This is a genomic window from Bradyrhizobium oligotrophicum S58, from assembly GCF_000344805.1.
Lineage (GTDB): Bacteria > Pseudomonadota > Alphaproteobacteria > Rhizobiales > Xanthobacteraceae > Bradyrhizobium > Bradyrhizobium oligotrophicum.
Window position 1 is genome coordinate 6,641,626 of record NC_020453.1, and the last position, 114,728, is coordinate 6,756,353.

At 66.5% G+C, this 114,728-nt stretch carries 107 protein-coding genes (2 of these 107 only partly in view); 33 read left to right on the forward strand and 74 right to left on the reverse strand.

Annotated features, from left to right (window positions below):
- The 10 genes from pstA to S58_RS28760 all read right to left on the reverse strand — a co-directional run.
- A protein-coding gene (gene pstA / locus S58_RS28720) for a phosphate ABC transporter permease PstA (protein ID WP_015668926.1) crosses the window boundary here: on the reverse strand, positions 1–716 show its 5' portion. The gene continues 166 nt to the left of window position 1, outside the view; 716 of the gene's 882 nt are visible here — the first part of the coding sequence; its start codon is at positions 714–716; its stop codon lies beyond the left edge, outside the window.
- Between the two features lie 3 nt (positions 717–719).
- Positions 720–1,718 (reverse strand): phosphate ABC transporter permease subunit PstC, encoded by a 999-nt coding sequence (gene pstC / locus S58_RS28725; RefSeq protein ID WP_042340282.1) that lies wholly within the window; start codon positions 1,716–1,718, stop codon positions 720–722.
- Positions 1,719–1,809: 91 nt separating this feature from the next.
- Positions 1,810–2,820 (reverse strand): phosphate ABC transporter substrate-binding protein PstS, encoded by a 1,011-nt coding sequence (gene pstS, locus S58_RS28730; RefSeq protein ID WP_015668928.1) that lies wholly within the window; start codon positions 2,818–2,820, stop codon positions 1,810–1,812.
- Between the two features lie 994 nt (positions 2,821–3,814).
- On the reverse strand, positions 3,815–4,135 hold the full coding sequence (locus S58_RS28735) for a hypothetical protein (protein ID WP_015668929.1): 321 nt from the start codon (positions 4,133–4,135) through the stop codon (positions 3,815–3,817).
- A 199-nt stretch (positions 4,136–4,334) separates the two neighbouring features.
- A complete protein-coding gene (locus S58_RS28740; RefSeq protein ID WP_015668930.1) occupies positions 4,335–4,526 on the reverse strand; it encodes a hypothetical protein in 192 nt (63 codons plus the stop codon).
- Between the two features lie 43 nt (positions 4,527–4,569).
- Positions 4,570–4,803, reverse strand: a complete 234-nt coding sequence (locus S58_RS28745; RefSeq protein ID WP_015668931.1) for a type II toxin-antitoxin system HicB family antitoxin — start codon at positions 4,801–4,803, stop codon at positions 4,570–4,572.
- Positions 4,800–5,399, reverse strand: coding sequence for a hypothetical protein (locus tag S58_RS38715; RefSeq protein WP_015668932.1), 600 nt, complete (start codon positions 5,397–5,399; stop codon positions 4,800–4,802). Before S58_RS38715 ends, S58_RS28745 begins: the two co-directional genes overlap by 4 nt.
- A gap of 185 nt (positions 5,400–5,584) precedes the next feature.
- Positions 5,585–6,043: a hypothetical protein gene (locus S58_RS28755; protein WP_015668933.1), complete on the reverse strand. Its 459-nt coding sequence runs from the start codon at positions 6,041–6,043 to the stop codon at positions 5,585–5,587.
- Between the two features lie 108 nt (positions 6,044–6,151).
- The gene (locus S58_RS36940) at positions 6,152–6,556 is read right to left on the reverse strand and encodes a hypothetical protein (RefSeq protein WP_244440652.1); all 405 of its coding nucleotides are present in this window, start codon (positions 6,554–6,556) and stop codon (positions 6,152–6,154) included.
- Between the two features lie 61 nt (positions 6,557–6,617).
- On the reverse strand, positions 6,618–7,547 hold the full coding sequence (locus S58_RS28760; protein WP_015668934.1) for a hydrogen peroxide-inducible genes activator: 930 nt from the start codon (positions 7,545–7,547) through the stop codon (positions 6,618–6,620).
- Positions 7,548–7,662: 115 nt separating this feature from the next.
- Here S58_RS28760 and katG point away from each other — a divergent pair, with 115 nt between their 5' ends.
- Entirely contained in the window at positions 7,663–9,843 is a 2,181-nt protein-coding gene (gene katG, locus S58_RS28765) for a catalase/peroxidase HPI (RefSeq protein WP_015668935.1), read from the forward strand.
- A 99-nt stretch (positions 9,844–9,942) separates the two neighbouring features.
- Here the strand turns inward: katG and S58_RS28770 are convergent, their stop codons facing one another.
- Entirely contained in the window at positions 9,943–10,755 is an 813-nt protein-coding gene (locus tag S58_RS28770; protein WP_015668936.1) for a lytic murein transglycosylase, read from the reverse strand.
- Between the two features lie 366 nt (positions 10,756–11,121).
- Here S58_RS28770 and S58_RS28775 point away from each other — a divergent pair, with 366 nt between their 5' ends.
- Positions 11,122–11,718: a PepSY domain-containing protein gene (locus S58_RS28775; protein ID WP_015668937.1), complete on the forward strand. Its 597-nt coding sequence runs from the start codon at positions 11,122–11,124 to the stop codon at positions 11,716–11,718.
- Between the two features lie 11 nt (positions 11,719–11,729).
- Here S58_RS28775 and S58_RS28780 read toward each other — a convergent pair whose 3' ends face one another.
- The 9 genes from S58_RS28780 to S58_RS28820 all read right to left on the reverse strand — a co-directional run bounded on the left by S58_RS28780 (position 11,730) and on the right by S58_RS28820 (position 21,498).
- Entirely contained in the window at positions 11,730–12,416 is a 687-nt protein-coding gene (locus tag S58_RS28780) for a TetR/AcrR family transcriptional regulator (protein ID WP_015668938.1), read from the reverse strand.
- A gap of 152 nt (positions 12,417–12,568) precedes the next feature.
- Complete coding sequence (locus S58_RS28785; RefSeq protein ID WP_015668939.1) at positions 12,569–13,294, reverse strand: HAD-IA family hydrolase; 726 nt, start codon at positions 13,292–13,294, stop codon at positions 12,569–12,571.
- Positions 13,291–14,232 (reverse strand): CbbX protein, encoded by a 942-nt coding sequence (gene cbbX, locus S58_RS28790; protein ID WP_042340991.1) that lies wholly within the window; start codon positions 14,230–14,232, stop codon positions 13,291–13,293. Before cbbX ends, S58_RS28785 begins: the two co-directional genes overlap by 4 nt.
- Positions 14,233–14,391: 159 nt before the next feature.
- Positions 14,392–14,811 (reverse strand): ribulose bisphosphate carboxylase small subunit, encoded by a 420-nt coding sequence (locus S58_RS28795; protein WP_015668941.1) that lies wholly within the window; start codon positions 14,809–14,811, stop codon positions 14,392–14,394.
- 75 nt (positions 14,812–14,886) lie between these two features.
- Positions 14,887–16,347: a form I ribulose bisphosphate carboxylase large subunit gene (locus tag S58_RS28800; RefSeq protein WP_015668942.1), complete on the reverse strand. Its 1,461-nt coding sequence runs from the start codon at positions 16,345–16,347 to the stop codon at positions 14,887–14,889.
- 35 nt (positions 16,348–16,382) lie between these two features.
- Positions 16,383–17,465, reverse strand: a complete 1,083-nt coding sequence (gene fba / locus S58_RS28805) for a class II fructose-bisphosphate aldolase (protein ID WP_015668943.1) — start codon at positions 17,463–17,465, stop codon at positions 16,383–16,385.
- 53 nt (positions 17,466–17,518) lie between these two features.
- Positions 17,519–19,546, reverse strand: a complete 2,028-nt coding sequence (tkt, locus tag S58_RS28810; RefSeq protein ID WP_015668944.1) for a transketolase — start codon at positions 19,544–19,546, stop codon at positions 17,519–17,521.
- On the reverse strand, positions 19,543–20,418 hold the full coding sequence (locus S58_RS28815) for a phosphoribulokinase (RefSeq protein WP_015668945.1): 876 nt from the start codon (positions 20,416–20,418) through the stop codon (positions 19,543–19,545). Before S58_RS28815 ends, tkt begins: the two co-directional genes overlap by 4 nt.
- 36 nt (positions 20,419–20,454) lie before the next feature.
- Positions 20,455–21,498, reverse strand: a complete 1,044-nt coding sequence (locus S58_RS28820) for a class 1 fructose-bisphosphatase (protein ID WP_015668946.1) — start codon at positions 21,496–21,498, stop codon at positions 20,455–20,457.
- Positions 21,499–21,643: 145 nt separating this feature from the next.
- On the opposite strand from S58_RS28820, the gene S58_RS28825 reads away from it, so the two are divergent.
- Positions 21,644–22,564 carry a LysR family transcriptional regulator gene (locus S58_RS28825; RefSeq protein WP_015668947.1) on the forward strand — a complete coding sequence of 307 codons (921 nt, stop codon included), beginning with the start codon at positions 21,644–21,646 and terminating at the stop codon, positions 22,562–22,564.
- Between the two features lie 48 nt (positions 22,565–22,612).
- On the opposite strand, the gene bchJ is transcribed toward S58_RS28825, so the two are convergent.
- The 16 genes from bchJ to bchF all read right to left on the reverse strand — a co-directional run bounded on the left by bchJ (position 22,613) and on the right by bchF (position 40,542).
- Positions 22,613–23,263, reverse strand: a complete 651-nt coding sequence (bchJ, locus tag S58_RS28830; RefSeq protein ID WP_015668948.1) for a bacteriochlorophyll 4-vinyl reductase — start codon at positions 23,261–23,263, stop codon at positions 22,613–22,615.
- 1 nt (position 23,264) lies between these two features.
- Positions 23,265–24,869 carry a magnesium-protoporphyrin IX monomethyl ester anaerobic oxidative cyclase gene (bchE, locus tag S58_RS28835; protein WP_042340283.1) on the reverse strand — a complete coding sequence of 535 codons (1,605 nt, stop codon included), beginning with the start codon at positions 24,867–24,869 and terminating at the stop codon, positions 23,265–23,267.
- 95 nt (positions 24,870–24,964) lie between these two features.
- Entirely contained in the window at positions 24,965–26,176 is a 1,212-nt protein-coding gene (gene hemA / locus S58_RS28840; protein WP_015668950.1) for a 5-aminolevulinate synthase, read from the reverse strand.
- The gene (gene puhE / locus S58_RS28845; protein ID WP_015668951.1) at positions 26,173–27,198 is read right to left on the reverse strand and encodes a putative photosynthetic complex assembly protein PuhE; all 1,026 of its coding nucleotides are present in this window, start codon (positions 27,196–27,198) and stop codon (positions 26,173–26,175) included. Before puhE ends, hemA begins: the two co-directional genes overlap by 4 nt.
- A gap of 13 nt (positions 27,199–27,211) precedes the next feature.
- Positions 27,212–28,273, reverse strand: a complete 1,062-nt coding sequence (gene acsF, locus S58_RS28850) for a magnesium-protoporphyrin IX monomethyl ester (oxidative) cyclase (protein WP_015668952.1) — start codon at positions 28,271–28,273, stop codon at positions 27,212–27,214.
- Positions 28,270–28,575: a hypothetical protein gene (locus S58_RS28855; RefSeq protein WP_015668953.1), complete on the reverse strand. Its 306-nt coding sequence runs from the start codon at positions 28,573–28,575 to the stop codon at positions 28,270–28,272. The genes acsF and S58_RS28855 overlap by 4 nt, the downstream gene beginning before the upstream one ends.
- Entirely contained in the window at positions 28,572–29,039 is a 468-nt protein-coding gene (gene puhC / locus S58_RS28860) for a photosynthetic complex assembly protein PuhC (RefSeq protein ID WP_015668954.1), read from the reverse strand. The genes S58_RS28855 and puhC overlap by 4 nt, the downstream gene beginning before the upstream one ends.
- Before the next feature lie 16 nt (positions 29,040–29,055).
- A complete protein-coding gene (puhB, locus tag S58_RS28865) occupies positions 29,056–29,706 on the reverse strand; it encodes a photosynthetic complex putative assembly protein PuhB (RefSeq protein ID WP_052351226.1) in 651 nt (216 codons plus the stop codon).
- Positions 29,703–30,485: a photosynthetic reaction center subunit H gene (gene puhA / locus S58_RS28870; RefSeq protein WP_015668956.1), complete on the reverse strand. Its 783-nt coding sequence runs from the start codon at positions 30,483–30,485 to the stop codon at positions 29,703–29,705. The genes puhB and puhA overlap by 4 nt, the downstream gene beginning before the upstream one ends.
- A 19-nt stretch (positions 30,486–30,504) precedes the next feature.
- Complete coding sequence (locus tag S58_RS28875; RefSeq protein ID WP_015668957.1) at positions 30,505–31,935, reverse strand: BCD family MFS transporter; 1,431 nt, start codon at positions 31,933–31,935, stop codon at positions 30,505–30,507.
- Positions 31,932–32,633: a magnesium protoporphyrin IX methyltransferase gene (gene bchM, locus S58_RS28880; RefSeq protein ID WP_015668958.1), complete on the reverse strand. Its 702-nt coding sequence runs from the start codon at positions 32,631–32,633 to the stop codon at positions 31,932–31,934. The genes S58_RS28875 and bchM overlap by 4 nt, the downstream gene beginning before the upstream one ends.
- A 13-nt stretch (positions 32,634–32,646) precedes the next feature.
- Positions 32,647–33,552, reverse strand: a complete 906-nt coding sequence (gene bchL / locus S58_RS28885) for a ferredoxin:protochlorophyllide reductase (ATP-dependent) iron-sulfur ATP-binding protein (RefSeq protein WP_015668959.1) — start codon at positions 33,550–33,552, stop codon at positions 32,647–32,649.
- Positions 33,549–37,139, reverse strand: coding sequence for a magnesium chelatase subunit H (locus S58_RS28890; protein ID WP_042340993.1), 3,591 nt, complete (start codon positions 37,137–37,139; stop codon positions 33,549–33,551). Before S58_RS28890 ends, bchL begins: the two co-directional genes overlap by 4 nt.
- Positions 37,114–38,667 (reverse strand): ferredoxin:protochlorophyllide reductase (ATP-dependent) subunit B, encoded by a 1,554-nt coding sequence (gene bchB, locus S58_RS28895; protein WP_015668961.1) that lies wholly within the window; start codon positions 38,665–38,667, stop codon positions 37,114–37,116. The genes S58_RS28890 and bchB overlap by 26 nt, the downstream gene beginning before the upstream one ends.
- 1 nt (position 38,668) lies before the next feature.
- Complete coding sequence (locus S58_RS28900; protein WP_377812137.1) at positions 38,669–39,949, reverse strand: ferredoxin:protochlorophyllide reductase (ATP-dependent) subunit N; 1,281 nt, start codon at positions 39,947–39,949, stop codon at positions 38,669–38,671.
- Positions 39,950–39,951: 2 nt separating this feature from the next.
- Complete coding sequence (bchF, locus tag S58_RS28905) at positions 39,952–40,542, reverse strand: 2-vinyl bacteriochlorophyllide hydratase (protein WP_015668963.1); 591 nt, start codon at positions 40,540–40,542, stop codon at positions 39,952–39,954.
- 328 nt (positions 40,543–40,870) lie between these two features.
- Here bchF and S58_RS28910 point away from each other — a divergent pair, with 328 nt between their 5' ends.
- From S58_RS28910 to S58_RS28935, 6 genes are all read left to right on the forward strand, one after another.
- Positions 40,871–41,668: a cobalamin B12-binding domain-containing protein gene (locus S58_RS28910; RefSeq protein WP_015668964.1), complete on the forward strand. Its 798-nt coding sequence runs from the start codon at positions 40,871–40,873 to the stop codon at positions 41,666–41,668.
- Between the two features lie 138 nt (positions 41,669–41,806).
- Positions 41,807–43,174, forward strand: coding sequence for a transcriptional regulator PpsR (gene ppsR, locus S58_RS28915; protein ID WP_015668965.1), 1,368 nt, complete (start codon positions 41,807–41,809; stop codon positions 43,172–43,174).
- A gap of 44 nt (positions 43,175–43,218) precedes the next feature.
- On the forward strand, positions 43,219–44,133 hold the full coding sequence (chlG, locus tag S58_RS28920; RefSeq protein ID WP_015668966.1) for a chlorophyll synthase ChlG: 915 nt from the start codon (positions 43,219–43,221) through the stop codon (positions 44,131–44,133).
- 5 nt (positions 44,134–44,138) lie between these two features.
- On the forward strand, positions 44,139–45,473 hold the full coding sequence (locus S58_RS28925) for a BCD family MFS transporter (RefSeq protein WP_015668967.1): 1,335 nt from the start codon (positions 44,139–44,141) through the stop codon (positions 45,471–45,473).
- A gap of 3 nt (positions 45,474–45,476) precedes the next feature.
- Entirely contained in the window at positions 45,477–46,688 is a 1,212-nt protein-coding gene (locus tag S58_RS28930) for a geranylgeranyl diphosphate reductase (protein ID WP_015668968.1), read from the forward strand.
- Positions 46,689–46,699: 11 nt separating this feature from the next.
- Positions 46,700–46,963, forward strand: coding sequence for a hypothetical protein (locus S58_RS28935; protein ID WP_015668969.1), 264 nt, complete (start codon positions 46,700–46,702; stop codon positions 46,961–46,963).
- A gap of 18 nt (positions 46,964–46,981) precedes the next feature.
- Here the strand turns inward: S58_RS28935 and S58_RS28940 are convergent, their stop codons facing one another.
- Positions 46,982–47,413 carry a c-type cytochrome gene (locus S58_RS28940; protein WP_377812136.1) on the reverse strand — a complete coding sequence of 144 codons (432 nt, stop codon included), beginning with the start codon at positions 47,411–47,413 and terminating at the stop codon, positions 46,982–46,984.
- Positions 47,414–47,729: 316 nt separating this feature from the next.
- On the opposite strand from S58_RS28940, the gene ppsR (S58_RS28945) reads away from it, so the two are divergent.
- Complete coding sequence (ppsR, locus tag S58_RS28945) at positions 47,730–49,100, forward strand: transcriptional regulator PpsR (protein WP_015668971.1); 1,371 nt, start codon at positions 47,730–47,732, stop codon at positions 49,098–49,100.
- Positions 49,101–51,275, forward strand: coding sequence for a GAF domain-containing protein (locus S58_RS28950; protein ID WP_015668972.1), 2,175 nt, complete (start codon positions 49,101–49,103; stop codon positions 51,273–51,275).
- 232 nt (positions 51,276–51,507) lie between these two features.
- On the opposite strand, the gene S58_RS28955 is transcribed toward S58_RS28950, so the two are convergent.
- The 12 genes from S58_RS28955 to S58_RS29010 form a co-directional block, all read right to left on the reverse strand.
- The gene (locus S58_RS28955; RefSeq protein ID WP_042340285.1) at positions 51,508–52,191 is read right to left on the reverse strand and encodes a biliverdin-producing heme oxygenase; all 684 of its coding nucleotides are present in this window, start codon (positions 52,189–52,191) and stop codon (positions 51,508–51,510) included.
- Positions 52,192–52,209: 18 nt separating this feature from the next.
- Entirely contained in the window at positions 52,210–53,136 is a 927-nt protein-coding gene (gene pufM / locus S58_RS28960) for a photosynthetic reaction center subunit M (RefSeq protein ID WP_015668974.1), read from the reverse strand.
- 19 nt (positions 53,137–53,155) lie between these two features.
- Positions 53,156–53,998: a photosynthetic reaction center subunit L gene (gene pufL / locus S58_RS28965; protein WP_042340286.1), complete on the reverse strand. Its 843-nt coding sequence runs from the start codon at positions 53,996–53,998 to the stop codon at positions 53,156–53,158.
- 172 nt (positions 53,999–54,170) lie between these two features.
- Positions 54,171–54,359 (reverse strand): light-harvesting antenna LH1, alpha subunit, encoded by a 189-nt coding sequence (gene pufA, locus S58_RS28970; RefSeq protein WP_006615514.1) that lies wholly within the window; start codon positions 54,357–54,359, stop codon positions 54,171–54,173.
- 16 nt (positions 54,360–54,375) lie between these two features.
- Positions 54,376–54,606 carry a light-harvesting antenna LH1, beta subunit gene (gene pufB, locus S58_RS28975; RefSeq protein ID WP_015668976.1) on the reverse strand — a complete coding sequence of 77 codons (231 nt, stop codon included), beginning with the start codon at positions 54,604–54,606 and terminating at the stop codon, positions 54,376–54,378.
- A 151-nt stretch (positions 54,607–54,757) separates the two neighbouring features.
- Complete coding sequence (locus S58_RS28980; protein WP_015668977.1) at positions 54,758–54,985, reverse strand: hypothetical protein; 228 nt, start codon at positions 54,983–54,985, stop codon at positions 54,758–54,760.
- 33 nt (positions 54,986–55,018) lie between these two features.
- On the reverse strand, positions 55,019–56,470 hold the full coding sequence (bchZ, locus tag S58_RS28985) for a chlorophyllide a reductase subunit Z (protein WP_015668978.1): 1,452 nt from the start codon (positions 56,468–56,470) through the stop codon (positions 55,019–55,021).
- Positions 56,470–58,017 (reverse strand): chlorophyllide a reductase subunit Y, encoded by a 1,548-nt coding sequence (bchY, locus tag S58_RS28990; RefSeq protein ID WP_015668979.1) that lies wholly within the window; start codon positions 58,015–58,017, stop codon positions 56,470–56,472. Before bchY ends, bchZ begins: the two co-directional genes overlap by 1 nt.
- A 32-nt stretch (positions 58,018–58,049) precedes the next feature.
- Positions 58,050–59,048, reverse strand: coding sequence for a chlorophyllide a reductase iron protein subunit X (locus S58_RS28995; RefSeq protein WP_015668980.1), 999 nt, complete (start codon positions 59,046–59,048; stop codon positions 58,050–58,052).
- Complete coding sequence (gene bchC / locus S58_RS29000) at positions 59,045–59,986, reverse strand: chlorophyll synthesis pathway protein BchC (protein WP_015668981.1); 942 nt, start codon at positions 59,984–59,986, stop codon at positions 59,045–59,047. Before bchC ends, S58_RS28995 begins: the two co-directional genes overlap by 4 nt.
- 89 nt (positions 59,987–60,075) lie before the next feature.
- Entirely contained in the window at positions 60,076–61,221 is a 1,146-nt protein-coding gene (locus S58_RS29005) for a methyltransferase (protein ID WP_015668982.1), read from the reverse strand.
- A 188-nt stretch (positions 61,222–61,409) separates the two neighbouring features.
- Complete coding sequence (locus S58_RS29010) at positions 61,410–62,279, reverse strand: polyprenyl synthetase family protein (RefSeq protein WP_015668983.1); 870 nt, start codon at positions 62,277–62,279, stop codon at positions 61,410–61,412.
- Between the two features lie 121 nt (positions 62,280–62,400).
- Here S58_RS29010 and crtD point away from each other — a divergent pair, with 121 nt between their 5' ends.
- Both crtD and S58_RS29020 read left to right on the forward strand, forming a co-directional pair.
- The gene (gene crtD / locus S58_RS29015; protein ID WP_015668984.1) at positions 62,401–63,930 is read left to right on the forward strand and encodes a 1-hydroxycarotenoid 3,4-desaturase CrtD; all 1,530 of its coding nucleotides are present in this window, start codon (positions 62,401–62,403) and stop codon (positions 63,928–63,930) included.
- Positions 63,931–63,977: 47 nt separating this feature from the next.
- A complete protein-coding gene (locus tag S58_RS29020; RefSeq protein WP_015668985.1) occupies positions 63,978–64,790 on the forward strand; it encodes a carotenoid 1,2-hydratase in 813 nt (270 codons plus the stop codon).
- Positions 64,791–65,220: 430 nt separating this feature from the next.
- Here S58_RS29020 and S58_RS38720 read toward each other — a convergent pair whose 3' ends face one another.
- The 10 genes from S58_RS38720 to hutI all read right to left on the reverse strand — a co-directional run bounded on the left by S58_RS38720 (position 65,221) and on the right by hutI (position 77,368).
- Entirely contained in the window at positions 65,221–65,364 is a 144-nt protein-coding gene (locus S58_RS38720; protein WP_015668986.1) for a hypothetical protein, read from the reverse strand.
- A gap of 21 nt (positions 65,365–65,385) precedes the next feature.
- A complete protein-coding gene (locus S58_RS29025; RefSeq protein ID WP_015668987.1) occupies positions 65,386–66,426 on the reverse strand; it encodes a phytoene/squalene synthase family protein in 1,041 nt (346 codons plus the stop codon).
- Positions 66,423–67,961 carry a phytoene desaturase gene (locus S58_RS29030; RefSeq protein WP_015668988.1) on the reverse strand — a complete coding sequence of 513 codons (1,539 nt, stop codon included), beginning with the start codon at positions 67,959–67,961 and terminating at the stop codon, positions 66,423–66,425. Before S58_RS29030 ends, S58_RS29025 begins: the two co-directional genes overlap by 4 nt.
- 52 nt (positions 67,962–68,013) lie before the next feature.
- Positions 68,014–68,919 (reverse strand): alpha/beta fold hydrolase BchO, encoded by a 906-nt coding sequence (bchO, locus tag S58_RS29035; protein ID WP_042340287.1) that lies wholly within the window; start codon positions 68,917–68,919, stop codon positions 68,014–68,016.
- 33 nt (positions 68,920–68,952) lie between these two features.
- Positions 68,953–69,921: an alpha/beta fold hydrolase gene (locus tag S58_RS29040; protein ID WP_015668990.1), complete on the reverse strand. Its 969-nt coding sequence runs from the start codon at positions 69,919–69,921 to the stop codon at positions 68,953–68,955.
- Positions 69,922–70,059: 138 nt separating this feature from the next.
- Positions 70,060–71,802, reverse strand: a complete 1,743-nt coding sequence (locus S58_RS29045) for a magnesium chelatase subunit D (protein ID WP_015668991.1) — start codon at positions 71,800–71,802, stop codon at positions 70,060–70,062.
- Complete coding sequence (bchI, locus tag S58_RS29050; RefSeq protein ID WP_015668992.1) at positions 71,799–72,845, reverse strand: magnesium chelatase ATPase subunit I; 1,047 nt, start codon at positions 72,843–72,845, stop codon at positions 71,799–71,801. The genes S58_RS29045 and bchI overlap by 4 nt, the downstream gene beginning before the upstream one ends.
- Before the next feature lie 84 nt (positions 72,846–72,929).
- The gene (gene hutU, locus S58_RS29055) at positions 72,930–74,600 is read right to left on the reverse strand and encodes a urocanate hydratase (RefSeq protein ID WP_015668993.1); all 1,671 of its coding nucleotides are present in this window, start codon (positions 74,598–74,600) and stop codon (positions 72,930–72,932) included.
- A gap of 9 nt (positions 74,601–74,609) precedes the next feature.
- A complete protein-coding gene (hutH, locus tag S58_RS29060) occupies positions 74,610–76,157 on the reverse strand; it encodes a histidine ammonia-lyase (protein ID WP_015668994.1) in 1,548 nt (515 codons plus the stop codon).
- Positions 76,154–77,368 carry an imidazolonepropionase gene (hutI, locus tag S58_RS29065; protein WP_015668995.1) on the reverse strand — a complete coding sequence of 405 codons (1,215 nt, stop codon included), beginning with the start codon at positions 77,366–77,368 and terminating at the stop codon, positions 76,154–76,156. The genes hutH and hutI overlap by 4 nt, the downstream gene beginning before the upstream one ends.
- 88 nt (positions 77,369–77,456) lie before the next feature.
- Between hutI and S58_RS29070 the strand changes: the two genes are divergently transcribed.
- From S58_RS29070 to S58_RS29090, 5 genes are all read left to right on the forward strand, one after another.
- Positions 77,457–78,815: a formimidoylglutamate deiminase gene (locus tag S58_RS29070; protein WP_015668996.1), complete on the forward strand. Its 1,359-nt coding sequence runs from the start codon at positions 77,457–77,459 to the stop codon at positions 78,813–78,815.
- On the forward strand, positions 78,812–79,549 hold the full coding sequence (gene hutC / locus S58_RS29075) for a histidine utilization repressor (RefSeq protein WP_015668997.1): 738 nt from the start codon (positions 78,812–78,814) through the stop codon (positions 79,547–79,549). Before S58_RS29070 ends, hutC begins: the two co-directional genes overlap by 4 nt.
- Positions 79,550–79,682: 133 nt before the next feature.
- A complete protein-coding gene (locus tag S58_RS29080) occupies positions 79,683–80,627 on the forward strand; it encodes an ABC transporter substrate-binding protein (protein WP_015668998.1) in 945 nt (314 codons plus the stop codon).
- 253 nt (positions 80,628–80,880) lie between these two features.
- A complete protein-coding gene (locus S58_RS29085; RefSeq protein WP_144058563.1) occupies positions 80,881–81,654 on the forward strand; it encodes an ABC transporter permease in 774 nt (257 codons plus the stop codon).
- Entirely contained in the window at positions 81,651–82,436 is a 786-nt protein-coding gene (locus tag S58_RS29090) for an ABC transporter ATP-binding protein (protein WP_015669000.1), read from the forward strand. The genes S58_RS29085 and S58_RS29090 overlap by 4 nt, the downstream gene beginning before the upstream one ends.
- A 253-nt stretch (positions 82,437–82,689) precedes the next feature.
- Here the strand turns inward: S58_RS29090 and S58_RS29095 are convergent, their stop codons facing one another.
- Together S58_RS29095 and S58_RS29100 are read right to left on the reverse strand one after the other, a co-directional pair.
- On the reverse strand, positions 82,690–82,905 hold the full coding sequence (locus tag S58_RS29095) for a hypothetical protein (protein WP_244440653.1): 216 nt from the start codon (positions 82,903–82,905) through the stop codon (positions 82,690–82,692).
- Between the two features lie 41 nt (positions 82,906–82,946).
- Entirely contained in the window at positions 82,947–83,708 is a 762-nt protein-coding gene (locus S58_RS29100; RefSeq protein WP_015669002.1) for a DUF899 domain-containing protein, read from the reverse strand.
- Between the two features lie 85 nt (positions 83,709–83,793).
- Here S58_RS29100 and S58_RS29105 point away from each other — a divergent pair, with 85 nt between their 5' ends.
- Positions 83,794–85,014: a hypothetical protein gene (locus S58_RS29105; protein WP_015669003.1), complete on the forward strand. Its 1,221-nt coding sequence runs from the start codon at positions 83,794–83,796 to the stop codon at positions 85,012–85,014.
- 32 nt (positions 85,015–85,046) lie between these two features.
- On the forward strand, positions 85,047–85,685 hold the full coding sequence (locus tag S58_RS29110; protein WP_015669004.1) for a Vgb family protein: 639 nt from the start codon (positions 85,047–85,049) through the stop codon (positions 85,683–85,685).
- Between the two features lie 215 nt (positions 85,686–85,900).
- On the opposite strand, the gene S58_RS29115 is transcribed toward S58_RS29110, so the two are convergent.
- Entirely contained in the window at positions 85,901–87,040 is a 1,140-nt protein-coding gene (locus S58_RS29115) for a hypothetical protein (RefSeq protein ID WP_042340288.1), read from the reverse strand.
- A 227-nt stretch (positions 87,041–87,267) separates the two neighbouring features.
- Between S58_RS29115 and S58_RS29120 the strand changes: the two genes are divergently transcribed.
- The 6 genes from S58_RS29120 to S58_RS29145 are packed head-to-tail and all read left to right on the forward strand — an operon-like array spanning position 87,268 to position 93,521.
- On the forward strand, positions 87,268–88,089 hold the full coding sequence (locus tag S58_RS29120; RefSeq protein ID WP_015669006.1) for a sugar phosphate isomerase/epimerase family protein: 822 nt from the start codon (positions 87,268–87,270) through the stop codon (positions 88,087–88,089).
- Positions 88,090–88,132: 43 nt separating this feature from the next.
- Positions 88,133–89,770, forward strand: coding sequence for an ABC transporter substrate-binding protein (locus S58_RS29125; RefSeq protein WP_015669007.1), 1,638 nt, complete (start codon positions 88,133–88,135; stop codon positions 89,768–89,770).
- 4 nt (positions 89,771–89,774) lie between these two features.
- A complete protein-coding gene (locus S58_RS29130; protein WP_015669008.1) occupies positions 89,775–90,749 on the forward strand; it encodes an ABC transporter ATP-binding protein in 975 nt (324 codons plus the stop codon).
- Entirely contained in the window at positions 90,746–91,738 is a 993-nt protein-coding gene (locus tag S58_RS29135; RefSeq protein WP_015669009.1) for an ABC transporter ATP-binding protein, read from the forward strand. Before S58_RS29130 ends, S58_RS29135 begins: the two co-directional genes overlap by 4 nt.
- Complete coding sequence (locus S58_RS29140) at positions 91,738–92,667, forward strand: ABC transporter permease (protein ID WP_015669010.1); 930 nt, start codon at positions 91,738–91,740, stop codon at positions 92,665–92,667. The genes S58_RS29135 and S58_RS29140 overlap by 1 nt, the downstream gene beginning before the upstream one ends.
- Positions 92,668–92,678: 11 nt before the next feature.
- A complete protein-coding gene (locus tag S58_RS29145; RefSeq protein WP_377812135.1) occupies positions 92,679–93,521 on the forward strand; it encodes an ABC transporter permease in 843 nt (280 codons plus the stop codon).
- A 6-nt stretch (positions 93,522–93,527) separates the two neighbouring features.
- Here S58_RS29145 and S58_RS37860 read toward each other — a convergent pair whose 3' ends face one another.
- Complete coding sequence (locus S58_RS37860; RefSeq protein WP_144058411.1) at positions 93,528–93,716, reverse strand: hypothetical protein; 189 nt, start codon at positions 93,714–93,716, stop codon at positions 93,528–93,530.
- A 73-nt stretch (positions 93,717–93,789) separates the two neighbouring features.
- Positions 93,790–94,689 (reverse strand): NAD(P)/FAD-dependent oxidoreductase, encoded by a 900-nt coding sequence (locus tag S58_RS29150; RefSeq protein ID WP_015669013.1) that lies wholly within the window; start codon positions 94,687–94,689, stop codon positions 93,790–93,792.
- A 217-nt stretch (positions 94,690–94,906) separates the two neighbouring features.
- On the opposite strand from S58_RS29150, the gene S58_RS29155 reads away from it, so the two are divergent.
- Positions 94,907–95,101, forward strand: coding sequence for a hypothetical protein (locus S58_RS29155; RefSeq protein WP_015669014.1), 195 nt, complete (start codon positions 94,907–94,909; stop codon positions 95,099–95,101).
- A 133-nt stretch (positions 95,102–95,234) separates the two neighbouring features.
- Here the strand turns inward: S58_RS29155 and S58_RS29160 are convergent, their stop codons facing one another.
- From S58_RS29160 to S58_RS29190, 7 genes are all read right to left on the reverse strand, one after another.
- Positions 95,235–96,725, reverse strand: coding sequence for an ABC transporter substrate-binding protein (locus S58_RS29160; protein ID WP_015669015.1), 1,491 nt, complete (start codon positions 96,723–96,725; stop codon positions 95,235–95,237).
- Positions 96,726–96,759: 34 nt separating this feature from the next.
- Entirely contained in the window at positions 96,760–97,794 is a 1,035-nt protein-coding gene (locus tag S58_RS29165; RefSeq protein WP_015669016.1) for an ABC transporter ATP-binding protein, read from the reverse strand.
- A 14-nt stretch (positions 97,795–97,808) separates the two neighbouring features.
- On the reverse strand, positions 97,809–98,819 hold the full coding sequence (locus S58_RS29170; RefSeq protein WP_015669017.1) for an ABC transporter ATP-binding protein: 1,011 nt from the start codon (positions 98,817–98,819) through the stop codon (positions 97,809–97,811).
- On the reverse strand, positions 98,816–99,685 hold the full coding sequence (locus tag S58_RS29175; protein WP_042340997.1) for an ABC transporter permease: 870 nt from the start codon (positions 99,683–99,685) through the stop codon (positions 98,816–98,818). The genes S58_RS29170 and S58_RS29175 overlap by 4 nt, the downstream gene beginning before the upstream one ends.
- A gap of 11 nt (positions 99,686–99,696) precedes the next feature.
- Positions 99,697–100,647: an ABC transporter permease gene (locus tag S58_RS29180; RefSeq protein ID WP_015669019.1), complete on the reverse strand. Its 951-nt coding sequence runs from the start codon at positions 100,645–100,647 to the stop codon at positions 99,697–99,699.
- 92 nt (positions 100,648–100,739) lie between these two features.
- The gene (locus S58_RS29185; RefSeq protein WP_015669020.1) at positions 100,740–101,663 is read right to left on the reverse strand and encodes an alpha/beta fold hydrolase; all 924 of its coding nucleotides are present in this window, start codon (positions 101,661–101,663) and stop codon (positions 100,740–100,742) included.
- A 60-nt stretch (positions 101,664–101,723) separates the two neighbouring features.
- On the reverse strand, positions 101,724–102,335 hold the full coding sequence (locus S58_RS29190) for a TetR/AcrR family transcriptional regulator (protein WP_015669021.1): 612 nt from the start codon (positions 102,333–102,335) through the stop codon (positions 101,724–101,726).
- Positions 102,336–102,487: 152 nt separating this feature from the next.
- On the opposite strand from S58_RS29190, the gene S58_RS29195 reads away from it, so the two are divergent.
- The 3 genes from S58_RS29195 to S58_RS29205 are packed head-to-tail and all read left to right on the forward strand — an operon-like array spanning position 102,488 to position 105,802.
- A complete protein-coding gene (locus tag S58_RS29195; protein WP_042340998.1) occupies positions 102,488–103,873 on the forward strand; it encodes a GH1 family beta-glucosidase in 1,386 nt (461 codons plus the stop codon).
- A 3-nt stretch (positions 103,874–103,876) separates the two neighbouring features.
- Positions 103,877–104,857 carry a glucokinase gene (gene glk, locus S58_RS29200; RefSeq protein WP_015669023.1) on the forward strand — a complete coding sequence of 327 codons (981 nt, stop codon included), beginning with the start codon at positions 103,877–103,879 and terminating at the stop codon, positions 104,855–104,857.
- A gap of 6 nt (positions 104,858–104,863) precedes the next feature.
- A complete protein-coding gene (locus tag S58_RS29205; RefSeq protein ID WP_015669024.1) occupies positions 104,864–105,802 on the forward strand; it encodes a 1-phosphofructokinase family hexose kinase in 939 nt (312 codons plus the stop codon).
- On the opposite strand, the gene S58_RS29210 is transcribed toward S58_RS29205, so the two are convergent.
- A complete protein-coding gene (locus tag S58_RS29210) occupies positions 105,762–106,886 on the reverse strand; it encodes an SbmA/BacA-like family transporter (RefSeq protein WP_015669025.1) in 1,125 nt (374 codons plus the stop codon). The two genes, S58_RS29205 and S58_RS29210, sit on opposite strands and share 41 nt — an antisense overlap.
- A 166-nt stretch (positions 106,887–107,052) precedes the next feature.
- On the opposite strand from S58_RS29210, the gene ppsA reads away from it, so the two are divergent.
- Positions 107,053–109,488 (forward strand): phosphoenolpyruvate synthase, encoded by a 2,436-nt coding sequence (gene ppsA, locus S58_RS29215; protein WP_015669026.1) that lies wholly within the window; start codon positions 107,053–107,055, stop codon positions 109,486–109,488.
- 13 nt (positions 109,489–109,501) lie between these two features.
- Here ppsA and S58_RS29220 read toward each other — a convergent pair whose 3' ends face one another.
- Both S58_RS29220 and S58_RS29225 read right to left on the reverse strand, forming a co-directional pair.
- Positions 109,502–110,935 (reverse strand): hypothetical protein, encoded by a 1,434-nt coding sequence (locus S58_RS29220; RefSeq protein WP_015669027.1) that lies wholly within the window; start codon positions 110,933–110,935, stop codon positions 109,502–109,504.
- A 193-nt stretch (positions 110,936–111,128) separates the two neighbouring features.
- Positions 111,129–112,154 (reverse strand): histone deacetylase family protein, encoded by a 1,026-nt coding sequence (locus S58_RS29225; RefSeq protein WP_042341000.1) that lies wholly within the window; start codon positions 112,152–112,154, stop codon positions 111,129–111,131.
- Between the two features lie 492 nt (positions 112,155–112,646).
- Here S58_RS29225 and S58_RS29230 point away from each other — a divergent pair, with 492 nt between their 5' ends.
- Positions 112,647–113,984: an MFS transporter gene (locus S58_RS29230; RefSeq protein WP_015669029.1), complete on the forward strand. Its 1,338-nt coding sequence runs from the start codon at positions 112,647–112,649 to the stop codon at positions 113,982–113,984.
- Between the two features lie 277 nt (positions 113,985–114,261).
- On the forward strand, positions 114,262–114,728 hold the 5' portion of the coding sequence (ku, locus tag S58_RS29235; RefSeq protein WP_015669030.1) for a non-homologous end joining protein Ku. 412 nt of this gene lie beyond the right edge of the window; only the first 467 of its 879 coding nucleotides appear in the window; the start codon lies at positions 114,262–114,264; its stop codon lies beyond the right edge, outside the window.

Consider the following 114,728-nt stretch of genomic DNA (forward strand, 5'->3'; position numbering starts at 1 on the left):
AGGTTGAGGCTCCAGAACTGGTTCGACAGCGCGGTGAACAGCAAGGGCGCGGTCTCGCCGGCGACACGGGCGGTGGCGAGCAGCACGCCTGTGATGAGGCCCGAGCGCGCCGCACGGTAGGCGATGCGGCGGATCACCAGCGAGCGCGGCAGGCCGAGCGCCGAGGCCGCCTCGCGCAGCGGGTTGGGCACCAGCAGCAGCATGTCCTCGGTGGTTCTGAGCACCACGGGGATGACGATGACCGCCAGCGCGAGCGAGCCCGCGAGCGCCGAGAAGCCGCCCATCGGCACCACGACCGCGCCATAGATGAACAGGCCGATGATGATCGAGGGCGCCGACAGCAGGATATCGTTGATGAAGCGGATCACCGAGGTCAGGCGGTCGTTGCGGCCGTATTCGGCGAGATAGGTGCCGGCGAACAGGCCGAGCGGCGCGCCGATGCCGACACCGATGACCGTCATGATCAAGGAGCCGACGATGGCGTTGCGCAGGCCGCCTTCGCTCGAGCCCGGCGGCGGGGTGTCGGCGGAAAACACCTGCAGGCTGAGGCCGGCGAGGCCGTTATAGAACAGCGTGAACAGGATCAGCGCCAGCCAGGTGACGCCGAACAGCGCGGCCGCGACGCACAGGCCGCGGATCACGATGTCCCGGCGGCGGCGGCGCGCATAGATCGGATTGACCGGCGTATCGATGGCAAGCGTATCAGCGCTGGACATGGCTTATTTTCCCGCCTTGGCTTGGAGCCGCATCAGCATCAGGCGCGCGCCCGCCAGCACGAAGAAGGTGAGCACGAACAGCAGCAGGCCGAGCAGGATCAGGCTCGACTGGTGCAGGCCGTCGCTCTCCTGGAATTCGGAGGCGATGGCGGCCGAGATCGTCGTGCCCGGCGCGAAGATCGAGGACGAGATCCGGAACGAGTTGCCGATGATGAAGGTCACCGCCATGGTCTCGCCGAGCGCGCGGCCCAGCGCCAGCATGATGCCGCCGATGACGCCGACCCGGGTGTAGGGAATGACGACGCTGCGCACGACCTCCCAGGTGGTGCAGCCGACCCCGTAGGCGGCTTCCTTCAGCACCGGCGGGACGGTCTTGAACACGTCGACCGAGATCGAGGTGATGAAGGGCAGCACCATGATCGCCAGGATCAGCGAGGCGTTGAACAGGCTGAGATAGGACGGCGGACCGGCGAAGATGTCCTGCAGCACCGGAATGTTGGCGCACAGGCCGATCATGAAGGGCTGGAACGTGTAGGCCAGGAACGGGCCCAGCACGAAGAAGCCCCACATGCCGTAGATGATCGAGGGAATGCCGGCGAGCAGCTCGATCGCGATTCCGATCGGGCGGCGCAGCCATTGCGGGCAGAGCTCGGTGAGGAAGATCGCAATGCCGAGACCGACCGGGATTGCGATCAGCATCGCAATGAAGGACGTGACGAGCGTGCCGTAGATCGGCCCGAGCGCGCCGAGCACCGGCGGATCGGCTGACGGCGCCCAGCGCTTGGTCACGAGGAACTGGAAGCCATATTCCTTCATCGCCGGCCAGGCGCCGATGACCAGCGAGATGATGATGCCACCGAGGATCAGCAGCACCGAGATCGCCGACAGGCGGGTGATCCAGTAGAAGGTGACATCGCCGAGCTTGAACGCGCTCAGCGCGCGGGCGCGATCATAGGGCCCGGCGGCAGCGGCGATGTCGCCCGCTTCGCTCTCAACGGCCATCTCAGCCAATTCAGCCCCCTGCTTTTTCGACACCATCGGTACCTTGAACGAACCCTCTCCCGTTTCCGGGAGAGGGCAATGCGCTTTCAGCTCAGCTCTTGATGTCGGCCGACCAGGTCTTCTCGATCAGCTTCACGACGCTGTCGGGCATCGGGATGTAGTCGAGCTCCTCGGCCATCTTGCCGCCCTTCTCGAACGACCACTTGAAGAACTTGATGGCTTCGGCGGAGGCCGCCTTGTCGGCCGGCTCCTTGTGCATCAGGATGAAGGTCGCGGCCGTCATCGGCCAGGACTTGTCGCCCGGCTGGTTGGCGAGGATCACGTAGTAGCCGGGAGCCTTGGCCCAGTCGGCGTTGCCGGCCGCGGCCTGGAAGGCCTCGACGGTCGGCTGCACGGTCTTGCCGGCCTTGTTGATCATGCCGGTGTAGGTCAGCTTGTTCTGCTTGGCATAGGCGTACTCGACATAGCCGATCGAGTTCTTGGTCTGGCCGATGTTGCCGGACACGCCCTCATTGCCCTTGGCGCCGACGCCGACCGGCCACTCGACGGCGGTGTTGGAGCCGACCTTGCTCTTCCAGTCGGCGCTCGCCTCGGAGAGGTAGTAGGTGAAGTTGAAGGTGGTGCCCGAGCCGTCCGAGCGGCGAACGACGGCGATCGCGTCGGAGGGCAGCTTGACGTTCGGGTTCAGCTTCTTGATCGCGGCGTCATCCCACTTGGTGATCTTGCCGAGATAGATGTTGGCGAGCGTCTCGCCGTCCAGCACCATCTCGCCCGGCTTCACGCCCTCGAGATTGACGACCGGCACGATGCCGCCCATCACCATCGGCCACTGCACCAGGCCGTCCTTCTCGAGCTGCTCGGCCTTGAGCGGCGCGTCGGTGGCGCCGAAGGTCACGGTCTTGGCCTGGATCTGCTTGATGCCGCCGCCGGAGCCGATCGACTGGTAGTTCAGACCGTTGCCGGTCTCCTTCTTGTAGGCATCGGCCCACTTGGAATAGATCGGGAACGGGAACGTCGCGCCCGCACCGGTGATGTCGGCAGCAAAGGCCGACGTCGATGCGGCGACCAAGCCGGCAGCGACGATAGCTTTGACGAAATTCATAGCTGGTCTCCATGCTTGGGAAGCGAAGCGCCATATGCACCCGATTGCGCTTCCCCGGCCGCTTTAAGGGGCCTCGGTGCCGCTTTTATAAAGGTTCGATGACAGTCGGATGACAGTCACAAGCCGTTGATAAGTATTGATATTCTGATTTCGTCCCGAGTTATTACGGGGGGTGCTCCGGGTTCGGCGGTCCGACCGCACCTCCTTCTGTGAGAGCGGTGCTCAGGGCCGGTTTTCGGCGATGACACGGCCGCTGCCGCCCCATCTGCCCATGCGCCCGCCCCGCATTCGCTGTCGTCCCGGGCAAGTCCGGCAACGCGAAAGCGTTGGCGGACGCCGACCCGGGACCCATACGCCGCGGCGGAATTGGCTGGGACGGATCGATCGACCATCGTGCCTCGCACGTCTCCCTGGGGTTATGGATCCCGGATCGGCGCGCGCGTTGCGCGCTTGTCCGGGATGACAGTTGAGAATGTGGCTACGGTTTTGGCCCCCGAGACATGACCATCGAGGCACGATCTCACGGTCCCGCGACACATCGTGCCCGAGTGATGCATCCGTCATGCCCCCTGACAACGAGAGGGCGCGGGGAAGGCCGGACCTCGGCTGAGGCCCGTGGCCCGCCTGCTCAAAAGAATGCAGGCGGCAGGTACCACAGGTACAGCCGGACAGACCCGGCCTTCCCCGCGCGACGGTTTTACGGTGTCCTTCGTGCTCTCCCTGGGGATCGGCTCTCTTGCCCCCATCGCCCGCGCGTGCCCATAAGCAACGACCACGAACTTGACCTCAGCGTCGAGAGGCCAGGACCACACGACTTCGCCGTCCGCGCCGGCCATGCTCGTCTGGCACAGCCGTCACGTCCATCGCAGCCCACCTCCACGTTTCGTGACGACGCGTACGTCCCTCTGCACGAGGCGGGATGCAGGGAGATAAGCATTGTTTCTGAAAAATAGCAATAGAATTATTTTTATCGGAATCGCAGGCTCAGCGCCGCTCAGGGACGAGACGGGTCCGTCCTCTCCTTCAGGATCTCGCGCGCCGCCACCGCGATACGCTGACACACGGTCAACGCGGTCTCCCTGTCCTTGACGTGAAATATCCCGTCGCTGATCAGGCGGTCGTCGAGCCAGGCGCGGAACGCCAGTTCACTGTCGGCGGTGAACGTGCCGTCCTCGTAGACGAAGCCGCTGAGGGGACCCTCGACCACATAGTCCGTATCGTCGAGATATTGCGACGGCCGCGCACATTGCGCCCAGATGCGGCCATCCTCGTCGACAAAGGCCAGCACGCCGTCGTCATGCTCTTCGAGCTTCATCCAAATCTCCTGACAGCGCGCGAATGAGGCAAGCTTTTTCTGCGTCATTGCGAGCGCAGCGAAGCAATCCAGAATCGTGCCGCGGAAACATCCTGGATGCGTCGCTGCGCTCGCAATGACGATGGAGAAATAATGCAATTCCTCGTCCCGCGCTCCGACTCCGCATGCTACACGATACGGTCGCCCGCCCGGATGCCAGCTAGCTCCCCGGACAGTTGATCTGCTTGTAGACCGCATCAGCAAACGCCTTGATGCCGGTGTTGATGCGCAGCGGCGAGGTCAGCGTCTGGTAGGTGACGATGCCGCGGGTGATCGACAGTACCTTGTAGCTCTCGGCGATTTTCGTCTTGTAGCACTTGCCGACCTGGATGGCGTCCTCTCGCAGTGGCATGATGTCTCCGTCGCGTTGGCGTCTGGCGATCTCGAATCAAGAATCACGCCAGCGGCGCAGCGGACCGCGCGGCCTTTGGCACGGGCGGCTCGCGGTCGACGGCCTTGAGCGCATCGAGGCATGCGAACAGCGCCAGCTGTCCGTCAGCGACCGCCTCGTCGGAGGTCTCGCCGATGCCGATGACGCCGGGACAATCTGGAAAGATGACGAGAAAGCCGCCGCCATCCCCGGCGCCGAGCTCCGTCACCTCGTAAACATAGGCGCAAGGATCGCTCATCGCGCAGCCTCATCCATGCCGTCGATCATCGCCACGAAGGCCCGGACATGCGGCGGCCGGATCCTGGCCTTGAGCGGGATGGTGACGCAATGCGGGACCGAGGGGTGCAGGAAGACCTCGTGCGTGCCGGTGATCTTGCGAAACTTCATCGCGTATTGCGAGGCGATGATCTCGAGGTCGACCGGCTTCCAGTCGCCGCCCGGATTGGCCCGCAGCGCTTCGAGACGGTGATTGTGCGACCGGCCCTGTCGGCTTTCCGACATTGGACCGGCGGACGACACCTCCTTGTCCGTTGCTGCGCGACCATCGCCAGGGAGCACCAGGCGGAGAAACGCGACGATGAAGTCGCCGACCGTGTCGTTGCGATGCGCCAGCCGCCAGTTCTGCGACAGCACCAGCCGGGCCCCGTTCGCGCCGTCGTGAAGCGCGACGAGCTCGTCCATCATCGTCAGCACCCTGACGGCGCTGAGATTATACGGCTCCTGCGTGAACTTGCGCTTGAGGTCGACGCGTTCCTTGCGCAGGCTGGCGTTCGCGACCAGCCAATCGACGATCGTCCCGACCCAGAACGCCTCGGTGTCGACAGCCTCGGGCATGTCCGTCCTCCGGAGCACGCGCCGTGGGCGCGCTGCACGGAGATCGATACAAGACCCATGCCACCACGCATCCATCGGTGGATGCCGGCTTTGCCCGCGGCTCACGGAGGCGCCGGAGGCCCTGACGTCAGCTCGTCCGCGCAATCTCTTGCGCAGACGGGATCGCGTGATTGATCAGCCGGGGCTCACCACACCGGGCCGCCCCACGGTCCGCCACCCCAGCCGCCATAGTAACGGCGCACGTAATAGGGACGGCCATAATACGGCGCGTAGCCGACGCCGGCATAGCCGTAGGGCCCGCCGCCATAATAATATGGGTCGTCGTCGTAGTAATAGGGCGTTGCCGCCGCTGCGATGCCCGCGCCGAGCAGCGCGCCGGCTGCGAGCGCGCCGCCGCCCCAGCCGAAACCACCACCGCGCCATCCGCCGCCGTGCCAGCCACCGCCACCATGCCAACCGCCGCCGTGCCATCCACCGCCGAAGCCGCGGCCGCCATAGCGCACCTGCGTGGTGCCGAGCGGCGCGGCGTCGGGCTTCGCGGCGGCCGACAGCGCCGTCATCGGAGCAGACATCGCCGGCGCGTTCACACCGGCCAGCAGCGCACCCGACAGGGCCAACGCCGCCACGTAGTTCAAGCTTCGCATCGCCAGGACTCCTTGACTGGGATCATCACGCATGGCGGCTCCCATTTGGACGGGGCGCCGTCGTCCGCCGCGACAGCGACGGCTTGGAGCGCGTGAGTTGCTCGAAACCTACGAACTGCCGGTTTGGCCGCCCGTTCCACGCAAAAGCGCCATCGGCTGCGGGAACATCGACTCCACCCGCCTCAATGCCGGCCGAGATTGCTGGAACTCCCGGAGTTGCCGCCGCCGGTGCTCGCGCCGTTGTTGTTGAGCGAGCCGGTTGCATCGTTCGGCGCCGATGGCGTGTGGCCCGAACCATTGCCGGGTGCGCCGGCGCTCGTCGAATTGCCGGGTGCCATGCCGGTCGAACCGGTGTTGCCGGGGATGGCACCTGGAACTGTTGCAGGCGCTTTCTGCGAGGCTCCCGCGCTGCTGCCGCCGGTGCCGGTGCCACCCAGCGCTACTACTCTGAGCCGATGCGAGCGTGCCCGAGAGCGTGAGCACCGCAGCCGATGCGATCAATACCAGTTTCATGGGGACGTCCTTCTCTGGAGGACAACGACAAGGTCGGCATCCACCGGACGTTCCTCGCGGCTCAGCCGCGTCGCTTGCGGCCCTGCCCCGCGGTCGCCTGCTTGCGCAGCCCATCGGCCGCGCCGGCCACCACCTCCGAGATCTGCAGCAACTGCTTGGCGAGCGGGCTGGTCTTGCGCCAGACCATGCCGATGGAGCGCTGTGGCTGCGGGTCGGCGAAGCGCGCCAGCGACACCGCGGCCGAGCGCGTCTCGACGCCGACCGCCATCTCCGGGATCAACGTCACGCCCATGCCGGCGCCGACCATCTGCACCAGCGTCGACAGCGACGACGCATCGAGCATCTCGCGCGGCGCCTGCATGTTGCAGAACGTCAGCGCCTGGTCGCGGAAGCAGTGCCCCTCCTCCAGCAGCAGCAGCCGCATCTCGCGCAGCATCTCGCTGCTCGGCACCGCGGCGCCTTCATATTCGGGCGGCCGCACCAGCAGGAAATTCTCCGAGAACAGCGCGACCTCGGTCAGCGACGGCTCCGAGACCGGAAGTGCGACGATCGCTGCATCGAGCCGGCCCTCGACCAGCTCCTCGATCAGCTTCGGCGTCTTGGACTCGCGCACGTGAATGTCGATCTCGGGATGCTTGCGCGTCAAATTGGCGATCACCTTGGGCAACAGATAGGGCGCGACGGTCGGGATCATGCCCAGCCGCAGCCGCCCGGTCAGCTTGTCGCGCGAGGCGCGGGCGAAATCGCCGAGTTCGTCGACCGAGCGCAGGATGTCGCGCACGCGCTCGGCGAGCTGCTCGCCGAACCGCGTCAGCACCACCTGCCGCGCGTTGCGCTCCAGCAGCACGCCGCCGAGCGCCTCCTCCATCTCCTTGATCTGCATCGACAGCGCCGGCTGCGAGATCGCGCAGGCCTCCGCGGCACGGCCGAAATGGCCGAGACGCGCCAGCGCATCGAAATAGCGAAGCTGCCGCATCGTCAAATGGATCATCAGATTATCTTATCGTGACAATCACCAAAGTCAATTTCCCCTGATCAATCTGGGCGCGTAGGGTCCCGCCGCCCACCCCAGGGGGAAACAATGCCGATCAGGTCAGGAGGCACACATGGATGACGTCAGCAAATGCCCGTTTTCGGGCGGCTTGAAGGGGTTTTCGAACAAGGAATGGTGGCCGAACCAGCTCAATCTCTCGGTTCTGCATCAGCACTCGAACCTCTCGGATCCGCTTGGCGAGGCGTTCGACTATGCCAAGGAATTCAAGAGCCTCGATCTCGACGCGCTGGTCAAGGACCTGACCGCGCTGATGACGGATTCGCAGGAATGGTGGCCGGCCGATTTCGGTCATTACGGCCCGCTGTTCATCCGCATGGCCTGGCACGCCGCCGGCACCTATCGCATTGGTGACGGCCGCGGCGGCGCCGGCGCCGGACAGCAGCGTTTCGCGCCGCTGAACAGCTGGCCTGATAACGCCAACCTCGACAAGGCGCGCCGCCTGTTGTGGCCGATCAAGCAGAAGTACGGCCAGAAGATCTCCTGGGCCGACCTGTTCGTGCTGACCGGCAACGTCGCGCTGGAATCGATGGGCTTCAAGACCTTCGGCTTCGGCGGCGGTCGCGCCGACACCTGGGAGCCCGAGCAGGACATCTATTGGGGTCCCGAGGGCAAGTGGCTCGCCGACGAGCGTTACAGCGGTGATCGCGAGCTCGCGGGCTCTCTCGCCGCCGTGCAGATGGGCCTGATCTACGTCAACCCGGAAGGCCCGAACGGCAATCCCGATCCGCTCGCCGCGGCGCGCGACATCCGCGAGACCTTCGCCCGCATGGCGATGAACGACGAAGAGACCGTGGCGCTGATCGCCGGCGGTCACACCTTCGGCAAGACCCATGGCGCCGGCGATGCGTCGCTTGTCGGTGCGGAGCCGGAAGGCGCCGACATCGCGCAGCAGGGCCTCGGCTGGGCCAGCAAGTATGGTTCGGGCAAGGGCGGCGACACCATCACCTCCGGCCTCGAGGTGATCTGGACGTCATCGCCGACCAAGTGGAGCAACAACTTCTTCTGGAACCTGTTCGGCTACGAGTGGGAGCTGACCAAGAGCCCGGCCGGCGCGCATCAGTGGAAGCCGAAGGGCGACGCCGGCGCCAATACCGTGCCGGACGCGCATGACAAGTCCAAGCGCCACGCGCCGTCGATGCTGACCACCGACCTCGCGCTGCGCTTCGATCCGGCCTACGAGAAGATCTCGCGCCGCTTCCTGGAGAACCCGGATCAGTTCGCCGACGCCTTCGCCCGCGCCTGGTTCAAGCTGACCCATCGCGACATGGGCCCGAAGGTGCGTTACCTCGGCCCGCTGGTGCCGAAGGAGGAGCTGATCTGGCAGGATCCGGTGCCGGCGGTCGATCATCCGCTGGTGGACGACGCGGACGTCGCCGCGCTCAAGGCGAAGATCCTCGCTTCGGGTCTTTCTGTATCGCAACTGGTCTCGACCGCCTGGGCTTCGGCCTCGACCTTCCGCGGCTCGGACAAGCGCGGCGGCGCCAACGGCGCGCGCATTCGCCTGACCCCGCAGAAGGACTGGGCAGTCAACAACCCGGCCGAGCTCGCCAAGGTGCTCTCGTCGCTCGAAGGCATCCAGAAGGAGTTCAACGCACAGGCCACGGGCGGAAAGAAGATCTCGCTCGCCGACCTGATCGTGCTGGCCGGCAATGCCGGCGTCGAGGCCGCCGCCAAGAAGGCCGGCGTCGAGGTGACCGTGCCGTTCGCGCCCGGCCGCACCGACGCTTCGCAGGAGCAGACCGACGTCGAGTCGTTCTCGGTGCTCGAGCCGACCCATGACGGCTTCCGCAACTACATCAGCGGCAAGCAGTGGCTGTCGGCGGAGGAACTGCTGGTCGACAAGGCCCAGCTGCTGACCTTGAACGCGCCGGAGATGACCGTGCTGGTCGGCGGCCTGCGCGTGCTCGGGGCCAATGCCAACGGCGCCAAGCACGGTGTGTTCACGGCGCAGACCGAGACGCTCACGAACGACTTCTTCGCCAACCTGCTCGACATGGGCGTGGTATGGCGGCCGGTCGACCAGGGCGAGTACACGTTCGAGGGCCGCGACCGCAAGTCCGGCGCGATCAAGTGGACGGCCACCCGCGCCGACCTGATCTTCGGCTCGCACGCGCAGCTGCGCGCGCTCGCCGAGGTCTATGCGAGCTCGGATGCGAAGCAGAAGTTCGTCAAGGACTTCGTCGCCGCATGGACCAAGGTGATGAACCTCGACAGGTTCGAGCTTAAGGCCTGAGGCGACAAGCCGACGCAGTGACGAAGTAAAGAGAAGCGGCGCTTCAGTGATGAAGCGCCGCTTTTTATTTGCAGAGGCTGTGTCGGTCGTGCGAGCGCCTCAGCGCTCCGCGGCCGAGCCGCCGCCGTCGATCTGGCGGCCCATCAGCGCGATCGCCTTCTGATAGACGCCGGCGGCGTTCCAGGCCTCGATGGCAACGAAGTTCGGCTCGCCCGGCTGATAGCCGGCGCCCGCCTTCCAGCCATTGGCGCGCAGGAAGTTCGCGGTCGAGGCGAGCGCGTTGGCGGCGACGTCGAGATTGCCGGTGCCATAGGCGAGAATGTTCTTCGGCATGAACTGGGTCTGCCCGACCTCGCCATGCATCGAGCCGCGGGTCGTGCCCGACAGCACGCCGCGGTCGATCAGCTTGAGCGCGGCGTAGAGCTGCTCGGTGAAGAACTCCGGGCGGCGGCAGTCATAGGCCAGCGTCGCGATCGACGACAGCATGTGCTGATTGCCGCGCTGGCTGCCAAAACCGCTCTCCATGCCCCAGATCGCGATCAAGGGTCCGGGCGGCACGCCGTAACGCTGCTCGATCGAGGCGAACATCGCCGCCTGCGACTGCTTGAGCTGCCGGCCGCGCGAAACGATCGCCGCCGCACCGCGCTTGGCGAGGAACTGATCGAGCGACAGGCTGAAGCTGCGCTGGCCGCGGTCGGCGGCAATCGTGGCCGACGCGTAGTTGGTCTGCATCAGCGCCGCGAGCGCGGTGCCGCCGACGCCCTTGCTGCGCGCCTCCTCGCCGAACTCGCGCTTCCAGGCTTCGAAGCCCGCGGGCGAAGAGCCGCACTGCGCCGCCTGCGCACCGCTCAGTCCCGCAAATAGCACCATCGCGGTCAAAGCCGTTCTGATCATGGCCTGGCCCTTGGTCATTCCGCCGTCCTCTTCTCTTGGATGAGCGCGCAACAGATTTCCTGAGCGGCTCATGTGTCTGCCACACGCCGTATGAATGTTTGCTGATCGGCATCGCCGTGCCGCGCTGGTTTGAACCGGCGCAACCTAGCGGAATCGACGCCGAAGTCATAGGTGTCGACAGCGCGCAGGACGCCAGGCGGTTCCATCGGAGGCCGTTGCGCTACGTGTGCCAGGCTCGTGACCGGAGCAGCGCCGCTCCGCTTCCAGGCGACCTTGACAAATAACGATCCAGGATTATAAAACGACACAGTTTCGTTTTATCACAACCGTTTTGCCGGGAATGCTCTACAAGCACCGACCGAGGTCGGAGACAGCAGGCAGCACATGAGACGGATCGCTCTTTTTACCTTCATCCTGTTGTCATGGACTCCCCTTGCGCACGCCGTTGCCGACGCCGCGACCGGTGGGATGCAGGCCCCGATGGATCAGCAATCGTCGAACGCCAACGATCCCGCGCTGAGCCAGGAGGCGATCGATCGCGAGCTCGACAAGTTCCGCCGGACGGAGGTGTCGCTGCACCAGGCGCTGCGGATCGCCGAGAAGATCCACCCGGGATCGAAGACCGCCGACATCAGCTTCGAGGGCGGGCTCGATGCGCCGGTCTACAAGGTCCGCACGCTGCAGAGCGGGCGGATCTGGGAGTTCGACATCGACGGCACCACCGCAAAGGTACGGAACAGCGTGCTGTTCTCGACCGTGCAGGGGATGAGCGAAAGCGACCGCGACAGCCTGACCGCCCTCACCACGGTCCGGCTCAAGATGTCGGATGCGATTCGGATCGCCGAACGATCGGCGGCGGGCAAGGCCATCAGCGGCGGCCTGATGAACAAAGACGGCAAGCTCGCCTACGTGATCGTCGTGGTCTGCGGCAACGATCTGAAGCAGGTCACGCTCGAACCGTCATCGCCGCGGTCGCGCTGACCGCGCGCGATCTACGCCCGCGCCTGGAGTGCGAGGAAGGTCTTGACGCGCTCGCGGACGAAGCCGGGCAACTCCTTGCGAATCGTCCTCTCGCGCTCGCCCATCAGCGACCTCATGATCAGCGGCATGACGATCAGGTCGATGAAGATCTCGGCGGAGGCCGCCGACGCCTTCGAGGGCGCGCCCCTGGCCGACCCGCCGATCGTCTCGCTCAGCAGCACCGCCACCGCATGTGTTGCCCGCTTGCGCGAGACGTCGTGAAACTGGCAGCTGAGATCGGGAAAGCGGTCGGCCTCCCCGATCGTCACCCGCAACAACCCGATCGAGTCCTTTAGCGAGCGGTCGACGATGGCCATCGCAAGCCCGACCAGCTTCTCCTGAACCGTTCCGGCAGGAGGCGTATAGGACGAGCCCAGATTCATCAGCTCGCCGATGGAGCGCTCCACGATGGCGGCGAACAGGGCCGGCTTGCCGGAATAGCGCGCATAGATCGTGGGCTTGCTCGCCGGCGCGCGCTCGGCGATCTCGTCGATGCTCGCGCCATCGAAGCCGCGCTCCAGAAACACATCGCGCGCCGCGTCCAGGATCCGCTCTTCGATGTTTCCGGCCAGCGCCTTCGGCGGTCGCCCTACGCGTCCGCGCAACGTCACCGTGCGCGCGACATCACTCCGTTTCACCTTGGCCTGCGTGCGGGCCATACTCAACGACCTCGACTCGACATGTAAGCATGTGGTCAAGGGATTACACGTTCTCGTCTGAACGGCAATAGAACGCGATGAGTAGAGCAGCTATGCGCACGGTGGCGTACATAATCAGCAATGCATCTGGGGATGAGACCCATCAAAACACCTCAAGCAAACAGTTCGCTGAGGTCATCGAGCACGGCGAGCGCGCCATCGAAACTGTCATCATGAAAGTAGAGGCTGCGCGTGATGAGCACCGGGACACCGGCGCGCGTGGCCGCCATCAGTCCGTTGCCCGAATCCTCGATCGCGATGCAGCTGGCGCCGGGCAGATCGAGCTGTGACAGCACCTCGATGTACACGTCGGGCGCCGGCTTCTTGCGCGCAACGTCGTCCGCGGCAACGACGGCTGCGAACATCGTCTCCCAATCCTGGCCCAGCACGGGCGCCAGCAGCGCATCGATGTTGACCCGCGTGGTCGTCGTCGCGATCGCCATCCGCTGGCCGCGGCCGATTGCCGCGTCGAGCAGCGCCTTCACGCCGGGACGCAATGGACAGCCCTTGTCGGCCATCAGGGCGGCAAAACGTTCCGTCTTGACCCGGTGCAGCCTGGCAATGGCAGCGTCGCTCACCGGCGGGCCGGTGCGCCGCATCTGGTCGAAGGCGCGGATGCGCTCCTTGCCGCCGGCGACGCGCAGCAACTCCTTGTAGACGCGCCGGCCCCAGTGCCAGTCGAGCTTCGCCTCCACGAAGGCTTCGTTGAAGGCCTCACGGTGGATCTCCTCGGTCTCAGCGAGCGTCCCGTCGACATCGAGGATGAGCGCGCCGGCGTCGGCAATGCGGCGCCTGATGTCTTCGAGCGGCGAGGAGTTCTTGACGAGCGTGAGACTCATGGCCGTCCCTCCCCCTTTGCGTCCTCCTTCACCCCCTGGGCGAAGACCCGGCTCGCCAGCACGTCGCTGGCCTCGATCGACTTCACGTCGTCAGACGTCAGCACGCGGTCGAGACGCGACACCAGGCGATTGGCCTGGCGCAGGCGGACCCGATCCAGCGCGTTGCGGATCGAACGCGCATTGGAAAACAGCGGCTGGGTGCGTCGGACCGTGATGTACTTCTCGAACGCGGCCCGGGCCTCGGGCGAGAAGCGGTAGTTCTGCCCCTCCAGCATCATCTCGGCAATGATCAACAGCTCGCCTTCCGAATAATCGGGAAAGTCGATGTGATGGGCGATGCGCGAGCGGAAGCCGGGATTGCTCTGGAAGAACCTCTCCATGCGGTCGGCATAGCCGGCAAGAATGACCACCAGGTCCTCGCGCTGCGACTCCATGATCTGCAGCAGGATCTCGATCGACTCCTGGCCGTAGTCGCGCTCGTTCTCCGGGCGGTAGAGATAATAGGCCTCGTCGATGAAGAGGACGCCGCCCATCGCCTTCTTCAGCACCTCCTTGGTCTTCGGCGCGGTATGGCCGATATACTGGCCGACGAGGTCATCGCGGGTGACGCTGATGACGTGGCCGCGCCTGACGAAGCCGAGCCGATGCAGGATGCCGGCCATGCGCAGCGCGACCGTGGTCTTGCCGGTGCCGGGATTGCCGGTGAACGACATGTGCAGGGTGGGGAATGTCGTCGCCAGCCCCATCTTCTGACGGATGCGCTCCATCAGCAGCAGCGAGGCGATCTCGCGGATTCGCGTCTTGACCGGGGCGAGCCCGACCAGTTCACGGTCGAGCTGCTCCAGCACCGGCGCAATGTCGACGCTCTCGAACTCGCGGCGCAGGTCGACGGCGTCTACCGGCGTCGCCTGGGTGGTGTCGGCCTGCGTGGCCTGCATCATGGGCTGGTGCTCCGCTTGCCGAAGTTCGCACGCGCTGGCGGCGGATCGTCCTGCGAACTCCGGCAAGCAGGCGATGCCGTCACATCGGACTTGATCATTGCGGCAGAGCCGGCGCTGAAGTCCCCGCCTGGACCGGGGACTTCAGCGCAGCCGCTCTTATGAGTACCGCTCGCCCTCGGGGCGCTCGGCGGCGTAGGATCGCGTGGAGTAACGCTGATTGCGCCCGACGGTTTCCTGCCGATCGAGCCGGAAGCCCGGCTCGTTCTGCGGCCGGTTGACGATGAAGGACAGCCGGATCGACTCCCAGCCATGGGAGGAATCGAACGCCGAGATGCGGATGTAGCGATCGCCATAGATTTTCCGGCACTCGGAAAGCTCGCGCATGATGCCGGCGGCGTCGCGCAGGTCGAACATCGGCAGGCCCCACATCTCCCAATAGGTGTTGCGGGGGTGCGGGTCGTCGGTGAACTCGATGTTCACAGCCCATCCCTTTTCCAGGCAGTACTGGATCTGGGCGGTGATCTGATCGTCGGTCAGGTCGGGCAGGAAGGAAAAGCAGCCTTGGGTCACGCGCATGTTGAAATCTCCTGATGTTGTGCTGCCGGGCGAGCCGGTGTCCGGCCCGCAGCGCGGCGACGCATCGAACGAGGTCTAGGCGGCGGGGGTCACGGTCGGCACGAAGTCCGGCGAGTCCGTCGATTCGTAGTTGAAGGTGACGTCCTTCCAGATCTCCAGCGCCTCGCGCAGTGGCGTGCAGGTCTGCGCCGCCTTGGCCAGGATCTCCGGGCCCTCATGCACGTAGTCGCGGCCCTCATTGCGGGCGAGGATCATTGCCTCCAGCGCGACGCGGTTGGCGGTCGCACCGGCGGCGATACCGCGGGGATGACCGATGGTGCCGCCGCCGAACTGCAGCACGACGTCCTCGCCGAGGAGGTCGAGCAGCTGGTGCATCTGGCCGGCATGGATGCCGCCCGACGCCACCGGCATCAGCTTGTTGAGGCTCGCCCAGTTCTGGTCGAAGAACACGCCGTGCTCCAGCCGCATCGGATTGAAGTCCTCGCGGCAGATGTCGTAATAGCCGCGCGTCGTGTTCGGATCGCCTTCCAGCTTGCCGACCACGGTGCCGGCATGAATGTGGTCGACGCCGGCCAGCCGCATCCATTTGGCGATGACGCGGAACGAGACGCCGTGCGAACGCTGCCTGGTGTAGGTCGAATGGCCCGCGCGATGCAGATGCAGGATCATGTCGTTGCGACGCGCCCATTTCGCCATCGACTGGATCGCGGTGTAGCCGATCACGAGGTCGATCATGACGATGTTGGAGCCGAGCTCCTTGGCGAACTCGGCGCGCTCATACATGTCCTCCATCGTTCCTGCGGTCACGTTGAGATAGGTGCCCTTGATCTCGCCGCTCGCCGCCTGCGCCTTGTTGACCGCCTCCATGCAATACAGGAAGCGCTCACGCCAATGCATGAACGGCTGCGAATTGATGTTTTCGTCGTCCTTGGTGAAGTCCAGGCCGCCCTTGAGCGCCTCATAGACCACGCGGCCGTAGTTGCGCCCCGAAAGGCCGAGCTTCGGCTTGACGGTGGCGCCCAGCAGCGGCCGGCCGAACTTGTCGAGCCGCTCGCGCTCGACGACGATTCCGGTCGCCGGGCCCTGGAACGTCTTGACGTAGGCCACCGGCAGCCGCATGTCCTCGAGCCGCAGCGCTTTGAGCGGCTTGAAGCCGAACACGTTGCCGATGATCGACGCCGTCAGGTTGGAGATCGAGCCCGGCTCGAACAGATCGAGGTCATAGGCGATATAGGCGAAATAGCTGCCCGGCGAGCCCGGCACCGGCTCGACCCGATAGCACTTGGCGCGGTACTTCTCGGCAGCAGTCAAGCGGTCGGTCCAGACGACGGTCCAGGTCGCGGTGGAGGATTCACCGGCCACCGCGGCGCAGGCCTCGGTCGGATCGACGCCGTCCTGCGGCGTGACGCGGAACAGCGCGATGACGTCGGTGTCCTTGGGCTGGTAGGACGGCTCCCAATAGCCCATCTTCTTGTATTCCATCACGCCGGACTTGTAGCGATCCTTGCCGCGCACCGTGATCGATTGGTCGTTCATGTGTTCCTCCTGAATGTTCGTTATGGCCGTGGACGTCAGGCAGCTTCAGTCATTCCCCCAACTCGCGGATCCAGCGCACCGGAGCGGTAGCGCTTGGCCATCTCCGCGAGCGGAATGACCTTGATCCTGGATGCATTGCCGGCGGCGCCGAACTGCTCGAAGCGCTCGCGGCACAGCTCGCGCATCGAATCCATCGCCGGCTTCAGGAATTTGCGCGGATCGAACTCGACCTTCGACTGCGCGCCCACTTTTCGGAAGATCGCGGTCATCGCCAGCCGGCAATCGGTGTCGATGTTGACCTTGCGCACACCGTGGCGGATGCCGCGCACGATCTCCTCGACCGGCACGCCCCAGGTCTGAGGCATCTCGCCGCCGAACTGATTGAACACGTCCTGGAGCGCCTGCGGCACCGAGGACGAGCCGTGCATCACGAGATGCGTGTTGGGCAGCCGGCGATGGATCTCCTCGATCACGTTCATGGCGAGGATGTCGCCATCCGGCTGGCGCGAGAACTTGTAGGCACCGTGCGAGGTCCCCATCGCGATTGCCAACGCATCGACCTTGGTGGCGCGGACGAAATCGACCGCCTGGTCGGGATCGGTCAGCAGCTGATCGCGGCTGACGGTGCCTTCGAGGCCATGACCGTCCTCCTGCTCGCCGCCGCCATGCTCGAGCGAGCCGAGCACGCCGAGCTCGCCCTCGACGGAAGCGCCGACCCAATGCGCCATGTCCGTGACGCGGCGGGTGATGTCGACATTATACTCGTAGTCGGCGGCGGTCTTGGCGTCGGCCTTGAGCGAGCCGTCCATCATCACCGAGGTGAAGCCGTATTTGATCGCGGTGGCGCAGGTCGCCTCGTCATTGCCGTGGTCCTGGTGCAGGCAGAGCGGGATCTGCGGATACATCTCCTCCAGCGCGTCGATCATCTTCGACAGCATGATGTCGCCGGCATAGGAGCGCGCGCCGCGGGAGGCCTGGATGATCACGGGAGCATCGACGGCGGCAGCCGCCTCCATGATCGCGAGCCCCTGCTCCATGTTGTTGATGTTGAACGCCGGCACGCCGTAGCCGCGCTCGGCCGCGTGGTCCAGCAATTGTCTGAGCGTGATCCGCGCCATGTTGGTCTCCGTCCCTCTTTCGTGTGTTCTGTTCTTTGGTTGCGAGGCTTCCGTCAGGACGCCCGCGCCCGGATGATGTTGCGCATCGCGGCATCCGCCACCGCCGCGGGCGTGATGCCGAATTCGCGGTACAGCACCTCGGCCGGCGCCGAGGCGCCGAAGCCGTGCATGCCCACGAACTCGCCGGCATCGCCGAGCCAGCGCGCCCAGTCGCCCTCGATCGCAGCCTCGACGCCGATGCGTGGCGCGGGGCCAAGCACTTCAGCGCGATACTCGGCGGACTGCTTGCGGAACAATTCGAAGCACGGCGCCGACACCACGGCAGCCTGCACGTTCTCTGCGGCGAGAAGCTTCGCCGCCTCCAGCGCGATCGCTACCTCCGAGCCGGTCGCGATCAAGGTGACGTCGCGGCCGCCCTCGGGCTCGACGACCACGTAGGCCCCGAGCGCGACCTGGTTATGATCAGACGCTTCGGTACGGAATGCTGGCAACGCCTGCCGCGACAGGCAAAGTACTGACGGCGAGGTCTCGGCGCGCAGCGCGCAGTCCCAGGCTTCCGCTGTCTCGACCGCGTCCGCCGGACGGAACACCAGCAGATTGGGAATGACGCGAAGGCTCGCGACATGCTCCACCGGCTGATGTGTCGGGCCATCCTCGCCGAGACCGATGGAGTCGTGGGTCATCACATGGATGACGCGGATGCCCATCAGCGCGGCGAGACGGATCGCCGGCCGGTTGTAATCGGCGAAGGCGAGGAAGGTGCCGCCATAGGGAATGAAGCCGCCATGCAGCGCGATGCCGTTTATGGCCGCGGCCATCGCATGCTCGCGCACGCCGTAATGGATATAGTTGCCATCCATCGTGGCCGGCGTGACGGATTTCTGCGTCTTCGCCTTGGTCAGGTTGGAATGGGTCAGGTCCGCCGAGCCGCCGAGCAGATTGGGCAGCACCGTCGCAATGACATCGATGACGTGCTGCGACGCCTGGCGGGTCGCGATCTTCGGCCGCTCGGCCGTGAGCTGTGCGATGAACTGCGCCATCCGCTCGGTGTAGGTGGCGGGCAGCTTCCTGTTCAGCGCATCATGACAGGGCGACCGGTCCGAGGAGCATTGTTTGCGCGCACGCTCCTTCCAGGCCTGGCGCACACTGCGGCCGCGCGCACCGATCTCGCGCCAGCTTACCAGCACGTCGGCCGGCACCTCGAACGGCCGATGCGGCCAATGCAGCGCCGCGCGGGTCTTCTCGACCTCCTCCGGTCCGAGCGGCGCGCCATGCGCCTTCTCCGAGCCCTGCCGTCCGGGCGAGCCGAAGCCGATCGTGGTCCGGCATGCGATCATCGTGGGCCGGTCGCTCTGCCGCGCGGCAGCGATGGCCTTTTCAATCGCTTCGGGATCATGGCCGTCGATACGACATGTCGCCCAGCCCGACGCCGCAAAGCGTCCAAGCTGATCGTCCGAGCACGCCAGCCCGGTCGAACCATCGATCGAGATGCCGTTGTCGTCGAACAGCACGATCAAACGATTCAGCTTGAGATGACCGGCGAGCGAGATCGCCTCGTGGCTGATGCCTTCCATCAGGCAGCCGTCGCCGGCGATGACGTAAGTGTAATGATCGACGAGATCATCGCCGTAGCGCGCGTTCATCAGCCGCTCGGCAAGCGCCATGCCGACCGCGGTCGCGATGCCCTGCCCGAGCGGACCAGTGGTGGTCTCGACGCCCGGCGTGTGGCCATATTCCGGATGCCCCGGCGTCTTGGCGCCCCACTGCCGGAACCTCTTGATCTCGTCGATCGTGACGGCCTCATAGCCGGTCAGATGCAGCAACGCATAGAGCAGCATCGAGCCGTGGCCGGCCGACAGCACGAAGCGGTCGCGATCCGGCCAGGCCGGATCGGCGGGATCGAATTTCATGAAGCGTGAGAAGAGAACGGTGGCGACATCGGCCATGCCCATCGGCATGCCCGGATGGCCAGACTTCGCCTTCTCCACGGCGTCGATCGCAAGGAAGCGGATGGCATTCGCCATTTCGGCGTGCGCGGGATCGGCCTTGACGGCGGGCTTGTGCAGGGCGTTGGCGGTCATAGCGTGCGCCTCTTTCGGTCCATCAGTTGCATGATCATGGGGGTGAGAATGAGCTGCATGGCGAGATCGAGCTTCGAGCCATGGATCACGATCGAATTGGCACGCGACATGAAGGCGCCCTGGATCATCGAGAGCAGATAGGGAAAGTCGATGCCGCGCGGGTTCTTCAGGCGGATCACGACCATCGACTCATCCGGCGTCGGGATCCAGCGCGCGATGAACGGGTTGGACGTGTCGACCGTCGGCACGCGCTGGAAGTTGATGTCGGTCTCGGAGAATTGCGGGATGATGTAGTTCACGTAGTCAGGCATGCGCCGCAGGATCGTGTCGGTGACAGCCTCGGTGGTGTAGCCGCGCGAGGCGCGGTCGCGATGCAGCTTCTGGATCCACTCCAGGTTCATCACCGGAACGACGCCGATCTTCAGATCGGCATGCTGTGCGATGTTGACCTTCTCGGTGACGACGGCGCCGTGCAGGCCTTCGTAGAACAGGAGATCAGATTCCTCCGGCAGCCGACTCCACTCGGTGAAGTTGCCGGGCCGGGTGTCGTAGAGCCGCGCCTCCTCCTCGTCGTGGACGTAGTGGCGGGTCGTGCCGGTCCCGGTCTCGGAATAATCGCGGAAGGTCTTCTCGAGCTCCTCGAACAGATTGGTGTCGGGGCTGAAATGGCTGAAATGCTTGTTGCCGCGCTCGGCCTCTTCGACCATCTTGCGGCGCATATCCTCGCGATTGTAGCGATGGAAGGCATCACCCTCGATATAGGCCGCATTGACGTTCTCACGGCGGAAGATGTTCTCGAACGTCTTCTTGACCGACGTGGTGCCGGCGCCCGACGAGCCCGTGATCGAGATGATGGGATGACGACGTGACATGGATTTTCTCCGGAAGGCGCGCTCGGCAGGACTGGCTCAGCGGAACAGGCCGCGGCGAGCGAACAGAGGCGCATCGCTGGTTTCGAACAGCGGCTCGACACCCTCATGCAGCTGGTCGACGTCGCGGACGAGGCGGACGTCGCCCATGATCAGCGGCGCACGCTGATGCGGTGAGCGCGCCGACAATTCGAGGATGCGCGCGCGGCCGCTCGAGGCCGAGCCACCGGCCCACTCCATGATCAGTGCCATCGGATGCGCTTCATACACCAGCCGCAGCCGACCCTCGCGGTAACCGGGCCTCGAGTCGGCCGGATAGAGAAACACGCCGCCGCGCATCAGGATGCGGTAGGCCTCGGCGACCAGCGAGGCGATCCAGCGCATGTTGAAATCGCGGCCGCGCGGGCCGGCGGCGCCGGACAGGCACTCGTCGACATAGTTGCGCACCGTGCCGCTCCAGTGCCGGCGGTTCGAGGCATTGATGGCGAACTCCGGCGTATCCTGCGGGATGCGCAGGCCCGACTTGGCGAGGATGAACTCGTGCAGCGTCGGATGCAGGACGTAGAGGTCGACGCGATGGTCGATCGCAAGCACCAGGCAGGTCTGCGGTCCGTAGACGAAGAAGCCGGCGGCACGCTGCGCGGTGCCGGGCTCAAAGAAGCTGGAGAGCACGTCGCGGCCGCGCGGGCGGATCGAGAAGATGGTGCCGACGGAGATGTTGTTCTGCAGGTTGGAGGAGCCGTCGAGCGGGTCGATCGCCACGGATAGTGGGGCAGCAGCATTGACCGTTTCAGGGAGATTGACCTCTTCGGACAGGATGCCGGCGACCGGAGCCCGGCGCAGCGCATCCCGCATCAGATTGTCGGCGACGATATCGAGCGCCTTCTGCACGTCGCCATCGGCATTCACGGTGGCCGCGCCTTCGTCGATGCCGGACAGCGGGGCGATCGCAATCTGCCGCGCGAGCTCGCGCGCAGCCTCGGCGAGGGCCTCGATGACCGCGGCGCAGTCGGCGTCGGCACCCTGCGACGCCAGATGAGACTGCAATGTCTGATGATGGTCCATGGCCCACTCCCTAGCCATCAGCCCCTCTTTTGAGAGCTTGATGCGCGCTGCACGAATGCGTCGTGCCGCCCCCCATCAACGCTCCATTTGCATGATTAGGGAAATTTCTTTATCTTTGGATCGGCAAAAGTTTTCCTTATGTCAAGAGTTCCACGAGAGTTCCATGAGCCGGCGCTTTTCCCGCGACCTCACCATCCGCCAGCTGCGCGCGCTCGTCGCCGTGCAGAATTCAGGGTCCGTGACATCGGCCGCGGCACGCCTGCATCTCACCCAGCCCGCGGTGACGCTGCAAATTCGCAATCTGCAGGAGCTCGCCGGCCTGCCGCTGATCCAGCGCACGGCGGATGGCATGATCCTGACCGATGCCGGACGCAGCGTGCTGGCGCTGGCCGAGCGCGTCGAGGGGGCCTTGCAGGATTGCGAGCAGGCGCTCGACATCCTGGCGGGCCGCAGCGGCGGCCGCGTTGCGATCGGCGCGGTCAGCACTGCAAAATATTTCGTGCCGTTCGCGATCGCGGAATTTTCGCGGCGCTTCCCCAAGATCGACGTCACCTTGCGGATCGGCAATCGCGACAGCCTTCGCGAGGCGCTGCGCGGCTATGACCTCGACATCGCCATCATGGGCCGCCCGCCCGCCGACGTTCCGGTCGACATGCGGCCCTTCGGCAAGCATCCGCACGTCATCATCGCGCCGGCGGGCCACAGCCTGGCGCGCCGCAAGCGGATTGCGGCCGAGGCTCTCGCCGGCGAGGTGTTCATCACGCGCGAGCCCGGCTCGGGAACACGGCTGCTGATGGAGGCATTCTTCGAGAAGCACGGTCTGAAGCCAAAGACCAGCATGGAGATGGACAGCAACGAGACCATCAAGCAGGCGGTCATCGCCGGCCTCGGCATCGCCTTCATCTCGCAGCATACCGTCGCCCATGAGCTCAGCGAGGGCCGGCTGGTCACGTTGAAGGTCGCGGGATTGCCGATCATCCGGCAATGGCACGCGGTGCGGCGCGCCGACAAGCTGCTGCTGCCGCCAGCGCAGGCGATGCTGGACTTTCTCGGAAAAGAAGGCGCGCGGTTCCTGCCGAGTTGAGCGCGACGCCCGATGCCATGGCGGTGCCGCGTCTCGCATGACGCCGTCTCACCAGTCGACTTCGAACCGGCAGGCGTGGGCACCTGTGGCTTCACAGCCGATCTCACGCGCATGAGCGTTGGGATGCACCAGCGTTGCGAACAGCGTCTCGAATGTCGCAGCGTAGAAGTCGCAGACGGCATGATCGCCGTGATGCTCGCGGCATAGCGGACAATGGCTGATCTCATAGAGCGTCGGCCGGCCCGGGCGTGCGGTAAAGGTGCCGGTCCCGGCAAATGTCCAGGCATGCGCGGATATCGCCCGCGTCAGCGCGCGGCCCGCGAGCCGGGCCGGCAGCAGCCGGAGCACGCGCTGCGCTGCGGAGGGGATGCGATGCGCGAGCAGATAGGCTGCTGTCAGTTGCCCTGCCCTGGTGGCGACGGCGCGCGCGGTCTCATCGTCGAGCACCGTCCGCAGCGCGCCATGCAGCCTGATGACCTCGGCCTCATCGACCATCCCGGCGGGCGGCACGCTGAGATAGCCGTCGAGCCTGGCGACGGCGAACACGCGACGGGTCGTGTCCTCCCCCAACAGCAGACGCAAGGCTTCAGCCGTCTGGATGATCGCATTGGGGCCGATACGGCCGGCGGCATGATCGCCGTGGCCGGATACGGCGGCAGCGCGCGGCAGCTGAACTTGCTGGGCGCGGGTGCCGTGCATCTCAGTGCACCCGCGTCTCGGCCTCGTCGCTCATCTGCTCGGTGCCGCCGCCGCACGCCATCAGCTGCGCCTGCTGGGGTCCGGTCAGCTTGCGATTATGGCTGGTCTTCCATTCGATCTTGCCGGGATCGGCGCGCTTGCGGGAGGTATCGAAGCCGAAATCGACCTTGCCCTTGGATTGCGGCCCCCAATAATTGACGCGGCCGAGGTCGTAGAACTTGCGCTCGAAGCCGGACTTCAGGAACGCCTTGAGGCAGCCGAGCAGATAGCGCCGCCGCGCGCCGGAGCCGGCCCAAGGGTAGGAGAACAACGCCTTGTGCATGTAGAAGCGCCGGTAGTTGTTCATGACGCCGTCGAGCAGCTCGCCGCGGTCCATGGCGTCCGGCTTCATGATCGGCGTGACGAAATTGTACTTCTCGTAGTCGAAGATCTCGACCTTGTCGCCGAGGTCGCGGAACAGGTCGGAGAACGGCCACGGCGTGTACATCGCCCAATTGGCGAGGTCCGGCTTCCAGTCGCGCGCCATCTGGTAGGTCTCTTCCAGGGTGTCGCGGGTCTCGTTCTCGAGGCCGACGATGAACTGCGCCTCGACGACGATGCCGGCGTCGCGCAACAGCTGGATCGCCTTCTTGTTCTGCGCGACCGTGGTCTCCTTGTTGAAGCGGTCGAGCTTCATCTGCGCCGCGGCCTCGGTGCCGAGCGAGACGTGGATCAGGCCGGCCTTGCGGTACAGCGGCAACAGCGCCTCGTCGCGCAGGATGTCGGTGACGCGGGTGTTGATGCCCCAGAGGATCTTGAGGTCGCGGCGGATCAGCTCCTCGCAGAAGGCAACAAATTTCTTCTTGTTGATGGTCGGCTCCTCGTCGGCGAGGATGAAGAAGCCGACATCGTGCTCGCGCATCAGGGTCTCGATCTCGTCGACCACCTTCTTGGGGTCACGGATGCGATAGTCGCGCCAGAACTTCCACTGCGAGCAGAAGCTGCAGGTGAACGGACAGCCGCGCGCCATGTTGGGGATGGCGACGCGCTTGTTCATCGGGATGTAGATGTACTTGCTCCATTCGAGCACGCTCCAGTCGGGCGTGATCGCATCGAGATTCTTCACCGTCGGCGCCGCGACCGTGGCCACCACTTCGGAGCCGTCGCGATAGGCGATGCCCTGGATGCTGCGGCGGTCGGTCGCCCAGCGGCCGTCCTCGCAGGCACGCATCAGGTCGACGATGATCTCCTCGCCCTCGCCGCGCACGATGGCGTCGATCCAGGGCGCCTCGGTCAGCACCTGCTGATACATGAAGGTGGCGTGGATGCCGCCGAGCACGGTCAGCGCCTCCGGGTGCTCCTCCCTCGCGATTTCCAGCAGCCGCTCGGCCTTGTAGATCGAGGGCGTGATCGCAGTGCAGCCGATCACATCCGGCTTCTCGCTACGCAGGATGGCACGGACCTGATCCTCGGAGAGATCGTTGGTCATGGCGTCGATGAAGCGGAGATCGGTGAAGCCGGCGGCCTTCAGCGCGCCGCAGATATAGGCCGCCCAGGCCGGCGGCCAATTGCCGGCGATCTCGGCGCCGCCGGAGTGATAATTCGGATGCAGCAGCAAGATCCGCACGGCGTCCTCCCCGATTATCAATTTGTACAATCATCTTAACGTCAAGATAGATTGACAAATTGATCTGGCTCAAACGGCGTGCGAATAGTCTCTCCTCATGCCGCCTGCGCGAGGCCCATCTCGGCCCAGATCTCCGACAGCGCCGACACCAGATGCTCGATGTCGGCATCGGAGTGATAGGGCGACGGCGTGATGCGCAGCCGCTCGGTGCCGCGCGGCACCGTCGGATAGTTGATCGGCTGCACATAGATGCCGTAGCGGTCGAGCAGGATGTCGCTGATCCGCTTGCACAGCACGGGATCCCTGACCATCACCGGCACGATGTGGCTGGGATTGTCGAGATGGCTCACCCCGGCCTCGTCGAGCCGGCGGCGCAGCCGCGCCACGCGGTCTTGATGCCGGGCGCGCTCGACAGTGCTGCCCTTGAGGTGGCGGATGCTGGTCAGCGCCCCCGCGGCCACCGCTGGCGGCAACGAGCTGGAGAAGATGAAGCCGGAGGCGAAGCTGCGGACGAAATCGCAGACCGTGTCGGACGCCGTGATGTAGCCGCCGATGACACCGAACGCCTTGGCCAAGGTGCCCTCGATGACGGTCAGGCGGTCGGCGACGCCGTCGCGCTCGGAGATGCCGCCGCCGCGCGGGCCGTACAGGCCGACGGCGTGAACCTCGTCGAGATAGGTCATCGCGTTGTATTCGTCGGCGACGTCGCAGATGTCGGAGATCGGCGAGATGTCGCCATCCATCGAATAGACGCTCTCGAACGCGATCAGCTTCGGCACCTTCGGGTCGAGGTCCGACAGCTTGTCCCTGAGATCGGCGACGTCGTTGTGGCGCCAGATGCGGGTCTCGCAGCGGCTGTGGCGGATGCCCTCGATCATCGAGGCATGGTTGAGCTCGTCGGACAGGATCACGCAGCCGGGCATGCGTGCCGCCAAGGTCGACAGCGAGGTCCAGTTCGAGACATAGCCGGAGTTGAACAGCAGCGCCGCCTGCTTGCCGTGGAGGTGGGCGAGCTCATCCTCGAGCAGGATGTGATAATGGTTGGTGCCGCTGATGTTGCGGGTGCCGCCGGCGCCGGCGCCGCAGCGGTCGAGCGCCGCGTGCATCGCCTCCAGCACCTTCGGATGCTGGCCCATGCCGAGATAATCGTTGGAGCACCACACGGCCACGTCACGCTCGCCATGGGGACCGCGATAGGTTGCGATCGGGAAGGCGCCGGCCTTGCGCTCGAGATCGGCGAACACGCGATAGCGTCCTTCGCGTCTGAGGCCGTCGAGCTGGCGGCGGAAATAGTCTTCGTAGTTCATGGTACTCCCCCCTGTGCTGTCGTGTTCGGATCGACCGGACTCGTGACCGACACCGCGGCCAGTCCGGTCATGGTTTGCGCCTGCGCGTCAGCACAGGCCTGGCGATAGGCCTGGCGGAACTGCTCTTCCAGGCGCTGCCGCGCCATGGCTGCAGCTGTCTTCTGCGCGGACATCGGGCGCTGGGCCTGCGGCGCAGGAGGCACGACGGCGAGCACCGGCCGCACCAATGGCGTGACGGGCACCGGCACCGGAACGGCCGCCATCGCGGGCTCCGCCGGCGCGCTCCAGCGCCACAGATTGATCACCGGCATCGGCAGCGCCATGAAGCCATGCTCGAGCAGGCCGAGCGCGATCAGCGAGGCCAGCAGCGATAGCGCCACGCCGTCGAACGAGGACTTGGCGCCGAGCGCAGCGGCGGCAACCAGCGCTGTCGCCGCGGTCGCCGCGCCAATCGAGAACGGAAACAACAGGTTGATCGACTTCTTCGCGAAATAGCTGCGCATGAACCGGACCTGCTGCGGCAGCAGCTCATCGTTCAGGGTGCGCACGCCGAGGAACAGATTGATCTTGGCGCTCTGCCGCAGCACCAGCAGCGCCGCGAACGTCCACCAGCTGAGCCGGTTCGGCGCGCCGGACGTCACGGCAAACACCAGGCCCGCGGTCACGATCAGCGCCAGCTCATGATAGGCGATCGCCTGCAGGGCGAAGCCGACGCGCGAGGCCGGCGTGCAGTCGCGCGGACAGGGCTCCGGCCGTGGCCCGGTGATCCAGCCGGCGAGCAGCGACATCTCGACCGTGCCCCACAGCAGGATCGCGCAGGTGAAGGCGCAATAGGCGCTGGAATCCTCGGCGGCCTGGCTCGACACCGCGACGCCCGACAGGGCCGCGACGAACGCCGCGGCCGTGCCCCATTTGAACGCGGCCGGATGGCGGGCGGCGAGCCCGACCAGCGCCAGCACGGCGCCGGTCGAGAACCACCAGACGAACACGACATAGGGAATGGCAATCGCGGTCGCGCCCATGGCCGGCTCCTTGTTACCAGGCGGGTTGCAGCGTGATCTCCCGCGGCAGCTCGTTGCTCTTGGCCGGCAGCATGTACAGCCGGCCGAAGGTCAGCGCCGCCTTCAGCGGCAGCAAGGTACGCTTGATCGCGCCCATCACGCCGCCCTGCGCCTTGGCGTCCGCAATCGCTTCCGACACCTCGCGCAGCTGCTTCAAGCCGGCCCAGAAGCGGGGATTGTCGATGTCGAGCATGACCGGGAAGACCTGGCGCGAGATCTCCGAGGTGATGCGGAACACGCGCATGTCGTACTCGTCCACGGGCATGCCGAGCGCCTCGTAGAACGCCGGGCGCATATGATCGCGCACATGCATGGTGGCAAACACCGCCAGCAGGAAGAACTTGATCCACAGCTTGTTGCGGCCCTGCAGCAGCGACGGATCGGCGCGCATCAGCAGCGCGAACGCCTCGCCATGGCGGAACTCGTCGTTGCACCACTTCTCGAACCACTTGAAGATCGGATGGAACTGGCGCTCCGGATGCCGCTCCATCTGGCGATAGATCGTGATGTAGCGGGCATAGCCGATCTTCTCCGAGAGATAGGTCGCGTAGAAGATGAACTTCGGCTTGAAGTAGGTGTACTTCTTCACCTTGGTCAGGAAGCCGAGATCGACGCCGATGCCGTGATCCTTGAGGATCTCGTTGATGAAGCCGGCGTGGCGGGCCTCGTCGCGGCTCATATAGGAGAACAGCTCGCGAATGTCGGGATTGGTGATCCGCCGCTTGATCTCCGCATAGAGTACGCAGCCGGAGAACTCGGCCGTCAGAGACGACACCAGGAAGTCCTTGAACTCGACGCGAAGCGCCTCCGGCAGATCGTTCAGATCCTTGTCGAATTCCGGCGTGCGCACGAAGTGCTTGCGGTTGTGGTCGGCGCGCAACTCGGCCATCACGGCATCCCATTCCCGGCGCACGAGATCGACATTGAGCCGGTCCATCGCCGCGAAATCGGTGGTGTAGAAGCGCGGCGTGAGGATGGTGTCCTCCAGCGCCATGTTGGTCGAGGTGCTTCCGGCTCCGCCTTCCATCGCGATCATCTGACTCTCCCGTCCGAAAAGCTGACGTCATACAATTCAGTGAGTTCGAGGTAGCCCGAGAGCTGCATCAGCGTCCGCTTCCAGAGCCCGGCCCGCACCACGGTCGCGGTGCGGCGCAAATTGAGCTGCTCGCCGAATTTGACCGTGATCGGTTCGCCCTGGATCAGCACCTCGTCGCCCGGACGGATGCCGACGTCGCGATCGAGCGTGACATGCGCATGCAGGCTCTCGCCGGTGCGCTCGATCTCGATGCTGCAGCCGATGTCGAAGCGGCGCGGCTCGGTGGCCCACAATCCTCTCATCGCTTCTCTCCCATCGTCATCAGTTCGGTGAACCGCCGCATGTTGTCGGTGCCGAATGGCGCGAGGTCGACGCGCCGTCCGGTCGCCGGATCGTCCAGCGTCAAATGGCCATCGGACCAGCGGCTGATCGTGAAGGCCGGCCCGGAGCCGATCGAATGGCGGCGCCGGTCGAACGCCATGCTGCGCAGCACGGTGCGCAGCAACCCATCGCCGCCGGCCTCGACGACGCCGACGATCCTGCTGCTGTCCGGTGACACCACGGAGATGCCGCCATCGGCGCGGTCCTCGAACCGCATGGCCGCGGACTGCACGGCAACGACGTGATCGGTGCGCACGGTGCCAAGCCCGGTGAGGCGGCCGACGCTCGCGGCCAGCAGCGCAAAGGCGACCAGCGCGAAGGCCGCGCGGAGCGCGCCCTTTGGAATGACGATCTCGGCTTCGACATGGCCCTCGGCTTGGCTCATGACTCCCTCCTCCTCATCACGCCGCGCTCGCAACCGCAGCAGGCGGCGCGCCTTGCGACTGACCATTGGCTGCCGGCAGCGGCTGCGAGGCGACGGCGCCATCCGACGCCGTGACGAGCGCCTTAGCAAGAATCTCGGCGACGTTGCGCGCGTCAGGCACGCCGCGCAGCATCGGCTCGACCGCGTTGAGCCGCCAGGGCCGCGCATGCGGCCACAGCAGCAGGTAGGACAGCCGCTGCTCGTTGATGACGCCGAGCGGCACATCGCCGGAGCCATCCCCGAACAACTTCACATCCGCCCGTGCGATCTGCTTGAACGGCACGTTCAAGGTCATCGGCAACACCGCCCCGAACTGCAGCAGCACCCGCCGGCTGGTGACGGTGTAGCGGGTGGTGCGGCTGTAGAGCAGCGCGAGTCCCGTGAGCAGCAGGGTCGCGAGCGCCACCGGCGTCACCAGCGAGGATGCGCTGGCGAGCGAAGCCGCGAGCGGCTGGTGATCCAGCATGCCCGCCACCACGCGGGCGCCGAACAGCGCCGCGAAATAAGCGAGCACCAGGCGCAGGTGGAACACCCGCAGCAGCAGCGCCTTCACCGTGGGCTGTCCCTGCCAGAGCAGCCGCTCGCCCTCCGGCAGCATCAGTTGGTCTTGCTCTCGATGCGTACTCACAGCAGCGGCTCCTGGCGTGCAGCGGTCGCGTAGAGATGGCCACCACCATAGTAGCCGACGATCTTGTCCTCCTCGAGCTTCGTCACCTGATCGGGGCTGGCGAGACCGGGCACGTTGGCGAATTGCGAACCGAGGATCGCATCGACCAGCACCGCCTTGCGCGACTTGTCGACGATCGCCATCGTCATCGGCAGCAGCACATGGCGTCCGACGATGCCGTCGACCTCGACTTCGAGGTAGCGGATCAGCATCTCCGCACGATCGACCCAGACCTCGCGAACCTTGCCGCCGAGCCTGCCGTCGCAGCCGATCACCGGCATGCCGCGCGGATCCGGATCCTCAGAGGCGATGAAGATGCTACCGTCGACCCGGAGCGGCACGATCGCCGGGATGTTGTCCATGGTCAGCTCCGGCTCGTCCTTGCGCGCGGCATAGGAGCCCGGGCCGACACCGTCGAGCATCGGGTTGCCGGTCGGGAGGTACGGCGAGCCCGGCCACGGATAGGCCGGCGTCACCGGCGCATCGGCGCGGTCATTGTCCCAGTTCGGCAGGGTCGCGGTGCGACCGCCATGCATGTGATAGGTCTTGCGGCTCGGCGGCGTCGGGAAGCCATGGCCGCTCGAAGCGGTCTGCCGGCCGATGCGGCCTTCGAACTGCAGCGGATAGCCTTCGCGCTTGTCCTCGGTGCGCAAATAGAAGATCAGGCCTGCGAAGAACACCCAGAAGCCGTAAAGCACGACCTGGGCAACATCGATGTAGCTCGTGAATGACGTCTGCATGGCTTCCTCCCCGACTGGGCTAACCTGGAAATTCAACGATTCCGAATTGGAGCTGCTGTGGCTCCGCCGCCTGCCGTCGCACCAGCGGTCCGATCACCGCCAGCGTGACGAACAGCAGTGCGATCTCGACGTGGTAGACGATGCTGTAGCCGGTCGCCGGTCCGGCGAGCGCCACGCCGAGACGACCGTCCAGCGCCAGCTGCGACATCACATCGCGAATGGCGCCGCCGCCTGCGATCGCGACGCCGGCCGCCGTGGCCTGGACCGCGCCCCAGGCGCCGAGCGCGAGTCCGCTCTCGCCGTTCTGCACCAGCGCCATTGCCGCCGTCAGCGTGCCCACGGCGAACAGGCCGCTGCCGAAGCCGATCAGGGTGGTGCCGATGCGGAACAGCAGCGGCGACGCGAGCGGGGCCGAGAAGATGACGGCGGAGAACGCGAACAGTCCGACGAGTCCGCCGAGCGCTGCGATCCGATAAGGATCCGAGCCCTTGCCCAGCCGGCGCGCGGAAAGGCCGAAGCCTGCGAGCGTGCCAGCTGCAAACAATGCCGTCAGCGCCGTGGTTTCGCCGACCGTGAGGTGAAGGATCTCCGCGCCATACGGCTCGAGCAGGATGTCCTGCATGGTGAAGCCGGCGGTGCCGAGCCCCACCGCGACCAGTACGCGCATCGAACCACCGGCCTCGCGGAACTGCCGCCAGGAATCGCCGAAGCGCGGCCGCGCCCGGGTGGCCGATGTGCGCGAGGGATCACGCGCCTCCTGCTTCCACAGCGCGATGACGTTGAGAACCATCTCGGTCACCGCCGCGCCCTGGATCACCTGGATCAGCCGCATCTCGCTGAACTCGGCGAGCAGCCCGCCGAAGGTCAGCGCGCTCGCCATCATCCCGAACATCAGCATCACGTAGAGGAACGCGACCACCCGCGGGCGCGAGTGCTCCGGCGCGAGGTCCGTCGCGAGGGAGAGGCCCGCGGTCTGCGTCGTATGCAGCCCGGCGCCGACCAGCAGGAACGCGAGCGCAGCCCCGATGCGGCCGGCGATCACCTGGCCCGGCGCGTCGCCCGACGACAGCAGCAGCAGGGCGAACGGCATGATGGCGAGGCCACCGAACTGCAGGAGCGTGCCCATCCAGATGTAGGGCACGCGGCGCCAGCCGAGCACCGAGCGATGATGGTCGGACTTGAAGCCGATCAGCACACGCAGGGGCGCGAACACCAGCGGCAGCGCCACCATGGTCGCGACCAGCCAGGAGGGGACGCCGAGTTCGACGATCATGACGCGGTTGAGCGTGCCGTTGAGCAGCACCACCGAAATGCCGATCGAAACCTGGAACAGCGACAGCCGCATCAGGCGCGACAGCGGCAGCTCGGTCGAGGCGGCATCCGCAAACGGCAGATAGCGCGACGACAGCCGCGTCCACAATTGCAGGACGGATGGTGCGCGCGCGCTCATGACGGGCGAAGCTCCAGCGCTTGCGAGATGTAGAAGCCGTTGGCGACGCGGCAGTTGCGGGCGCAGCGCCAGTCGGCGAGATCGGGATGATCGGCGATGAGGCGATACAGCTTCTGTTCGGTCACAGGCTCGATCGCCGGCGCGCGATTGCCGCGTGGGAACACGCCGCCGATCGCGTGCATGACGGCGAGCAGCGGCGTGCGCGGCGCGTAGGTCATCAGGATCGATTCGGAGGTGCGCGCGGCAAGGCCCGCCACGATGCGGACGGCGTCCTCGGCGCGGTAATGGATGAACGAATCCATCGCCACCACGAAATTGAAGCCGCCGTGCCGGGGATCGAGCATGTCGCCGGCGACGAAGCGGATCGCGTTGCGGCTGATGTCGTCGGGCAGCCGGCGCTGCGCGATCTCGATCAGGGTCGGCGAGATGTCGACGGCAACCACCTCGGCGCCGCGCCGCGCAGCCTCGATGGAGAAGCTGCCGGTGCCGCAGCCGGCATCGAGGATGCGCGCGCCACGCAGGTCGAGCGGCAACCACGACAGCAGCGTCCGCCGCATCTCGTCGCGGCCGGCACGCACAGTGGCGCGGATGCGTCCCACCGGCGCATCCGAGGTCAGCCGCGTCCAGGCGGCGACTGCGGTGCGGTCGAAATAGGTCTCCACTTCACTGCGGCGGGCGAGATATTCCGCTGTCGACATCGGCTAGCCCCACTCAATCAAAGCCAAGAAGATCGAAGATGTCGCGGTCCTTCAGCGGCACCGCCTGCATCGGCTCGGCACCTGCGAGCAGCGAGGCTGCGAGGCGCAAGTACTCATTCTGCGCGCGCTCGACGTCGGGCGAAGCCTCCATCTCGAACAGCGTGCACTTCTTCAGGCGGCTCTTCCTGATGACGTCGAGATCGGGGAAGTGCGCCACCGTCTTCAGGCCGGCCCGCTCGTTGAACTTGTCGATCTGGTCGGTCGCGGCGCTGCGGTTGGCGATCACGCCGCCGAGCCGCACCGGATAGTTGCGCGACTTGGCCTGGATCGCGGCAACGATGCGGTTCATCGCGAAGATCGAGTCGAAATCGTTCGCAGCCACGATCAGCGCGCGGTCGGCGTGCTGCAAGGGCGCTGCGAAGCCGCCGCAGACGACGTCGCCGAGCACGTCGAAGATCACCACATCGGTGTCTTCGAGCAGATGATGCTCCTTCAGTAGTTTGACCGTCTGGCCGACGACATAGCCGCCGCAGCCGGTGCCGGCCGGCGGCCCTCCGGCCTCGACGCACATCACGCCGTTATAGCCCTGGTAGACGAAATCCTCGGGCCGCAGTTCCTCGGCGTGGAAATTGACCTGTTCGAGAATGTCGATGACGGTCGGCACCAGCCGCTTGGTGAGCGTGAAGGTGGAGTCGTGCTTGGGATCGCAGCCGATCTGCAGCACGCGCTTGCCGAGCTTGGACAGCGCCACCGAGAGGTTCGACGACGTCGTGCTCTTGCCGATGCCGCCCTTGCCGTACACCGAGAACACTTTTGCGGTGCCGATGACGACGTTCGGATCGAGCTGCACCTGCACACTGCCGGCCCCATCGGGGCGGCGCGGCGCCGTCGTCAACGGCGGTCTCAAGGTCACGTTCATGCGGCAACTCCCACGCCTTCGAGGCGATCTTCGAGTTCTTCACCGGCCTTGCGCAGCACGTCGAGCATGGCTGGGTCCGGGGTCCAGTAATTGCGCTCATGCGCCTCGATCAGACGGTTGGCGATCTTCGCCGACGCCGCCGGATTGAGCGAGGCGAGCCGCTCGCGCATCGCGGGGTCGAGCACGAAGGTCGTCGTGATCTGCTGATAGACCCAGGGCGCGACCTGGCCCGTGGTGGCCGACCAGCCGACCGTGTTGGTCACATGCGATTCGATCTGGCGCACGCCCTCATAGCCATGGGCGAGCAGCGCCTCGTACCATTTCGGATTGAGCGTGCGGGTGCGCGTCTCAAGCGCGACCTGCTCCGACAGGGTGCGCACCGTGCCCTCGCCGCGGGTCTGGTCGCCGATATAGACCGGCGCGGCCTCGCCCTTGGCGCGCTTCACCGCGCGGCTGATGCCGCCAAGCGTATCGAAATAATGATCGATCGTGGTGACGCCGAGCTCGACCGAATCGACGTTCTGGTAGGCGGCATCGACGCCGGCGAGCACATGGCCGAGCAGCGCATCGCGCCTGACAGGGCGGCCGTCGGTGCCGTAGGCAAAGCCCTTGCGGCGCGTATAGACGTCGGCGAGCTCGTCCTCGTCGGTCCAGGCGCCGCAATCGATCAGGTGGTTGACGTTGGCGCCATAGGCACCCTCGGCATTGCCGAACACGCGCAGCGCCGCGTCCGCAAGCTCGCCGCCATGCGCAGCCTGGAAGGCGAGCGCATGCTTGCGCACGTAGTTCATCTCGACCGGCTCGTCGGCCGACGCCGCAAGCAGCGCCGCCTCGGCGAGCAACTTGGTCTGCAACGGCATCAGGTCGCGAAAAATGCCCGAGAGCGTGATCACGACGTCGATGCGCGGCCGGCCCAGCCGCTCCAGCGGGATCAGATTCGCGCCGCAGAGGCGGCCGTAGCTGTCATGGCGCGGCTCGGCGCCCATCAGCCACAGCGCCTGCGCGATCGGCCCGCCCTCGGTCTTCAGATTGTCGGTGCCCCACAGCACCAGCGCGATCGTCTCCGGCAGCTTATGGCCCTCGCCGGCATGGCGGGCGAGCAGCCGCGCCACCTGGCGCTCGGCATCCTTGAGCGCGAACGCGCTGGGGATGCGGAACGGATCGAAGCCATGCAGGTTCCGTCCCGTCGGCAGCACGTCGGTATTCCGCAGCAGATCGCCGCCCGGAACGGGACGGATATAGCCGCCGTCGAGCGCGTGGACGATCGCCGGCGTCTCGCTATCGGTGGCGAGCAGCCGGTCGAGCTCGACGCGCTTCGCGGCATCGTTGATGCCGGCGAGGTCCAGCAGCTCGGCGCGTTGCGCCTGCAGCGGCGGTGCCCCGACGACATGCAGGCCATGCGGGATCAGCGAATATTCCAGCTCCAGCACGCTGGCGGACAGCGCCGCGATCCGCGCGTCGCGCTCGTCGCGCCACAGCGGCTCGGCCGCAGCGAGATCGACCGCCGCCGCCTGCGCCTGGATCAGCGCCGCGCTGTCACCCCTCACCTGCTCGGTCGCATCCGGTGACAGATTGCGCCAGGCATCCAGCGAGGCCTTCAGGTCTGCCAGGCCCTTGTAGAGGCCGGCACTGGTGATCGATGGCGTGAGATAGCTGATCAGGGTGGCGCCGCCGCGGCGCTTGGCCAGCGCGCCCTCGGACGGATTGTTGGACGCGTAGATGTAGAAGTTCGGCAGGTCGCCGATCAGCCGCTCCGGCCAGCATTCGGCTGAGAGACCGGCCTGCTTGCCCGGCATGAATTCCAGCGCGCCATGGGTGCCGAAATGCAGCACGGCGTGGGCACGGAAATCCTCGCGCAGCCAGCGGTAGAACGCCGCGAACGCATGCGTCGGCGCGAAGCTGTGCTCGAACAAGAGCCGCATCGGATCGCCTTCGTAGCCGAACGCCGGCTGCAGGCCGACGAACAAATTGCCGAACTGCTCGCCGAGCACCAGCAGGCTGGCGCCGTCGGTCTGATGGCGGCCGGGCGCCGGCCCCCATTGCTTCTCGATCTCGGCCAGATGACGCTCGCGCCGGACATGCTGATCGACGGAAATGCGCGCCGCGACATTGGCGACGGTGCCGAAGCGCTCGGCATTGCCCTTCAGAACGCGGGCGCGCAGCTCGTCCACGGTCTCAGGAACATCGATCGTGTAGCCGGACGCGCTCAGCGAGGTCATCACGTTATGCAGCGACTCGAACACTGACAGATACGCCGCAGTGCCGGCGCTGCCGCCATTCGGCGGGAAATTGAACAGCACCACGCCGAGCTTCCGCTCCGCCCGCTCGGAGCGGCGCAGCTCGACGAGCTTGGCGACGCGGGCAGAAAGCTGCGCCGCGCGCTCCGGCAGCGAGGCCATGTCGCGGCCGGAATCGGCCAACGCCGAGCGACCGCCGAACACGGTCGGGCCGACGGCACCGTCGAGCTCGGGAATCGCGACCATCATGGTAGCTTCGACCGGCGTCAGCCCGCGCGCATCGTCGTGCCACTGCTCGACGGTCTGGAATTCCAGCGGATGCGCGGCGATCAGCGGCACATCGAGCCCGGCCATCACGTCTTCAGCGGCGCGCGCATCGTTGTAGGCGGGACCGCCGACCAGCGAGAATCCGGTGAGCGAGATCACGGCATCGACCGTGGCGACGCCGTCCCTCTGGAAGTAGCGTTCGATGGCGGGACGCGAGTCGAGGCCACAGGCGAACACCGGCACGACCGCGAGCCCGCGCGCCTCCAGCGCCGAGATCACACCATCATAATGCGCGGTGTTGGCGGCCAGCAGATAAGAGCGCATCAGGATCACGCCGATGCGGCCGACCGCCTTGGCCGGTGCCGGCAATTGGTCGGCGCGCTCGACGATCCGCTGCGGCAGCCGCGGATGATAGAGGCCGACATCCGGATAGGTCACCGGCTCGGCCGCATTCGTCTTTCCACGCAGCACGGCGCGCGGGCCGTCGGCATAGCGGCCGACCAGGAAGCGCACCAGGTTCGCAAAATTCTGCTCCGAGCCGGCGAGCCAATATTGCAGCGTGAGGAAGTAGGCGCGCAGGTCCTGTGCGGTGCCGGGGATGTAGCGTAGGAGCCGCGGCATCCGCTGCAGCATCTTCATCTGGCTCTGGCCGCTCGACGAGCCGGAACGGTTGCTGCCGCGCAGCCGCTTCAACAGGCCGAGCACGCCGGTGGCCGAGCCCGACATCGTCAGCTTGCCGAGCCGGGTCAGGCGTACCACCTCGCCCGCCGACAGGCAGCCGATCATGGCATCGCAGCGATCGCGGCGGGCCTGCAGCGCCGGCAGCACCGGCTGGATGTGATCCTCCATGAACAGCATGGTGGCGACGACGATGTCGCCGGTCGCGATGTCGTCCAGGCAATGCTGCAGGGCGTTCGGATTGCAGCCCCACTCGTCGGCCGCATGGACCTTGAGGTCGAGGCCCGGCAGCTCGGCCTGCAGCACGGCGCGCGCACGCAGAGCAGCCGAAGCGAGATGGCTGTCCATCGTCACGATCACCACCCGGATGGGTGTCTTGTCAGCGACCGAAATGCGCTTTGGCATCATACAAGGTCTCGAGTGTGATCAGGTTGACGTTGCGCTCGCGCGCGAACCGCTCAGTGTTGCGGCGCGCCTTGCCGCGAACGAAGAAGGGAATCTTGGTCAGCTCGCGCTCGGCGTCGGTGGCCCAAGCGAGTTCGGTGGCTGTGACAGTTTCGACCACGCGCAATTGCGGCTGCTGTGGCGCCGCCGGTGCGGCGCCGAGATGCGACGGCGCGTGATCGGCGAATTCGTGGTCCTCGCGGAACATGCCGAGCAGATGCTCTTCCAGGCCCATCATCAGCGGATGCACCCAGGTGTCGAACAGCACGTTGGCGCCTTCAAAACCCATCTGCGGCGAGTAGCGCGCGGGAAAATCCTGCACGTGGCACGGCGCCGAGATCACGGCGCAGGGAATGCCGAGGCGCTTCGCAATGTGGCGCTCCATCTGCGTGCCGAGCACCAGCTCGGGGCGCAACTCGCTGACGCGGGCTTCCACTTCGAGATAATCGTCGGTGATCAACGGCTCGACGCCATAGATCGCGGCGGCCTCGCGGATCTCGCGGGCGAACTCGCGGGCATAGGTGCCGAGGCCGACGACCTCGAAGCCGAGCTCCCGCGTCGCGACACGGGCCGCCGCCACTGCATGAGTCGCATCGCCGAAGATGAAGACGCGCTTGCCGGTGAGATAGGTCGAGTCGACCGAGCGCGAGTACCACGGCAGCCGGCTCTCGGTCCGCGCCAGCACGGGCGCGGCATCGACACCGGCGAGCGTAGCGACCTCGGCGATGAAGTCGCGCGTTGCGCCGACGCCGATCGGGATCGTGCGCGTATAGGGCTGGCCGAACTGGCGCTGCAGCCATTGCGCGGCGGTGGACGCGATCTCGGGATAAAGCACGATGTTGAAATCGGCCAGGGGAAGGCGGGCGAGATCGGCGGGCGTCGCGTTCCACGGCGCGACCACGTTGATCTCGATGCCGAGCTCCACAACCTGCCTGGTCACTTCCGCGAGGTCGTCGCGATGACGGAAGCCGAGCGCCGTCGGACCAAGCAGGTTGCAGACTGGACGGGCGCCTGCCTCCCTCTCACGGCGGGGGGAGCCATCAGCGGAAGACGCAGCCAACGCCCGTACAATCCGGTAGAACGTTTCCGAGGCGCCCCAATTCTCCTTGCGCTGATAGGCCGGCAATTCGAGCGGGATGACGGGAATAGGAAGCTTCAACGCCAAAGCGAGCCCGCCGGGATCATCCTGGATCAGCTCGGCGGTGCAGGAGGCGCCGACCAGCATCGCCTGCGGCTGGAAGCGCTCATAGGCCGCTCGCGCCGCGCTCTGCAGCAGATCCGCGGTATCGCCGCCGAGATCGCGCGCCTGGAAGGTGGTGTAGGTGACGGGCGGCCGGCGGTCACGGCGCTCGATCATCGTGAACAGGAGATCAGCGTAGGTGTCGCCCTGCGGCGCGTGCAGCACGTAGTGCACATCGCGCATCGCGGTCGCAATGCGCATCGCGCCGATGTGGGGTGGGCCTTCATATGTCCAGACCGACAGCTGCATCTCACACCGCCAATCTGGTTTGCCGCAGCAAGGGCCGCGCGAACAGCTCGGCGAGATCGCCGGCCTGCTCGAAACCCTGGATGGGCGTGAAGATCAGCTCGATCGACCATTTGGTGGTCAGGCCCTCGGCCTCCAGCGGATTGGCGAGACCAAGCCCGCAGACCACGAGATCCGGACGCGCGGCGCGGCAGCGATCCAGCTGGCGCTCGACGTCCTGGCCCTCGCTGAGGAGCGTGCCTTGCGACAGCAGCGTCAGTTCGGAGGCGAGATGCTCACGATGCAGATAGGGCGTGCCGACCTCGACCAGCTCCATGCCGATCTCGCGCGCCAGGAAACGCGCCAGCGGGATCTCGATCTGCGAATCCGGAAACAGGAAGACGCGCTTGCCGGCGAGCTGCGCGCGATAGCGCGCCAGCGCACGCTCGGCGCGCGCCTTGAGTGGCGCGATGGTGCGTTCGACATGGGCGCGCGAGACACCGAAAGCATCAGCGGCGGCTGCGAGCCAGAGCGCAGTGCCTTCGCCGCCAAGCGGAAATGGCGCTGCGATGCGGCGGCAGCCGCGCTCCTCGAGCGCACGCGCGGTATCGCCGAGGAACGGCTGCGCCAGCAGCACGCGCGTCTCCGGGCCGATCGCCGGTAATTCCGACGAGCGGCGCGGCGGCAGGAAGGCGACCTGGTCGATGCCGAGCGCGGCGAAGGTCCGCTTGAACTGATCTTCGACCACGTCGGCGAGTGCGCCGACGACGAGCAGCGACGGTCGCCCGCCGTTGTGAGCTGCGGGCAGCACCGGCACCAGCGATGCGAGGCAGGCATCCTCGCCTTGCGTGAACGTGGTCTCGATGCCGCTGCCGGAGTAGTTGAGCACGCGCACACCAGGCGAAAAGCGCTGCGACAGCCTTAGCGCCGCGCGCGACAGGTCGAGCTTGATCACTTCCGACGGGCACGAGCCGACCAGGAACAGCAGCTTGATCTCGGGACGGCGCGCCAGCAGCTGGTCGACGATGCGGTCGAGCTCGTCATTGGCGTCGACGAGGCCGGCGAGATCGCGCTCTTCCATAATCGCGGTGGCAAAGCGCGGCTCGGCGAAGATCATGACGCCGGCGGCCGATTGGATTAAATGAGCGCAGGTGCGCGAGCCGACGACGAGGAAGAACGCATCCTGAATTTTCCGGTGCAGCCAGACGATGCCGGTCAAGCCGCAGAACACCTCGCGCTGGCCGCGCTCGCGCAGCACGCCGTCCGGCGAAGGCGCTGATGTCACGGCACAGGCTTGCGCGGACATGCTCATGACACCCGCTCCGCACCAGCTTGCGCCATCGCCTGATCCTGCAGCCGCGCAGCGCGCAGCTTGAGCAGGAATTGCGCGGCATTGATCGCGTAGGAGGCATAGGCCGCGAGAACCAGCAGCATCTGCTGCCGAGCGCTGCCGATATGACCGATGATCGCGGCGAGGTAGGCCGTATGCAGCGCGATCACCAGCATCGAGAACACGTCCTCCCAGAAGAAGGCCGGTGCGAACAAATAGCGCCCGAACACGACCCGCTCCCAGATCGAGCCGGTGATCATGATGGTGTAGAGCAGCGCCGTCTTCAGAACGACGGAGGCGGTGGCGAGCCACAGGCCCTCGCCGGTCGCGAGATAGCGCGACACGAGTCCGAGGCTGATCAGGAAGACGAGAAACTGCAGCGGCGCGAGGATGCCCTGCACGAGGGTCCACGGCGTGGCATCCCGCCGGCGCTTTTCCTCTGGCGTGTAAAGCGGTTGCTGCTTTGCACGCAGCGCCGGCTCAGGTGTGAAGCAGAGCTGGCTCCACAGCGACGGATCAGTGGCAGATGTGAATTGGGCGTCACACGATGTGTAAAGATGATTTGACAACACCGGTGCCCAGTGATGCGATGACGGCAACCACAGGGGGATTTGTGGTGCACCGCACTCGGTCTGGTCAACGTTACGTTGTGCAGTTTGCAGGTGGCGCATCGCAAATCCCCGAGTGCGAGCCCGATGGGGAAACGCTAGACCCGGGCCCGAAGAGTGTCAATCAAAATTGACGTCAAATAATATTGACGCAACGAGTGACGTGCGCTCATATGGAGGGGAGGCGCTTATGACCGAGCTCAATGAGACAGTCCGATTTCCGCGAGCCCGCTTTCGGACGAAGCGTGGCCAAGCGGCGTTTCATCGGCACGCGGCATCACGCCTCAGCGTGCCGTTGCCGAGCACCCGCCATTCCGAGCTGAACGCCGCGATCGAAGCCGAGATCATTCCGCGGCTCGTGATGGCCCATGCGCCGGCGCTCGAACGCGTGCCGGCGATCATCACCGCAACCCAGCAGGAAGCCGCCGATTTCGCCGAGCTCGTGCTCGATGCAGACGACGGTCGTGCGGTGGCCTGCATCCAGTCGCATCGCGATCACGGCGAGACGCTGGAGCGGATCTATCTCGATCTCCTGGTGCCGACCGCCAATCATCTGCGCCATCTCTGGGCCGACGACGAGCGCGACTTCGCCGACGTCACGCTGGCGCTGTGGCGGCTGCAGCAGCTGCTTCGTCACTTCAGCGCGGCCTTCAGTGCCGAGCTCGCGGTCGCGCCGACCGGCCTGCGCGTGCTGCTGACCACGGCGCCGGGCGACAGGCGCGAGCTGGGGCACATGATGTTCGGCCTCGTGCTGGCGGGCGAGTTCTTCCGCCGCGACGGCTTCGATACCTGGATCGAGCCAGACACGGCGGATCGCGGCTTCGTCGATGCGCTCCGCACGCAGTGGTTCAACGTCGTCGAGTTCTTCGCCAACAGCGACAGGAAGCTCGACGATCTCGCCTCAAACATAAGGATGGTCCGGCGCGAGTCCTCCAACCAGGACATCGGCGTGCTGGTCTGCGGTCCTGCGTTCATTGAACGGCCTGAACTCGTTCTCCTGGTCGGCGGCGACGGTGTCGTCTCCGATCCGAGCAGAGAGGCTTCGCAAGCCCGGCACGTCGTCAGTCTTCTGACCGAACGGCGATAGCTGAGGGTGCAGTGAAGATGAATGCTGGAACGAGACTTGCCGCGCGAAGGCTCCTTGAGTGGGAGGACAACGGCGTTGGTGAGGGCGTTCAGAGCTCCGAAAGAGTCGCTTGGCGATCTCAATGCGGATGTCGCGGCCATGCTGGTGGCCGCAGCGTCCGACATTGCGCTCGCGCTCGACGCCGATGGCAACATCCAGGACCTGGCCTTTCAACAGGCCGGGCTGCCGCTTGAATTGAGCAACACAGACGAGTGGATCGGCCGATCCTGGCAAGCAACAGTGTCCGAGGAAAGCCAGACCAAGCCAGAGCTGCTGCTCGCCGAAGCCTCCCAGCGCAAGGTGTCGCGCTGGCGCGAGGTGCGCTATCCGGCCGCGCGCGGGCCCGACATTCCGATCCTGTTCGCGGTGGTGGCGATCAAGGGCGCGGCCCGCTTCATCGCGGTCGGCCGCGACGTACGCGCCACCGCCGCGCTCCAGCAGAAGCTGATCGAAGCCCAGGTCACGATCGAGCGCGACTACTCGCGCATGCGCAACGCCGAATCGCGCTACCGGATCCTGTTCCAGATCACCTCGGAGCCGGTGCTGATCATCGATGCGCTCACCCACCGCATCGTCGAGGCCAATCCGGCCGCTGCCGCCCTGCTCGACCACGGCGCCGCCAACCTGATCGGCAAGCTGTTTCCCGACGCGCTGTTGCTCGACGATACCGCCACTTCGCAATCGCTGTCGCTGGCGATCCGCTCGCAAGGCAAGATCGAGCGCGCCAAGGTCCGGCTCGACGGCGGCCGCGACTATCTGCTCGACGGCACCTTCTTCCGGCAGGACACCGCGTCGCTGTTCCTGCTGCGCTTCACGCCGCAGGGCTCGCAGCTTGCGATTCCGAAGGCCACCGACGTCAATACGCAGCTGGTGCAATTCGTCGAATCGGCGCCCGACGGCTTCGTCATCACCGACATGGACGGCCGGCTGCTGCACGCCAACGCCACCTTCCTGCAGCTTGCGCAAATCGAGAACATGCATCAGATCCTGGGCGAGACGATCGACCGCTGGATCGGCAAATCGGCGATCGACTTCTCGGTCATGCTGACCAATCTGCGCCAGCACGGCAGCGTCAAGCTGTTCTCCAGCGTCGTCCGCGGGGAGCACGGCTCTCCGGTCGACGTCGAGATCTCCGCCGCCACCGTCGGCGCGCCCGGCCAGTCCCGCCTCGGCTTCACCATCCGCAATGTCGGCCCGCGCATCTCCAGCGACGGCGGCGACCACGGCTATATCCCGCGATCGCGCGAGCAACTCGCCGAGCTGATCGGCCGCGTGCCGCTCAAGGAGCTGGTGCGCGAGACCACCGACGTGATCGAGCGGATGTGCATCGAAACCGCGCTCAAGCTCACCGGCGACAACCGCGCCACTGCCGCCGAGATGCTCGGCCTCAGCCGCCAGAGCCTGTACGTCAAGCTGCGACGCTACGGCCTGGCCGAGCCGAGCGAAGAAGACAGTCAGTTGGAATAGCCGCAGTTGGAATAGCCGCAGTTCGAACAGTTGAAAGAGTTGCAATGACCGACATCACGCCCGTCCCGCTCGCGCCAAGGCTTCCTTCAAGGCTTCATCCCGCGGCCGTTCTCGAGCTGTTGAAGCCGATCACCTGGTTTCCACCGATCTGGGCGTTCGGCTGCGGCGTGGTCTCGTCAGGCGCGCCGCTGGCGCCGCGCTGGCCGACCGTGATCGCGGGCCTCGTGCTCGCGGGTCCGATGGTGTGCGCCACCAGCCAGGCGGTCAACGATTGGTTCGACCGCCATGTCGATGCGATCAACGAGCCCGGCCGGCCGATTCCCTCGGGCCGCATTCCAGGCCGCTGGGGCCTGTACATCGCGCTGATCTGGACGGTTCTGTCGCTCGGCGTCGCCACTTTGCTCGGCACTTGGGGCTTTGCCGCAGCGGCATTGGGCCTGGCGCTCGCGTGGGCCTATAGCGCGCCGCCGATCCGGCTGAAGCAGAACGGCTGGTGGGGCAACAGCGCCGTCGGCCTCTGCTACGAAGGCCTGCCCTGGATCACGGCAGCAGCGATCATGAGCGAAGAGGCGCCGTCCTGGCAGGTGCTTTCGATCGCGCTGCTCTACAGCGCCGGCGCCCATGGCATCATGACCCTGAACGACTTCAAGTCGATCGCCGGTGATCGCGTCAGCAATGTCCGCTCGCTGCCGGTGATGCTCGGCGCCGAGCGCGCCGCTCGCCTCGCCTGCATCACGATGGCGCTGGCGCAATGCGCCGTGCTTGCGCTGCTGGTGGCCTGGAGCCGTCCGGCGCATGCAGCGATCGTCGCGGCGTTGATCGCGGCCCAGCTGGTGCTGATGCGGCGGCTGATGACGAACCCGCGCGAGCTCGCGCCCTGGTACAACGGGACCGGCGTGCTGCTTTACGTGCTGGGCATGCTGGTGACGGCGTTCGCGCTGGCGGGGCTGGTGGCATGACGCAGATGAACGCGGCCTCGCCTGCTCCGCTCTCCTGGTTCGGCATCGTCAGGCTCGGCCTGGTGCAGACCGCGCTTGGCGCTGTCGTCGTGCTGACGACCTCGACGCTCAATCGGGTCATGGTGATCGAGCTGGCGCTGCCGGCGATGATCCCCGGTCTTCTGGTCGCGATCCACTATGCGATGCAGGTGCTGCGGCCGTGGCTCGGCCACGGCTCCGATGTCGGCGGCCGGCGCTTCGCCTGGATCGTCGGCGGCATGGCCGTGCTCGCGGCGGGTGGCCTGCTGGCCGCGGCCGCCACGGCATTGATGGCGAGCCATCTCGCTCTCGGCCTAGTGATCGCGGTGATCGCCTTCATCATGATCGGCATCGGCGTCGGCGCCGCCGGCACCTCTCTGCTGGTGCTGCTCGCCAAGCGCACCGCGCCGGCGCGGCGCAGCGCCGCGGCCTCGATTGCCTGGATCATGATGATCACCGGCTTCATCGTCACCACGGCGGTGGCCGGCAAGGCGCTCGACCCTTTCTCGGGCGAGCGGCTGATGCTGGTGTCGGGCACGGTCTCGGCGATCGCCATGGTGCTGACGCTGCTCGGCGTCTGGGGCATCGAGCAGCCCGACCTCTCTCCTGACACGAGCTCCGCCACCGCCGAGCGGTCGGGCTTCATGGACGACTTCCGTGAGATCTGCCGGGAGCCGCAGGCGCGGCGCTTCGCGATCTTCATCTTCGTGTCGATGCTGGCCTACAGCGCGCAGGACCTGATCCTGGAGCCGTTCGCCGGCAGCGTATTCGGCATGACGCCAGGGCAGACCACGCAGCTGTCATCCGTGCAGCACATGGGCGCGCTGATCGGCATGATCCTCATGCCGGCGATGGCGAGCCTGCACAACGACTGGCGGACACGGCCGCAGCCCTGGATCATCGGCGGCTGCCTCGCCTCAGCGCTGGCGCTGCTCGGCCTCGTCGGCGCCGCGACGGTGGGCCCCGCCTGGCCATTGCGCGCCTCGGTGCTGCTGCTCGGCATCACCAACGGCGTCTACGCGATCGCGGCGATCGGCGCGATGATGAACATGGTGAGCGAAGGCCGTGACAATCGCGAGGGCACCCGCATGGGCCTGTGGGGCGCCTCGCAGGCGATCTCGTTCGGCATCGGCGGCTTCGTCGGCACCGCGGCGGCCGACGCCGCGCGCCATCTGTTGCCATCGACCGCATCCGCCTACGGCGCGGTGTTCGCCGCCGAAGCCGCGTTGTTCGTCCTCTCCGCCTGGCTCGCCATCTGGATCAAGCGTCCGCGCGAGCAGACATCGACGCTGGCAGCGCAGCCGGCCAATTTAGGAGCCTGACCGATGAGCCACTCCTCCGGCAAGGAGACGTTCGACGTCGTGATCGTCGGCGGCGGCCCGGCCGGCGCCACCGCGGCGAATGACCTGGCCCGCCGGGGCCACCATGTGCTGCTGCTCGATAGAGCCGGCCGCATCAAGCCGTGTGGCGGCGCCATCCCGCCGCGGCTGATCGCCGAATTCGAGATCCCGGGCCATCTGCTGGTGGCACGGATTTCCGCTGCTCGCATGGTGTCGCCGAGCAACAAGGACGTCGACATGCCGATCGACGGCGGCTTCGTCGGCATGGTCGATCGCGAGCATTTCGACGAATGGCTGCGCACGCGCGCCGTTGAGGGCGGCGCGATCCGCCGCACCGGCACGTTCAGCGCGCTCACCCGCGAAGCCGACGGCACGGCCGTTGTCAGCTACGAGCGCCGCCTGGACGACGGCCGTCTGCAGCAGAACAGCGTGCGGGCGCGCGCCGTGATCGGCGCCGACGGGGCGGTGTCCGCGGTCGCGCGCCGGTGCATCCCCGCAGCCAGCGAGATGCGCTACGTGTTCGCCTATCACGAGATCATCCGCTCGCCCGCTCCCCACCATCCGGTGTTCGACGCGACCCGTTGCGACGTCGTCTATCGCGGTCAGTTGTCGCCGGACTTCTACAGCTGGGTGTTTCCGCACGGACCGACCACCAGCATCGGGACGGGAAGCGCCTGCAAGGGGTTCTCGCTGCGCGGCTCGGTGGCCGAGTTCCGCAAGGCTGCGGCGCTCGACGATCTGGAGACCATCCGCCGCGAAGGCGCGCCGATTCCGTTGAAGCCGCTGTCGCGCTGGGACAATGGCCGCGACGTCGTGCTCGCCGGCGATGCCTCGGGCGTGGTCGCCCCGGCCTCCGGCGAAGGCATCTATTACGCCATGGCCGGCGGCCGCGCCGCTGCCGATGCCGTGGCTTTGTTCCTGAAGACCGGCAATGCCGCGGCACTGGCTTCAGCGCGCCGCAGCTTCATGCGCCAGCATGGCGCTGTGTTCTTCATCCTCGGCCTGATGCAGCGCTACTGGTACTTGAACGACGCCCGCCGCGAGCGCTTCGTCGCGATCTGCCGGGACAAGGACGTGCAGCAGCTGACCTGGGACGCCTACATGAACAAGGCGCTGGTGCGCGCCAAGCCGCTGTCGCATGTGCGGATCTTCTTCAAGAACATCGCGCATTTGACCGGGCTTGCGCGGGCGGCGTAGCGGTTCACGCGATGGATGAGCTGTTTCGCAGCCCACATCTGGTCGACCTGATCCTGGCGGTGGTCGCAGTGGAGTTGGTTGCCGTGACATTGATCTGGCAGCGGCGCCGTCGCGGCATCAGCCCGCGCGCGCTGCTGCCGAATCTGCTGGCCGGCGTGTTCCTGCTGCTGGCGCTGCGTTGCGCGCTGACCGGTGCGCCATGGTTCTGGCTCGCAGGATGTCTCGCCGCGTCCGGCGTCGCCAACGCCGCCGATCTCCGGCAGCGCTGGCGATGAGAGTCCGGCCGAGCCGGCTCACTTCTTCTCGGAGAACGTCTTCAGATACGCGATGACGTCCTTGCGCTGCTGCTCGTTGGCGAGCTTGAACACCATCTTGGTCGAGCCGGTAGCCTGATCCGCCTTGCCCTTCTCGGTCAGGAATTTCTTCAGGAATGCGCTGGGATCGACCAGGTATTCGAAGATGTTGTCATCGGTCCAGACCAGCCCGGCCTCGCCGGCATGCCTGTTGAGATCGGAATACGCAAAACCGGGATAGGTCCCCGTCGGGCGCCCGACCACGCCGGTCAGGACCGGCCCCACCGCATTCTTCGCCTCGGGCCCGATGCGGTGGCAGGTCATGCACTGCTTGAAGACCTGTTCGCCCTTTGCAGCGTCGCCACCGTCCAGCGCCCAGGCCGCGCCTGCCGACGTGGCGATCACAACCGCCGCAACCAAACTCGATCTCAGCATATGCATCCTCCGGATTTTCTGTTTTCATTCGTCCACACGATCGATCCTTACAATTATCAGTGTCATGCATACTTGTCATTCTCGGGCTTGCGGGAACTGGGTGAATAAGTCGCAGTTCGAACATGCAATAGGCGCAGGAGTACCGACGAGGCCTGGCTGCCCGGAAATAGGCCTTGACAGTGAAGGCGCTGCGTGGACTAACGACATCATCAAGACTCTCAATACGTTAGCCGGATGCGGCGCAACACCTTCAAAATGCGCGCCAAAACAACGAGCCGCGATCCTGTGAGCGTCTCCAACGGGTGCCACGACCATGGCCGAGTTTCACGGTCCACGACCCGACGTGACATTGCTGCTCGACATGGACGGCGTGATCCGTGAGGCGACGCTGTCGCCCAACATGTCCAGTGAGAATGTCGACATCTGGCTCGGCCGCCCCTGGTCCGAGATCGTCGATGATGCGAGCGAGAAGATCGAACGCATCATGCAGGACACCAAACGGACCGGCATTTCCGCGTTCCGCCAGATCACGCAGCGCTTCCCGAGCGGCCTCGAACTGCCGATGGAATTCACCACCGTGCTGCTCGGCGGCCGCGCCGGCATGCTGGCGATCGGCAAGAACCTCCAGGCCGTCGCCGAGCTGCAGGCCCGGCTGATCTCGGCCCAGCAGACCATCGAGCGCGACTACTGGAAACTGCGCGAGATCGAAACCCGCTACCGGCTCGTGATCGAGGATTCGAACGAGGCCGTGCTGCTGACCAAGGTCTCCGATCTGCGCATCGTCGAGGCCAACCGGACGGCGGCGGCCGCGCTCGGCGTGTCCGGACGGCGCCGGGACAATCTGGTCGGTCGCGAGTTCCTGCAGGAGATCCCGCCCAAGGACCGCGAGCCGGTGGAGCTGATGCTGAGGCGCGTCCGCGACCAGGGCAAGGCGCCGGGCATCGTGATCCATGTCGGCGAGGATGCTGCGCCGTGGATGCTCCGGGGCTCGCTGATGACCAGCGAGACCGCGCCAATGTTCCTGCTGCAGATGGCGCCGATCGGCAAGGCCGCGCAGCCCGGTCCGCTGCCGGACGATCCGGAAGGGCTGATCGACAACCTTCCCGATGCGGTCATCAACATTGACGGCCACGGTGCCATCAAGCGCGCAAATCGTGCCTTCCTCGAGCTGGTCGAGGTCGGCTCGAAAGAGGCCCTGATCGGCGAGAAGCTGAGCCGCTGGTTGACACGTCCCGGTGCCGACCTCTCGGTGCTGATCTCGAATGTCGAGCGCCATGGAACCGTTCGGCTGCTCTCCACCACGATCCAGGGCGAGCTCGGCAGCGAAACGGAGGTCGAGATCTCAGCTGCGGCGCACGGCCTGGACGGCCAGCGCCGGATCGGCCTCGTATTGCGCAACGTGGCCAGGCGGTTGTCGCCGACCTCCGAGCATGACAATCTGCGGGTCGCGCTGGCGGGCATCAACGAATCGGTCGGCAAGACACCGCTGCGCGATCTGGTGAGAAGCACGGTCGAAGTCGTTGAACAGCACTACGTCCGCGCCGCACTCGAGCTTGCCAACGGGAACCGGACATCGGCTGCCGAAATTCTCGGACTCAGCCGTCAGAGCCTTTACGCCAAGCTCGATCGGTATAATCTCAGCCAACCAGAAGGAAGCGACGAGGAAACCGAAAAGGGGAGCTAGTTGCCAGTTTCGCTGACAACGCCGGCCTTCGGCCACGCTACTCTTGCGGATTGCGAGCGTGAACAGATTCATCTCGCCGGCTCGATCCAGCCGCATGGCATTCTGCTGGCGGTCAAGGAGCCCGACAATATCGTCATCCAGGCCAGCACCAACGCGGCGGCCTTCCTCAACACCAGCTCCGTGGTCGGACGCCCCTTGCGCGATCTCGGCGGTGATGTCGCACTGCAGATCCTGCCCCATCTCAACGGCCCGCTGCACCTCGCGCCGATGACCCTGCGATGCACCGCCGGCTCGCCGCCGCGCCGGGTCGACTGTACGATTCACCGGCCCTCGAATGGCGGGCTGATCGTCGAATTGGAGCCGGCGACGAGGACGACCAACATCGCACCCGCTCTGGACGGCGCCTTCCACCGCATCACCTCGGCATCCTCGCTGCTCGGCCTGTGCGACGAGACCGCGACCATCTTCAGGGAGATTGCCGGCTACGACCGCGTCATGGTCTATCGCTTCGACGAAGAGGGCCATGGCGAGGTGCTGTCGGAGCGCCGGCGCCCGGATCTCGAGGCGTTTCTCGGCAACCGCTACCCGGCCTCCGACATTCCGCAGATCGCGCGCCGGCTCTACGAGCGCAACCGCGTGCGCCTGCTGGTCGACGTCAACTACATGCCGGTGCCGCTGCAGCCGCGGATCTCGCCGCTCAATGGCCGCGACCTCGACATGTCCCTGAGCTGCCTGCGCAGCATGTCGCCCATTCATCAGAAATATCTACAGAACATGGGCGTCGGCGCGACGCTGGTGTGCTCGCTGATGGTCAGCGGCCGGCTCTGGGGGCTGATCGCCTGCCATCACTACGAGCCGCGCTTCGTGCCGTTCGACATCCGCGCCGCGGGCGAAGCGCTGGCCGAGACCTGCGCGATCCGGATCGCGGCGCTGGAGAGCTTTGCCCAGAGCCAGTCCGAGCTCGTCGTCCGCCGGCTGGAGCAACGGCTGGTCGAGGCGGTGTCGCGCGACGGCGAGTGGCAGGCGGCGCTGTTCGACGGCTCGCAATCGCTGCTGCAGCCTCTCGGCGCGAGCGGCGCGGCGCTGCTGTTCGAGGGCCAGGTCACGACCGCCGGCGACGTTCCCTCGACGCAGCGCATCCGCGACCTCGCCGCGTGGCTCGATCGCCGGCGCCAGACGCCGGGAGCGGCCCCCGAGGAGTTGACCGCGACCAGCTCGCTGACGCTCGATGAGCCGTCCTTTGCTGACATCCGCGCGATCGCCAGCGGCTTGATCGCCGCGCCGCTGTCGGCGAGCGAGGGCGAGTATCTGTTGTGGTTCAGGCCCGAGCAGATCAGGACCTTGACCTGGGGCGGCGACCCGCTCAAGGCCGTCATCATCGGCGATGATCCGTCCGACCTGTCGCCGCGCCGCTCTTTCGCGAAGTGGCACCAGTTGGTCGAAGGCAAGTCCGAGCCGTGGTCGGCGGCGGAGCTCGCTTCGGCCCGGGCGGTCAGCGAGACCGTCGCCGACGTCGCGCTGCAGCTGCGCTCGGTGCGCATGGTGATTGCACAGGACCAGCTCGCCACGATCAGCGCCCAGGTGCTGCGCTCGGAGCAGCCGGTCATCATCGCCGACGTCGAGGGCCGCATCCTGCTCATGAACGAAGCGTTCGAGCAGCAGCTGCGCGCCTCGCATCCGCACATTCCGCATCTGCGCGATCTCGGCAGCTACTGCACGGCGCCGGCGGAATTCCGCGCCAATCTCGACGACCTCATGCGCAACAAGCGCAGCTGGCGTGGCGAGCTGACGCTGACGGGCGGCACCTCGCCGCAGCGGCCGTTGATGGTGCGGGCCGATCCGGTGATCGCCCCGCATGACCGCGTGCTTGGCTTCGTGCTGATCTTCTCCGACCTGACCGAACGCAAGACCGCCGAAGCGGCGCGGGCGCGCTTTCAGGAGGAGATCGATGGCGCGCGCCGGCCGAGCCTGCGGCTCGATCAGAGCGCCAGCCTGATCTACAAGGAGCTGGCCGCCTCCACCGTCGAGAATGCCCAGCTCGCCGCCCTCGAAGTGACGCACGGCGCACAGGCCGGCAGCATGCCGGAGATGCTGGAGAGCATCCGCAATTCAACGGCGCGGACGCTGGAGATCCTGGAGCACCTGGTGTGGTATCGCTCGCAGAGCGAGGAGTGAGGGTGGGAGCGCGGTGGCGTCGTTGGCCAATCCGAGACCGAGCGCTTTGACTACGTAGCTCACACTTCGACGATATGGATCGATATCTCACCCCGCTCGCGGTCTACTCCCCTCGCCCTCTTGCAGGGAGAGGAGCCGACCGTCGCCAGCGGAACACTCGACTGCAACGCGGTGTCACGCCGGACCACATCGTTGATGCACGAGATCGATATGAGCCTGGACGCCGGCTGCCTCAGCCAGCAAGCCCCGCCGCCTGCTGCAGCGCTTGCGACAGCGTGATGTTCAGCTGGAAGGCGATGGCCGCTTCCTCGATGACTGCGTCATGCTCGGCCATGGCGGCGCCCGCCTGCTCGAGCGCGACGCGGTAGTCGTCCTTGAAACGCGGGATGTCGGAGATCTCGGGAAACTCGTAGAACGACAGCGCCTCGGGCGGCAGAGCGAGCGTGCGCGCAAGGATTTTCTTGATGATCTGACCGCCGCTGAGATCACCGAGATAGCGCGTGTAAGCATGCGCCAGCAACGGATGGCCCGAGCCGGATCCCGCCTCACGGATCGCATTGAGATAGACGATTGCTTCGGGCAGCAGCGGCAGATCGGTCGCATCGAGCTGTGCAAGATCGGCCCTGAGCGCAGCACTGCGATGCAGCTCCGGCCGCACGATGAGACCTGTGACTGGAGAAGCCGCATGGCGTTCCAGCTCGGCTTCGAGCGCCTCATAGACCGGCAACAGACTGCGCAACAACAGCGCGTAGGACTGCACCGTACCACGACCACGCAGCAGCTCGGCGACGATGCCGGTCCGCTCCGCGGTGACGTGGAGCGCCTTGGTCCGTTCGCGCATGGCCTCCAAAAGAGAGGCCGGACGCGTAATGCGCCCGGCCATCTCGACTTGATCCGATTCGACTCTGTCCAACATCTCATGCCCTGCGGGATTTCAGCGCGGCGGCGCCAGCCCGTGTTTCACGCCCCAGTCGAACCAATTGTCGACCACGGTGCCCGACAGTAGGATACCGATGCCACCGGTCAAGGTGGTCAGCACGGCAAACCACCAGGCCCAGCGATGGATGGACTCGGCGGTCGCATTGAAACCCATGGTCCAGCGCCAGAACAGTGCACCGCGCTCGAAGGCTGTCCCGCGGTCGACGATCTGCTCGAGCTCCCGCTCGCCGCCGTAACGGCTGATGGCGAGCACCGTCGCACCATGCATCGCGAACAGCAGCGCCGACCCGTACAGGAAGGCGATCGAGAGCATGTGGAACGGATTGTAGAACAGGTTCCCGTGGGTGATGGAGAAGTTGTTGGTCCAGTCGAGGTGCGGGAAGATGCCGAACGGCACCGCCTCGCTCCAGCTCCCCATCAGGATCGGCCGGATGAAGCCGAGCACCAGATAGAGCCAGATCGCCGATGCGAACGCCCACGACACATGCGTGCCGAGACCGAGCGCCCGGGCGCGGCGATACGTGCGCGCCCACCACAACAGGATCGACGACGTCAGGAAGAAGCCGGCCATCAGCCACCAGCCGCCCTCCTGCAGCGGCGGGAAGATCTGCAGGCCGTATTCCGGCGCCGGCGGCTGCAGCGACAGCCACGGGAACTGGCGGATGAACTCAAGCGGGCTCCAGTTCACCGAAGCCAGCATGTTGAGACCGATGATCTCGATCGCAACGAAGCCGGACATCAGCGAGGCGAGGCCGAGGAAACCGAGATAGACCGGCCCGACCTGGGCGTCGCCGAGCTTGCCGAACCAGTAGTTGAAGCTGCCCTTGCCGAGCCGCTCCCAGACGCCGGGCTCGATCGGGATGCCCGGATAGATCGCGCTGCGAACTTGGATCTGCGTGAAGATGTTCTGGTATTGGGCCATGACGACCTCCCCCTTCAACTCATTGCGGCGACCAGATCGGAACCCTGCGCCACCAGTCCCACCAATCCGACCAGGCATTGCCTTCGGGCATGAGCCAGGCGGGACCGGAGATGACGATGCAGACGGCGCTGAAGAACACGGCCGACAGTGCCAGGAACAGACCGATCCGGTGGATGCCAAGCGTGCCGACGGAATAGCCGATCAGATCACGAAACATCGTGTTCTCGTGCTCTGGCGACTTCATTTCCTCGCCCCGCCCCGGATTGCTGGCCGAGAGGATCAGTCCGCCGTGCAAAGCGAGCGCGAGACACGTCGTGAAGAAGAACGTGATCGCGATCATGTGCGCGGGATTGTAGTGGAAGTTGCCGAACTGATAGCCGGTGTTCGACACCCAATCGAGATGGGTGATGATGCCGTAGGGGAACGCGTAGCTCCACGACCCCATCAGCACCGGACGGATCACCTCCAGCGTGAAATAGGCAAAGATCGCAAAGCCGAACGCGAACGGCACGTGGTAGCCGATCGCGAGCTTGCGGCAGATCTCGACCTCGCGCAGCGCCCATGAGACGAACGCGCCGAGTGCGCACACCGTGATGAGTTGCCAGAACCCGCCCTCGGTGAGCGGCGCGAACGACAGCCCGTATTTGGCGTCGGGCGGATTGATGCTGATCTGCCAGAGATTCCAGGTCGGTCCGAGCGCGGTGGCATAGAGGATCAGCGCCACGCCGACGAAGGTGAAGAAGATCGTCGTCACGCCGAAGAAGCCGACATAGAACGGCCCGATCCAGAAATCGAAGAGATCGCCGCCGATCAACGTGCCGCCGCGGACGCGGTATTTTCGTTCAAAGCTGAGCATTGCCATCGGTCCTGCCTCCGCTGCCCGTCGCTCGATATGCCGAGATGTCGTGTCGTACGGTTCATCGTGTCGCATGATCGCGAACTCCGGGGAGTCCGGAGCGCGAAGATTTGGGAAGCGGGCGAGCAAGGTCTGCCGCCGAGCGATCGCCCGCTTCCCATTTGCTGATGCCGAAGCCCTAGGTGAGCTTCACCGGCGTGACCGGAGCGGAGATCGACGACGTCTTCGCCGCACGAGGTCCTTCCAGCCAGTTGAACCGGTTCGTGCTGAGCAGGATGAAGTGAATCACCAATGCCAGTCCGAACAGGAAAACCCCGAGAGCCACGAGAACCCTGCGCGGATCGAACAACAACCACAAGCGCCACATAGTTTTCTCCTTTCGGTCAGGTCAGGTAGGAGAGCACGATATTGGCGTAGTGGGTTGCCCCATCCATCGCCGCCTTGTAGCCGGTCGGCCCGGGCAGCCAAGGACGCCACATCCAGGCGAGAATGTGGGCGACGATCGCAACCGCCGTGAAGACCACAAAGCTCGTCATGAAGATGCTATGGAATTCCCTCGCCTCCGATTCGGTCAGCCCCGACAGAGAGCCTCCCTTGTTTGGTACGTCCACCATAGTGGTACCTCCTGGTGTTGGCCTTTCGGCCGGATGCCGCTCACTGTCGCAAGCGGCGTCGAAGCGCCATCCCGTCGCCGGGGTGACATCCATGCGGCGAGCCGCACGAATTCCTTGCAAGCCTCAGAGAGCGAACTGACAGCTCTCGAACTCAAAGTCCCATGAAGGACGAGGTCGCGCAGTTCGCGGCCTTGATCCTCGCCTCGCCAAAGATCGCGCCGAGCGGCGCGGGCCGGTGGCCTGACATCACCGAGCCGATCCTGCGCAACACGCCCTCGACCATCAGCACGACGAAGCACACCGCGTAGACCAGGAGATAGTCGATCCGCTCGCGCGCTCTCGGCGCGACGTCACGATCCATGCGCTCGTATAACGACATCGTCCTCTCCCTCTCCGCCTCATCCCCGTTGCGTTACGCGGCCTGGCCCGTTGCGAGCTGCGACCGCGCACGCGCGAGAACGTCCTCCGTCACCTTGTCCAACCCAGCCTGGCGCGCACCGCGTTCCGCCGCGTCGCGCAGCCGCTTGGCCGCCGATATCCGCACCAGCACCGGCTGGGTCTCGATGATCTGATCGAGTGCGAGCTTGGCGCCGTCATCCCATGGCAATTCACGCTCGAGCCGCGCCGGCGTTGCCGCGATCTGGTCGAGCTGCGTGGCGAGCGGCAGGATGTTGAACAGCGCATCGAACAGCGCGTTGCAGACCTCCTGCACGACGTAGGTCGCCCCCGCATAGCCCATGAACGGCGTGCCGGTGTGGCGGCGGATCACCGTGCCCGGGAACGAGGCCGGGATGTAGATCGCGCGGTTGCCGGCTTCCGCCGCGTACATGCGTTCGTTGTAGCTGCCGAACAGCACCAGCGGCGGCCGCTCGTGGATCTGCTTGCGGATCGCATCATTGTCCGTCTTGGCACCGGCGCAGCGCGCGATCGCGAAGCTGCAGGGCAACCCGAGCTCAGTCTCCAGGAAATTGCGCAGACCTCGCGCGTAAGTCTCGGAGGCGACGACGCCGAAGCTCGCGGTGCCGAAGAAGTCCTGCGTCACCGAGCGCCAGAGGTCCCACACCGGCTTGATCGTGGTGTGCTTCTCGCGCGTGATGAACGGCTCGGGATCGAGGCCGAGCATCTCGCCCAGCGTGCGCAGGAATTTCGTCGTCGAATGCAGCCCGATCGGCGCCTGCAGATAGGGCCGCTCCAGCGTCTCGCACAGCAGCCGGCCGAACTCTCTGTACATGCAGACGTTGACGTCAGCATTCACGAGCTTGGGCACGTCGGCGAGATGGCTGCCGAGCGGGAACACCATATTGATCTCGGCACCGATGCCCTCGACCAGACGGCTGATCTCGGCGAGATCCGACGGCGTGTTGAAGGTGCCGTAGATCGGACCGATGATGTTGACGCGCGGCTTCTCGCCGTCCTGGCGCGGCTTGCGCGCCGGGATCTTGCGCAGGCCCCATTCGCTCCACAGCCAGCTCAGCGCGCGGTTCGCGCTCTGCCACTGGTCCTCGTCGATCGTGCGTGGCAGGAAGCGCTTGATGTTGGAGCCTTCGGGCGTGACGCCGCCGCCGATCATCTCGGCGATCGAGCCGGTGACGACGACCGCGGGCAGATCGGGATCGAGCGCGCGGCGGGCGCGCTTCATCGCCTGCTCGGTGCCCTTCTGGCCGAGTTCATCCTCGCCAAGCCCGGTCACGACGATCGGCAGTTCGTGCGGCGGCAGTCCATCGGTGTAGTGCAGCACCGAGGTCACAGGCAGATTCTCGCAGCCCACGGGGCCGTCGATGATCACCTGCAGGCCCTTGATCGCGGTGAACGCGTAGACGGCACCCCAATAGCCGCCGGCGCGATCGTGGTCGAGGATCAGCATCACACCATCTCCTCGGACTTGCGCGCCTTCGCCTGCGCCGCGACCGCCTTGCGGAATTTGTCGCGGAATTCCGGACGCGCAATCGGCGCGCCCTGCCACACGCCCGCAGTGTCACCCTCGCCGACACCTTCGAAGAACTCGCGCATCTCGTCGAACCGCGCCTTGCCACCGATCGCCGCATTGACGACCTGCGCCAGCGAGCCGGCGCCGGAGACGCCGAACAGCGGCCGTGCCGAAATCAGATTGGTGAAGTACAGCGACGGGATCGCGCGTGCCTTGGCCTTCTGCACCACCGGCGTGGTACCGATCGCGAGATCCGGCGCGAACTCGTCAACTGCCGCGAGATCCTGCTCCAGCGAGGCACGGTACTGCACGCGCACGCCGCGGCTCTCGAGCCAAGCACAGTCGGCCTCCGACCAGCGCGTGCGCGGACAGGCCGTGCCGACATAGCGCAGATCGGCGCCGCTCTCGACCAGCAGACGCCCGACCAGCAGCTCCGAGCCTTCGTAGCCCGACAGCGTGATGCGGCCGCGAATGGGGGTCGCCGCGAGCACGGCGCGGATCGCAGGCAGCGCCGCGTTCTTCGCCGCATCGATCTGCGCACGGCCGACGCCGCAGACTTGGCCGATCGCTTCCAGCCAATCCGCAGTCCCGTCGCAGCCGACCGGCGCCGAGCCGATGATGGGACGGCCGGCCGTCTCGAACTCGCGGATCGAGGCCGTGTAGAACGGATGGATCGCCGCGACCGCCGCGCAGTCGAGCGCGCCATACAGCTCGCGCCATTCGCGCGTCGGCACCGTGGGACCCGCGGCAAGACCGAGCGGCGCCAGCAGCATGCCGATGCCGACCGGATCGGCCGGAAACATCTCCCCGAGCAAGGTGATGGTCGGCTTGTCGCCGCGCGGCGCACGCGGCGCCTGCACCGGCCCCTGCTCCGCCTCGCGGCGCGCGTAGTTCAGCATCGCGCCAGCCAGCACGTCCTTGGCCTCGGCATGGGTCGGAACCCCAAAACCCGGCACGTCGATGCCGATGATGCGGACACCGTTGATCTCCTTCGGCAGGATCTGCAGCGGCACGCCCGACGCGGTGGGAACACAGAGATTGATGATCACGACGCAGTCGTAGTTGGCGGGATCGGCGAGCTTGAACACGGCCTCGCGGATGTCCTCGAACAGCTTTCCGGTGACCAGCGTCTCCGAATTGAACGGGACGTAGCCGACACTGCGCCGCGCGCCGTAGAAGTGCGAAGTGAAGGTCAGGCCATAGACGCAGCAGGCCGAGCCCGACAGCACGGTCGCGGTGCGGCGCATGCGCAAGCCGACGCGCAGCGAGCCGAACGCCGGGCACATGCTCTGCGGCTGATCATGCGGTCCCGCCGGATAGTCGGCGGCGTAGCGGGCGAGCAGCTCGCTCTTGCCGGCGGCATCGGCCGCTCTCTTGAGCTCGGCCTTGCCGGCGTGGCAGCCGAGCGCCTCCGGCTGCGCCGGCACGCTGGCCGCGGCGCCGGTCTGCGCGCTGATTGCCTGATGGACCACCGCATCGCTCATTGCACTAGATTCCGCTGCTCGGCACGCGCCCATCACACATTGTCGTAGATCACTTCGAGCGACGGCTTGGCCACTGCGGTGCTGCCGCACATGTCCTCGAGCGTCGCCTGCTCCAGCACCACGTCACGGCCGACCTCCGAGGCCTTGAACAGGCCGAGCAGACCATCGTGCGTGAGGGGATGCGGATGCTGCGGCGGCGCGTCGGCAACATTGGCAGCGAGATGCTCGAACAGCGGCGCCCATGGCGTGCCGGGACGCCCGATGATCTGGTAGCTCGCGCTCTTGCGGCGGATGTCGTCGTCGGCCGGAATCGAGGCCAGCACCGGAATGCCGGCCGCGTCGGCAAAGGCCTGCGCCTCGCCGGTGCCATCGTCCTTGTTGATGACGATGCCGGCGACCCCAACATTGCCGCCGAGCTTGCGGAAATACTCAACCGCCGAGCAGACATTATTGGCGACGTAAAGCGACTGCAGGTCGTTGGAGCCGACGATGATGACCTTCTGGCACATGTCGCGCGCGATCGGCAGGCCGAAGCCGCCGCAGACGACGTCGCCGAGGAAATCCAGCAGCACGTAGTCAAAACCCCAATCGTGGAAGCCGAGCTTCTCGATCAGCTCGAAACCATGGATGATGCCGCGACCGCCGCAGCCGCGGCCGACTTCGGGGCCGCCGAGCTCCATCGCGAACACGCCGTCGCGCTTGAAGCAGACGTCGCCGATCTTGACCTCCTCGCCGGCGAGCTTCTTCTTCGACGAGGTCTCGAGAATGGTCGGGCAGGCCCGGCCGCCGAACAGCAGCGAGGTGGTGTCGCTCTTCGGATCGCAGCCGATCAGCAGCACCTTCTTGCCCTGCTGCGCCATCATGTAGGACAAATTGGCGAGCGTGAAACTCTTGCCGATGCCGCCTTTGCCGTAGATCGCGATGATCTGCGTGGTCTTCTTCGGCGCAGCCGTGATCGGCGCATCGGGCTCGATCGCCGCTTCGGCACGCAAGGCGTCGGTCATCTCACTGATCTTGGTCGGGGCATTCATGCTGCAGCTCTCCAGTCCAAGACCATTTTGAGACATGACGGATCGTCGAACGCGATCCGGTAGGCGTTCTCCGCGGACCTGGCGTCCGCGTGGTGCGTGATCAGCCCGTCCAGCGACAGCCGGCCGGTGTCGACCAGGTTGCGCACCGCGAGCAGATCCTCGTGCTTCCATTCGGCAGCGACGCGGATCGCCGCCTCGCGCATGAAGGCCGGCGGATAGGAGAAGGTGAGTGGCGCGCTGTAGAAGCCGGCGAGGATGATCTCGCCGCGCGGCGCAAGGCGCGCGATCAAACTGTCGAGCAGCCCTGTATCGCCGCTGGCATCGAAGATCAGGCGGTAGTCGCGCTTGCTGTCCTCGGCGGGATCAATGACGCAATAGCCCATCGCGCCACTGGCGCGCTCGGGATTGCTCTCCCACACGACCGGCGGATCGCCGCCCATCGCCACGATCAGGCGCGCCAGCAGACGGCCGAGCACGCCATGGCCGACGACGCATTCGGCGCGGCCGTCGCCGCCGATCGCGAGCGCATGATAGGCGGTCGCCGCCAGCGCCAGCAGCACGCCACGCTCGCCGATGGAGTCATCGAGCGCGACCAGCCGCTGCGGGGGAACGTTGAGGCGCGAAGCGGCGGCGCCGAACAGGCTCTTGACCTCGCCGAAGCAGCGCGCCGCGCCCGGCACAAACACGCGCTCGCCTTTGCGGAAACCCGAATGAGGCGCCGCGTGCGCGACACGGCCCACCGCCTCGTAGCCCGGCACGAGCGGATAGCCCATGCCCGGAAAGGGCGGCATCCGCCCTTCGTACAGCAGCCGCTCGGTGCCGGTGCTGATCGCGCTGCATTCGATGTCGACGGTGAGGCAGTCCTGGGCATCCGCCAGCAGCAGGCGCTGCAGCGACAATTCCCTCGGCCTCCCCAGCACCACGGCGATCGCGTCCATTGCCCAACTCCCCGGCGACGCCCGCTTAGTTACGGGTGTCAGGTTAGTCCTACGGCCGAGTGTGTCAACATAAATTTACATTGAGAGTGTCAGCTTTTCGCGACAATCACCCCGGCGATCATCGGAATGCGGGTGCGAAGCTGGCGCACCTGCGAAAAGCCGGCGGCCATGAGCAGCTCGCGCAGGCGCGCGGCGCTGCGCGGCCGCCCCTGTCCCATCGCGCGCAGATAGATCTCGAAATAGGCGCTGACGCCGTCCGCCCCGCTGGCCGCCTCGCTCATCGGCTCGCCGAGCAGCAGCACGCCGTTGTCGGGCAGCGCCGCGCGCGCCTTGGCCAGCAGTTGCGCCACCGCGTCATCATCATGATCGTGCACAACGCGAATCAGCGAGATCACGTCGGCCCCGATCGGCAGCGGATCGCTGTAGAAACTTCCGGGGGTGATCGTGACGCGATCTGCAAGCCGGGCCTTGGCGAGACGCTCCTGCGCGATCGCGGCGACCTCGGGCAGATCGAACAGCTTCAGCGCAAGCCGCGGCGCCTGCCGCGCAGCCGCCGCGAGGAAGCTGCCGTCGCCGCCGCCGACATCGAGCAGGCAGCGGTGGCCGCTCAAGGGATAGGCGGCGAGCACCACGTCCGCGATCATCGGCTGCGACGCCGCCATCAGCGCCGTGTAGGACGCGACGCTGTCCCGCGTCAGTGTCGCCCCGCTGTGGTCGAGCGCATAGGGCCAGTAATGCGCCAGGCGGCGCTCACGGTCCTGGCCGCGCAGCAGCGCCACGGGATCGCCGAGATCGGCATACAGCGCCGCGTGATGCCGGATCATGGCGGCGATGCCGGGATTGCCGAGCAGCGCCGCGCCGAGCGGCCCGAGCCCGTACCGCGCTGCGCCGCGGCGCTCCAGCAGCTGCAGCGCGCTCGCTGCCTCGCAAAGGCTGGTCATCGCATCGGCGGACATCGCGGCACGCGACGCCAGTGTCGCGACGTCGCTGGGCCCGGCGCGCAGTGTCTCGAACAGATCGAGCTGCACGCAGGCCGCAAGCGTCTGCGAGTAGACGAAGCCGGCGCAGAGATCGAACAGCTCCGCCGCCCGCTTGCGCGCAATCGGCCGCGTCAGCGGAAACGCCGCCGCCCAGCGCTGGAACGCCGCACTCGCCAGCAGCCTGTCCCGGCAGCCGCGCCAGCGATCACTGAGGCTCGTGGCGGAGGGCGTGGCTGGGCGGACGGCAGCGCGCATGGTGCTAGGGCTCCAGCGACAGAATTTGCGTTGGCTGCCCCCGTGGATTGGTCTGAACGGATCGACAAACGCAGCTGCCCACCCTCCCCTGGAGGGGCGCTGCGCTCGTGCGCGCCGCCCCTCCCCCTCCAGGGCAGAGTGGGCACTGATCGCGCTGCGCGAACGTTGCCATCACATACGGCCGACGATCACGCCGCCGACGCCGCCAGGCGGCGCGGAACCAGGCGCTTGGCTTCCTGCTCCATCAGCATGCGCAGCTCGTGCGCATGGGCACACGGCGGCATGGTGCGGATGCCCTGAGCGACGAGATCGTGCAGGTAGCTGACGGCGCCGGTGAGGCCATAGATCAGCACGGCGTTGGGCCGGCCATGCGCGGCGTCCTGGCCGACGGGCTTGCCCGCCTCCTCCTCATCGCTGGCCGCGTCGCGAATGTCGTCGGCGACCTGATAGGCCTCGCCGATGGTCTCGCCGAGCGTGCGCCACGCTTCCGGATTCTCGTGCCCTGCCGCAGCGGCGCCCGAGACAGTGGCCGCGGCAAACAGCGCGCCGGTCTTGGAGCGGTGATAGCGCGACAGGTCGATCTGCGGCTCGCATTCCCAGGCTTGTCCAGCCGAGATGCCATGCGGCACGCCGACGGCGTCGCCGATGGTGGCGATCAGCTGTGCCAGCCGGAGCGGCGAGCATCTGGACTTGGCCAGCGTCTGGAACGCGAGCACGATCAGCGCGTCGCCGGCGAGCACCGCGAGCGGCTCGCCGAACGCGGCATGCACCGAGGGACGGCCGCGCCGCAGTGCGGCGTTGTCGAAGCAGGGCAGATCGTCATGCACCAGCGAGGCGCAATGCAGCAGCTCGATCGCGGATCCCGCCGCATCGGTCGCGGCCGGCTCGTCGTCGCCGCAGGCGCTGGCCACGGCATGACAGAGACGGGGACGAACGCGCGCCCCCTTGGGAAAGACTGCCGCCTGCATGGCAGCCGAGAGGCGCGGCGGGCATCCGGGCCGGTCGGCCAGCGCGACCGCTGTGACGAGGGATTTCTCGATCCGGGCCATCACGTCCATGCCAGCCTCCCCTGCCGCGAGGCCATGCCGGTCCTCGTCGATGTAAATTTCAACTTACACCCATACTGTAAATCATGCTAGACATTTCCTGCGTCAGGTCGGGCGGACAGGAGCACGAGAAATGGCCGATCACCGCGTGATCGTGGTTGGCGCCGGCATCGCCGGCCTCAGCGCCGCGCTCACCCTCGCCGCACGCGGCGCTGCCGTGACCGTGCTTGAGCGCGCGCCGGCGCCCGGCGGCAAGATGCGCCAGATCGCGATCGGACCTGCGCGGATCGATTCCGGGCCGACCGTGTTCACGATGCGCTGGGTGTTCGACGAGCTGTTCGCCGACATCGGCGCAGCGCTCGACGATCACCTCACCCTCACCCCGCTCGACGTTCTCGCCCGCCACGCCTGGACCGATCGCCGCAGGCTCGATCTGTTCGCCGACGAGGAGCGGTCGGCTGACGCCATCGGTCATTTTGCAGGACGCAGCGAGGCCGAGGGCTATCGCGCCTTCTGCCGCGATGCGCGCCGCATCTTCGAGGTGCTCAAGGACCCCTTCATCCGCACGCCGGCGCCGAGCATGACGCATCTGCTGCGCAATGCCGGCTTCCGCGATCTCACCGCGATCCGGCCGTTCCAGACGCTGTGGAAGGCGCTCGGCGGCTATTTCCGCGATCCGCATTTGCAGCAGCTGTTCGGGCGCTACGCCACCTATTGCGGCTCGTCGCCGTTCCATGCGCCGGCGACGCTGATGCTGGTCGCCCATGTCGAGCAGGCCGGCGTCTGGCTGATCGACGGCGGCATGCATGAGCTCGCAACGTGCCTCGCGGCGTTGGCGCGACGCTACGGCGTCACCATCCGTTATGACGCCGAGGTCGCGGGCATCGCAACGAACGCCAGCCGCGCTACAGGTGTGCGGCTCGCCAATGGCGAGCAGATCACCGCCGACGCCGTCATCGCCACCGCCGATGTCGCGGCATTGGCGCAGGGCCTGTTCGGACCCGACGCGGCGCGCGCCCTCCCCGCCATCCCGCAATCGGCGCGCTCACTGTCGGCGATGACCTGGAGCTGCATGGCGCGCGCCGACGGCTTTCCGCTGTTGCGTCACAACGTGTTCTTTTCGCGCGACTCCCGCGCCGAGTTCGACCAGCTGATCGACCGCCGCACGATGCCGCGGGAGCCGACCGTCTATGTCTGCGCCCAGGCGCGCGACGACCAGCCGCACGAGGCTGCGGTCAACGAGCCGCTGTTCGTGCTGATCAACGCCCCCGCCACCGGCGACCATCACAGCTTCGCTCCCCCGGAGATCAGCCAATGTGCCCGCCAGACCTTCGACCTGTTGCAGCGCTGCGGTCTCAGCCTCGCGACGACGCCGGAACTGACCCGCGTGACGACGCCGACGGATTTCAACCGGATGTTTCCGGGCACGGGGGGCGCGCTGTACGGCCGCAGCTCGCACGGCTGGATGGCATCGTTCCAGCGGCCGGGCGCGCAGACGAAGCTGCCGGGGCTCTATGTGGCCGGGGGCAGCGCGCATCCCGGACCGGGCGTGCCGATGGCGGCGCTGTCGGGGCGGATGGCCGCGGCGCGGGCGATCGCGGACCTCGCTTTGATCGCGCCGTCGCGAAGGACGGCTATGCGTGGTGGTATGTCGACGCGCTGAGCGACGACGGCCACTTCGGCCTCACGATCATCGCGTTCGTCGGTAGCGTGTTCTCGCCCTACTACGCGTGGGCAAGGCGGCGCGGCCCGGCGGATCCTGACAATCACTGCGCGCTCAACGTCGCGCTGTATGGCGCGCGCGCGCGGCGCTGGTCGATGACCGAGCGCGGCCGCCGCGCGATCGCGCGCGACGAATCGCGCCTTGCGATCGGGCCGAGCCGGCTGGCCTGGAACGGCCGCGAGCTCGCAATCGACATCAACGAGGTCACGGTGCCCTGGCCGCTGCCGCTGCGCGGCAAGGTGCGGGTGGTGCCGACGGCGCTGAACGAAATCGCCTTCACGCTCGATGCCGAGGGACGCCATCGCTGGCAGCCGATCGCGCCGTGCTGCCGCGTCTCGGTCGACTTCGACCACCCCGACCTGCATTGGCGCGGCGACGGCTATTTCGACCTCAATCACGGTGACGCGCCGCTGGAGCGCGACTTCCAGAGCTGGCAATGGTCGCGCGCGGCGACGCGCACCGGCACCGTGATCTCCTATGACACGGTCGCGCGCGCCGGCACTGATACGTCGCTCGCGCTGCATGTCGATCCCACAGGCCGGTTGGAACAAATCGCGCCGCTCACCGAGGCGCCGTTGCGCAAGACGCTGTGGCGCGTCGGCCGCAGCGCCCGCGCCGACGCCGACGCACCAGTGCGCGTCGTCAACACGCTGGAGGACGCCCCGTTCTACGCGCGCTCCCATCTCGCCGCCCGTCTGCACGGCGAGGATGTCGCGATGATGCATGAAAGCCTGTCGCTCGACCGTTTCCAGATGCCGATCGTGCAAGCCATGCTGCCGTTTCGCATGCCGCGGCGGTGAGGCCGTTGAGGGCGAGGTTGATAGGATTGCGCGAACGCAACCGACGCGCCTCACTTGCGCGACAAACGCTCACTTGCACGACAAACAAAGGTGTCGTCCCGGACAAGCCGTGATGCGCGCCAGCGCATCACGGCGCCGATCCGGGATCCATACGCCGCAGCGGACGTGATGGGCAGAATGCCAATAGCCAGCCTGCCTCAAACCGCTCCCTGGGGGTATGGGTCCCGGCGTTCGCCGGGACGACAGCAGTGTTTGTCGATAGGTTGAACGTCGGCAACTGCGAACGCGCTGCCGTAGGGTGGGCAAAGGCGCGAACGCGGCGAAGCTGCGTGCGCGACGTGCCACCATCAGCATCGCATGTGGAGCGCGGTGGGCACGGCGCGCGCTATTCCTTGCTCCCGGCGACGGCGGAAGCGCGCCTTTGCCCACCCTACTTCGTCTCCGCCTCGCGCTCCCTCGCCTCGCGCTCGGCGCGCCGGCGGTCGAGGCGGCGGCCTTGCCATTCGAGCACGAGCCAGCCGAGCACACACATGATGACGACGACGAATTCGAGCAGACCGCCCATCTCGCTCATGGCGTTTCACTCATCACGTCGCTATGACGTCCGCCCCGAACGCGACAGCTGATCGCGCCGCTCCAGCCGCTCGAACAGGTCGATCACCCACAATGCGCGATCCTGCGCGGTCCGGCGCTGTGGCGAGATGGCGTGGGGGCGTTGCGCGTCCGCCGCGATCACGGCTGCGATCAGGACATGCGCCTCGGGCCGCGCCGGCGCCAGCGAACATTGCTCCTGGACCAGCGACACCAGTGCCGCCTTGCCGAGCAGTTGCAGCTTGCGCGCGGTCGACACGAAGGCACGCTGCGACAGCGAGTCGAATTCAGCGCGCGCGACCTCGCGGCCGATGTCGGCATAGATCAGCCGCGCGGCGTGAATGCCGGGCCGGCAGGCCCAGGGCAGATCGCCGATCCCGGCCGCGGCGCGCGCGTAGAACACGTCCGCGACGGCAAGGAGCCGCGCGGTGACGCGACCGATCCGATCGTCGAAGAACGGCGCGACCAGCCAGGTGTCGACATCGAGCCCCGCTTCGCGCAGCCATTGCCGCGGCAGATAGAGCCGGCCGGCGCGCGCGTCCTCGCCGACGTCGCGGGCGATGTTGGTGAGCTGCATGGCGATGCCGAGATCGCAGGCCCGCCCGATCGTCTCCGGGGCGCGCCGATGCATCAACAGCGACATCATCACGCCGACCGTGCCGGCGACGCGCACGGCATAGGCGAGCACGTCGCTCAATGTCTCGTGGCGGCGGCCCTGGGCGTCCCAGGCTAAACCTTCGAGCAGCGCCTCCGGGAGCGCGCGCGGAATTGCGAACTGCGCCACGACGCCGGCGAGGGCACGATCGACGGGGCTGTCGTCCGGCGCGCCGTCGTAGATCCGGTCGAGCCTCTCGTGCAGCACCTCGATCGCATCGACGCGGCGGCCGGGACCATCGACCGCATCATCGGCCTCGCGGCAGAACGCGTAGAGCGCGATGGCGGGATCGCCGACCGCGCGCGGCAGGACTTTCGACGCGGCAAAGAACGTCTTCGATCCGCCCCGCAACGACCGACGACAGATCGCGATGTCCTCTTGCCAGCTCATCGGCGCTCCAGTTCATGCGGTGCCGGCACGAGATCGTCGAGCACCCGCGCCGACGACAGCACGCCCGGCAGGCCGGCGCCGGGATGGGTGCCGGCCCCGACCAGATACAGCCGCTCGACCTCTTCGCTCTTGTTGTGCGGCCGGAACCAGGCGCTCTGCATCAGCACCGGCTCCAGCCCGAAGGCCGCGCCGCGATAGGACGACAGGCGATGCTCGAAATCATCGGGCGTCAGCAGCCGGGATGTCACGATCTGCCCGGCGAGATCGGGCAGTAGCGTGTCACTCAGCGCCTCTTCGATGCGCTTGCGGAACGGCTCCGCAGTAGCCGCCCAGTCGATGCCGCTCTCCTGATGCGGCACCGGCGACAGCACGTAGAAGGCATCGCAGCCATCAGGCGCCAGCGACGGATCGGTCGCGGTCGGACGATGCAGATAAAGGCTGAAATCATCCGCCAGCACCTTGCGGCGGAAGATGTCGTCGAGCAGGCCGCGATAACGCGGACCGAGCAGGATGGTGTGATGCGCGACGTCGCCGTAGCGGCGCTTCGTGCCGAAGTACCAGACGAACAGGCTCATCGAATAGCGCGCGCGGTCGATGCGCGTGTCGGTCCAGCGCCGCCGCGGCACCGATGGCAGCAGATGCTTGTAGGTCCAGGCGGCGCAACCATTGGAGACGACGACATCGGCCGCGATCGTCTCGCCGGAGTTGAGCCGCACGCCGGAGGCGATGCCGTTGCTGGTCGTGATCTCGGCAACGGGGGTCGAGCAGCGCACCTGGCCGTCCTGCCCTTCGATCAGGCTGACGAGCCCGGTCACCAGCGCACCGGTGCCGCCCATCGCGAAGTGCACGCCCCAGCGGCGCTCGAGATAGGCGATCAGGCAATAGATCGACGTCGTGGTGAACGGGTTGCCGCCGATCAGCAGCGGATGAAAGCTGAGGATCACGCGCAACCGCTCGTCGCGCACATGCTGGGAGACGAGGCCGTAGACCGAGCGAAAGCTCTGCAGCTTGATCATCGCCGGCGCGATCTTGGCCATGTCGAGCAGCGACAGGAACGGCACGTCGCCGAGCTCCTCGAAGCCGACCTTGAAGATCGCCTCGCTCGCCTTCATGAAACGCTCGTAGCCGTCGACGTCGCCGGGCGAAATCCTGTTCACTTCGGCCCGCATCGCTGCAGGATCGGCCGAACAGTCGAACACGGTGCCGTCGTCGAACCGAATGCGATAGAACGGCGAGATCGGCTTGAGCGTGACGTCGTCGGACATCTTGCGCCCGCACAGCTGCCACAGCTCCTCGAACAGGAACGGCGCGGTGACGATGGTCGGGCCGGCGTCGAAGGTGAAGCCGTCCTGGCGATGCACATAGGCGCGGCCGCCCGGCGCATCGAGCTGCTCGAACACGGTGACGCGATAGCCGCGCGCACCGAGCCGGACGGCGGCGGCGAGACCGCCGAAGCCGGAGCCGATCACGACCGCATGCGGCCGGTCTCCGAGCTCAGCCGGAACGGCGGCCTTGATGGTGGAGACGTCGAGCATGAGCGAAAGCGTAAATCGAAATTGACGCTTTCGCCAGTCAAAAAACGTCAATCTAGATTGACATTTCCTGTTGCACTGCAAGCACGCCGGCCCGCTCAGCGGCCGCGACGATCATTCCGGCGATCCGGGCCGGCTGCTCCTCATGCGCCAAATGACCAAGGCCCTCAATGAGTTCGAACTGCGCTTGCGGCACCAATTGGCGAACGCGCTGCGCCACGTCGGGCGGGATGGCCCGGTCGTGCGTGGCGGCGATCAGGAGCAGGCCGGTCTCGAGCCGCGGCAGGTCGCGCAGCAGGGGATGCAGGTCCCAGTTCGCCATCATCTCCAGCGCGGCGCCGACATGACCGGGGCTGCCGACCAGCCGCCGATACAGCCGCTCGCCGGTCGCATCGAGTGTCGAGCCGGTGCCCTTCAGCAGCCGATGCACAGCCGCCGGATCGCGGCCACGCCATGAGAACAGCCGCGGCACCAGGGGATTGAGCGCCATCATCTTGGCGAGCGGCGAGAAGAACTGCGCGGCGAGCCCGCCGAACGGGAGGTAGGCGCCATTGAGGCTGACGATCAGCTTCGGCGCGATCAGGCCGTCCAGCGTCATGCGGGTGAGAACAGCGGCGCCCGCGGAATGACCAATGGCGATGTCGGGCTTCACCGCGAGCTTGTCACAGAGGCCGGCGAGATCGCGCGACATGCCATCCAGCGACAGCCGCTGCCAATGTGGCGTCGAGGTGAAGCCGTGGCCGGACAGGTCCGGCGCGACGACGGTGAAATGCGTGGCAAGCAGCGGCGCGAGGTCGCGCCAGGAATGGGTCGCTGCTCCCGTGCCGTGGGCGAGCAGCGCGACCGGCCCATCGCCCATGACCTGCACGTGCCAGCGCAGGCCGGCAGCCTCGACGAAGCGACTGGCCGCGCGGTTGGGCCAGTCCTTGCCGTCGACGCTCCAGTTCGGCTTGTCACTCATGCCGGCCCGCAAAGTTGGACGCGGCTGGCGCGATCAACGACCGGCCGCACGCGTCATGAAATCATCGTAGCCCGCGATGACTTTATCAAGCTGCTCGAAATGCGGCATGGCGCCGGTCTGCATCACCTCGATCTGCCAGTTCGGCAGGCCTTCCACCGCGTGCTTGCCATGGTAATCGACGAAATCGCCGCGCACGCCGTGCACCATCCATACCGGCATCGCCAGTGCCTGGTAGAGCTTCAGGGCATTGGCGCTGAACAGATAGCCGGAGACGAAGGAATACGGCGCATTCTCGGCGCCCGGCTGATGTGTGGTGATGTAGTCGTATTCGAGCAGGCCTTCGTCGATGTCCTTGCGGCCGAAGGTCTTCTGCAAAAAGAAACGAATGCTGGCGCGCGAGGTCAGCAGCGTGAAGAAGCCGTGCTTCCACAGCGGCACGTTGAGGATGTTGCGCACCCATGGCATCGCGCGCGTCACGTCCTTGTTGCCCGCCGTCTTGGCCGCGGCCTCGGCGCGGCGATCGAGGCCGGTCGGGCTGAGCAGCGCCAGGGTGCGAAACAGGTTCGGCGCCTCGGTGCCGGCGCGCGCCGCGAACTCGCAGCCGAGCGACAGCGCCATGGCGTCAATCGCGGTATCGCCATGGCGGCGGCTGATCTCGTTCACGGCGAGCAGGATCGCATCCGTCATCAGCCGCGGCGTGTAGATGCGATCGGCACGGTCCGACAGGCCGAAGCCCGGCAGATCGAGCGCATAGACCGGACGCCTCGTGCGGTAATGCTCGAACAGCGGCTTCATCTCGTAGGCCGTCGCCGCGGCGTTGACGCTGTGGATCAGCAGCAGCGGACGTTGCCCGACCGGTGCGGCAGGTGTCTCGCCATAGCAGGTGATGCGGCCAACACGAGCGTCGGCAAGCTCGAAGCGCGGCGCAGCCAGCGGCGGCGGCATCGTCACGGCGCGCGAGGTGACCACATGCTCACGCTGGCTGGTCGAGGCGATCGGCATGGCATGCTCCTGGTTGGCGATTTCATGTCGACCGGCAGGATCGCCAGGTTCAACCGACCGGACGCGAGCATAGCGCCGGCCGGCCCGCTTGTCAGTCGTCGTTGGGAACGCCGCTTGACGCCTGCGGTTCCAGCGAGCTCAACCGCGGCCGGCCTGCGCCATTACGGCCTGCGACAGACGGGTGGCATCGGCGTGAGGCAGCGCCACGTAGCGGGCCTGCATCGCGCTAGCGAGTTGCGCGGCCTTGTCCTGCGGCCGCGGCGAGGAATCAACGAGCACCACGGGAATGCCGGTCAGCGCGAGCTGCTTCGCGGCCACCAGCGCTTCCGCCTCGGCCTCGCTGCGCCCGCCGCCATCGCGCGCGACATTGGCGCGGCCATCGGTCATCAGCACGATCGTCGGCGCCTGCCCTTTCGCCTTGACGGCGAGCGCGAGTTCGGTCGCGGCGAAGATCGCTGCCGACAGCGGCGTGCCGCCGCCGCCGGGCAAGCCAGCGAGGCTGCGCTTGGCGCGCGTCAGCGAGCGCGTCGGTGGCAGCAGCAGCTCGGCGCTGTTGCCGCGAAATGCGATCAGCGCCACCTCGTCGCGACGGATATAGCATTCGGCGAGCAGCAGCTCGACGGCGCCCTTGACCTCCGCGAGCCGCTGCAGGGCCGAGGAGCCGGAGGCATCGACCACGAAAATCGTGGTGGTGCCCGAGCGCTGCTTGAAGCGGGTGATGCGGATGTCGTCCTTGTGCACGATGAGGCGGCCACTCTTGCCGGCGGGTTGTGTCCGTCGCCGCAGCGGCTGCCACGGCGCCGCCGCGCGCAAGGTTTCGAGCACGTTGAGCCGCGCACCAGCCCGCCACTCGCCGCGCCGCGAACCGATCGGGCGCCCCCGCTTCGGCGCCTTCTGCGCGGTGCCCTGGCGGCCGGCACTCGGGCTGCGCGCACGCATGGTCCGCTCGTCCTGCAAGCGCTTCAGCAGGTCTGCTGGAATGGCAGCCTGCGCCGCCTCGAGCACGCGATCTTCCAGCGGACCATCGTCGCCGCGGTTGTCGTCCTCGCTCTCGGCCGGATCGTTCTGCGGCTCAGGCGACTCGTTGTTCTCGGTGTCATCTTCGGTCGCAGGCAACCTGGTGGCGCGCGGCGCGAGCACCAGCCGCGCGGCGCAGGCGATGTGCGGCTCGGCCACATCCGTCTCGCCATCGAGCGCCGCCGCGAGGCGCGCGACGCGACAGGCCAGCAGCGGCGCGCGCAGCGAGTCGATGCCGAGCGCGCAGGCCGTCGTCGTCAGCGCCCCGATTGCTTGATCGGACAGACGAACCTGCGGCAACAGCGCGTGCGCGGCGGCGATGTCCGACGGCTTGAACAGGCTCTCGCCGAGATCGGCGCGCGCGACCGTGCCGAGATCGAGATGGCAGGCCAGGCGGTCAGCGAGGGCCGGCGCCACGCGCTCATCGCCAAGGCCTTCATCGAGGGCGATCACGCCAAATCGCGCCGGAGCATGCAGCGACATTCCATCCCGCTCGATGCGGACAGCACCGGTGTCGAGCGCAACACAGAGATGGGCAGTCGTCGAAGGCGCCATACGCTCGGCCATCACGGCGATCAGCACACCGCCATCAGCCTCGGCGAGCAGGCCTCGCTGCAGCACCGGCCGCCCCGCCTGCAGGGTGGCGGCGAGATCGAGCCCACCGAGCAGGCGATCGTCGGAGATCGACGGCGGCAGCTTACGAACAGCGGTCGTGTCCGGCATCAGCTCGCGCAGCAGCTCCAGCCATTGCTCGCGCACCGGCCCGGCGCCTGCGCGCAATAGCACCGGCGCGGCGACCGGATCGATCGCAGCCAACGCGGCCGTGATCATCGCATCGGTCCAGATCGCGGCGCCGTCGCTCACGATGCGAACAATTCGTCGAGCGCGCGCTCGACCCGCACCGACGAGCCGGAATCGTCGAGCGGATTGCGTCTCAGACGATGTCGCAGCGCCATCGCTGCCACGGTCTTCAGATGCCCGTCACCGACCGCCTTGGCGCCGTCGAGCGCCGCCGCGGCGCGCGCCGCGCGCATCAGGGTGAGTTCGCCGCGCAGGCCGTCGGTGCCGAGCGCCATGCACAGCCGCGCCGTCTTCTCCAACTCGCGATCGGACACCTTGACCGAACCGATGTGCTCGCGCGCGGCGAGGACGCGCTTGCGCTGCTTGGTCTCCTCCTTGTCCCAATGCGCGACGAAGGCGGCGGAGTCGGTTTCGAAGGCGTCCCGCCGCTTGATCACTTCGATCCGTGTCAGCAGATCAGCGGGCGTCTTGACCTCGACCGAGAGGCCGAACCGATCGAGCAGTTGCGGCCGCAACTCGCCCTCCTCTGGATTGCCGGTGCCGACCAGCACGAGACGCGCGGGATGGCGAATGCTGAGACCATCGCGCTCGACCACGTTCTCGCCGGAGGCGGCGACATCGAGCAGGAGATCGACGAGATGATCCTCCAAAAGGTTGACCTCGTCGATGTAGAGAAAGCCTCGGTTGGCGCGCGCCAGCAGGCCCGGCTCAAACGACTTTTCGCCATGGGCCAGCGCACGCTCCAGATCGAGCGCGCCGACGACGCGATCTTCGGTCGCGCCGAGCGGCAGGTCGATCACCGGCACCGGCACCTGATGCGCCTTCAGCGCGGCCGGCTTCTTCGCCTTGCCGCTCGGCTTGGAGCGTGCGCGGCATTCGGCACATTGCGCGGCGACGTCGGCGGGATCGCATTGATAGGGGCAGCCGACCACGGCGCTCATCGGCGGCAGCAGTGCTGCGAGCGCGCGCACGGCGGTGGACTTGCCGGCGCCGCGATCGCCGAAGGCCAGCACGCCGCCGACCTTCGGATCGACGGCGGCGATCATCAGCGCCAGCTTCATCTCGTCCTGGCCGACAATAGCCGAGAACGGAAAGGCTATTCCCATGAGCGTCCCCTGCGCCGCGACGAGTTCCCATCGCGTTGCCGGCATGAGACCACAATCAGGGGCCGCTCTTCAACCCATCAGAGATCAGCGGGCGAGGCTCGGCAGATCCAGGCCATTGGCTTCCGCGCAGGCGATGGCATCCTCATAACCGGCATCGGCGTGGCGCATTACGCCGGTCGCCGGATCGTTCCACAGCACGCGCTCCAGCCGGCGCGCGGCATCATCAGTACCGTCGGCGACAATGACCATGCCGGCGTGCTGCGAATAGCCGATGCCGACGCCGCCGCCATGATGCAGCGATACCCAGGTCGCGCCGCTGGCGCAATTGAGCAGCGCATTGAGCAGCGGCCAGTCCGACACCGCGTCCGAGCCGTCCTGCATCGCCTCGGTCTCGCGGTTCGGGCTCGCCACCGAGCCGGAATCGAGATGATCGCGGCCGATCACGATCGGCGCCTTCAGCTCGCCGCGGGCGACCATCTCGTTGAAGGCAAGCCCCAGGCGATGGCGATCGCCGAGCCCGACCCAGCAGATTCGCGCCGGCAGGCCCTGGAACTTGATGCGCTGCCGCGCCATGTCGAGCCAGTTGTGGAGATGCTTGTTGTCCGGCAGCAGCTCCTTCACCTTGGCGTCGGTCTTGTAGATGTCCTCGGGATCACCCGAGAGCGCAGCCCAGCGGAACGGGCCGACGCCGCGGCAGAACAGCGGGCGGATGTAGGCCGGCACGAAGCCGGGGAAATCGAACGCGTTGGCGAGGCCCATGTCCTTCGCCATCTGGCGGATGTTGTTGCCGTAGTCGAGCGTCGGGATGCCCATGGCGTGGAAATCGAGCATCGCCTGGACGTGGCCGACCATCGATGTCTTGGAGGCCTGCTCGACCGCCTTCGGCTCCGAGGCGCGCTTGGTTTCCCAATCGGCGAGCGTCCAGCCCTTCGGCAGATAGCCGTTGATCGGATCATGCGCGCTGGTTTGGTCGGTGACGATGTCGGGACGCACGCCACGGCGCACGAGTTCGGGGAAGATCTCGGCGGCATTGCCGAGCAGGCCGACCGACACCGCCTTCCTGGTCTTGGCTACCTCCTCCATCACCGCCAGCGCCTCGTCCAGCGTCGCCGCCTGGCGATCGAGATAGCCGGTGCGCAGCCGCATCTCGATCCGGCTCGGCTGGCATTCGACGGCGAGCATCGAGGCGCCGGCCATCGTCGCGGCGAGCGGCTGCGCGCCGCCCATGCCGCCGAGGCCTGCGGTGAGAATCCACTTGCCGGAGAGATCGCCATTGTAGTGGCGGCGGCCGATTTCGACGAAGGTCTCGTAGGTGCCCTGCACAATGCCCTGGCTGCCGATATAGATCCAGGAGCCGGCCGTCATCTGGCCGTACATCATCAGGCCCATGCGATCGAGCGCGTTGAAGTGATCGAGCGTCGCCCAATGCGGCACGATGTTGGAGTTGGCGATCAGCACGCGCGGCGCGTCCGGATGGGTGCGGAAGATGCCGACCGGCTTGCCCGACTGCACGACCAGCGTCTGGTCGGCCTCCAGCTTGCGCAGCGACGCAACGATACGATCAAAGCTGTCCCAGTCCCGCGCGGCGCGGCCGATGCCGCCATAGACGATCAGCTCGCTCGGCTTCTCGGCCACGTCCGGATCGAGGTTGTTCATCAGCATGCGCAACGGCGCTTCGGTGAGCCAGCTCTTGGCGCTGATGTCGCTGCCATGGGGCGCGCGGATCACCCGCTCATTGTCCAGGCGTCGGTTCATGGGTCCCTCTCATCCAAGCTTGGGAAATGGATCGCGTCCGAGTGCGCTGCTCGCGGCGGTGGCCAGCACACCGCCGGAGACAAGCGCTGCGGCCTTCGCGAGATCGTCGGCCATGTAGCGGTCGTTCTCCAGCGCCGGCACGTGGACGCGCAGCGCACCGATCACGGCCGACAGCGCAGCACTGGTGCCGTGCGGCACGCGCAGCTCGATGCCTTGGGCGGCGACCAGGAGCTCGATGCCGATGATGTGGGCGAGATTGTCGGCCATGTCGTGCAACCGCCGCGCCGCATGTGCGGCCATCGAGACATGATCTTCCTGGTTGGCGCTGGTCGGGGTCGAATCGATCGAGCACGGCAGCGCGCGCTGCTTGTTCTCGGCGAACAGCGCCGCCGCGGTCACCTCGGCGATCATGAAGCCGGAGTTCAGGCCGGGCTCCGGCGTGAGGAACGGCGGCAGGCCGAAGTTCAGCGCGGGATCGACCAGCGTGGCGATGCGCCGCTCGCTGATCGCGCCGAGCTCGGACAGCGCCAGCGCGATCTGATCGGCGGCAAAGGCGACGGGCTCGGCGTGGAAATTGCCGCCGGAGATGATCTCGCCGGTCTCGACCAGCACTAGCGGATTGTCCGTGACCGCATTTGCTTCGGTGACCAGCGTGCGCGCGGCCTGCGTCAGCAGATCGAGCACAGCGCCCGCGACCTGCGGCTGGCAGCGCAGGCAATACGGATCCTGCACGCGCTCGTCGCCTTCGAGATGCGACAGGCGGATCGCGCTGCCGTCGAGCAGCTCAGTGAGGACGCGCCCGGCGGCGATCTGGCCGGGATGGCCGCGCAGCGCCTGGATCTCCGGGCGGAACGGCGCGGTCGAGGCCATCGCCGCGTCGACCGACAGCGCGCCCGTCACCAGCGCAGCGTTGAGCAGATCATGCGCACGGAGCAGGCCGGCGAGCGCGTAGGCCGTCGAGAACTGCGTGCCGTTGATCAGCGCGAGCCCCTCCTTCGGCCCGAGCGTGACCGGCGCGAGCCCCGCATGCGCGAGCGCCTCACAGCCCGACACGAACCGGCCGTCGACGAACGCTTGCCCCTCGCCGATCATCACCGCCGTCATGTGTGCGAGCGGCGCAAGATCACCGGACGCGCCGACCGAGCCCTGCTGCGGCACGAACGGCAGCACGTCACGCGCCAGCATCGCCTGCAGCTGTTCGATGATCTCGCGGCGCACGCCGGAGGCGCCGCGGCCGAGCGAGATGATCTTGAGCGCCATCATCAGCCGCACCACCGGCTCGGGAGTCGCTGGACCGACGCCGCAGCAATGAGAGAGGATCAAATTGCGCTGGAGCTGCGCGGTCTGGTCGGGCGGAATGCGCTTCGAGGCCAGCTTGCCGAAGCCGGTATTGATGCCATAGACCGGCTCGCCACCTTGGGCCGCCTTGGCCACGATCGCCGCAGCAGCATCGACACGGCGCCAATACGAAGGATCGAGCGTGAGCGCGACTCCTGCATAGACCCTGGTGAGGTCATCGAGGCTGACGCGGCCTGGCGTTGCAACGATCGTGCTCATCGGCCTCTCCAGACTCGCCGATGCAGAGGATTGAAGCCCATGCGATAGACCAGCTCGGCCGGTCGTCCGATGTCCCAGATCGCGAGATCGCACCATTTGCCGGCTTCGAGCGTGCCGGTGTCGGCCAGCAAGCCCAATGCACGCGCGCCTTCGCGCGTCACGCCGGCGAGACATTCGTCGACGGTGAGACGAAACAGCGTTGCCGCCATGTTCATCGTGAGCAGCAAGGATGTCAGCGGCGACGAGCCCGGATTGCAGTCGGTCGCGAGCGCGAGCTTCATGCCATGCTTGCGGAACAGCTCCACCGGCGGCTTCTGCGTCTCGCGAATGAAGTAGTATGCGCCGGGCAGCAGCACCGCGACCGTCCCGCTCCGCGCCATCGCCACGGCGCCCGCCTCGTCGGTGTGCTCGAGGTGATCGGCCGACAGCGCGCCGAACTCCGCCGCAAGCGCGGCGCCGCCGAGATTGGAAAGCTGGTCGGCATGCAGCTTGACCGGCAGGCCGAGCGCCTTTGCCGCGGCGAAGACGCGCGACGTTTGCGCTGCGGAGAAGGCGATGTTTTCCATGAAGGCATCGACGGCGTCGGCCAAGCCGGACTGCGCGACCGCCGGCAGCATCTCGTTGCAGACGAGATCGATGTAGCGGTCCTTGTCGCCACCGGCTTCGACGGGCACCGCATGCGCGCCGAGAAAGCTGGTGCGCACGCTGACGGGACGCTGGCTGCCGAGCGCACGGGCTGCGGACAATTGTCGCAGTTCGGTGACCGTCTCCAGTCCGTAGCCGGACTTGATCTCGATGGTGGTGCCGCCTTCGGCAATCAATGCATCGAGCCGCGGCAGCGAGCTCGCGATCAGCGCCTCCTCGCTGGCCGCACGCGTTGCGGCGACAGTCGAGACGATGCCGCCGCCCGCGCCGGCGATCTCCTCATAGCTGGCGCCGGTGAGGCGCAACTCGAACTCGTGGGCGCGATCACCGCCGTAAACGAGATGGGTGTGGCAATCGACCAGGCCCGGCGTGATCCAGCGGCCGTCGCAGTCAATGCTTTCAGGCGCATCGGCGTCAGCAGGAAAATCCGACCCTGGGCCGGCAAAGGCGATGCGGCCGTTGCGTGCGGCGACCACGCCCTGCTCGATCACGCCGAGACCGGGCTCGCCCTCGCGCAGGGTCGCGAGCCGCGCATTGCGCCAGACCCGGTCGAAACGCTCGGCCATGCAGCCCTCCATCATCACGGACGCTTGACGGTCAATATGTCTATACATAAACTCGCTTCCATCGTCCTGTCCAGCGGGCCTTTCGATCATGGCGTCCCTGCATTTTGCATCCGCGCTTCTGCCTTCGGGATGGGCCGAGGACGTGCAGGTCGTCATCAGCGACGGTGCGATCGCGCAGGTCTCCGCGGGCGTGCCGCCGACCTCCGCCGACGAGCAGCATGAGGTCGCAATCCCCGGCATCGCCAGCCTACATAGCCATGCGTTCCAGCGCGGCATGGCGGGGCTTGCCGAGATCAGCGGCCACGCCACCGATACGTTCTGGACGTGGCGCGAGACGATGTACCGTTTCGCCTTGTCGATGCGGCCCGAGGACGTCGAGGCGGTCGCGACCTTGCTCTATGTCGAGATGCTCGAGCGCGGCTTCACGCGGGTCGGCGAATTCCACTATCTGCACCACGATCGCGACGGAACGCCTTACGCTGATCTCGGCGAGATGGCGGTGCGCATCGCCGCGGCGGCTCGGACATCCGGCATCGGCCTGACCCTGTTGCCGAGCTTCTACGCGCATGGCGGCTTCGGCGCTGCGGCGCCTCATGAGGGACAGCGGCGCTTCATCTGCGGGGTCGATCAGTTTGCCAAGCTGCTGACGGCCGCCCGCAAGGCCATCAGCTCGCTTCCCGGCTCCAATCTCGGCATCGCGCCGCACAGCCTGCGCGCCGTCGCGCCGGATGAGCTGACCGCACTGCTACCGTTTGCGGACGGTGGCCCGATCCACATTCACGCCGCCGAGCAAGTGAAAGAAGTCGAGGACTGCCTCGCCTGGTCGAGCCGGCGTCCCGTGCAATGGCTGCTCGATCATCACGCCGTCGATGCGCGCTGGTGCCTGATCCATGCCACCCACATGACGGCGGACGAAACGGCGGCGCTCGCGAGGAGCGGCGCGACGGCCGGCCTTTGCCCGGTCACCGAAGCCAGCCTCGGCGACGGCATCTTCCCGGCGCGGGACTATCTGCGCGCGCGCGGGCGCATTGGCGTGGGCACCGACTCGAACGTGCTGGTCGGTGTGAGCGACGAGCTGCGCCAGCTCGAATACGGTCAGCGCCTCACGCATCGCGAACGCAACGTGCTGACATCAGGTCCGGATGCGTCGACCGGCCGGACGCTGTTCGATGCCGCTCTCGCCGGCGGCGCGCAGGCGCTGGCACAATCGGCGGCCGGGCTGCAGGTGGGCGGCCGTGCCGATATCGTCACGCTCGACCTGTCGCATCCTTCGCTCGCGGGGCGGACGCAAGATGCGCTGCTCGACGGCTGGATCTTCGCGACGGCATACGACGCCATCGACTGTGTCTGGGCCGGCGGTGCCAAGGTCGTCCAGGGCGGCCATCATCGTTCGCGCGAGGCAGCCCGGCGCGGCTTCAACACGGCTGTGCGGAGGCTGCTCGCATGAGCCTCGCCGAGACCAGCGCGAAGCCGGGAGCCGGCACGCTCTACAGGACCATCCGGCAGGACATCGAGCGCCGCATCCTCACCGGCGAATGGCCACCCGGCCATCGCATCCCGTTCGAGCACGAGATCATGGCGCGCTATGGCTGCTCGCGCATGACGGTGAACAAGGCGCTGTCGGAGCTTGCCCAGGCCGACCTGATCGAGCGTCGCCGCCGCGCCGGCAGCTTCGTGCGGCGCCCACAATTTCTGTCGGCCGTGCTGAAGATCCCCGACATCCGCGCCGAGATCAGTGCGCTCGGCCGTGCCTATGGCTACGAGCTGATCAATTCAGCCCGCCGCACCGCCAATGCTGGGGACCGCGCGCGGCTCGGCGTGAAGAAGCCCTGCAAGGTGATCGCGATCCGTTGCCGCCACAGCGCCGACGATGTCCCGTTCGCGATCGAGGACCGCCTGATCGATCTCGACGCCGTGCCAGACGCGGCCAAGGCCGACTTCAAGGTCGATCCGCCCGGCTCCTGGCTGTTGCATCATGTGCCCTGGAACGAGGCCGAGCACGCGATCAGTGCCATCGTCGCCGATGAGGTCATCGCCGACGGGCTCGACATCGCAGTCGGCGCGCCCTGCCTCGTGATCGAGCGCCACACCTGGCGCAAGGGACGGCCGCTCACGGCTGTCAGGCTGGTCTATCCCGGCGAGCAGCATCGGCTGGTGGCACGATTCAGGGGCAGCGAATGAGACGCCGCTGTGCGCCGGTCCTGAGCACGAGATTTGCAAGCAAGCCAACAAAGACGCTTGCAGAGACATGCGGTGACCGCGGGCGATCGCGGCCCGCTCCGACACCTTCTTTCAACAGCAAAGGATGATGACGATGCGCAGATTTGGACTCCTTGCCGCGACGGCCGCGCTGCTGGCCTCCACCACCGCTTACGCCGACGACGTCAAGGTCGGCATCGGCATTTCCGGCTGGACCGGCTTCGCACCGCTGACGCTCGCCAAGGAAGCCGGCATCTTCAAGAAGAACGGCCTCGACGTCACCATCAAGAAGATCCCGCAGAAGGACCGTCACCTCGCGATCGCGGCCGGCGACGTGCAGTGCGCCGCGACCACGGTGGAGACCTGGATCTCCTGGAATGCGAACGGCGTCGCCACCAAGCAGATCTTCCAGCTCGACAAGAGCTACGGCGCGGACGGCATGGCCGTGCGCAACGACATCGCCGCCATCAAGGACCTGAAGGGCAAGACGGTGGCGGCCTCTGCGCCCGGTACCTCGCCCTATTTCGGGCTGGCCTGGATGCTGAAGAAGAATGGCCTCACGGTAAAGGACGTCACCATCGTGAACCTGGAGCCAGCCGCCGCCGCGCAGGCCTTCGTCGCCGGCCAGAACGATGCGGCCATGACCTACGAGCCGTATCTGTCGACGGTGCGCGCTGCCCCCGACAAGGGCAAGATCATCGCCACCACGCTCGACTATCCGATGGTGATGGACACGTTCGGCTGCACGCCGAAATTCCTCACCGAGAACCCGAAGGCCGCCAAGGCGCTTGCCGACAGCTACTACGAGGCGCTCGACATGATCGCCAAGGACCAGGCCAAGGCCTATGAGATCATGGGCGCCGACGTCAAGCAGAGCGGCGAGCAGTTCGGCAACTCCGCGAAATATCTGCGTTGGCAGGACAAGGCCGCCAGCCAGAAGTTCTTCGAGACCGAGTTCAAGACCTTCAACAAAGAGGCCGCCGAGCTGCTGCTCGAAGTCGGCATCATCAAGCAGATCCCGAACGTCGAGGATCTCTACGATGCGAGCTTCATCAAGTAGCTCGACGCTCCGCTCTCAGTGATCCGTCATTGCGCGCGAAGCGACGCGTCCGCCGAAGCCTTCAGGCGTAGGCGGAAGCAATCCAGGGCTCAGGATGCGACTCTGGATTGCTTCGTCGCTTCGCTCCTCGCAATGACGGCGTTGAGGGATCCTGCCCGGCATCAAGCTGCAACGTCCGAAGCCGCTTCAATCGAACCACCACCAGCAGCCCGCGACCGCGCGGGCCGCCTGCACCACGAAAGCCTTCTCCGTGATCCGTCCCCTCGACCCCGTTAGCGCCAGATCGAGAACCGCGCTCGGCCTCGCCTTCTTCGTCCTGTTCGTCGCGGCGTGGTCGCTCGCGACGTTCGGCGGCTATGTGTCGAAGACGTTCCTGGCCGATCCCATGACCATGCTGCGCGAGGGCTGGGACCTGCTGACGAAGTTCGGCTTCCTCACCGACATCGGCATGACCGTCTGGCGCGTCGTCGGCGGCTTCGTGCTCGCGGCCGTGATCGCCGTTCCGCTCGGGCTCCTGATGGGCGCCTACAAGCCGGTCGAGGCGTTCCTCGAGCCGTTCGTCTCCTTCGCCCGCTATCTGCCCGCCTCGGCTTTCATTCCTCTGCTCATCCTGTGGGCCGGCATCGGCGAATTGCAGAAGCTGCTGATTATCTTCATCGGCTCGGTGTTCCAGATCATCCTGATGATCACGATCACGGTCGGCAACACCCGGCGCGATCTCGTCGAAGCCGCCTATACGCTCGGCGCCAGCGACCGTGGCATCATCGGCCGCGTGCTGCTGCCCTCGGCCGCGCCCGACATCGCCGAGATCCTGCGGCTGGTGCTCGGCTGGGCCTGGACCTATGTCATCGTCGCCGAGCTGATCGGCTCGTCCTCCGGCATCGGCCACATGATCACCGACAGCCAGGCGCTGCTCAACACCGGGCAGATCATCTTCGGCATCATCGTGATCGGGCTGATCGGCCTGATCTCGGATTTCCTGTTCAAGGCGTTCAACGCCTGGCTGTTCCCGTGGAAGCTCGCATGACCACGCTCGTCATCGACCAGGTTACGCGCACCTTCCCGGCCCGCCAGGGCCACGCGCCGACGCGCGCGCTGGAGCCGGTCGCGCTCACCATCGGCAACAATGACTTCGTCACCATCCTCGGGCCTTCCGGCTGCGGCAAGTCGACCCTGCTGCGCATCGTCGCCGGCCTCGATCATCCGACCAGCGGCAAGGTGCTCCTGGACGGACGCGATGTCACCGGCCCCGGCGCCGACCGCGGCATGGTGTTCCAGTCCTACACGCTGTTTCCCTGGCTCACCGTGCGCGAGAACATCGCCTTCGGCCTGCGCGAGCGTGGCGTGCCAGAGGCGGAGCGCAACGTGGTTGCCGATCGCTTCATCCAGCAGATCGGCCTGAAGGGGTTCGAGAACCACTGGCCCAAGCAGCTTTCGGGCGGCATGCAGCAGCGCTGCGCCATCGCGCGCGCGCTGGCCAATGATCCAAAGATCCTGCTGCTCGACGAGCCATTCGGCGCACTCGACAACCAGACCCGCGTGCTGATGCAGGAGATGCTGCTCGGCATCTGGGAGCGCGACCAGAAGACCGTGCTGTTCGTGACCCACGACATCGAGGAGGCGATCTTCCTCGGCAGCCGCGTGCTCGTCATGAGCGCGCGCCCCGGCCGCATCAAGGCCGACATCAAGATCGAGCTGCCGCACCCGCGCTCCTACAAGGTGAAGACCTCGCCGGAGTTCGTCGCACTGAAGGAGCGGATGGTGGAGGAGATTCGGGCAGAAGCGCTGAAGGTCGCGGCGGAGGCGTGAGGCGCGAGTTTCGAGAGGCTTTGCTCGGGCGAGGACTCTCTCGCAGTGAGACTCGCTGAGACATACCCCCCACCCAAGCGCGTTTGCCGCTCTGTCCTACATGCCCTCGCCCCCAAGCGAAGCGGAGCTTCGCAAGGTGGGAGAGGGCATCGCCGGCTCCTCCGCAGGCTCGCTTGGGTGAGGGGTCACTTTCTGCAAGCGAAACTCGTCGATGCATAGCCACTTACCAGGCTACAGCAACCACATCGTGACGCTATCTCCGGAAGCCCCCGATCCGTTTCAGCCACGGCACCAGATGGAATGCGCACATCAGCAGATACATCACCGTCATATCTCCGAGTGGCGCGCCTGGTGGCATGGCCGAGCAGATCGGGTCTGCCCGGCCGTCGCGTGCCATGGCATTCAGGACCGCCATCAGCGCGAAGGTCGGCGCCGCGGCGAAGCGGAGACCATTGGCGATGTCGGGCATCACGCGCTTTCCGGAAGCAAAGAACGCCATGGCTCAGCCTCTCAGCGCATGCCGTATTCGTCGTGACGCCGCCACCAGACGCCCTGCTCGTTGCGCCCCTTCGGTGCGCGATCGAGCCATTGATAGGCGCCCCAGAGGCCATCGAGACCGCGGGCATAGCTCGAATAGGTGTGATAAACGACGCCATCCTCGAGAATGAACGCGCTCATGCCCGGCCGGTCGCGCATGAAGGTTGCGCCATCGGTCCCGGCACCGGCCGCGATCTCCGCCACCATCGCCGGCACATCGCTGGCCCCGAGCGGAGGACTGGTGCGATAGTTGTATTCAGTGCCGCCCTGGCGCTGCTGCGCTTCGGTGATCGCAACCTCATAGTCGAAGTTGAAGTCGCTGCTCGCCGACGACGCCCAGGGAAACGTCCAGCCCATCCGCGCCTTGTACGCCTTGAGCTTGGCGAGCGGCGCCCGCGACACCGCCCACAGCATCACGTCGTGATTGGCGAGATGAACCTGGAAGCCGTTGAAGCCGTCGGCGATCATCGAGCAGGACGGGCAGCCGGCCTGGAAGTCGGGTCCGAACATGAAGTGATAGACGAGCAGTTGCGAGCGCCCCTTGAACAAATCGGGCAGCGTTGCCGGTCCGTCCTCCGTGTCGAAACGGTAGGCCTTGTCGACCCGCACCCATGGCAGGGCCTGGCGGCGTTGTGCCAGCTCATCGCCGCGGCGGGTGAATTCCTTTTCGGCCTCCAGCAGGTCGAGCCGTGCCTTCAGCCAGTCTTCGCGAGTTCCCGTAATATGCATGGTCATGTCTGTGATCCTTTGCGTGTTGACCGCGACCAAGACTAGGATCGACGCGGGAGGAACCGGGAGTGACAAGTGTGGCGGGATTTGCATGGACTCGCTGATCTCGGCAGCAGCGCAGGCGCTCGCCGCGGGTGACCCGCTCGGCGCGCTGAACCGCGTCGCCTTGCGCGACGATCCCCCGGCGCTGGCGCTGCGCGGCATCGCGATGGCGCGGCTCGGTGATGTCATCAGGGCGAAGGCGCTGCTGCGGCAGGCCGCGCGCGCCTTCGGCGCCAAGGCGACGCTGGCGCGCGCCCGCTGTACTGTCGCCGAGGCGGAGATCGCGCTCGCGGCAAGGGATCTCACCTGGCCGACGAAGCAGCTCGCGGCAGCGCGCGAGATCCTGGAGCAGCACGGCGACCGCACCAACGCCGCCTATGCGCGCAGCCTCGAGATCCGGCGGCTCGTGCTGATCGGACATCTCGATGAAGCGGAGCGCGGACTCGCCGACCTCGATCCCTCGCCGCTGCCGCCTGCGGCGCGCACGGTCTACGAGCTGATCGTCGCCGGCCTGGCCCTGCGTCGCCTCCAGACCAAGGCGGCGCACGCAGCGCTGGAGCGCGCCACCCGCACTGCCCGGCAGGTTCGCATCCCGGAGCTGCAGGCGGAGATCGAGCGGGCCACGGCAACGCTGTCGGCGCCGGCCGCACGCGTGATCCAAGGGAGCGAGGAACGCCTGTTGCAGCTCGACGACGTCGAGGCGCTGTTCCGATCGGACGTGCTGATCGTCGATGCCTGCCGGCTGGCGGTGCGCCTGGGAGGGCAACTCGTAGCGATGGCGCGACGGCCGGTATTGTTTGCAATCGTCCGGCAGTTGGCGGCGCGTGCTCCCGCCGATGTGCCGCGCGCGGAGCTCATCGCTCACGCCTTCCGCGGCAAGGAGGCCGACGAGTCGCACCGCGCGCGCCTGCGCGTCGAGATCGGCCGTCTGCGCCGGTTGCTCAAGGGCATGGCGGAGATCAATGCGACGCGCGACGGCTTTGCCTTGCTGCCATGCGAGGATCGCACCGTCGCCGTGCTCGCGCAACCGATCGAGGACGAGAACGCCGCCGTGCTCGCCTGCCTCGCCGACGGCGAGGCGTGGTCGAGCTCCGGTCTGGCGCTGGCGCTGGGCGCGAGCCAGCGCACGGTGCAACGCGCGCTCGATGCGTTGGCGCTGTCGGGCAAGGTGCAGTCGTTCGGACGTGGCCGCGCGCAACGCTGGACCTGCCCGGTTGTCCCGGAATTCGCGACCGCCTTGTTACTCCCGGCATGGTCGTCGCTGGACTAGCTTGGCTCGGTCAGAAGCAGAGGACGGCAGACATGGTACGAGCAGCAGCAGAGATCATCCGCGAATACGGCCCGTTCGAGGGCGAGCAAGTCGCCGGCGTCACCCACGACGGCCGGCAGGTGTGGATCGCGACCGGCAGCAGCATCAAGGCCTTCGATCCCGCCAATGGCGACGTCAAGCGCTCTCTCGATGTCCCTGCCCATGCCGGCACGGCGTTCGACGGCAAGCATCTTTATCAGATCGCGGAAGCCCGTATCCAGAAGGTCGATCCGGACAGCGGCGAGATCATTTCGACAATCCCGGCTCCGGCAGGCGGCGGCGATTCCGGGCTAGCCTGGGCCGAAGGGTCGCTCTGGGTCGGCGCCTATCGCGATCGCAAGATCCACCAGATCGATCCCGCGACGGGACAGATCCTGCGCAGCATTCCCTGCACGCGCTTTGTGACCGGCGTCACCTGGGTCGATGGCGAGCTCTGGCACGGCACCTGGGAGGACGATGTCAGCGACATCAGGCGCATCGATCCCGCGACCGGCGAGGTGCTCGATCAGCTCGACATGCCCCAGGGCACCGGCGTCTCCGGAATGGAGGCCAATGGCGACACGCTCTATTGCGGCGGCGGTCCCAGCGGCAAGGTGCGCGCGGTCAGGCGGCCGAAGCGGGCGCGGGGGTGAGCAGGCAGAGTAAGCGACTGCCGTCCGCTCGTCCCATCCGAACAGCGCGTCTGGCCCATCGAACGACGAGGCCCGTTACGCGGAGAGCGTGCGCCAATGAACTACTCGTCATGCCCGGGATGCCATGACGACGCGGAGAGAGCCGGAGACACATATGCAGGTCCCGCGTCCTCGACAGCCCGCCACTTGGGATGACATGCACCGACCGTGCCGGCCTATTTGCCGATCGACGTATAGGCCGCCTGGCGGAAGTTGGCGTTGGCCTCCTCGCGGGTCTGCAGCTGTTGGCCGCCGCCAGTCCCGACCGGTTTCGTCGACGTGATCACCGAGAACAGGACGAAGCCGCCGGCCTTGCGCGGGAAGATGAAGTACTCGGCGATATCGGATCGCTGGCTGTCCTCGCAGGACGACATGCCGCGGAATACGACCGCACTATCGACCAGCTCGCTGTTGCGCGCCGAGATGAACTTGCCCTTGCAGTCGCGCGCATCGTTGCCAATGATCGTAGCGGCGACTTCAAGGCCGTCGACATTCCGCTGTGACGGCACGATCCGAACGAATCCGGTTGCGTTGTCCGATTTCCAGGCCACGCCGCCCGATGTCAGCCACACCGGCCGCTCGCCGCCGCCCAGGATCGCGGGATGCGACAGCGCCGCCTTGAGAATGAAATTGGAGGCGATCTGCATTGCTTCCAGCTGCAGTTCGGGAGAATCCTCCGACGCCCGTGATGGCTGCGTGCTGGCGGTTGCGGCCGGCGCGGTGGCGGCAGGCGGAGCCGCCGGACGCTGCGCCGATTGGGCGCCGGGCTGCACCGTGAAATTCGTCGCCGCCGCCAGTCCGCCGGCATTGATCATGCGCACGCAATTCGCCAGCGACGGCAGCAACACGGACGTGCCGTTCAGGTCGAACTGGAACAGATTGCCCTGCGCGAAGGCCGACATCGTCCGTGCCGCCCTGAAGGATTTGATCAGGCTGGAGTCGTTCGGCATCGGCACGACGACCATGTTGGCCGACCACACCGAGCCCTCGACATTATAAGAGTTGCGCCCGTCGAAGCTGAGCACGATCGGGAACTTCTGTCCCTGCGAAAGCGACCAGCCGGGATGGATGAAGGCGAGAGCCCAGTTGTACGTCGGCAGCGCAAGAACACCGAAATTGATGCCGCTCTTGTAGCTCGCGGATGCAACGCAGCTCGAGAACTTCCCAGTATTGTCGTCGGTGTAGGCGCCGCCCGACCAGCCGGCCACGGAGACGGAGCCAAAAGGCCCCTTCGCATCCGCAGGCTCGCTCATCGCAGCTGTCGCAATCGCCAGAAGCGAAAGCATCGTTCCAAAAATCGCACGCCGTACCGTCATCCCAATTCCCCGTTTTCGCCGCATTGTTGCAATTCCCGCGGCTACGTCAAGTAGCAGCGAACGACGATCGGCTACTCCAGGGATACGAGGATTGGCGCTCATTGCCGCGGACAGGCCCAACATGTCGCGTCGGTCGTCCACAGCCCTTCATGGGAGCGTCATCGAACTCCGCTAGCGCTCACGAGGTCTCACGCAGGCCAGAGTTTCCTGGAAAGGGTTTCCTCGACATGACCACCAAGCTGCCGGTTCTCGGCGCCGCCCTCTCCATCAAGTCCCTTCCCGCTCACCGCGACTGGCTGCTGGAGCGCCAGCGTGATCTGGAAATCCAGGACTTCTTCCGCGCCGATCTTCTCGACAGCGACTGGCGCGGCACCGCCAGGGAGATCAAGGCGATGCTGGACGGTCACACCGGCCGGCTCGGAATCCATGGTCCGTTCTGGGGCTTCAAGATCGACAGCCACGATCCGATGATCCGCCGTGCGGTCACCAAACGGCTGCTGCAGGGGCTGGAAGTCGCCGAGTTTCTCGGCGCCACGCAGATGGTGATCCACTCGCCCTACACGACCTGGGACGCCAACAACATCGACATGCTGCCGGACAATCGCGAAGCGCTGATCGAGCGCGTTCGCGCGACATTGACTGACGTGATCGCCAGCGCCGAGCAGGCGAACTGCGAGATCGTGATCGAGAACATCGAGGACAAGAACCCACAGGATCGCGTCGGCCTCGCCAAGGCGCTGGGCAGCAGCAAGGTCCGCATCTCGCTGGACACCGGCCACGCCAACTATGCGCATCATTCCACCGGCGCGCCGCCGGTCGACTACTACGTCGACGCCGCCGGCGACATGCTGACCCACGTCCATCTGCAGGACACCGACGGCTATGCCGACCGTCACTGGGCGCCCGGCGAAGGCAACATCCGCTGGGTCGCGGTGTTCCGCGCGCTCGCGAAGCTGAATTCCAATCCGCGGCTGATCCTCGAACTGCGCAACCACGATCAGGTCCGGGCCGGCGCCGCGCATCTCGCCTCGCTCGGCCTCGCCGAATAGGCCCGCCATCTTCGCATCGTCGACAACCTCAAGAGAGATTGCCATGACCAACCTCACCCGCCGCGACCTGCTAAGCGCCGGCGCCGCGATCGGCGGCAGCTTCATCCTGCCGCGCGTCTCGATCGCGCAGGCCGACAGCCGCCCCTCGGTCACCATCGCGGTGCAGAAGATCACCAATTCGAACGTGCTCGACGTGCTGCGCGAGCAGTCCAATGTCGGCGAGCGCGTGTTCTACTCGTCGCTGTGGGAAAGCCTGATCTCGAAGAATTTCCGCGGCAATCTCGAAGCCGTGCCCGGCCTTGCCACCGAATGGAAGCGCATCGACGACCAGACCGTCGAGCTGAAGCTGCGCCAGGGCGTCAAGTTCCACAATGGCGACGAGATGACGGCCGACGACGTCGTGTTCTCGTTCAGCCGCGAGCGCATGTTCGGCGACAGCGAGGCCAAGAGCCGCACCACAATCAAGGCGTTCGAGAAGATCCCGAGCCCGCGCCCCGGCAAGGAGCTGCCGCCGGACGTGATCGGCGTCGCCCGCCGGATGTGGCCGGACCTCGTCCGCGTCGATGCGGTCGACAAATACACCGTGCGCTTCGTCAACGCGACGCCTGATGTCACCATCGAAGGCCGCCTGATGCGCTACGGCTCCGACATCATGAGCCGGCGCGGCTGGGAGGAAGCCGCGAGCTATCTCGACTGGGCGCGCAAGCCGATCACGACAGGTCCCTACAAGATCGTCGAGTTCAGGCCCGACGTGTCGCTGACCCTGGAGGCTCACGACGAATATTGGGGCGGCCGCCCGCCGCTGAAGCGCATCCGCTTCCTCGAAGTGCCGGAGGTCGCGAGCCGCATCAACGGGCTGCTCTCGGGCGAATATCAGTTCGCCTGCGACATCCCGCCGGATCAGATTGCGGGCATCGAGAAGAACGCCGCCTTCGAGGTGCAGGGCGGCACCATCCTCAACCACCGCCTGACCGTGTTCGACAAGAACCATCCGCAGCTCGCCAATCCGCTGGTGCGGCGCGCCTTTACCCACGCGATCGACCGCCAGGCCATCGTCGACAGCCTGTGGGCCGGCCGCACCCGCGTGCCCAAGGGGCTGCAATGGGAGTTCTACGGCGACATGTTCATCGCCGACTGGAGCGTGCCGGCCTACGATCCGAAGCTGGCGCAGGACCTGCTCAAGCAGGCCGGCTACAAGGGTGATCCGATCCCGTATCGCCTGCTCAACAATTACTACACCAACCAGGTCGCGACATCGCAGGTGCTGGTCGAGATGTGGCAGGCGGTCGGCCTGAACGTGCAGATCGAGACCAAGGAGAACTGGTCGCAGATCCTCGAACGCGGCGCGTCTCGCGCGGTGCGCGACTGGTCCAACTCGGCCGCGTTCAACGATCCGGTCTCTTCGCTCGTTGCCCAGCATGGCCCGAACGGCCAACAGCAGCAGGTCGGCGAATGGAGCAATGACGAGCTGAACAAGCTGTCAGAGTTCCTGGAGACGTCGACCGATCGCGATGCGCGCAAGACGGCGTTCCGCCGCATGCTGGAGATCGCCGAACGCGAGGATCCGGCCTACACGGTGCTGCACCAGAACGCGACCTTCACGGCGAAACCGAAGTCGATCAAGTGGAAGGCCTCGCCGGCGTTCGCGATGGACTTCCGCACCGGCAACTACGGAGCGTGATGCCGTGGCGCCGCTGGTCAGCATATCCGGCCTCAAGGTCGCCTTCGACGGCACGCCTGTGCTGCATGGCATCGATCTCGACATCAGCACGGGCGAGGCCATCGGCCTCGTCGGCGAGTCCGGGTCCGGCAAGTCGGTGACCTGGCTGGCGGCGCTTGGCTTGCTGCCCGGCAAAGCCAAGGTCTCCGGCTCGGTGCAGCTCGAAGGCCGCGAATTGCTTGGCGCTGCCGGCGCAGTGCTCGACCGGGTGCGCGGCAGGCGTGTCGCGATGATCTTCCAGGATCCGGCGAGCGCGCTCAATCCGGTGCTCACGATCCGCCGCCAGCTGTGCGAAAGCCTCGGCCTGCATCGCGGGCTGCGCGGCGAGGCGGCGCGCGCCGAGGCGCTGCGGCTGCTCGACCTCGTCGGTATTCCCGATGCGTCCAGGCGCCTGTCGGCCTATCCGCACGAGTTCTCCGGCGGCCAGGTCCAGCGCATCATGATCGCGATGGCGCTGGCCGGGCAACCCGATCTCCTGATCGCGGACGAGCCGACCACGGCGCTCGACGCAACGATCCAGGCGCAGATCCTCGATCTCTTGTCGGCCATCCGGCGCGAGTTCAACATGGCGATGGTGCTGATCAGTCATGATCTCGGCGTCGTCGCGGAGAACTGCGATCGGGTGGCGGTGATGTATGCGGGACGCATCGTCGAGCAGGCGCCGGCGTCGCGGCTGTTCGACGATCCCTGGCATCCTTACGCGCAGGGCCTGATCGGTGCGCTGCCGCCGCTCGATGGTGTCAGGCGACGGCTGCAGGCCATTCCCGGCACGGTGCCCGATCCGCGCGCGCTGCCCAGCGGCTGCGCCTTCGCGCCGCGCTGCAATTTCGCCGGCGACGGCTGCCATGCCGGCGTGCCGCCGCTGGCGCCGTGCGACGATGATCGCGCCGTCGCCTGCCTGCGGCCGCAGCGTCTGCCGGTGGAGCTCGCCGCCGAATGACCACACCGCTCGTCGAGATCCAGGGGATCTCGCGCACCTACCGGATGCGGTCCGGCCTGTTCGGACGTCCCGCATCCGTCCGCGCCGTCGATGGTCTGAGCTTCTCCATTGCCAAGGGCGAGACGCTCGGTATCGTCGGGGAATCCGGCTCCGGCAAGTCCACCACCGGCCGCATGGTGCTCGGACTCGAACCACCCGATCAGGGCAGCGTGCGCTTCGACGGCGCCCCGATTGCCCAACCGGGCACTGCCGCGTGGCGCGCACAGCGCGCAAGCATGCAGATGATATTCCAGGATCCGCTCGGTGCCCTCGATCGCAGACTTCCCGTTGCCGAGCAGATCCGCGAGCCGCTCGACATCCACGGCATCGGGACCAAGGCCGAACGCCAGGCGCGGGTGCACGAATTGCTGCAATCCGTCGATCTCAACGAAAGTCATGGCCACCGCTATCCCGGCGCGCTGTCCGGCGGCCAGCGCCAGCGCATCGTGCTGGCGCGCGCGCTGGCGACCAAGCCAGACTTCCTCGTCTGCGACGAGCCGGTCAGCGCGCTCGACGTCTCGATCCAGGCGCAAGTCGTCAACCTGCTGATCGATCTACAGGCACGCCTGGGCCTGACCATGCTGTTCATCAGCCACGATCTGCGCGTCGTCAGGCAGATCAGCAGCAAGGTCGCCGTGATGTATCTCGGCCGCATCGTCGAACAGGGCGACGCCGACGATCTGTTCGCGCGGCCGCAGCATCCCTACACCCAGGCGCTGGTGTCGGCCTCGCCTGCCCCCGGCCGCCGCAGCACCAACCGCATCGTGCTGACGGGTGATCCGCCGAACCCGGCGGCGCGACCGTCGGGCTGCGCCTTCCATCCGCGCTGTCGCCACGCGACCGCGCGTTGCGCCGTCGAGATCCCTACGCTCGCCGCGCTGGATCAGCAGCGTCAGATCGCCTGCCATCTCGTCACTGGCCCGCAGTCCGATACCCAGGACGCCGCGTGATGCAGCGCTTTGTCGCGATCCGCTTCGCGCGCGCGCTGCTGACAATCGCGCTCGTCGTCACCTTCGCCTTCATCGTGCTCCGGCTGTCCGGTGATCCCGCGCTGATGATCATGGGGCCGGAGGCGCCGCCCGAGGTCATTGCCGCGTTCCGCAAGGCGTGGGGCCTCGATCATCCGATCTGGGTGCAATATCTCGACTACTTCAAGGCAATCGCCCAGGGCGAACTCGGCCGCTCGATGCGCGACGGCCGGCCCGCGATCGAGCTCGTCATCGAGCGCATCCCCGCGACCCTGGCGCTGACCATTCCGGCGTTCCTGCTCAAGATGCTGCTCGGCATTCCCGCCGGCATCTACGCGGCATTGCATCGCGGCTCGGCGATCGACCGCGCGGTGATGATCACGGCCGTGGCGGGCTTCACTGTCCCGAGCTTCGTGCTGGCGCTGCTCCTGGTGCTGATCTTCGCCGTGCAGCTCGGCTGGCTGCCGTCGGGCGGCCAGGACTCTTGGCGCCACGCCATCCTGCCGATCGTCACGCTCGGCTTCGGCGGCGCCGCTGTGCTGGCGCGCTTCACGCGCAGCGCGATGCTGGAAATCCTTGGCCAGCCCTATATCAGGACGGCATCGGCCAAGGGCGTACCCTGGCGCAGGGTGATCACCGACCACGCGCTGCCCAACGCCGCGATCCCGACCGTCACGATCCTCGGCTTCATGGTCGGCAGCCTGATTGCCGGTGCCGTGGTGGTCGAGAGCGTATTCTCCTGGCCCGGCGTCGGCCGGCTGCTCGTCGTCGCCGTCGCCAATCGCGACCTTGCCGTCGTGCAATGCATCCTGCTGTTGGTGGCGATGACAATGGTGACGTCGAACCTGATCGTCGATTTTCTCTACGGCCTGCTCGATCCGCGGCTGCGCAGCAAGGGAGCCGAAGCATGACCGACATTGCAATGAAGGCGCCGGCCGAACGGCGGCTGCGCTGGCCGAACGTGCCCGTCTCCGTCACCATCGCTGCAGGCTGGATACTGGCCATGCTGGTGCTGGCCATCTTCGCCGATCAGATCGCACCTTACGGCTTCACCAAGTTCGACCTGCGCAACCGCCTGTCCCTGCCCGGCAATGCCGCGCATTGGCTCGGCACCGACGAGCTCGGACGCGACGTGCTGTCGCGGCTGATCGTCTCGATCCGGATCTCGCTGTTGATCGCGTTCGGCGCCACCGCGATCTCCGCCGTCGCCGGCACCACGCTCGGCTTTCTCGCCGCGCATTTCCGCGGCTTGGTCGAACAATTCGTGCTGATGCTCGCCGACTTCCAGGCCAGCATGCCGTTCTTGATCCTGGCGCTCGCCGTACTCGCCTTCTTCGGCAACTCACTGCCGCTCTTGATCGGGCTGATGGGCCTGTTCGGCTGGGAGCGCTATGCGCGCATCGCGCGCGGGCTCGCCATCTCAGCAAACGCGCAAGGCTATGCCGCCGCGGTCCGCCAGCTCGGCGCGACGCCGCAGCGGGTGTACCTCAGGCACATCCTGCCGAACATCGCATCGACCCTGATCGTGTCGATGACGCTGGTGTTTCCGGAAGTCATCCTGCTGGAATCCGGCCTGTCGTTCCTCGGGCTCGGCGTGCAGCCGCCGATGACGAGCCTTGGCAACATGGTCGGCTATGGCCGCGAGTACCTGACGCGCGCGCCGTGGATCATGCTGGCGCCGGCGGTGACGATCGTGGTGACGACGCTTGCGGTGTCGGTGATCGGCGACTGGCTGCGGGACCGGCTCGACCCCACCTTGCAATAGAACAGCTCAGCGGCGCGCTTCATGGCTTGTCGCGGCGGCGTGCTCACAGACAATCAGGGCGTGCCCCGCCTGCTCACCGGCCAGCGCCGTCCATTTCGACGCCTGCTCCAACCACAAATCGCGGCGCGCCGGATCGCGCTCGGCTTCCTCGCGACAGCTCAACGCCGCCGCCATGCACGCCGATTTTCTGTCCATCCGCCATGGTCCGACACATCAACGAAAAAGGCACTAACATAGTATAGCACCATTTAAGGTTGTAGTGAAATTCTCAGCCGGACAGCTCCGCATAGTGCATCGGCAGCGAATGATGCGCATGGCAGGCGGCGACCGCGGCATGGCCGAACGCCACCGCGATCTGGTGCAGGTCGGTAACGACGTCGCCGATGCCGTAGAGTCCCTCGACGCCGCAGCGCTGCTTGGCATCCACCTCCAGAAAGCCATCGGTCGTATGCCGCGCGCCGAGCCTGATGGCGAGCTCCGAGCGAACGTCGGCGCCCATCGCGGGGTACACGATCTCGAAGCGTTCGCTGGCGCCGTCTGTAAACGTAGCCTCGATCGCACCGTCGCGGCGCTGTAGCGCATGAAGCGGCGGCGTCACCCGAATGCCCGCTGCCGCCAGATCTCTTTGTTTGCCGTCGTCCTGCGCGTCGCCGATCGGGATCAACGCGACGTCGGAACTGTAGACGCGCATGAACAGCGCCTTTCCGGCGGCGTGACCGAGCTCACCAATGATCGCGATCTTGCGACCGATGGTTTCGAAGGCGTCGCAGACCGGACAGTAGCGCAGTTCGCCATCGCGAACCGCCGCGGTCCAGTCCGCCAGCGGCGCCTGTTTGTCGACGATGCCGGTGGCGAGGATGACCCGCTGGGCCGAGATCACGCCGCCGGAATGCAAGGCCCGAAGCTCCGACTCGACCTTTTCGAGCGAGCTCACGGTTGCCTTGACGATCGGCACCCCGAGATCCCGAACCTGACGTTCCATCCGCGCGAGCAGCTCGTGTCCTGGCATCCCGTTCGGGAAGCCGGGAAGATTGTGGCTGCGCGGAATCAGCGCCGCCCGCGATGCACCGCCATCCACGATCATGACCTTCCGTCGGAACCGCGCCAGATAGATCGCGGCCATCATTCCAGCCGGCCCTCCCCCGATGACAAGTACCTCGTTGCGCATCGCCGCCCTCCTGTGCTGATGGCTTAAGCAAGGCAGAAGCGAAAGGTTCGCCTTAGGACAAGTCTCCGTTTTGCCACGACAAAGGGAACCGCCACAGAACCAATCTGGAACACGAATGGAACTTTTCAGGGCGATGGAACGTTAACCTATGTCGCTGCCAAGGCAGAAAACCCATGCAAACTTGGCGGCGGTGGGGATTTGTTGCGAGGGCGCGTGGATGCGATTTGTCAATTCGACCGATGAAAGTCTGATGGCGTATTACGAGAGTGTTCGAAAGCAGGTTGCGGCGGACAGCCGGATCGGAGGCCCTTATCGGCTGATCGGCGACCGGGCGAAGCAGTATGCCCAGGAGCTTCAATCGGAAATGCGACGGCGGCAGCTGCGGTTCACGCCGATCGAGTGGCCAAACTAATTAGTCGGGACTCTGCCAAGCCGATCGACGCGGGGCCATCCATGAGACAGCGTTAGTACGCCCTCTCCCCGCAAGGGGAGAGGGCGCTGTATCTTGCGGTCTCACTGCGGAGCCAGTCGAAGCGTGACCGCGATCACTCCCACGACCAGCTCGCGAAATCGTTCTCGAACTGCGGCACGTCCTTCCAGACGCCCTTGAGCTTCTTGTTGATGATCGTGATCCACTGCGGCTGGAACAGGAAGCCGGCGGCGGCATCGGTTGCCAGCATGCGCTGAGCGTCGCCGAGCAGCTTGGCGCGCGCGGCCTCATCCGGCGTGTCGACGATCGACTGATAGAGCTTGTCGAACGCCTCGGACTGATAGCCGAAATAGTAGTTCTTCTCGGTGAACTTCACGAGATCGAACGGCTCGACATGCGATACGATGGTGAGGTCGAAATCGTGCGGGCCGTTGAACACCTGCGACAGCCACGCCGCCCATTCGAGGTTCTCGATCTTGGCGACGATGCCGACTTTTGCGAGCTGGGCCGCAAGCACCTCGCCGCCCTGGCGCGCATAGGCCGGCGGTGGCAGCCGCAACGACAACTGCAGCGGAGTGGTGACGCCGGCCTCGGCGAGCAGCTTCTTGGCCTTCTCCGGATCGTACGGATTGATGTCGGTGGTGTCGACATAGCCGAGCGAGCCCGGCACGTAGAAGCTGCCGATCGGCGCGCCGAGCCCGTCGACTGCGCCCTCGATCATCGCCTTGCGGTCGATCGCGGCGAGAATGGCACGACGGACGCGGACATCGTCGAGCGGCTTCTTCTTGTTGTTGATGGTGACGATCGTCTTGGCCTTGGAGCCGCCGATCAGCACCGTAAAACGCGGGTCCGACTTGAACTGCGGCAGCGTGCGCGCAGTCGTGCCGCGCGGGAAAGCATCGACGTCGCCCGACAACAAGGCCGCGACCTGCGCCGCCGGATCGGAGATGAAGCGAATCGTCACCTTGGACAGCTTGACCGAGGCAGCGTTGCGATAGTCAGGCCATTTATTCAAGGTCAGCGACGAGCCCTTGGCCCAGGCGCCCAGCGTATACGGGCCGGTGCCGACCGGCTGCGTCGCGTCGGTCGGCGCGCTCTTCGGCTCGACGATGGAAGCCGTGGCCTGCCCGAGCAGGAACGGCAAGTTGGGCTCGGAATATTTGAGCTTGATCTCGATCGTCTCGGCATCGGGGGCGTTGACGGCCTCCATCGCCTGGAACAGCGCCTTGTCCTTGTTGGTGCTGGTCTGCGCACCAGCGCGCTCGAACGAGAACTTCACGGCGGCGGAATCGAACGCCTCGCCGTTCTGGAATTTGACGCCCTTGGCGAGCTTGAACGTGTAGCTCTTCAGATCGGATGACGCCTGCCAGCTCGTCGCGAGCAGCGGCGACACCGAGCCGTCCTCATTGATCTTGGTCAGCGTCTCATAGACGTTGTAGAGCGTGACTTCGGCGATCGCCGCCGCAGCCGCGCTGGTCGGATCGAGCCCCGGCGGCTCCAAGGTCATGCCGACGACGACGCTGTCTTTCTTGCTCTGTGCCGAAGCCGGCACCGCCGCGGCCGCGACGAGCGCGGTCAGTACGATGATTGATAGTCTTCTGATCATTGTTCGTTTCTCCCGGACTGAACCAAATTACGCGTCAAAGCGGCTTCGATACAAGAGGCAGGTCGTCTGTCGCGACCAGCGCCGGCAGCGCCATCACGCTCTCCGCCTTGTGGCAGGCCGCAGCATGCTGCGCCGTGAGCGCCCGCAAGGACGGGGCCGTCTCGCGGCAGTGTGCGTCGGCGAGCGGACAGCGCGGCGCATAGGCGCATCCGGACACGCGCAGGGATTGCGACGCGATCGCAACGTCCTCGCGCCGGCGCCTGACCGCGCCGGCCTGGGCGCGCGGCACCGCATCCAGCAGCGCGCGCGTATAGGGATGCGCGCATTGGCCGAACAGATCCTCCGGCCGTCCACGCTCGACGATGCGGCCGAGATACATCACCGCGACCTCGTCGCAGAGATAGTCGACGACCGCGAGGTCGTGACTGATCAGCACGTAGCTCAGGCCGAACTGCTCCTGCAGATCCTGCATCAAATTGAGCACCTGCGCCTGCACCGACACATCCAGCGCCGACACCGGCTCGTCGGCGACAATCAGCTTCGGCTGCGTGATCAGTGCGCGCGCGATCGCGATGCGCTGGCGCTGGCCGCCGGAAAACTCGTGCGGATATTTGTCGATGTCGGCATCGCGCAACCCGACCTGCCGCAGCACGCCGGCGACCCGCGTCCGCAAGGACTCGCGGTCTGGATTGTCAAGCGCGGTGAGCGGCTCGGCGACGATGCGCGCGATGGTCTGGCGTGGATCGAGCGACCCATACGGGTCCTGAAATACCATCTGGAAATCGCGGCGGGCGCGCCGCAGCTCATCCGCCGAGAGGCGGTCGAGATCGCGTCCCGCCATCAGTACCGATCCCGACGACGGCCGCTCCAGCGCCATGACCAGCCGTGCCAAGGTCGACTTGCCGGAGCCGGACTCGCCGACGATGCCGAGGCTTCTGCCGGGCTTCAGCGTGAGCGACACGCCATTGAGCGCGAGCACCTCGCCAGGTGGCCGCAGCAGGCTCTCGCGTGGCAAGGTGTAGCGCTGCACCAGATCCCTGACCTCGAGCAGCGGCGTCTCCACCGGCATCGGTGCTGCCGTGCTCAAGCGACCACTCCCGCCGGATCGCGCGCGAGCGCGACGTCGGTCCTGATGCAGCGGACATTGTGATCGGCGCCGATCTCGAACGCCGGTGGCAGCGCCGTGCGGCAGGCGTCGACGACCAGCGTGCAGCGATCGGCGAACGGACAGCCGGCCGGCAGATCGGCCAGTTCCGGCACCGTGCCGGCGATGGTCGCAAGCCGCGTCCCCTTGCGGGCCCCGAGCCTTGGCCGCGCGCGGAACAGGCCCTGCGTGTAGGGATGGCCCATGCGCGAGAACACGGCGTCGGTGGCGCCGCTCTCGACCACCGTGCCGCCATACATCACGATCATGCGCTGGACATTCTCGGCGATGACGCCGAGATCGTGCGAGATCAGGATCATCGCCATCCCGCGCTCGGCGACGAGATCGGCGATCAGATCGAGGATCTGGCGCTGGATGGTGACGTCGAGCGCCGTGGTCGGCTCATCCGCGATCAGCACGTCGGGGCTGCAGGCGAGCGCCATCGCGATCGTGACACGCTGACGCTGGCCACCGGAGAACTGATGCGGGTAGGCATCGTAGCGCCTGGCCGCGTCGGGCAATCCGACCCGGTCTAACAGCGCGATCGCCTGTCGCCGCGCATCGGCCGCCGAGCAGCGGGTGTGCCGCAGCAGCGGCTCGGCGACCTGGTGGCCGATCGTGTGCATCGGGTTCAGCGCCGTCATCGGCTCCTGGAAGATCATGCTGATGCGGTTGCCGCGCAGCCTGCAATACTCTGCATCGGGCAGCCCAACGAGCTCACGGCCATCGAGCCGGACGCTGCCGCTGACGACGGCGCTGTCGGGCAGCAGCCCCAACAGCGCCAGCGCCGTGATCGACTTGCCGCAGCCGGATTCGCCGACAATCCCTAAGTTCTCGCCGCGCCGAAGCGTGAACGACACCTCTCGCACGGCCTTGGCCGGACCGCGGCTGGTGTCGAGTTGGATGCCGAGACCGGCGACATCGAGCAGGACCTGTTCGCTCCCGGTCATCGCTGCCTCGCCAGCCGGGGATCGAGCAGATCGCGCAGGCCGTCGCCGAGCAGATTGAGGCCGAGCACCGCGAGCGCGATCGCGGCGCCCGGATACACCGCAAGGCTCGGCGTCTGGAACAGCAGGGTCTGCGCGTCGTTCAGCATCCGTCCCCAGGACGGCTGCGGCGGCTGCGTGCCCAGACCGAGATAGGACAGCGCGGCTTCCGCCAGGATCGCCAGCGCAAACTGGATCGTCGCCTGCACGATCAGGATCGACAGGATATTCGGCAGCACGTGCTCGATGGTGATGCGGAAGCGGCCCTTGCCGGCGGCGCGCGCGGCGAGGATGAACTCGCGCGCCCAGATCGCGCCGGCCGAGCCGCGGGTGACACGGACGAACACCGGAATCTGGAAGATGCCGATCGCGGTGATCGACGTCACCATGCCCGGCCCGATCACCGCGGCGAGCATGATCGCGGACAGCACCGCCGGAAACGCAAAGGTGAAATCGCTGAAGCGCATGATCAGCTCTTCCGTCCAGCCGCGCCGGGCGGCCGCGATCAGGCCGAGGCAGACGCCGCAGGTCAGGCCGATGCCGACCGCGATGATGCCGACGAGAATGGTCGCGCGCGCACCGACCAGCAGCAGCGAGACGATGTCGCGGCCGAGCACGTCGGTGCCGAGCCAATGCGCCCATGACGGCGGCCGCAACTTGGCGGCGACGTCGATCTCGTAGGCCGACCACGGCGTCCACACCAGCGACAGCATCGCGGCGCCGAGCACGAACAGGCAGAGCAGCGCGCCGACAACGAAGCTGCGGTGGCGCAGCGCGCGGCGCCGGAAGGCGTTTTGCGACGACGTCGCGCCCACCGGCGCTTGAATGATCACGGACGAACTCACAACTCGTGAACCTTGATGCGCGGATCGATGACGGCGTAGAGCACGTCGACCACGAAGTTGACGACGATCACCATCGCCGCCAGCAGCATGACGCAGTTGCGCACCACGATCAGGTCGCGATTGGCGATCGACTGGAAGATCAGTCGTCCCAGGCCCGGCAGATAGAACACGTTCTCGATCACGATGGTACCGGCGAGCAGATTGGCGAATTGCAGGCCCATCACGGTCAGCACCGGAATCATCGCATTGCGCAGCACGTGCTGCCACAGCACCTCGAGCCGGGTCAGTCCCTTGGCGCGCGCCGTGCGCACGAAATCCTCGCGCAGCACGTCGAGCACCGCCGAGCGCGTCACCCGCGCCAGGATCGCGGCCTGTACCACCGCGAGCGCAACCGCGGGCAGCAGCAGCGATCTCAGGCCGGACCACAGCCCCTCCTCCCAGCCGGGAAAGCCGCCGGCCGACAGCCATTGCAGCTTCACCGCGAACAGCAGGATGAGGAGAATCGCGAACCAGAAATTCGGCAGCGCGATGCCGATCTGGGTCAGCGACATCACGCCGACATCGCCGATGCGATTATGATTTGCGGCGGTGTAGATGCCGGCAGCGAGCGCCAGCACCGTGGTCAGCAGCATCGCCATGATCGCGAGCGGAATGGTCATCACCAGCCGCTCGCGGATCAGCTCGGCCACCGGCGTGCCATAGGCGTAGCTGTTGCCGAGATCACCGACCAGCAGACCGCCGAGCCAGTGGACATAGCGGTAAGCCAGCGGCTGATCCAACCCGAGCTTGACGGTCAGCGCCCTGATAGCATCAGGCGAGGCATCGGCGCCCATCAGCGTCTGGGCGGCGTTGCCCGGCAGCGCGTCGAGCACCAGGAATATGATGAGCGACGCGCCGATCAGGGTCGCCAGCAAGGTCAGGCATCGCCGCAGCAGAAAAACGCTCATCCACGCTCTCGGGATCGAATTCGCGGCGCACGATCCACGGCTTTGGGCTGCAGTGCAAGCCCTCCCAGAGCAGGGCCGTCATGGCTTCTGCTTCATGGCTTCTGCTTTGCGGCATGATCGAAGAAGCGGATCAGCGCCGCGCTGACCTCGTCGGGGCTTTCCTCCGGCATGTAGTGGCCGCAATCGGCGATGACGCCGCCTTCGACATATGTTGCCAACTGCGTCATCGCCTCTACCAGACCGGGACCGACACCACGCTCGGCACCCAGCGCGAGCACCGGCATCGCCAACGGGCGCAGGCTCCGCGCCCGATTGGCGGCCACGCCCTCGGCACTGAAGGCCTCCTGGTAGTAGCGGGTTGCCGCGCGGACCGCCCCGGGCACTGCCAGCTGGCGCGCATATTCCGCGATGTCGTCGGGACCGATCGCCCAGGGCTTGACCGCCTTGGCGCGGAACAGCCAGGTCAGGAACGCGCGCTCCCGGCCCGCGATCAGCACCTCCGGGAGATCGTCGAGGCGGTTGAACGCGAAATGCCACGCCCTCAGATTGGCTTCCTCCGGCGGAAGGTCCGTGCGTGGCGACGACAATCCGGGCACCAGCGCATCCATCATCGCGAGCCGCCTGATATCCCCGGGCCAGTCGGCCGCATAGGCGTAGCCGATCCAGGCGCCGACATCATGACCGGCGACGTCGATCGGGCCGTCGTCGAGCAGGCCGAGCCTAGCTGCGAACGCATGGATATCGGCCGCAACGGTCGCGAGATCATAGCCGGTCACGGGCCGTTCGGAATCACCCATGCCGCGCGGATCCACCGCGATGACACGACGCCCGGCCGCTGCGAGGCGCACCATGACGTGCCGCCACGCGTACCAGCTCTGCGGCCAGCCCGGCAGCAGCAGCACCGGGGCGCCTTCGCCACGCTCGACATAATGCAGCCGCACGCCGTTCAAGGCGACGGTGCCGTGACGGAAATCCGTCGAGGAGGCGGTCGGGTCAGGAAGGATCGAGGCGCGCATTTGGAAACATCCATTCTCTAATTTGATGTAGTGAAGTCGGGCGAGTTTGGGACTGCGATATCAGTCGAGCAGGCGCAGCGCGTCGTCACAGATCGCGGCCATGTCGGCCGGCTTGCGGCCGCTTTTGCCGAGCACGCGCATGCCCTGGAGGACGCAGAGCAGCAGACGCGCGGTGACCTCAGGATTGATCGCGGAGGCGATCGAACCATCGGCCTGGCCCTCCCTGATGAAACGCAGCAGGCGCGTCTCATGCGTGGCCAGGATCTTCGTCAACCGTTCGCGCAGCGACGGGTCTGAGCCCGCGAACTCCATCAGCGTCCCGATGACGAGGCAGCCGGTCCGCCCGGTCTCGCCATGGCTGGTCTCGGCATAGGACTTCAGGACGGCCGCCACACGGTCGCGGCCCGTGCGCGCCGGTGCCAGCAACGTGTCGAGCCGCCGCGTCCGCCGGTCGACATAGCGGTCGAGCGCAGCCATCAACACGCCGCGCTTGTCGCCGAACGCCTTGTAGATGCTGCCGGAGGTCAGCCCCAACGCGTCGTTGAGGTCGGCCACGGACGTTGCGCTGTAGCCGAGCCGGCTGAAGACGGTGATCGCCTTGTCCAGCACGACGCCCATGTCGAACTCGCGCGGGCGGCCCGGGGTACGCGGTGATGGTGCGGAATCGCTCATTGTTGGTCTTAATTAGAATATAATCGTTTCCGAATCAAGCCCACCTGAAACGCCAACCCTGCCGCTCCTGCCCCCCTTGATCCGTATCAACTGATCGTTTCGATGAAGCACGATGATGGGAACACACGTCAGCACGGATGGCCGCCTCGACCATGATTCCCGAACATATTGCGCCCCGCGCGCGGGCAACGCCGCCGCATGCCCCCGGCTTCGTCTGGGGCGCTTCGACCTCCGCCTTCCAGGTCGAGGGCGCGGCGCACCTCGACGGCCGCACCGACAGCATCTGGGACGTCTATCTGCGCGCCCCCGGCCGGACGAAGGACACGGCCGAAACCGCCTGCGACCACTATCATCGCTATGCCGAGGACGTGGCGCTGATGCGCGATCTCGGGCTCGGCGCCTATCGGTTCTCGGTCGCCTGGCCGCGGGTGCTGCCGCAGGGACGTGGCGCGGCCAACGAAGCCGGCCTCGCCTTCTACGACCGCCTCATCGATGCGCTGCTCGCCGCCGGCATCGAGCCCTGGCTCTGCCTCTATCACTGGGACCTGCCGCAGGCGCTCGATGATCTCGGCGGCTGGCAGAACCGCGACATAGCCGGCTGGTTCGCCGACTATGCCGCGCTGGTGGCACAACGGTACGGCGATCGCGTCAAGCGCTTTGCCACCTTCAACGAGCCCTGCGTGTTCACGCTGTTCGGCTACGGCCTCGGCTGGCATGCGCCGGGCGTGGCCGACAAGGCGGCGCTGCACAAGGCGATTCATCACGTCAATCTCAGCCACGGCCGCGCCGTCGACGTGCTGCGCAGCCATGTCGGCGGCGCCTCGATCGGCGCGATCCACAACCGCCAACCCTGCTATCCCGCGACCAACGACCCCGCGGACGCCGCGGCGGCGCTGCGGCTGGCGGCCTATTGGAACGATGCCTTTCCGTTCCCGCAGCATTTTGGCCGCTATCCGCCGGAACTGGCGGATGCGGTCGCGCCTTATATCGTGCCCGGTGACCTCCAGCAGATCGCACGACCCGTCGACTGGTTCGGGCTCAATCACTATTCCCCGCACTATGTCAGGGCCGACAGCAACCTGATCGGTGCCGGCTTCGGTCCCGCGCCGGACAGCGTGCCGCGCAGTTCTAACGGCTGGCCGGTCGTGCCCGACGGGTTTCGCGATACGCTGATAGACATTCACCAGCGGTTCCGGCTGCCGATCTACGTGCTGGAGAACGGCACGGCGGCCACCGACGTGATCGATCCCTCAGGCCATATCCAGGATGACGATCGGATCAGCTATCTCAAGGCCTATACGGCCGCCATGGAACAGGCGATCACGGCAGGCGCGGACGTGCGCGGCTATTTCGTGTGGTCGCTGTTGGATAATTTTGAATGGGGAGCGGGCTATTCGCAGCGCTTCGGCATTGTCTATGTCGACCACGCCACGCAGCGCCGCATTCCCAAGGCGTCTGCGCGGTGGTATGCGGACATGATCGCGGCACACCGGGCGTCCAACGATCCGGCCGGGCCGCACAACCGGGCGGAAGACTAGGGAATGAGCGATCGCGTTCTTCTGGGAGATATCGGCGGCACCAACGCGCGTTTTGCGCTGCTGGCGGACGGCACGATCGGTGACGTCGCGCATCTGAAGGTCGCCGACTTTCCGACCGTCACCGACGCGATCACGGATTTTCTGTCGCGCCACGCCGCAGGCGGTCCGCCGACCGCAGCCGTGCTCGACATCGCAGGTCCCATCGAACGCAATCGCGGCATGCTGACCAACTCGACCTGGGTGATCGATGGCGAGGAGCTGGCCGCGCGATTCAAACTGCGCTCGGCGAAGCTCCTGAACGATTTCGAGGCCGTCGGCTGGTCGCTCCCCGCTCTGCATCCGGATGATCTGTTTCCGCTCGGCGGCAGCACGGCGGTGGCCGGCGCGCCGATGCTCGTGATCGGCCCGGGCACCGGGTTCGGCGCGGCCTGCTATCTGCCGGGCGACGGCCGCCCCACGGTTGCCGTCACCGAGGCCGGTCATGCCACACTACCGGCAACCACGGCCCGCGAGGCCGCGGTGCTGGCCAAGATGCGCGAGCGCTTCGGCCATGTCTCGATCGAACGCGCGCTGTCGGGGATGGGCATCGAGAACGTCTACCATGCGATCGCCGCCGTCGACGGCGCCACGGTGCCGCAGCGTGACGCCGCGGCGATCACGCACGCCGCGCTCGATGGCAGCTGCGCCACCAGCCGCGCCACGCTCGACATGTTCTGCGCCTGGCTCGGCGCCGTCGCCGGCAATCTCGCGCTGACCTTCTGCGCCCGCGGCGGCGTCTATATCGCCGGCGGTATTCCGCCGCGTTTTCCCGACTACTTCGCCAAGTCCGATTTTCGCCGGCAGTTCGAGAGCAAGGGGCGCTATGACAGCTATCTGCGTCCGATCCCGGTTCATCTCGTCACCAAGCCCGACATCAGCTTCCTCGGCCTCAAATCGTTCTTCGAGGCCGGCATCACCGCGAGCAGCGGCTCCCCCGCGCACTGACATCAAATGAGCGACATCGTCACGATCACGCCGAATCCGGCCGTCGACGTCTCGACCACGGTCGAGACGATCGTGCCCGTGGCCAAGCTGCGCGGCACGACGCAACGGCGCGATCCCGGCGGCGGCGGCATCAACGTCGCCCGCGTCGTCTCGCGTCTCGGCGGCGATGTCACCGCGCTCTATCCCGTGGGCGGTCCAACCGGGCTGCTGTTGAAGCAGCTGGTCGACAACGAAGGCGTCGCCAGCCGCACCTGGACCACCGCGGAGGACACGCGCGAGGATTTCTTCGTCCAGGAGCGCAGCACCGGCCAGCCTTACCGCTTCATCCTGCCGGGACCGGCACTCACCGATTCCGAATGGCAGGCCGGCCTCGCGCTGCTCGCGGGCATGGATCCGTTCCCGCGCTTCGTGGTCGGCAGCGGCAGCCTGCCGCGGGGCGTGCCCACCGACTTCTATGCGCGTATCGCCGACATCGCGCGAGCGCGCGGCGCTCGGTTCATCCTCGATACCTCCGGCCCGGCGCTGGCGGCGGCGGTCGCCGGCGGCGTCGACTTGATCAAGCCGTCGCTTCACGAGATGCGCGACCTCGCCGGCGGCGAGCTGTCGGATGCGGCGGCGTGGGAGACCGCGGCGCGTGCGCTGGTGGCGTCCGGCAAGGCTGGCACGATCGCGCTGACCATGGGCCATCTCGGCGCGCTGCTGGTGACATCAGACCGCGTGCTGCGCGCCAAGCCGCTGACGATGGTGCCGGTCAACGCCGTCGGCGCCGGCGACAGCTTCCTCGGCGCGCTGGTGGCCAGGCTCGCCGCCGGCGTCCCGCTCGAGAATGCGTTCCGCTTCGCGGTCGCCGCCGGTGCCGCCGCACTGTTGCGCACCGGCACCGCGCTGTGCGACCCGGCCGATATCAGCCGTCTTGTCGCTGACGTGCAGCTGCAGACGGCGTGACGTCCGCACCGGCCTCATCGTTGAGCTGATCGAGCGACAATAGCAATCCACCGACGCGCTCCAGCGACGACATCCAGTCGGCGACGCGGCTGTAATTGTCGACCAGCCAGTTGAACGAGCCCTGCACCAGCGTGAACGCGGCCGCCGCCTGCGTCAGCTCCCCGAGCGTCATCTGATCACCGAGGAATTTCGGCGCGCACAGCACGAGGCCGATGATCGGCGCCAGCAGCGTGTTCGTGTGCGAGACCATCGTGGTGCGCATCAGCTGCCAACACAGCCGCTTCCACCGCCTGATGGCGCGGTCGAGCGCCTGCCACAGGCCGGCAATGACCGCGCGCTCCTCGCGCTTGGGCGTGACGCCTTCGCCGATGTCGCGCAGCAGATGCGCGGCCGTGATCAGCTCCGACTCGGCCTGGTTCTTGATCTGGATGACGCGCGTGAGCGGCGAGCCGACCCACAGCATGGCGCCGGTGACCAGGCCCGAATAGACGGCGACGCTGACCACGAGGTAGCCGGGAATCCCGACTTGAACCCCCGCGACGGCAAAACTGATGGGGCCGCCGACCTGCCACAGCACCTGGACGAAGATGATGGCGGTCAGCACCGAGGAGATCACGTTGACGGCAAAATCGACCGGCGCATCGGTGGCGATGCGGACGTCCTCGGCGATCCGGTATTCGGGAATCTTCTGATCACCCTGCACCGTCGCCAGCCGCGCATAGCGGTCGTTCTCGACCCAATAGTCGATCACCTTCGCGGTCAGCCATTGCCGCCAATTGCGCTGCATCGCCATGCGCCCCCACACCGAGGCCACCGCGAGCACGACGCTCGCGGCACAGAGGGGGACCAATAGAGCGGCCTGCTGGCGCAAGCGCGCGGGATCGCGGCCCTCCAGCGCGTCGAAAAAATCCCTGTTCCAATAGTTGAAGCGAAACTGGACATAGAGCTGCAGCACGACGATGCCGGCCAGCACTGCGCACAGCAGCCAGATCCGCCATGCGCTCCGTCCGCACCAGAAATGCCGCGCCGTCAGCCAGAACCGCGACCATTCGCGATTGCCATCCTCATTGTCGTCCTCGGACATGCCAGCGGATGGGAATTGCTGCGGTTGATCTGCTGCAACGCGTTCTGGCTGTGGAACTTTCGTCATTGGACGATCTAAGGAGCTCCGCCGCCATTCTGCTTGATCTTCCGCAAGGCAGCCGCCGCCCGACACGACAAACTGCGCTTCGCACTGCGGGAGACCTTCGATGACGGCATCCGGTTACATTCGTTGGTTCAAGGACCTTCGTATCGAGCACGTGCCGGAGGTCGGCGGCAAGACCGCCTCGCTCGGCGAGCTGTATTCGGCGCTGGCGTCGGAGGGCGTGCGCGTGCCCAACGGCTTCGCGCTGACGGCCGCCAGCTATCGCGATGCGCTGCGCGCTGATGGCGCGGACGACGAATTGCGCAAGCTGCTTGCCGGCCTCGACAAGCGCCGCATCGCCGATCTCGCCAAGCGGGCCGCCAAGGCGCGTGCGATCGTGTTCGCTGCCACCGACCGCGACGACCTGCGCCGCGAGGTCGCGCAAGCTTATAAGCAGCTGGAACAGGAATATGGCCGCGGCGTCGCCGTGGCCGTGCGCAGCTCGGCCACGGCGGAGGACCTGCCGAATGCGAGCTTCGCCGGCCAGCACGAGAGCTTCCTCAACATCCGCGGGCCGAAGGATCTGTTCGAGGCCTGCCGGCGCTGCTTCGCCTCGCTCTACACCGACCGGGCGATCTCCTACCGCATCGACAACGGCTTCGATCACGACAAGGTCGCGCTGTCGGTCGCCGTGATGAAGATGGTGCGCTCGGATCTCGCCGCGAGCGGCGTGATGTTCTCGCTCGACACCGAAAGCGGCTTTCGCGACGTCGCCTTCATCACCGGGGTCTATGGCCTCGGCGAGACCATCGTGCAGGGCGCGGTCGACCCGGACGAGTTCTACGTCCACAAGCCGACCTTCGCGGCCGGCTTTCGCAGCGTGCTGTCGCGCCGGCTTGGCGCCAAGGACAAGCGCATGGTCTACGCCAAGGCGGGCGCGCGCGGCGTGCCCACGCGCACGGAGGCGACGCCGCCGACCGAAAGGGCAAAATTCTGCATCAGCGATGCCGACGTGCTGGAGCTGGCGCAGGCGACCATCACAGTCGAGCAGCACTACTCGCAGAAGGCGGGCCGGCCGACGCCGATGGACATCGAATGGGCCAAGGACGGCCGCGACGGCGCGCTCTACATCATCCAGGCCCGGCCCGAGACGGTGGCCTCGCAGCGCCGGCCCGAGGCGATCGAAACGCACGTGCTGAAAAAGACCGGCAAGGTGCTGGCGACCGGCCGCGCCGTCGGCGAGAAGATCGCAGCCGGCAAGATCCGCCTGATCCGCACGGCCAAGGACCTGCGCGCCTTCCGGCCCGGCGAGGTGCTGGTCGCCGCATCGACCAGCCCGGACTGGGAGCCTGTGATGAAGACAGCGGCCGCGATCGTCACCGATCATGGCGGCCGCACCTGCCATGCCGCGATCATCGCCCGCGAGCTCGGCGTGCCCGCGGTGGTGGGCACGGAGGACTTCACCAGGCGCGCTCGGACGGGCGCCATCGTCACGGTCTGCTGTGCCGAGGGCGATGCCGGCCATGTCTACGAAGGCGCGCTGCCGTTCGAGGTCGAGCGCATCGCGATCGACAAGATCGACCGGCCGCGCACCGAGATCATGGTCAATCTCGGCAATCCCGAGCTCGCCTTCAAGACCGCGCTGCTGCCGAACGACGGCGTTGGCCTCGCGCGCATGGAGTTCATCATCAACCAGTCGATCGGCATCCATCCGATGGCGCTGGCGGCGCCCAATAAGGTCACGGCAGCGAAGGATCGCGCGACGATCAAGCGCCTGACCGCGCGCTACAAGAAGCCGGCCGATTTCTTCGTCGAACGGCTGTCCGAGGGCGTCGGCATCATTGCGGCGGCGTTCCACCCGCGCCCGGTCATCGTGCGTCTGTCGGACTTCAAGACCAACGAATATGCCAGCCTGATCGGCGGCCGCGACTTCGAGCCGAAAGAAGAAAACCCGATGCTCGGTTTTCGCGGCGCCTCGCGCTATGCGCACCCGGCCTATGCAGCCGGCTTTGCGCTGGAATGCGCGGCGTTGAAGCGGGTGCGCGACGCGATGGGATTGCGCAATCTGAAGATCATGATCCCGTTCTGCCGCCGCGTCGAGGAGGCGCGCAAGGTGATCGCGGCGATGGCCGAACACGGCTTGGTGCGTGGCGAGAACGGGCTCGAGATCTACATGATGTGCGAGATTCCGAACAACGTGATCCTGATCGATGAGTTCGCCAAGCACTTCGACGGCTTCTCGATCGGCTCCAACGATCTCACCCAGCTCACGCTCGGCGTCGACCGCGATTCCGACATCGTGGCGTTCGATTTCGACGAGCGCGATCCGGGCCTGCTGGCGATGCTGAAGCTGGCGGTCGAAGGCGCGCATCGCAATCATCGCCATGTCGGCATCTGCGGCGAGGCGCCCGCCAACTATCCGGACGTGGCGCGCTACCTCGCCGAGCTCGGCATCGACTCCATCAGCGTCAATCCGGCCAGCATCGTGCACACCATGGAGGTTGTCCGCGCGGCGGAGCGGGAGCTCGCCCCGCGCGCGCCGCAGGCACTGGCGAGCTAGTCATAGCCGAAGCTCAAGAACCGGTCTTGAAGAGGTCCAGCACGGTCGAGGCGCCGCTCATGGCGTCGCCGCCGCCATAAAGGCTCGCCAGGAACGTGGCGCGGTGGCTGGCGCCGCTGACCGCTATGCCCTGGGCAAAGCGGCCGTCGGCTGCGAGCGGCATCTTGACGAGGTCCGGCGGCAGCGCCTCGTCGGCAAGACCGTAGTAGAACCGCATCGGCGCGTCATAGTCCCAATAGGTCGAGCTGTTGGCGGCCAGGCGGCGCAGGAAGCGGCTGTTGGTCTCATGGGTGAAGCGCTCGAAAAAGCCGTCCACCAGCAGATCGGAGGGCTGCGGCACCGATTTGCTGAACGTCTCGTCCATGCTGTAGTCGGACCAGTATTTCTCGGCCAGCGCGAGGTGCTGCGGCTTGATCGCGGTCTTGAACAGGTCAGTGAGCCGGTAGTACCGGCGATAGCTGCCGAGGAGGACGATGACGCAAGGCGTGATCCAAATGGGCTGCTTTGGGTAGGGGCTGTCGGTCGACGCGCCTCCGGATTGTTCCGACACCCAATAACGCATCGAGTCAGCGAGATTGTTGAACGGACTTTGCGTGGCGCTCGCCGCCACGTCCACACCGCGCCGCTGCAGGTCCTGCCGCAGCCACTGCGTGTTCACCGCGCCCTGCGACCAGCCGTTCAGGAACAGCGCAGCTTTTCGCAGGCCGAGGTGATCCAGCGCGAGCAGCCCCGCGTCGAGCACGTCCAGACAGCACTGGACGGTGGCGTCCTTCACTGCATAGGCCTCGCCCCGGCCCTGACGATAGGGCCCCTTGCCGAGATAGTCGGCCGCAATCAGCGCAAAACCGTTGCCGACCAGGCGCTGCACATTGAACAGCGTTTCCAGCGAGTCGACGTTGTCGCGCGGCTCGTAGTTTGGATCCGCCAGCCTGGTGAGATTGGACGGGACCTGATCGAACGACAGGATGGTGCCGTGCTGCCACGACACCACCGGCAGTGCCCCCTTGTGGCCTGCAGGCAGCGCGAGCAGGCCGCTGACCTTGACGCGCTCTCCGCTCTCCGGGATCCGGGTGAAGGTCGTCAGGCGGCGCAGCTCGACGTCGACGCGCGCACCGTGCTGGTCGACGGCGAATGACGGCAGGACGTTGTGCTCGTTGAAGACGGCGTGAAACTTCGCGGCGAGCGCATCGAGGCGCTGTTTGCTGACGCGCACCGGCGCGCCGAGGCTTGCGCCGCGCGCTGGCTGCGCCGCGGCAGGACCGGCTGACAGAGACAATGCGGCCGCGCCGATGCCGAGGCCCGCCGACGCCAGCAGCCGGCGGCGGGATGGCCGGCCCGCGAGCGCGCCAGGGCTCGGCTCCAGCCCGGCGACTTCGGCAGTCAGACGAGATCGTGCCTCGGTACGGTCCGCAACCGAGCTTTCAGGGCCGATCGATCGCCGCGTCATGACTTCCCTCCGAATCGAGCACAGCCGAGGGTAGTCCGCAAAGCCTAGCACTTGCTGAATGGTGCAGCCGCGATCGCTCAGGAGGCGATGACCGGGGTCGACCGCTTCGCAAGAAAGCGCTCATGTCGTCCATGGGAATGCAAACGATTTGCGATCGCCTTCGTCGACCCTGACAGACCGATGAGACATGGGCTCACCGCGCCTCTTCGAACCCCGCCAGCACGGCCGTCAGGTTCTGCCCGAGAATGTCCGAGAGATAGCCGCCCTCCTGCACGAACACGGTGGGCAGGCCGAGCCGCGCGATCGCCGCGCCGATGCGCCGGAAGCCGGGCGTCGTCACGGCAAGTCCCTTCAGCGGATCGTGCTCGGAAGCGTCGAGGCCGAGCGCGACGACGAGCGCGCCCGGCGCGAAGGCGTGGATCGTCTTGGCCGCGGTTTCGAAGGCCTTGAGATAGGTATCGTCGCCGCTCTTCAGCGCCAGCGGGATGTTGAGGTTCGCGCCCAGCCCTGCGCCGTCGCCGCGCTCGTGCGCGTAGCCCCAGACGAAGGGATAGTAGTGCGCCGGGTCGGCGTGGATGGAAATCGTGAGCACGTCGGGACGTTCGTAGAAGATGCCCTGCGTACCGTTGCCGTGATGAACGTCGACGTCGAGGATCGCAATGCGCTCATGGCGCTGACGCAGATGCGCCGCCGCGATGGCGGAGTTGTTCATGAAGCAGAAGCCCGACGCCATGTCGCGATAGGCATGGTGGCCCGGCGGCCGGCACAAGGCGTAGACCGCGTCCTCGCCGTCGAGCAGCAGCTGCGCCGCGGTCGCGGCGACATCAGTCGCAGCGCAGGCGCCGGCCCACGTCCCCGGCCCGATCGGCGCCGACGTGTCGGTGGTGTGCCAGCCGAGCCGTCCGACGATGTGGCTCGGATAGGTCCCTGCGTTGCGCACGGGATGGATGTTCGGAATCATCTCCGCGCCGGCATCGCCGAGCGCGGCCCAGGCGTCCCAGGCTTCCTCGAGAAAGGTGAGATATTCCGGACTATGCACGCGCGCGCGGGCGTCCTGGCCGAATTGGAGAGGCGCGACCAACTCGTGATGGCCCGCCTTCAATCCTGCAAGCAGGCGATCCGCCCGTTCGGGCTGCTCGGTGGTGCGCTTGACGATGCCGCGCACCAGATAAAATTGCGGATCGTGGCTGCGATGCAGCTCGGTGTAGACGGCCTTCACGCGCATGGCTCCTGTTCGCTCGCGCGAACGATTGTGCACGCAGCAGCGGCCGATACAAGCACAGAAGGTTTGCGCGCACATCGCTGCGTGCAGGCAACTTCCGGCGGACGGAACGGACCGGCCACGGCCGCCCTCGCCAAACGTTGTCGGGAGCCCGTCCGCCGGGATCAAGGCGATCAGGCGCGCACGGCGCGGTGGATGTGAGGAGAAATCCGCCTGCCGCTCGGCCCGTCGCGGCGGTGACCTTCGAAGCTTCGCCGGCCAATCCGCTGACCTTCGCGTGCAAACATGATCAGCTCAGGTCCCTTGATCAGGTCGCGCCTCGGCGTCTGAACCAGGCGGAATCGCGAATTGCGTCACCGGTCTCATCAGCATGGAGCCCCCAGGATCGATCCAAAATTTGCATCGATCGATACAGGCTTCGGTTTGGACCCCGGCCCGTCATCTCCTCTAGGACAATCCTTGAGGAACGTTACAAGAGAGGTGGAGCGCATGAGCGCAATCGTATCCACGGCCGAATTGCGCCGATCGCGCGTCCGGCTGTTCATCGTGACCATGCTGTTCCTGGTCACGACCGTGAATTACGCCGACCGGGCGACCTTGTCGATCGCCGGACCTTCGCTGTCCAAGGAGCTGCATCTCGATCCGGTCGCGATGGGCTATGTGTTCTCCGCCTTCGGCTGGTCCTACGTGCTCGCGCAAGTGCCGGGCGGCTGGCTGCTCGACCGCTTCGGCTCGCGCTGGGTCTATGCCTGCAGCATCGTGATCTGGTCTGTTTTCACCATGATGCAGGGCTGGATCGGCTTCTTCTCCGGCGGAGCCGCGGTCGCGGCGCTGTTCGCGCTGCGCTTCATGGTCGGCTTCGCCGAGGCGCCGAGCTTTCCCGCCAATGCCCGCATCGTCGCAGCCTGGTTTCCGAGCAATGAGCGCGGCACCGCCTCGGCGTTCTTCAACTCCGGACAGTATTTCGCGACCGTGATCTTCGCGCCGCTGATGGGCTGGATCGCCCATGAGTTCGGCTGGCGCCATGTCTTCACCGTGATGGGCGCGCTCGGCATCCTCATGGGCCTGCTCTGGATCAAGACCATGTACGGGCCGAAGGAGCATCCGGGAATCAACGAGGCCGAACTCGACTACATCAAGGAAGGCGGCGCGCTGGTCGACATGGAAGGCGCGCGTGACGGCAAAGCCGCTGCGGGCGGTCCGACCTGGTCGCATATCGGCCAGTTGCTGTCGAACCGCATGATGCTCGGCGTCTATATCGGGCAGTACTGCATCAACACGCTGACCTACTTCTTCCTGACCTGGTTCCCGGTCTATCTGGTCAAGGAGCGCGGCCTGTCGATCCTGCAGGCGGGCTTCGTCGCGACCTTGCCTGCGCTGTGCGGCTTCATCGGCGGCGTGCTCGGCGGCTTCATCTCCGACGCCATCCTGCGCAAGACGGGATCGCTGACCCTCGCGCGCAAGATCCCGATCGTCGGCGGCATGCTGCTGTCGATGGCGATCATCGGCTGCAACTATGTCGACGGCCAGGCGCTGGTGGTCGGCCTGATGGCGCTCGCCTTCTTCGGCAAGGGCATCGGCGCGCTCGGCTGGGCGGTCGTCTCCGACACCTCGCCGAAGGAAGCCGGCGGCGTTTCCGGCGGGCTGTTCAACACCTTCGGCAACCTCTCCAGCATCACCACCCCGATCGTGATCGGCTACATCCTGTCGGCCACCGGCTCGTTCAACGGCGCGCTGGTGTTCGTCGGCGTCAACGCGCTGGTCGCAGCCTTCGCCTATCTCTTCATCGTCGGCCGCATCCAGCGCGTCGAGCTCCGAGCCTCCTGAGCACCACGCCCCCTTGCGTGGTCTCAACTCCAACGGCGGCCCCCCGGCCGCCGTCTTTTTTTTGCGTGCACCGTCATTGCGAGCGAAGCGGCGAAGCGAAGCAATCCAAAACCAAAATAAGGTCTGGTTTGCTTCGCTCATCCAGCCGCATACGCGGCGGAGAGAGCTGGTTAATCACGTGGACACATCATGAAGTCGGGCCGCCCACGAGGCCCCATGGAACCCGCACCGATGCTCGTCCGTTGCAGCATCGTCCGGAGTGTCCAAGGAGACCATGATGGCCCCCCGCGCCTATTGGAAAGGCTCGCTCAAACTATCCCTCGTCAGTTGCCCGGTGGTGCTCTATCCGGCGTCGACCTCGGTCGAGAAGACGCGCTTCCATCTGATCAACCGCGAGACCGGCAACCGGCTCAAGCAGCAGATGGTCGACTCTGAAACCGGCGACATCGTCGAGGGCGAACAGAAAGGCCGCGGCTACGAGCTGTCCAAGGGACAGTATATCGAGATCGAACCGGAGGAGCTGGAAGCCGTCCAGATCGAGAGCAACCATACGATCGACATCGACAGCTTCGTGCCGCGCGACGAGATCGACCAGCGGTATCTCAACCACCCCTACTACATCGCCCCCGACGGCAAGGCGGCGATCGACGCGTTCGCTGTCATCCGCGACGCGATGAAGGATCAGGGCCGCGTGGCGCTGGCACGCATCGTGCTGACCAACCGCGAGCACGTCATCGCCATCGA

Bases quoted from the DNA above. Each gene is read 5' to 3' on its own strand.
- S58_RS37860 (WP_144058411.1), bottom strand. From the start codon at position 93,716: ATGGACAGAAAATCGGCGTGCATGGCGGCGGCGTTGAGCTGTCGCGAG.
- S58_RS28900 (WP_377812137.1), bottom strand. From the start codon at position 39,949: ATGTCCGCGCAAGCCTGTGCCGTGACATCAGCGCCTTCGCCGGACGGC.
- S58_RS29080 (WP_015668998.1), top strand. From the start codon at position 79,683: ATGCGCAGATTTGGACTCCTTGCCGCGACGGCCGCGCTGCTGGCCTCC.
- S58_RS29040 (WP_015668990.1), bottom strand. From the start codon at position 69,921: ATGCCGATCGCCTCGACCAGCCAGCGTGAGCATGTGGTCACCTCGCGC.
- S58_RS29030 (WP_015668988.1), bottom strand. From the start codon at position 67,961: ATGCTCGACGTCTCCACCATCAAGGCCGCCGTTCCGGCTGAGCTCGGA.
- tkt (WP_015668944.1), bottom strand. From the start codon at position 19,546: ATGACCGCCAACGCCCTGCACAAGCCCGCCGTCAAGGCCGATCCCGCG.
- S58_RS29090 (WP_015669000.1), top strand. From the start codon at position 81,651: ATGACCACGCTCGTCATCGACCAGGTTACGCGCACCTTCCCGGCCCGC.
- S58_RS28735 (WP_015668929.1), bottom strand. From the start codon at position 4,135: ATGAAGCTCGAAGAGCATGACGACGGCGTGCTGGCCTTTGTCGACGAG.
- bchM (WP_015668958.1), bottom strand. From the start codon at position 32,633: ATGTCGACAGCGGAATATCTCGCCCGCCGCAGTGAAGTGGAGACCTAT.
- S58_RS29210 (WP_015669025.1), bottom strand. From the start codon at position 106,886: ATGTCCGAGGACGACAATGAGGATGGCAATCGCGAATGGTCGCGGTTC.
- S58_RS28745 (WP_015668931.1), bottom strand. From the start codon at position 4,803: ATGAGCGATCCTTGCGCCTATGTTTACGAGGTGACGGAGCTCGGCGCC.
- S58_RS36940 (WP_244440652.1), bottom strand. From the start codon at position 6,556: ATGAAACTGGTATTGATCGCATCGGCTGCGGTGCTCACGCTCTCGGGC.
- S58_RS29145 (WP_377812135.1), top strand. From the start codon at position 92,679: ATGAAGGCGCCGGCCGAACGGCGGCTGCGCTGGCCGAACGTGCCCGTC.
- S58_RS28740 (WP_015668930.1), bottom strand. From the start codon at position 4,526: ATGCCACTGCGAGAGGACGCCATCCAGGTCGGCAAGTGCTACAAGACG.
- S58_RS29220 (WP_015669027.1), bottom strand. From the start codon at position 110,935: ATGACGCGGCGATCGATCGGCCCTGAAAGCTCGGTTGCGGACCGTACC.
- S58_RS28815 (WP_015668945.1), bottom strand. From the start codon at position 20,418: ATGTCACGTCGTCATCCCATCATCTCGATCACGGGCTCGTCGGGCGCC.
- S58_RS28930 (WP_015668968.1), top strand. From the start codon at position 45,477: ATGAGCCACTCCTCCGGCAAGGAGACGTTCGACGTCGTGATCGTCGGC.
- hutC (WP_015668997.1), top strand. From the start codon at position 78,812: ATGAGCCTCGCCGAGACCAGCGCGAAGCCGGGAGCCGGCACGCTCTAC.
- S58_RS29230 (WP_015669029.1), top strand. From the start codon at position 112,647: ATGAGCGCAATCGTATCCACGGCCGAATTGCGCCGATCGCGCGTCCGG.
- hutU (WP_015668993.1), bottom strand. From the start codon at position 74,600: ATGAACCGACGCCTGGACAATGAGCGGGTGATCCGCGCGCCCCATGGC.
- bchB (WP_015668961.1), bottom strand. From the start codon at position 38,667: ATGCAGCTGTCGGTCTGGACATATGAAGGCCCACCCCACATCGGCGCG.
- S58_RS29125 (WP_015669007.1), top strand. From the start codon at position 88,133: ATGACCAACCTCACCCGCCGCGACCTGCTAAGCGCCGGCGCCGCGATC.
- S58_RS29190 (WP_015669021.1), bottom strand. From the start codon at position 102,335: ATGAGCGATTCCGCACCATCACCGCGTACCCCGGGCCGCCCGCGCGAG.
- pufB (WP_015668976.1), bottom strand. From the start codon at position 54,606: ATGGTGGACGTACCAAACAAGGGAGGCTCTCTGTCGGGGCTGACCGAA.
- katG (WP_015668935.1), top strand. From the start codon at position 7,663: ATGGATGACGTCAGCAAATGCCCGTTTTCGGGCGGCTTGAAGGGGTTT.
- puhE (WP_015668951.1), bottom strand. From the start codon at position 27,198: ATGGGCGCGACCGCGATTGCCATTCCCTATGTCGTGTTCGTCTGGTGG.
- S58_RS28760 (WP_015668934.1), bottom strand. From the start codon at position 7,547: ATGATCCATTTGACGATGCGGCAGCTTCGCTATTTCGATGCGCTGGCG.
- S58_RS29120 (WP_015669006.1), top strand. From the start codon at position 87,268: ATGACCACCAAGCTGCCGGTTCTCGGCGCCGCCCTCTCCATCAAGTCC.
- crtD (WP_015668984.1), top strand. From the start codon at position 62,401: ATGGCCGATCACCGCGTGATCGTGGTTGGCGCCGGCATCGCCGGCCTC.
- S58_RS29205 (WP_015669024.1), top strand. From the start codon at position 104,864: ATGAGCGACATCGTCACGATCACGCCGAATCCGGCCGTCGACGTCTCG.
- S58_RS29105 (WP_015669003.1), top strand. From the start codon at position 83,794: ATGGACTCGCTGATCTCGGCAGCAGCGCAGGCGCTCGCCGCGGGTGAC.
- S58_RS29025 (WP_015668987.1), bottom strand. From the start codon at position 66,426: ATGAGCTGGCAAGAGGACATCGCGATCTGTCGTCGGTCGTTGCGGGGC.
- hemA (WP_015668950.1), bottom strand. From the start codon at position 26,176: ATGAACTACGAAGACTATTTCCGCCGCCAGCTCGACGGCCTCAGACGC.
- S58_RS29140 (WP_015669010.1), top strand. From the start codon at position 91,738: ATGCAGCGCTTTGTCGCGATCCGCTTCGCGCGCGCGCTGCTGACAATC.
- S58_RS28855 (WP_015668953.1), bottom strand. From the start codon at position 28,575: ATGAGAGGATTGTGGGCCACCGAGCCGCGCCGCTTCGACATCGGCTGC.
- S58_RS29195 (WP_042340998.1), top strand. From the start codon at position 102,488: ATGATTCCCGAACATATTGCGCCCCGCGCGCGGGCAACGCCGCCGCAT.
- bchC (WP_015668981.1), bottom strand. From the start codon at position 59,986: ATGGACGCGATCGCCGTGGTGCTGGGGAGGCCGAGGGAATTGTCGCTG.
- S58_RS28825 (WP_015668947.1), top strand. From the start codon at position 21,644: ATGAGCCGGCGCTTTTCCCGCGACCTCACCATCCGCCAGCTGCGCGCG.
- puhA (WP_015668956.1), bottom strand. From the start codon at position 30,485: ATGCAGACGTCATTCACGAGCTACATCGATGTTGCCCAGGTCGTGCTT.
- hutI (WP_015668995.1), bottom strand. From the start codon at position 77,368: ATGGCCGAGCGTTTCGACCGGGTCTGGCGCAATGCGCGGCTCGCGACC.
- S58_RS29010 (WP_015668983.1), bottom strand. From the start codon at position 62,279: ATGGACGTGATGGCCCGGATCGAGAAATCCCTCGTCACAGCGGTCGCG.
- puhC (WP_015668954.1), bottom strand. From the start codon at position 29,039: ATGAGCCAAGCCGAGGGCCATGTCGAAGCCGAGATCGTCATTCCAAAG.
- S58_RS29135 (WP_015669009.1), top strand. From the start codon at position 90,746: ATGACCACACCGCTCGTCGAGATCCAGGGGATCTCGCGCACCTACCGG.
- S58_RS28935 (WP_015668969.1), top strand. From the start codon at position 46,700: ATGGATGAGCTGTTTCGCAGCCCACATCTGGTCGACCTGATCCTGGCG.
- cbbX (WP_042340991.1), bottom strand. From the start codon at position 14,232: ATGCAGGCCACGCAGGCCGACACCACCCAGGCGACGCCGGTAGACGCC.
- pufM (WP_015668974.1), bottom strand. From the start codon at position 53,136: ATGGCCCAATACCAGAACATCTTCACGCAGATCCAAGTTCGCAGCGCG.
- hutH (WP_015668994.1), bottom strand. From the start codon at position 76,157: ATGAGCACGATCGTTGCAACGCCAGGCCGCGTCAGCCTCGATGACCTC.
- S58_RS28755 (WP_015668933.1), bottom strand. From the start codon at position 6,043: ATGCGAAGCTTGAACTACGTGGCGGCGTTGGCCCTGTCGGGTGCGCTG.
- S58_RS28785 (WP_015668939.1), bottom strand. From the start codon at position 13,294: ATGAGTCTCACGCTCGTCAAGAACTCCTCGCCGCTCGAAGACATCAGG.
- S58_RS28925 (WP_015668967.1), top strand. From the start codon at position 44,139: ATGAACGCGGCCTCGCCTGCTCCGCTCTCCTGGTTCGGCATCGTCAGG.
- S58_RS28795 (WP_015668941.1), bottom strand. From the start codon at position 14,811: ATGCGCGTGACCCAAGGCTGCTTTTCCTTCCTGCCCGACCTGACCGAC.
- S58_RS28890 (WP_042340993.1), bottom strand. From the start codon at position 37,139: ATGCCAAAGCGCATTTCGGTCGCTGACAAGACACCCATCCGGGTGGTG.
- fba (WP_015668943.1), bottom strand. From the start codon at position 17,465: ATGGCGCGGATCACGCTCAGACAATTGCTGGACCACGCGGCCGAGCGC.
- S58_RS28980 (WP_015668977.1), bottom strand. From the start codon at position 54,985: ATGTCGTTATACGAGCGCATGGATCGTGACGTCGCGCCGAGAGCGCGC.
- S58_RS29155 (WP_015669014.1), top strand. From the start codon at position 94,907: ATGCGATTTGTCAATTCGACCGATGAAAGTCTGATGGCGTATTACGAG.
- S58_RS28875 (WP_015668957.1), bottom strand. From the start codon at position 31,935: ATGAGCGCGCGCGCACCATCCGTCCTGCAATTGTGGACGCGGCTGTCG.
- S58_RS28955 (WP_042340285.1), bottom strand. From the start codon at position 52,191: ATGTTGGACAGAGTCGAATCGGATCAAGTCGAGATGGCCGGGCGCATT.
- pufL (WP_042340286.1), bottom strand. From the start codon at position 53,998: ATGGCAATGCTCAGCTTTGAACGAAAATACCGCGTCCGCGGCGGCACG.
- bchO (WP_042340287.1), bottom strand. From the start codon at position 68,919: ATGAGTGACAAGCCGAACTGGAGCGTCGACGGCAAGGACTGGCCCAAC.
- S58_RS29160 (WP_015669015.1), bottom strand. From the start codon at position 96,725: ATGATCAGAAGACTATCAATCATCGTACTGACCGCGCTCGTCGCGGCC.
- bchI (WP_015668992.1), bottom strand. From the start codon at position 72,845: ATGGGAATAGCCTTTCCGTTCTCGGCTATTGTCGGCCAGGACGAGATG.
- bchZ (WP_015668978.1), bottom strand. From the start codon at position 56,470: ATGCTGATCCTCGACCACGATCGCGCCGGCGGCTATTGGGGTGCCGTC.
- S58_RS29170 (WP_015669017.1), bottom strand. From the start codon at position 98,819: ATGACCGGGAGCGAACAGGTCCTGCTCGATGTCGCCGGTCTCGGCATC.
- pstS (WP_015668928.1), bottom strand. From the start codon at position 2,820: ATGAATTTCGTCAAAGCTATCGTCGCTGCCGGCTTGGTCGCCGCATCG.
- pufA (WP_006615514.1), bottom strand. From the start codon at position 54,359: ATGTGGCGCTTGTGGTTGTTGTTCGATCCGCGCAGGGTTCTCGTGGCT.
- pstC (WP_042340282.1), bottom strand. From the start codon at position 1,718: ATGGCCGTTGAGAGCGAAGCGGGCGACATCGCCGCTGCCGCCGGGCCC.
- S58_RS28780 (WP_015668938.1), bottom strand. From the start codon at position 12,416: ATGGCCCGCACGCAGGCCAAGGTGAAACGGAGTGATGTCGCGCGCACG.
- bchJ (WP_015668948.1), bottom strand. From the start codon at position 23,263: ATGCACGGCACCCGCGCCCAGCAAGTTCAGCTGCCGCGCGCTGCCGCC.
- S58_RS28770 (WP_015668936.1), bottom strand. From the start codon at position 10,755: ATGACCAAGGGCCAGGCCATGATCAGAACGGCTTTGACCGCGATGGTG.
- ppsA (WP_015669026.1), top strand. From the start codon at position 107,053: ATGACGGCATCCGGTTACATTCGTTGGTTCAAGGACCTTCGTATCGAG.
- chlG (WP_015668966.1), top strand. From the start codon at position 43,219: ATGACCGACATCACGCCCGTCCCGCTCGCGCCAAGGCTTCCTTCAAGG.
- glk (WP_015669023.1), top strand. From the start codon at position 103,877: ATGAGCGATCGCGTTCTTCTGGGAGATATCGGCGGCACCAACGCGCGT.
- S58_RS38715 (WP_015668932.1), bottom strand. From the start codon at position 5,399: ATGCCCGAGGCTGTCGACACCGAGGCGTTCTGGGTCGGGACGATCGTC.
- S58_RS28800 (WP_015668942.1), bottom strand. From the start codon at position 16,347: ATGAACGACCAATCGATCACGGTGCGCGGCAAGGATCGCTACAAGTCC.
- S58_RS38720 (WP_015668986.1), bottom strand. From the start codon at position 65,364: ATGAGCGAGATGGGCGGTCTGCTCGAATTCGTCGTCGTCATCATGTGT.
- S58_RS28775 (WP_015668937.1), top strand. From the start codon at position 11,122: ATGAGACGGATCGCTCTTTTTACCTTCATCCTGTTGTCATGGACTCCC.
- S58_RS29110 (WP_015669004.1), top strand. From the start codon at position 85,047: ATGGTACGAGCAGCAGCAGAGATCATCCGCGAATACGGCCCGTTCGAG.
- S58_RS29180 (WP_015669019.1), bottom strand. From the start codon at position 100,647: ATGAGCGTTTTTCTGCTGCGGCGATGCCTGACCTTGCTGGCGACCCTG.
- S58_RS29005 (WP_015668982.1), bottom strand. From the start codon at position 61,221: ATGCGCGCTGCCGTCCGCCCAGCCACGCCCTCCGCCACGAGCCTCAGT.
- S58_RS29185 (WP_015669020.1), bottom strand. From the start codon at position 101,663: ATGCGCGCCTCGATCCTTCCTGACCCGACCGCCTCCTCGACGGATTTC.
- S58_RS29150 (WP_015669013.1), bottom strand. From the start codon at position 94,689: ATGCGCAACGAGGTACTTGTCATCGGGGGAGGGCCGGCTGGAATGATG.
- S58_RS29100 (WP_015669002.1), bottom strand. From the start codon at position 83,708: ATGACCATGCATATTACGGGAACTCGCGAAGACTGGCTGAAGGCACGG.
- acsF (WP_015668952.1), bottom strand. From the start codon at position 28,273: ATGATCGCGATGGAAGGCGGAGCCGGAAGCACCTCGACCAACATGGCG.
- ppsR (WP_015668971.1), top strand. From the start codon at position 47,730: ATGGCCGAGTTTCACGGTCCACGACCCGACGTGACATTGCTGCTCGAC.
- S58_RS28820 (WP_015668946.1), bottom strand. From the start codon at position 21,498: ATGGCTAGGGAGTGGGCCATGGACCATCATCAGACATTGCAGTCTCAT.
- S58_RS29070 (WP_015668996.1), top strand. From the start codon at position 77,457: ATGGCGTCCCTGCATTTTGCATCCGCGCTTCTGCCTTCGGGATGGGCC.
- S58_RS29165 (WP_015669016.1), bottom strand. From the start codon at position 97,794: ATGCCGGTGGAGACGCCGCTGCTCGAGGTCAGGGATCTGGTGCAGCGC.
- ppsR (WP_015668965.1), top strand. From the start codon at position 41,807: ATGCTGGTGGCCGCAGCGTCCGACATTGCGCTCGCGCTCGACGCCGAT.
- S58_RS28995 (WP_015668980.1), bottom strand. From the start codon at position 59,048: ATGAATGCCCCGACCAAGATCAGTGAGATGACCGACGCCTTGCGTGCC.
- bchL (WP_015668959.1), bottom strand. From the start codon at position 33,552: ATGAACGTGACCTTGAGACCGCCGTTGACGACGGCGCCGCGCCGCCCC.
- bchY (WP_015668979.1), bottom strand. From the start codon at position 58,017: ATGAGCGATGCGGTGGTCCATCAGGCAATCAGCGCGCAGACCGGCGCC.
- S58_RS29115 (WP_042340288.1), bottom strand. From the start codon at position 87,040: ATGACGGTACGGCGTGCGATTTTTGGAACGATGCTTTCGCTTCTGGCG.
- S58_RS29095 (WP_244440653.1), bottom strand. From the start codon at position 82,905: ATGCCCGACATCGCCAATGGTCTCCGCTTCGCCGCGGCGCCGACCTTC.